Genomic DNA, 115,343 nt, shown 5'->3' with positions numbered 1-115,343 from the left:
AGCGCGTCGGCGCGTTCGGCGCGATGGAGGTGCAACGGCATCCGTTGTTTATACGCCCAGCGACCGACCCGCAATCGCGCGGCCCCGCCACCACCACTGGACCGGGCTAGTGAAATACGCCACACCCCAAGACGTCCCGGCCACGCCTGCGGCGCCCCCGATCGCCGCCGTGGGATTGTTGCGGTTCGGGTGGGACAGTACGGCCGCGGGCGAAAGGCTGGTTTCGTTTCATGATCGCGCAGGTGTTTCCCCTGGTTCCCGGTGGCGGCTTCATCTGCCGCCGAGCAGGCGCGCGCTGGGAGTTGATCAATTCCCGGCGCTACGGGCCTGATCAGGTGCTGCATTCGTGGCCGCTGGACCGGCACGGTGAAGCGTTCGAGCACTGCCATCGGCTCAACGGCTGCACCATCGCCACCCCGCACGCCGCCCATCACTGAACGCAATCGCGGTGCGCCGCAACAGCGCTCTCGTCGGGGCGGATTTGCGGCGAAGTAGTGCACTCCGGCGCTCGGTGTGCGAGTGTGATGCCTCGTGCGTGACCGTTCTCCCTCCACCCGTGTCGTTTCCCGAGTCGCAGCGACAGCCTGCCTGCTCGCCGCCGCGGCCGCCCTCACCCCGGGCGTCCCTGTTCTCGTCACCGCGGCCCATGCCGCGCCCCCGGCTCTGACCCAGGTCTCGGTGCCCGGCTTCGATGCCGATATGAGCGCCCGGATCGCGAGAGCCGACGCCTATCTCGCGGGTCGCCCCGGCGTTGTCGGCTATGTGGTGCGCGACCGCAAGACCGGCGGCATCTACGCCAACGAACATGCCGAGAACCAGGTGTGGACCGCCTCCACGATCAAGCTGGCCATCGCCGCCGACCTGCTCAACCGGGCCCGCGTCGGCGCCATCGGCCTGTCGCCCGAGGACCGCTTCAACATCGAAGCGATGCTGGCCACCTCCAACGACCACGCCACCGACGTGCTGTGGCACAAGTACATCGGCTTCGACCGGATGGCCTACAACAACGCTTTCCGCACCTACGGCATGGTCAGCCTGATCCCGCAGCCGACCACGAGCGCGCTGTTCCCGGACTGGTCGTTCCAGAAGTGCACCGCCGCCGACCTGGACCGGCTGATGAACACCATCCTCGACACCATGCACCCCGACGATCTCGCCTACCTGCTCGACCGGATGCGCTCGGTCGACTCCAACCAGCACTGGGGTGTGTGGGGCGCGGGTTCGAAGATGCGCCCGGGCCTGAAGAACGGCTGGTCGGCCGAGGCCGACGGCTGGGTGGTCAACTCGGTCGGCATCGCGGGCAACGAGGAGCGGTACACGCTCTCGATCATGAACGCGCTCGGCAGTGCAGGCGGTTACACCGAGGGCGCCGAGACCGACACACGCGTGGCCGAACTCCTTCTCGCGGGTCGCTGAACCTCGCCCTGGGCGTATTGTCGATCTTGTCCAACACCACTACCGCGGGGCACACCCCAGTCTGTCGAGGAGCGCGACGATGAGCACTGAGTCTGTCGGGAAGCGGCACCACGTAGTGGTGATCGGATCCGGGTTCGGCGGTCTGTTCGGTACCCGGCACCTGCGCAGAGCCGACGTCGACGTCACGCTCATCTCCAAGACGTCGACGCACCTGTTCCAGCCGTTGCTCTACCAGGTGGCCACCGGCATTCTCTCGACCGGCGAGATCGCCCCGGCGACCCGCCTGGTGCTACGCAAGCAGAAGAACGCGCAGGTGCTGCTCGGCGATGTGGTCGATGTGGATCTGGCGAAGAAGCAGGTCACGTCGCGACTGCTCAACCGCGACACCGTTACCGCCTACGACAGTCTGATCGTCGCCACCGGCGCCCAGCAGTCGTACTTCGGCAACGACCACTTCGCCACCTACGCACCCGGCATGAAGACCATCGACGACGCCCTGGAACTGCGCGCGCGCATCCTCGGCTCCTTCGAGCAGGCCGAACTCGCCACCACCCAGGAAGAGCGCGACCGGCTGATGACGTTCATCGTCGTCGGCGCAGGCCCGACCGGCGTGGAATTGGCCGGGCAGATCGCCGAACTCGCCGATCGCACCCTCGACGGCACCTTCCGCACCATCGACCCCCGTGACGCACGCGTCATCCTCCTGGAGGGCGCGGGCGCGGTGCTCGGCCCGATGGGCCCCAAGCTGGGCGCCAAGGCGGCCAAGCGGCTCGAGAAGATGGGTGTGGAGATCCAGCTCAACGCCATGGTGACCGATGTCGACGCCAACGGCGTCGTCGTCAAGGACGCCGACGGCACCACCCGACGCATCGAGGCCACCTGCAAGGTGTGGTCGGCGGGCGTGCAGGCCAGCCCGCTGGGCAAGATGATCGCCGAGCGGTCCGACGGCACCGAAGTCGACCGGGCGGGGCGCGTCATCGTGGAGCCCGACCTCACCGTCAAGGGTCATCCGAACGTGTTCGTGGTGGGCGATCTGATGTCGGTGCCCGGCGTGCCGGGTCAGGCCCAGGGCGCCATCCAGGGTTCGGTCTACGCGGCCAAGGCGATCAAGGCCGGGCTGCACGGTCAGACCCCCGCCGAACGCAAGCCGTTCAAGTACTTCAACAAGGGCTCGATGGCCACGATCTCGCGGTTCGACGCGGTCTGCCAGATAGGCAAACTCGAGTTCAGCGGATTCCTGGCCTGGCTCGCCTGGCTGGCACTGCACCTGTACTACCTGGTCGGCTACCGCAGCCGTATCGTCACCGTGATCGGCTGGTTCGTGTCGTTCCTCGGCCGCAACCGCGGGCAGATGGCGGCGACCGAGCAGTGGATCTTCGCGCGACTGGCGATCGAGGAGGTCAACGCCGATCAGGCGGAGGCCAAGGAACTCGCGGCCGATGTGGGTGCGCCGCCTGCCTCGGCCGAACCGCTCACTGCCGAACAGCGCAAGATCGGCTGACACAGCTGTACCGAGGCCGGGTGGTTCCCCCGAACCACCCGGTCTTTGTCGTTCCAGTTACCTTTCCGCACACCGATATTGCGGGTTACCGACGTTTCGGACCCATCCGGGCGAGCACCGGTGGCGAATGTCGGAGGTCATATGTGTGACCAATCCCCACCGATGAAAGGTGATCTATGGCGACGGGGAAACACAGGGCGCCGAACTTGCAGCGACAGAAGGTAGGTTCGGTCGTCGCTGCCGGAGCGGTACCCCTGGTCATGGCCCTGATCGGCACGGGCACCGCGAATGCCGATCCCGCGCAAGCGGCGGTGACCCAGCCCGAACAGCAGGCCGGACCGGAGTTCGACGCGGTGGCGCCCAACGCCACCCCGTACGTGGGCCAGCCGATGCCCGCGAACACTCGCAGCTCGCTGGCCTGGTCGCGGACGGGGCCGGAAACGGACTACCTGTCTCCGGTGGGTCCGCTGCACGCACCGACCGCGGTGTCGCCGGTGCCGCCGATCCTGCCGCCGCCGGGGCAGTTCCGCTTCGGTGACCAGCTGGTACCGGTGCCGGACTTCGTGCCGGTGGACACCTCGATCCAGATCAACGACGCCGCGGCCAATACCGAGGCCGATCTGGCGACGTTCCTCGACTCGGTCGGCCTCGAGCGCAGCCGTTCGGACCGGATCGCCTCCGAGACCATCGGTTCCGCGGCCAGGGGCGCGGCGGTCGGTTCCACCGTGGCGATGCCGTTCGCGATGGTGGCCAGCACAGGTGGTGCGCTGGCCGGGCTCGTCGCCGGTGTGCCGTTCCTGCCGATCGGCTTGGTCGCGGGCCCGATCCTGGGTGGCATGGCCGCGTACATGGCCGTGTCGATTCCCATCACCGTCGTCGGCGCCGGTATCGGCGCAGCGGTGGGCGCGGCGGATGCTTTCCTCGCCCCGCCCCGTGGAATGGTTCCCGAGGCCGCCGATCCGGTGGCCGAGCTCGTCAACGCTTGATCGAATTCCCAGCGGTGGGAGTCGGGCTTTCGTGCCCGGCTCCCACCGGTATTTTCTCAGCTATCCCTGGGCTATCGCGTGGAGCCGGGTGCTCGTGCGGGTGGACAGGGAGCCGCCGGCGGCCAGCGGCAATCGAACGTCGTCGACACTGCCCGACCAGGACGGACGGTCATCGGGGTAGACCAATTCGCTGTCGAGTGAACGCGGCCCGGTGAGTCGATCGTCGGTCGTCGAACCCGCCCCGAGTTCCAGCCGATGCCGCAGTAACGGCACCTCACCGAGGTCGGCGAGCAGGTCACCGCGCCACCCGCCACCGTCCTCGCCGCTGCGTCCCAGTTGCACCCGCTCACGCAACCGCAGCCGCGCATCGGGCGCCATCTGCACCGTGGTCACCACATGATGGTGTGCGCCGCCGGCCACGATCGTGGGTTCCGGATCGAAATCCAGTTCGCCACCTTCCCCGATGTCGAAGTGCCAGTGCGCATTCGACAACAGGGTGTTCGCGCCGGGCAGTGCGATCGTGGCCGCCACCGATCGGACCACCAGCCGCGCGCCGGGGCGAACGACGATGGTGATGTCGAGTTCGTCCCCGCCGAGCGGGGTGGCCGCGGTGCCGATCAGGTGCACGGTGTCGACGCCGGTGTGCCGCCCGGCCAGGCCGCCGACCGCGTCGATGCGGGGCAGTCGGCCCGGTGCGGCGACGATGCTCAGTTCAGTGCGCAACGCCGGTGGCCGCGTCCTGTTCGGCGGCGACCCGCAGTTGTTCGCGCACCCAGGCCAGGACCGGGGTGGCGGCCGGGTCGTCGGTCAGGGAGACCAGTGCGGTGGGACGGCCGTCGCGGACCTTGGCGGCGTCGCGTTCCATGACGCCCAGGTCGGCGCCGACCAGCGGGGCGAGGTCGGTTTTGTTCACCACGAGCAGGTCGGAGAAGGTGACGCCGGGGCCGCCCTTGCGCGGCACCTTGTCGCCGCCGGCCACGTCGACGACGAAGATCTGCACGTCGATCAGGCCGGAGGAGAAGGTGGCGGTGAGGTTGTCGCCGCCGGACTCCACCAGGATCAGATCGAGGGGCGGGTTGGCCGCGACGAGGTCGTCGATGGCGTCGAGGTTGGCGGTGATGTCGTCGCGGATGGCGGTGTGCGGGCAGCCGCCGGTCTGCACGGCGGTGATGCGCTCGTCGGGCAGTACGGCATGGCGACGCAGGAAGTCCGCGTCTTCGGTGGTGTAGATGTCGTTGGTCAGCACCGCCAGGGACAGTTCGTCGCGCAGTTGTCTGCACAGCGCGGCGACCAGCGCGGTCTTGCCGGAACCGACCGGGCCGCCGATGCCGATGCGCAGCGCCTCACCGGCGACGCGAGCGCGCTTGGGCCGGTCGTGGCTGTGATCGTGCGGTTCGCCATCGATCAGATGGGGAGGCATGGGGGCTCCTTCTTCTTCGCAGGGTCTTCGGGGTCAGGACGCGAACAGCGGCATGTCGCGGTCCAGGTGTCGTTCGGCGAGCGCGTCCTGCAGCGGATCGGACAGCGCGGCGAGGCCGGTGGCGGCCTCGGCGGCGATCCGGTCGCACAGCGGCGCCAGGCGCATGGTGCTCGCGGCGATGGCGGCGGGATCGAGGGCGAGCAGGCGTTGCGCTGCGGTCGCGGCGCCGGTGAGCGTCGTGTAGACGACAACGCCCGCCAGTTGTTCGGCGCTCGCTCCGCTGGCAGCACCGACCATGCCGAACACCGTCGACAGATGCGGGCGCGTTCCTGCCGCGACCCAATCATGGTGCGGCCACAGCTGTTTCGCCAGGCGCAACAGTCCGCGGCCCTGCGCGCGCGACGCCGCTCGGGCAGCAGGCGACGGAGTGCGAGCGTCGGCTTCGAGTTCGGCGCGTTCAGGCGTGAGCGATCCGCCACAGACCGCGGCCGCGAGCGAAGCGGCCACCAGTCCCGAGGTCGCGACGCGGCGCCGCAGATACAGCTCCACGCTCGCGTTGTCGCGCAACAAACCTGACGACACCGCTTCCTCGACACCGCCCGAATGCACGTGCCCACCGATGGGCAGGCGCGAATCGGCCAGCGCGAGCAATGTCGCCAAGCCCGCCGCACCCTCGTTTCGCATCCGACGATCCTATGCAACGGACCTGGACGTCCGCCCGGCGAGGCGGGCCGCTACCACTTGCTGTGGCGGCGGTCACGCCGTCCGCCGGTCGCCCGCAGTCAGCGACTCGGATCCCGCAGCGCGAAGCTTGCCCCGCCAGGAGGCTTAGCGCGCGTCAGCGGGCAGTTCGGGCCGAGCGCCAGGCCGCCACTGCCATCGCGATCAGCAGCAGCGCGCCGCAGGTTGTCGCGAGATGCATTCCGCTGACGAAGGATTCGCGGGCCGCGTGGATCAGGCCGTCGTCGCCGGCGGACTGCAGGAGCGTGTCGCCCAGGGTTTCACCGAAGTCGCCACCGGAGCGGAACACCAGCGCGGCCACCGAGCCGAGCAGGGCGAGGCCGAGTGCGTTGCCGAGTTCGAAACTGGTTTCCGAGATGCCGACCGCCGAACCCGCGCGCTCGGCGGGCACCGCCGACACCGCGACATCGGACACCAGCGTGAACGAGAAGCCGTAGCCGATGCCGGCGATCACCGAGCCGGCGATGTACCAGGCCAGACCACCGTCGACTCCGACACCCAGCAGCATCAGGTTGCCGATCGCCGACAGCAGCAGCGCCAGGGTGAACGTGGCCCGCACGCCGAGTCGCAGGCCGAGTCGCGCGCCGCTCATCGAGCAGACGAACACCGCGATCGCCATCGGGATGCCGAGCAGCGCGGCGGCCAGTGGATCACGGCCGGTGACCGACTGTAGGTAGATGCTGGTGAGATAGCTCATCGCGGCCAGTGACATCATGCCGGCCATGCTCGCCCCGATCGCCACCCGGAACAGCGGCCGGGTGAACAGCGACAGGTCGAGCAGCGGTTCCGCGAGGTGACGCTGCCTGCGCACGAACAGCACGAGCAGCCCGACACCGATCAGCGCGATCACCACCGACACCGCGTCGACACCCTCGGCGGCGATGTGCTTGATCCCGTAGATCAACGGCAGGATGCCGCCGATCGACAGCGCGACGCTGGGCAGATCGATCGGTCCGAGCGCGGCCGAGCGGTGCTCGGGCAGCAGGATCGGCCCGAAGATCAGCAGCACCGCCAGCACCGGGATATTGATCAGGAACACCGAGCCCCACCAGAAGTGGTGCAGCAGCACGCCGCCGATGATCGGTCCGACAGCCGAGCCGCCGGCGAAGAACGCGGTCCAGATGCCGATCGCGGTGGCCCGTTCGCGGGCGTTGGGAAACAGGGTGGAGATCAGCGAGAGGCTCGACGGCAGCAGCGTCGCACCGCCGACGCCCATCAGGACGCGGGCGGCGATGAGGATGGGCGCGGTGGGCGCGAACGCGGCGAGCACCGACGCGATACCGAAGATGGCGGCGCCGGCGAGCAGGATGTTGCGCCGGCCGACCCGGTCGCCGAGGTTGCCCATGGTGATGAGCAGACCCGCCAGCATGAACCCGTAGATGTCGAGGATCCAGAGTTGTTGGGAGGCAGTGGGATCCAGGTCGGCCGTGAGCGTCGGCATGGCCAGGAAGAGCACCGAGATGTCCATCGACACCAGCAGCACCGGCAGCAGCAGCACGCCCAGTCCGAGCCATGCGCGGCGTCCACCGGCGACTGCGGTGGGCACCGCCGGTTCCAGCTTCGTCATTCCGACGTCCTTTCAGGGTTTGCGTACGCCGTACGCGGGGAATGGGTACAGTGTACGCATGAAGGTCGTATTAAGAAAGCGAGTCATGGGATGACCGAGGCGAAGCTCACTCGGACCGCGATCGTCGACGCCGCGATCACCCTCGCCGACGCCGACGGACTGGACGCGGTGTCGATGCGGCGCATCGCCGATCGCCTCGGCGTCGGCACCATGTCGCTGTATCGGCACGTGGCTAACAAGGACGAGCTCATCGCGGACATGACCGACGAGATCGCCTCCCGCCATCCCTACCCCGATCCGACCAGCAAGGGCTGGACCTGGCGCGATCGGGTCCGCATCGCCGCGGAGATCGACTGGCAGCTCTACCAGCAGCACCCCTGGGTCCTGCTCACCTTCGCGGTCCCCCGCTACAGCTTCGGCCCGCAGGGTCTGGCGAGCCTGGCCTGGTTGGTCGAGGGCCTACGCGAACTCGGCGTGACCGCCCGCGATGCCACCACGATGGCATTCTCCGTCTGGAACTACATTTCCGGCGCCAGTCTGCCGGTGGTCGGCGGCGCGCTACTCGCCGAGAAACGCACCGCCACCGACGACACCAACGGACTGCGCGACCTCCTCGAGGGCAAACCCTCCTTCCCGGTGCCGCCGGCGCTGGCCGACCTCGAAGGCGCGGGAGTCAGCAACCTCACCTCCGAGGACCTGCTGTTCCTCGGCCTCGAAGCCCTCTGCGACGGCTTCGCCGCACGCGCGGCCTGGTGATCAGGCGACGAGATCGCCGCCGGTTCGGCCGGTCGCATTCTCTCGCGCGACACGGTGCCCACCGGTGGTGAAGACTGGACTCATGACCGACGCTGCGCCGCCCGCCGATCGTCGCCTCGCCGCTCAGGCACTGGCCGCGAACGATCCGACCGGGTGGTTCGAACCGCTCTACGCTGAGGCCGCCGCGGGGACCTCCGTGATTCCCTGGGATCGAGATGTCCCCAATCCCCTACTCGTCGACTGGTTCCGCACCGCATCCCTGCCCCAGGGGACGCGCGGCCTGGTGATCGGTTGCGGCTACGGCACCGATGCCGAATTCGTTGCCGCCCAAGGTATTCGAACCACTGCCTTCGACGTCTCGCCGACCGCCATCCGCGGCGCCCGAGCCCGCTTCCCACATTCCCCGGTCACCTACAAGGTCGCCGACCTCCTCGACCCACCCCCGGCCTGGCTCCAGTCCTTCGACTTGGTCATCGAGTCGATCACCGTCCAATCCCTACCCCCGGACGTCCGTACCACCGCCATCACCAACATCCGAAACCTCTTGGCTCCCAACGCAACCCTGCTGGTGATCGCCGACATCCAACTCCCCACCGACACCACCGGCCCGCCCTGGCCCCTCACCCGAGCCGACATAGATTCCTTCACCGCCCCCGACCTCACCGAGATCCGCGTAGAAACCGTCCCCCGCCCCGACACCTCGGGCCGCAGCCGCTGGCGAGCCGAATTCCACCGCCCGACGTCGACATAGCCCTTACCGCAGACGCCACGCAGGCACAGTCAGATACGTCGCAGCACGCAACACCCACTCCACTGGTCCATACGGGTGTCGACGCAACCACCAGTGGCTGAGCCCGAGTTGGGCAGCGAAGGTCAGCACGCCGATGGCGACGACCGATCCCAGCGATACATCGTCGGCGAGAGCGAAACCGTAGCCGGTGTAGACGGCCATCAGCACGATCGATTGCCCGATGTAATTCGAGGCCGCCATCCTGCCCGCGGGCGCGAGCACAGCGCAGTAGCGCCGCGCCCACGTAGATCGCGCCGCGAGCACCACAGCAGCGATATAGGCGAAGGTCATCAGCGGATTCACCAGCGCCTGAAGTCCGGGTAGGAGTAGCGGCGGTGTCCACCATTGCATCGTGGCTGCGAACGTGAGCGCTGAAATCGGCAGTCCCGCACACAGTCCCACCACGAGTAGAGCCCCCGCGCGCGTCGTGCTCGGCTGCGCGAGAAGGTTTCGCTTTCCCGCAGCCAGACCGAACAGAAACATGGCCAGGCTCGGCACCGCCCCCGCCGCCCAGACCAGCAGCAGCGCGGTGGGTGCTACCGCGAGCTGGGCGGCGAACGTTTCGGCGGCGGTACCGGTGTAGGCGCCGGTCACCTCCGGGATCCGGAGTCCGTCACCGGGTAGTCGGCCCGGCAGGAAACTTCCCATCGCCCAGGTGATCGACAGCGTCACGCCCGCGAGCGCAGCGGACCGCGGTCCCAGCGCGCGAACCGCGACCAGGATCACGCCGAGCGCGGCATACAGCGTGAGGATGTCGCCGTCCCACAGGAGAAAGAGGTGCAGGAGGCCGACAACCATCAGCGCAGCGCAGCGCCGCAGTAACCGGGCTGCCTGGGAGGCGCCGACACGGACCGCGGCGGTCACCTGCAGGGTGAACGCATAGCCGAACAGGAACGCGAACAACGGATAGAACCGAGCGGAGAACAGCGCGTCCACGGTGGCGAGGATCAGGTGGTCGCCGCTCGAATCCACACGGTCCGGCGACCACTGTGTGACGGCGGCGACCGCATTGCAGAGCAGAATTCCGAACAGCGCGAACCCGCGCAGGATGTCGACCTCGGATATCCGGTGCCCTGTTTTCGTTGCGGGCCGATCCTGTACCCGGTCGTCAAGCATTGGTAGACGGTAGAGGTCGTTCGCAGGATCTCCCGCATCGACGCCTCAGGTGTGGAGTGGCGAATGATTTTCGGAAGAACGCCGCCAGGCGGGGATCGTCAGGTAGGTGGCCGCGCGGAGCAACCACTCCACGGGACCGTAGCGGTGGCCGCGCAGCCACCAGGCGCTGAAGGCGAGTTGGGCGGCGAAGGTGAGTAGCGCGATGGCGATGACGGACAGGGGTGGGAGGTTGTCGGCGAGGGCGAGGCCGTAGCCGGTGTAGACGAGCATCAAGACGACGGATTGGCCGATGTAGTTGGTGGCGGCCATGCGGCCCGCGGGGGCGAGCAGGGCGGTGGCGCGGCCCAGGCGTACCGATTGTGCTGCCAGTAGGACCGCGGCGACGTAGGCGAACGTCATGGCCGGGTTCACCAGCACTTGCAGGCCGTGGATCAGCGAGGGCGCATGCCACCATTTCATCGACTCGGCGAACGTCATCGCCGAGACCGGTAGGCCGAGACCGAAGCCGAGCACCAGCGCGCGAGATGACCAGCGGTGCAACAGTTCTGGGTCGGCGAACAGGTTTCGCTTACCCGCCGCCATGCCGATCAGGAACATCGCCAGGCTCGGGACGCCTTGGCCGAACCAGATCAGCAGGAGGAAGACCGGCGCGAGGGCGGTCTGGGCGGCGAATGTCGAGGCGAAGCTGCCGGTGTAGTCGGCCGACAGGGCGGGCAGGTCGATGAATTCCCCGAAGACGAGGACCCCGTTGTAGCCCGGCAGGAAACTCCACGCCGACCAGATCGTGTACAGCACGATCGCGGTGATCACCGCGGTCCGCGGCCGCAGCTTGCGCAGGGTGATGAGAATCAGACACAGGAACGCGTAGAGGGTGAGGATGTCGCCGATCCACAGCAGGTAGACGTGCACGAGCCCGATCGCCATCAGCGCCGCGCACCGGCGCAGCAGTCGCCGCGTCGGCGACACCCCGGCCCGCTGCGCCGCCGCGATCTGCAGGGTGAACGAGTACCCGAACAGGAAGGCGAACAGCAGATAGAAGCGTCCGGTGAACAGCGCGTCGACCGTGGCGCGGACCACCAGATCGACGGTGCCGTCGAAGCGCAACACCGGCACCTCGCGGGTGCCGATCACCGACCACAGGGAGGTCGCCACGATCACGTTGGTGATCAGGATCCCGAACAGGGCGAACCCGCGCAGGATGTCGACCTCGCCGATCCGCCCGGATTGCGCTGCGGGCAAGCCGGTTTCGCGCGTTTCAGCCATGAATCGAGCGTACGGAGGTCACCGGCGATATTCGTCCACCGTTCGGGCGAGTTCCCCGCCGTACCCGGGTACTCCACGATCACCCTTTCGGCGTATTGACAGACGGGCGACCTCCTGACCGACCGGGGACTCTCACGGTGACACAATGGAACGCGAACATGCTCGGCAAGTCACTCGCAACCAGCACGGAGGCGGACATGCAGGCAGTTGTCATCGACGAGTTCGGCGAACCGAAGGACGTACTTACCGCCCAGACGGTGCCCACCCCGGAGCCGGGGCCGGGTGAGGTGCGGGTCGCGATGTCGCTCTCGCCGATCCACAACCACGATCTCGCGATCATCCGCGGCGTCTACGGCTACCGGCCACCGCTACCCGCCATCCCCGGCACCGAGGCCGTCGGTGTCGTCGACGCGGTCGGCGCCGGTGTCGACAAGCTCGAGGTGGGGCAGCGAGTCGCGATGGCGGGCCTGCGTGGCGCCTGGGCGGACTTCTTCGTCGCCCGCGCCGATCAGGCCGTGCCGATGCCGGATTCCGTGCCCGACGAAACCGCCTGCCAGCTGCTCGCCATGCCGCTGAGCGCGCTCATGCTGCTCGACGATCTGCAGGTGGAGTCCGGTCAGTGGATCGTGGTGAACGCCGCCAACGGCGCGGTCGGTCGCCTGCTCAATCTGTTCGCGAAGGAACGCGGTGTGCGGGTGTTGAGCCTGGTCCGCGGCCCCGATTCGGTGCTGGCGCTGGAAAAGCTCGGCTACGGTCCCGTGCTCGACACCGAATCGGTGGGCTGGCTCGCCACGGGCGCCGACATCACCGGTGGCGAACCGATCGTGCGCGCCGTCGACCAGGTCAGTGGGCCCGCCGCGGGCGATCTGATGGCCCTGCTCGCCCCGCGCGGTGAACTGATCTCCTTCGGTGCGCTGTCGGGCAAACCGCTGATCATCGACACCGGTGCGGTGATCTTCAAACAGGCTGTGGTGAAAGGGTTCTGGGGTCAACAACGCAGTTCCGAGATCGACCGCGCCGATTACCTCCGATTGATCACCGAGCTGGTCACCCTCGCCGCCAACGGCACCCTGCGCCTCGACGTGCAGGCCGACCTGCCGCTGGATCAGGCTGCCGAGGCCGCGGTGCTGTCGGAAACTCCCGGCCGCAACGGCAAAGTGGTCCTGCACGCCTGAGACCCGCCATACCCGAGTCCGATTCCACGATCGAAGCCCGCGGCAACCGCATACCGTGGGCTTCGACCTTTGCTACGGTCCGGTGCCCGAGGTGATCGGCGCGATCAGGTCTGCGGTGAGCACGAACTCGCTTGTCTGCGACCTGGTCCGACTTTGCACCCGCGGCTGGACGTACCGAGCACAGGAGCCGAATCGAATGACGACGCAACAGGCACCGAACCCCGATTTCGCGGTGGTGGTCCCCGCCGCGGTGCTGTCCATGCCCGCCGCCGCCCACCTGGGCTTCCACTTCGGCAGCGTGGAGGCAGGTGCGGTGGAGATCGTGCAGCCGTACCGCACCGAACTCACCCAGCACGACGGCTACTTCCAGGGGGGCGTCCTCGGGTCGCTGGCCGATTTCGCGGCGGGTTCGGCCGCGGGCACACTGCTGCCGATCGGCTGGGTGAACATGACCGTCGACTACACGGTGAAGATCCTCGCGCCCGCCGAAGGTCCCACGGTGATCGCCCGTGGCCGGGTGATCAAGGCTGGAGCGCTGCTCACCATCGCCGCGGCCGAGGTGTTCTCGGTGGCGGACTCGGGCGAAACCCTGTGCGCCACAGCATTGGTCACGATGCGCAATGTGCGTCCGACGGCGCGTCACTGACGGTGTGGTCCCGCCGGTCCGGCCGGCGGGACCACGACAACGCTGGGATCAGGCCGGGGTGACGGCGACCTTCAGCGATTCCAGACCGCGGATGACGACGTTCGGCTTGAACGGCGGGTTCTCCGACAGCAATTCGATCGTGCCGACCTTGCGCAACAGCACCTCGAGCAGGATCTCCATCTCCAGCAGTGCCAGCGGCGCGCCGAGGCAGTAGTGGATGCCGAGGCTGAAGCCGAGGTGCTTCTTGGCCGGGTTCATCGGATCGGAGTAGCGGGTCACGTCGACCCGCTCCGGGTCGGGGAAGGCGGCCGGGTCGTGATTGCTCGAATTGATCAGCACCACAACACCGTCACCCTGTTCGAACCGGTGTCCGGCGACGGTGATCGGCCGGGTGGCCGCGCGGGTGGTGATCTGCACCGACGGATCGAGGCGAAGCAGCTCGTCGGGGGCGTACGCGAGCAACTCGGGGCGATCGCGCAGCAGCTGGATCTGGTCGGGATTGCGCAGCAGCCGCAGCATGCCGGTGCCGATGAGGTTGGCCGTGGTCTCGTGGCCCGCGACGAAGGTGGTGATGCAGGTGGCGAGCAGTTCCTGCTCGGTGAGCACATCGCCGCGGTCCTCGACCTGCGACAGCACACTGAGCAGGTCGTCGCGCGGGGTGATCCGGCGTTCGTCGAGCAGCTCGCGGAAGTAGTCCATGAACCCGCGCGAGGCCGCGCTGCGCGCCCGCAGGCATTCCTCGGGCAGCGTGTAATCGTGGTCGAAGCCGCGGGCCAGGTCCTGTGACCACTGATGGACCTTGTCGTAGGCGTGCTCGGGCACACCGATCAGCTCGCAGGCGATGATCAGCGGCAGCGGGTAGGCGATCAGCTCGACGAGGTCGAATTCCCCCGCGGCCAAGGCGTCGTCGACGAGCTGCTCGCACAGCTGCTCGATCCGCGGGCGCAGCCGGGTCACCATGCGCGGGGTGAAGCCCTTGGTGACGAGGTTGCGCAGGCGGGTGTGGTCCGGCGGCTCCATCCACAGGAACGAGGTGGGCAGTTCGTCGGCGGCGTTCTCGGGCGAGACGGTCGGATGCATCATCGCCGCCTCTTCGGCGTGGCTCCACGCGGTGGTGGACAGCACGGCGGCGCAGTCCTCGTACCGGGTCAGCACGTGGTGGCCGAGCGGGGTCTGATGGATCGGTCCGGCTTCGCGCAGGATCCGGGCGGGGGTGTACGGATCGGCGCGACCGTCGGGCCCGAACAGCTGGACCAGTGCGGTCTGTACTGCCTGGGTGTCGATCGGGGAAGTCGTGGAGGTCATGGGTGGGTCTCCTGTTTCTCCGTGGGGGTGGTCAGGAAAGGAGGATGCGGCGCAGGGTGCCCGGTGCGGTGAGCGCGGCGGGCGGGTCGACCAGGTGGGCGACCCGCAGGAAGGCCCTTGCCACCCGGGGATCGCGGTGGGAGACGCGCTGCACCCGGCCGACGAAGACATTGGTGAGCCGGGTCCGCAGAGTGCGCCTGCCCTCGACACCCCGATGGCGCAGGTCCGAACCGGCGGCGAGCTGCCAGGCGAGGGCGACGGCGTCGGCGGCGCCCGCGTAGAAGCGGGCGGGCAGGTCGGTGTCGGTGGCCGCCAGGCAGTCCCGCAGCGCCACGGCCTGCAGCGCGGCGACCGTCATGCCCTGGGCGTAGAGCGGGTTGAAGGCGCACTGCGCGTCGCCGAGCACCACCAGCCCGGCCGGGTGGGCCGACTGCCGGTCGAAGCGACGGCGCACCGCGGTTCGGAACCGGTAGGGCACCGCCTCGCCGAGCGGTTCGGAACCGACGACGATGGTGTGGATGTCGGGGGCCGACAGCGATGCGGCGTAGTCGCCCAGGCCGGCGTCGTCGGTCGGCGGATGGTCGCCGAGCATCCCGGCGAGGGTGACGTGCCAGCGATCGCCCTCCACCCGGACCGCCCCGCCGCCACGGCCGTTCGCACCGGTCGAGACGATCACCGACGCCTGGCCGCCCAGTTGCCCCGGTCGATGCCGGAAGAACCGGGAGGCGTAGCCGAGGTCGACGTCGAGGCGTGCTTCGGCCGGCGCCTCGGCGCCGATCTCGGTGAGCCACTGTGTGATTCGCGATCCGCGCCCGCTCGCGTCGACGACGAGGTCGGCGGTGAGAGTCTGCGGGCCCGCGGGGCCCGACACCGTCACCGCCCGCACGCGTTGCGCGTCGCCGACAAGTCCCCGCACGGTGGTGCGGGTCAGTAACTCGATCCCGCGCAGTTCCAGTGTGCGCCTTCGCAATACCGTCTCGAGCAGCGACCGTGTCGCGATCACCGAGGTGAGCCCGGTCGAACCCGCCGCGAGCCTGGCACCGCCGATGTACCACCGGGTGCCGACCAGTACCTCGGTGACGGTCGCGCCGTCGGCGACCGCCTCGCCGGTGAAGCCCGGATACAGCTGTTCCATGATCCGGCGGCCGCGATCGAGCAGACCGTGCAGATGCCAGGCCTGCGCGACGCCGCGGCGCGCGGTCTCGTTCGCGGTCAGCTCGTCGCGCTCAACGAGGGTGACCCGGTCGAAGGTGTCGGTGAGCACCCGCGCCGCGAGCAGACCCGCGACCCCGGCGCCGATGACGATCGCGTGCCCGCGCGCCTGCGTCACAGTGTCACCGGCAGATGCCGGATGCCGCGGTGGATCAGGCTGGGGCGGTACTCGATCGGCTGCTCGGCCATGGCGAGCTCGGGCGCGCGGTCGAGCAGGGTGCGGATGGCCGCCTCGGCCTCGATCCTGGCCAGCGGCGCGCCGACACAGTAGTGGATGCCCAGGCTGAAGCCCAGATGCTTACGCGGCGGCCGGTTTCCGGTGAAGCGGGTGATGTCGAAGGTGTCGGCGTCGCGGTAGACGCGCCCGTCGCGGTTGGCCGATCCGGTGAGCACGACGACGCCGTCACCGCGACGGAACGTGTGCTCGCCCACCTGGGTGTCGGCCAGCGCGACGCGGATCGTGAACTGGGTCGGCGCGTCGTAGCGCAGCATCTCGTCGATCGCGGGCCCGATCAGCTCGGGGTGCGCCCGCAGCAGCGCCAACTGGTCGGGGTGGCGCAGCAGGGCGAGCAGACCGTTGCCGATCAGGTTGATCGAGGTCTCCATGCCCGCCACGAGCAGCAGCAGCGACATCCCGATCACCTCGGGTTCGGTGAGGAAGTCGCCGTCGACGCTGGCCGCGACCAGTTCGCTGAGCAGGTCGGTGCCGGGGTGCTGCTTCTTCTCGCCGATGAGCCGCGCGAAGTGGCCCATGCAGGCGATCGCGGCGTCGGTGCGGGCGCTGATGTCGTCGGGGCCGAGCAGCGAGTCGGGGTCGCTGCCACGCGCGATCGCCAATTGCCAAGCCCGGAAGCTGTTTCCGTCGGCCGCATCGGCACCGAGCAGGCGCACCGCCACCATCGCGACGGCCAGCGGCACGGCCAGATCCTCCAGCACGTCGAGTTCGCCGCGCTCGAGGGCCGCCTCGACCAACCCGTCGACGACCTTCCCCGCCACCGGGGCCATCTCACCGACCATCTTCGGCGTGAACGCCTTCGCCACCAGTTTGCGATAGCGGCCGTGCTCGGGCGGGTCCATCCGGACGAACGAGCCGGGGATGGCGGCGGTGGTGTCGCGGAACGGGCTGATGCCCGCGGCATAGCCGTGGCCCCAGTCGGTGCCGGTGAGCACGGCCGCGCATTCCTCGTACCGGGTCACCAGCGTCACCGGCACCTCGCCGAGGGCGTACGGGAACAGGGGCGTCGCCTCGCGAACACGGTGGTAGGCGGGGTAGGGGTCGGCGCGGTTGGCCTGCGCGAAGGCGTCGAAGGTGAGGTCGGCGGGGACAGCGGTACTCATCGGCCCTCCAGGCTGATTCGCAGTTCGGACATGCCGCGCACGACCACATTCGGGCGGTACGGCGGTTCGGCGAGCAGGTGCATGGACTCGACACGGGTGGCTAGGGCGCGCAGCACCGACCCCATCTCCAGGCGGGCCAGTGGCGCGCCGAGGCAGTAGTGCAGGCCAAGACCGAACGACAGGTGCCGTTCGGGCCGCTGCCCCGGCCGATAGCGGCCGATGTCGAATCGATCGGCGGCGGGGAAGGCCCCGGGATCGCGAGCGGCCGAACCGATCAGCACGATCACCGCGTCACCGGGAACGAAAGTCCTTCCGGCGAGCTCGATCTCGTGGCGCGCGGTGCGGGTGGTCAGATGCACGGGCGGGTCGTAGCGCAGCACCTCGTCGACCGCGGGCCCGCACAGTGCCGGGTCCGCGCGCAGCCGCTGGAACTGGTCGGGGTGGCGGATCAGGGCGAGCAGCCCGTTGCCGATGAGATTGACGGTGGTCTCGTGGCCTGCCACCACCAGAATCAGCAGGGTGCCGATCAGTTCGGTGCGGGTCAGTCGCACGCCCGCTTCCTCGGCCTGCACCAGCGCGGTGATCAGGTCCTCGCGCGGATGGCGACGGCGCTGCTCGACCAGATCGCCGAAGAAGTCGGTGAACGCGTGCACGGCGGTGGTGCGGGCGGACAGTTCGGCGGGGCTCAGCAGGGTGTCGGGGTCGAGGCCGCGCGCGATGTGCGCCGAGATCTCGCGCACATGCGCGTGCGCTTGGGCGGGAACGCCGAGCAGTTCGCAGATCAGTGTCAGCGGCACGGGGTAGGCCAGCGACTCGAGGACATCGGTCTCGCCGTCGGCGAGCATCGCGGTGAGTAGTTCGTCGACGAGTCGGTCGGCGCGCTCGTGCAGCCCGGCGATCGTGCGCGCGGTGAACGCCTTGCCGACCAGGCCGCGCAATCGGGTGTGGTCCGGCGGCTCCATCCACAGGAAAGAACCTGGTAGCTCCACCTCGCTGTCGCCGTGCAACAACTCGGGTTCCTCGGCATGGCTCCAGCGCGGATCGCTCAGGATCGCCTGGGCTTGCGCGTACCGTGGCACGAGCTGGGTATCGCGGGGCCCCGGCACGAAAGGCCCTGCGGCACGTAGTGTTTCGTAGCTGGGATACGGGTCGTGTCGGCAGTGTGGCGCGACGCTCTCCAGCACCGCGATCTGGACCGGGGTCGGGTCGTCGACCGCGACATGATCGGAAGTCACCGGCAGCTCCTGAGCGATTTCGGTGCGAGGATTTCGCCGCTCATCGTCGCCGCCGGGCGGTCCCGAATTCGCGCAGTATTGTCTGCTCCGATCGGGCGATAGCCGAATATCTTTATTCGGCAGCGCAATTGGTCGATCGACGGTAATTATCGGCGCGCGTATTTTGTTATTCGTTAAACGCGATTTCATACGGCACTGTTGTCGTTTCGTTCATGAATTCCTCGCGTTCGAGCGAAACGCTCACCACGCTGCTGGCCGACGTCGCCGCCGCGCAGCCGCGGGTGTCGGCCACGTTCTGGTCGGTATCGGAGCGGGTCGACTACGCCGAACTGCTGCTGCGCTCGCAGACGACGGCGACCGCGCTGGTCCGGCGTGGCATCGGGCGCGGTGAGCCGGTCGGCGTGTTGTGCCCGAACGCACCGGAGTTCCTGGTCGCCCTCTTCGGCATCGCCGCGGCGGGCGGCGCCGCCACTCCCCTGCCGCTGCCCGCGGGGGCAAGCGCCAGCGCGGCCTATCCGGCCAAACTCGCCGCGATCACCGCGGCGGCGGGCATGCGCACCATCCTGGTCTCACCGCGGTTCGCGTCGATGATCGCGCTGATCGGCGATATCGGCGTCGAATTCGTTGATACCACCGAGCTCGTCGACGGGCTCACCGCGGACGCCGACGTGCTGCCCGCGCCCGGTCCCGACGATCTGGCGATCGTGCAGTTCACCTCCGGCAGCACCGCACTGCCCAAGGGCGTGCGCCTGACCCACGCCAATGTGGTGAGCGGACTGTCGGCCATCCGCACCGGCATCGACCTCGGGCTCGACGACCAGGGCGGCTTCTGGCTGCCGCTGTTCCACGACATGGGCCTGTTCGGCACCCTGTCGGCGGTGCTGCGCGGCATCCCCGCCCACGTGTGGTCGCCGCTGGCGTTCGTGAAGGACCCGGCGCGCTGGCTGAGCGAATTCGCCGCGACCGCGACGACGATCACCGCCATGCCGAACTTCGGTTACGAGGCGCTGCTGGGTGCGATCGCGCCCGAGCGGGTCACCGACTACGACCTGAGCAACTGGCGGATCGCGTTCAACGGCGCCGAGCCCATCGCGGAGTCCGTGGTCACCGCCTTCTGCGAGCGGTTCGCACCCGCCGGGTTCGCGCCCTCGACGATGTTCGGCGTCTACGGCATGGCCGAGGCCACCCTGGCCGTCGCCTTCCCGCCGCTGCTGCGCGAGCCCGTTTTCGACTGGGTCGACCGCGCGCTGCTGTCGGATGCGGCAGTGGCGCACCAGGTTTCGCCGGCCGATGACGGCGGGCGAGCGGTGGCCTCCGTCGGCTCGGCGGTCGAGGGCATCGCGATCAGGGTCGTTCACAGCGCCACCGGCGCCGATCTGCCCGACGGCCGTGTCGGCGAGATCCTCATCCAGGGCGCCCCGGTCACCGACGGCTATCTCGGCGGCGACCGCGACGCGGCCGACGACCGGTTCGTCGACGGCTGGCTGCGCACCGGCGATCTCGGTTACCAGCGCGACGGCGAGCTGTTCGTCACCGGCCGCTGCAAGGACATGATCACCGTGCGCGGCGTGAACTACTACGCCCAGGACGTCGAGGCCGCCGTGCGCGACCTCGACGGCATCCACAAGGGCCGCTGCACCGCTGCCGCCGACGACGACGTGATCGCCCTGATCGCCGAGACCGAACGCGTCGGCACCGAGGCCGACGCCCTCGCCGACGCCATCCGGGCCGCTGCCACCGCCCAGCTCGGGCTCACCGCGGTGCGGGTGCATCTGGTCGCGCCGCGCAGCATCCCCCGCACCAGCAGCGGCAAGCTCCAGCGGCTGGCCGCCCGCGACCTGATCGGCCGGCGATGACGCCGCGCCGGACCCCGCTTCGATCGAATGGGAGTGCCTCGTGCACAGTTTCGACGTCTTCCGCCACTACGAACGCCTGCACTGGAAACTGAGCGACCTCGACCTGACCGCCGTCGACCCGACGCTGGTCCGCCCCGAGTACATCACCCTCGCCAAGAGCGCGGCGATGGGCGAGTCCAATGTCATCGCGGCTGTGCACGGATTCCTCAACGAGTTCGTCGACGACTACGACTTCTCCACCTTCGCGGTGGTGTGGGGCTACCAGGAAGTGCAGCACCACTACGCCTTCCGCTCGTGGCTCGGCGCGATCGGCGAGGACGTGGCCGATCGCGCGGTCGACGCGATGCGCGAACCGTACGCGCCCGGCAGCACGCCCTCGGCGACGCTGGCGACCAACATCATCTCCGAGCTCACCGTCAACCACGTGTACCGGGCGGTGTCGAGCTGGGTCGGTGAACCGGTGCTGAAACAGTTGCTGCTCAACGCCGCTCGCGACGAAGCCGGGCACGCGCGCGAGTTCATCCACTACACCACCGAGCGGCTGCGTCAGCGCCCCGAGGAACTGCCCTCGGTGCTGGAGACGCTCTACGTCTACAGCTCCGAAGCCAAGATCAAGCACCCGGTGAGCACCTTCAAGGCGGGGATCGCCGAACTCGGCGACCACGAGACCATCGACACCGGGTTCGAACTGTTCCTCGAACAGGTCGCCGCCGAGGGCGAGCTGGAGGTTTTGCACGACAAGGTGCGCCGCACCTTCGCCGGGATCACCGGGCTCGACCTGTCCAGCAACGCGAAGGTGCGCCGCGCGCTCGCCGACGCCATCGCCTGATGAGCGTCACCGAAGGGCCGGGCGCGGGCGAGGTGCCGTGGTCGGTGATCCCCGACTACCACTGCTTCGGCTGTTCCCCGCACAACCCGACCGGGCTCGGTCTGCGGTTCACCCCGCGTGCCGACGGCGCGCTGGTGGCGGTGTTCGCGCTCGGGCGCGCGTTCGAGTCCTATCCCGGTGTGGTGCACGGCGGTCTGATCGGGGTCGTGTGCGACGAGGTGATGGGCAATCTGATCGTGCTGACCCGCAATGTCGCGGCCTTCACCGTCACCCAGCGCACCCGCTTCCTGACGCCACTGCTGATCGACCACGAATACCGCTGTGTGGCAACGCTGTCACCCGAACGCGGTGCGGGCCCGATGCAGGCGCACGCGGAGATCCTCGACGCCGACGACGCGGTGTGCGCGAGCTCCTCGGCCACCTATCAACCGTTCGACCTGCACGCGGTCCGCGACCACCTGACCCTCGACGACAACGAAGTCGCCCTGCTCGACCACGCCCTTTCCACCGCGAACACCTTCTCCCCGAACACCTCTTCTCCGAACACCTCTTCTCCGAACGGAGCCCGGCCATGACCACCACTTCCGCCGACACCATCCTGGCCACGGTCACCGAGATCGCCATCTCCGAGACCGGCCTGTCCGCCACCGACCTGACCCCCGACGCCGACCTGCGCGCCATGGCGGGGGTGGACTCGGTGCGCGTGCTGCGGATGATCGCCCGCATCGAACGCACCTTCGACATCGAACTCGCCGACGAGGACGTCTTCGGCATGTCCACGCTGACCGAGGTCACCGCCGTCGTGGCGCGCGCGGTGCGCGAGGAAGCCGCATGACCGCCGTCGCAGATACCAATCAGCATTACGACCTCGACCCCGAGATCTTCGGTCAGTTCCTGGATCCGCTGCGCAAGTACAGCTCCGCGCTCTACGAATCCGACAGCGACACACTGGAACTGGCGCAGCGCAACAAGCTGCGGTTCGTCGCGGACCGGCTCGGGCTTCGCGGCGGTGAGCAACTGCTCGATGTCGGCTGCGGCTGGGGTTCGCTGATCCTGTACATGGCGAGCGAACTGGGTTGCCGGACGCTGGGTGTCAGCCCGGCGCCGCGCCAGCACGACTACATCGCCGAGCAGGCCGCCGCCCGTGGTGTGGCCGATCTGGTCAGCACCAGGGTGGGTCATTTCGAGCAGCTCGACCTGCCCGCGCGCAGCGTCGACGCCGTCACGCTGCTCGGTTCGATCGTGCACATGCCCGATCCCGACGAGGTGTTCCGCCGCGCCAAGGCCGTGCTGCGACGCAACGGCACGCTGTATGTGTCGGAGAGCTGCTTCCGTAATGCCGCCACCCGCACCGCGTTCGACGATCGCGACGGCACCGGTTTCGTGCGCGAGGACATCTTCGGTTTCGGTGAGCTGCGCCCGCTCTCGGAACTGGTCGCCGCCGCCGAGAACGCCGGCTTCTCGGTGATCTCGGTCGACGATCTGACCGAGCACTATCGGCGCACGATCGAGGACTGGATCGGCAACGTCGACGCCGCCGCGGCTGCCATCGACGCGCACCGGCCCGGCCTGGCGGGGCAGCTGCGCCACTATCTCGAGATCGCCAACGCGGGCTGGGGTTACACCACCAAGCATTACGCGCTGGTCTGCCGGAATGCCAGGTAGGACACCATGATCACCACTGCAGGGCTGCTGCCCGTCACCGAACTGTCGGCCGCGGTCGACGGCTTCCTCGCCGCCTCCCCCGCGACTCGCGCCTGGGACGTGGAGACCGCGTTCGACTGGACCGCCGCCGACGCGAACAGACTCACCGAGGGCCAGCGCTCCGCGGTGCAGTTCGTCACCCTCATCGAGGATCATCTGCCCGGCTACTTCGACGTCTATCACCGGCACTTCCCCGTCGACGACAGCGTGGACCTGCCGACCTTCGAACACAATCGCGAGCTCTACCACTTCACGGTGCGGTGGGCGCTGGAAGAGGACACCCACGCCAGGGCGCTGACCCGCTACCAGGAGGCGGCGGGCATGGCCGAACGCGCCACGCTGCGTTCGGAATTGGCGATCGAGGGCCACAAGCCGTTCGATCTGCCCTACGAGCACCCCGTGCAGTTCTTCGCCTACGCGCTGGTGCAGGAGAAGGCGACGCAGATGTACTACCAGCAGCTGCGCGAGGTGGTCGCCGATCCGGTGCTCGCCGCGGTGCTCACCCGGCTGTCGCGGGACGAGGCACGGCATTTCAGTTTCATGGCCGAGGTCGTCACGCGCTATCTGCGCCACGACGGTGACGCGGTGGTGGCGCCGATCCGCGATGTCATCGCCCATTTCCGGATGCCGCTGTCGGACACGCTGCGCGGCTATTGGCGGTGGGCGCTGCGAATCGCCGAGGTCGCCGACTACGACCACACCGCCGCCTACGAACACCTGGTGAAGGTGATCGATCGGGCGGTCGACACCCGCACCGAACCGGTCGACGAGCTCATCGCGTTCGTCGCGAGCTGCCGCACCATCGCCTGAGCACACGAGTCCGGCCCCGCTCACCGATGAGTAGGGCCGGACTCGTCGTTCGTCAGTTGCTCGGGGCCAGCACGAGAATCGTGGTGGTGCCGTGGGCGATGAGCTTGCCCGCGGCATCGGTGATGCGGCCCTCGGCGGTCGCCGTTCGCCTGCCGACGTGCACGGCGGTCGCCTCACAGGTGAGTCTGCTGCCGTCGAGGGTCACCGCGCGGATGAAGTTCACCTTCAGTTCGAGGGTGGTGTAGGCGATGCCGTCGGCGAGTTCGGTGAACACCGCGCTGCCCATGGCGGTGTCCATCAGCGTGGCCAGCACGCCACCGTGCACGGTGAACATGGCGTTGATGGTCGCCGGGTTCGGGTCGAGGTAGTAGCGGGTGCGGCCCTTGGACGCGTGCTCCAGGCGGATGCCGAGCGAATCGCCGACCCCCAGTTTCTCCTGTAGCCCGCGCTCGAAGACTGCGGTCAGTTCGGCGACGCGCCGGTCCACGGTCGCGTCGAGGTCGACATCGGTACTGGTCATGGTTTTCCTCCCTGCGGACGATTCCTGGCGTCATTCGACCAGCGCGGGGTGAATTCCATCTTGCCGCAAGCCATTCCATCCCGACCTCCGATCGCCTGATCGAGATCACCCGAGCTCGGTGAGTCGTTCAACCGACGCCGGTACCGTCGCGGAATGGCCGACATCACCACTGCCCCCGTCGCGTCCATCGACGCCGACTTCTTCGCCGATCCGCACACCCACTTCCAGCGCTGGCGTGCCGAGGGCCCGGTGCGCCGGGTCCGTTTCCCCGACGATGTCATCCGCTGGGTGGTCGTCGGCTACGCCGAAGCCCGCCAGGTCCTTGCCGATCCGCGCCTGGCCAAGGACGTCGTGCGAGTCGACGCGATCCTGCACGGCAAGCGCGACACCACCCCGTCGGACCCGAACGTGCTGACCCTGCTCAGCCATATGCTCAGCACCGACCCGCCCGCGCACACCCGCCTGCGCAAACTGGTGAACAAGGCGTTCACCGCCAAACAGGTCGCCACGCTGGCGCCTCGGATCGAGCAGATCGCCGCCTTCTTGCTCGACGCGATCACCGACAGCGACGAGGTGGATCTGATGGCGGCCTACGCCAATCCCCTTCCGGTGACGGTGATCTGCGAGCTGCTCGGCGTGCCGTACGCCGATCGCGCCGATTTCCAGGCGTGGACCAGAGCGTTGGTCACCGTCGTCGGTGAGGGCGAGGACACCGAGCGCCCGGCCGCCTCGGCCGCGATGGTCGGCTATCTGGCGAGCCTGGTGCGGGCCAAGCAGGCCGACCCCGCCGACGACCTGCTCTCCCAGCTGGTCCTCGCCGACGACGACGGCGATCGGCTCACCGACCGGGAACTGGTGTCGATGGCGTTCCTGCTGCTGGTGGCCGGGCACGAGACCACCGTCAACCTCATCGGCAACGGGGTCAACGCGCTGCTGCGCGACCGCGAACAGTGGCAGCGCCTGTGCGCCGACCCGGCGGGCGTCCCCGCCGCGATCGAGGAGTTCCTCCGGTACGACGGACCGGTCGACATGGCGACCGTGCGTTACACGACCGAACCGATCACCTTGGGCGGCACCGAAATTCCCGCGGGCGAACTGGTCTACGTCGCCGTCGCGGCCGCCGATCGCGACCCCGCCCGCTTCGCCGATCCCGACACCATGGACACCGACCGCCATCCCACCGGCCATCTCGCCTTCGGCCACGGCATCCACTTCTGCGTCGGCGCTCCGCTGGCGCGCCTGGAAGCCGAGATCGCCTTCACCGCACTGCTGCGCCGGTTCCCCGACCTGCACCTGAATGCCGACCAGGCGGACCTGCGCTGGCAGACGAGCACTCTTATCCGGGGTCTGGACAGCCTCCCCGTTCGCCTGCGGTGAGCCCCACCGACCGTCGGCTGGCCTCGCCTGCCGACGGTCGGTGCTCGATCACAGATCCAGCACCAGCACCTGCGACCGGGCCCGCGAGACACACAGCATCATTGTCTTGCCGCTCTCGCGTTCCTCGGCGGTGAGCAGCGAATCGCGGTGGTCGACCGCACCGTCGAGGACCGGGGTCTCGCAACTGCCGCAGGTGCCCTCGCGGCACGAGGTGATCACCGAGACGCCCGCGGATTCGAGGACGTCGACGATGGAGCGGTCGGCGGCGACGCGCAGGGTCGTACCGGTCTGTGCCAGGCGAACCTCGAACGCCGCGTCGGCGGCGGTGTCCACCGGGCGCGGCACGAACCGTTCGGTACGCACGACGATCCCCTGACGCGCGCCCTCGGCTTCGACCGCGGAAAGCAGCGGCTCCGGCCCGCAGCAGTACACGGTGGCGTCGGGCCGCGCGGCCAGGATCCGCGCGATCGGCAGCAGTCCCGCCTCGTCCTGCGGCACCAGCCGCACCGACGGGTATCGCCGCGACAGTGCGTCGCCGAAGGCCATGTGGGCCCTGGTGCGCGCGCCGTAGTGCAGCGTCCAGTCCGCACCTGCCCGCTGCGCCGCGGCGATCATCGCCACGATCGGAGTGATCCCGATCCCACCCGCCACGAAGGTGTACGCCGGCGCGACGTCGAGCTCGAAGTTGTTGCGCGGCAACGAAACAGACAATGTGGTCCCCGGCAGCGCGGTGCGGTACAGCTGCGCCGACCCACCGCGGCCCGCCGGCTCGTGCAGGACGGCGATCCGCCACCGGTCGTGTTCGGCGGGGTCGCCGCACAGCGAGTACTGACGCACCCCGGCGGTACCGACCGCGACATCGATGTGGGAGCCCGGCGTCCACGTCGGCAACGGCGCGCCGTCGGCCGCCGCCAGCACCAGCGAGAACACCGCATCGGCTTCGTCGATTCGGTCGATCACCCGCACGGTCAACTCGGTCACAGTGTGTCCTCTCGGCAGTCCGGCCACCACCGCGCGCCGACCCGTGTCGCGGCGGAGTCGTTTCAGATCACCGTGCTCGACCCGAGGCAGTGGCGCAGCGCACCGACACCGAGTCGATTGGACCGATCGACATTCACTATCGTCCGGGCGAGCGGGCCACTGCCGACCCGACACTGGCGGCATGACTCCAGTGGCGGAACTGGTCGACAAGACCAGGCAGTTCGTAACAGACCACGTCATCCCGGTCGAACGCGAGGTCGTGGGCGGTGGCCGGGTCACCGACGACGCCCTGCGCCTCGACCTGCAGAAGAAGGCCAAGGAGGCCGGTGTCTTCGGACCACTGTCCGATCCCGCCTACGGCGGCCTCGGCCTCGACACCAGGGCCCAGGCGCAGGTGCTCGAAGCGGCGGGCGCCAGCCTGCTCGGGCCGTTGGCCGTCAACGCCTGGGCGCCCGACGACGGCAACATCCACCTGCTGGCCGCGGTCGCGAATCCCGAACAGCGGCAACGGTATCTGGCTCCGCTGGCCTCCGGTGAGGTTCGCTCGGCCATCGCCATGACCGAACCGGCTCCCGGTGCGGGCTCGGATCCGCGGATGCTGGCCACCGTCGCCGAGGAGACCGACACCGGCTGGGTGATCAACGGCCGCAAGCACTTCACCACCGGGGCCCAAGGCGCCGCGTTCACCATCTGCGTCGCCACCACCACCGACGGGCCGACCATGTTCCTCGTCGACCAGGACAATCCCGGTTTGCAGGTGGGCCGCCGGATGCGCACGCTCGACCACACCAGCGCGCCCGGTGGGCACTGCGAGGTCGAGTTCATCGACTGCGAGGTCCCCGAGTCGGCGATCCTCGGCGCGGTCGGGCGCGGCCTCGAGCTGGCGCAGGTGCGACTGGCGCCCTCACGCCTGGTGTTCTGCATGAACTGGCTCGGCCTGGCCGTGCGCGCCCAGCAGCTCACCGCCGAACACATCACCGGCCGCTACTCCTTCGGTGTGCCGATCGCCGAACACGGGATCGCCCAGGGCCTGATCGCCGACAACGAGATCGACATCGCCGCCTCGCGCAGCCTGATCCGGGCCACCGCCGCGACCATCGACGAGCACGGCGCGACCTCCTCACAGGCCCGCCACGAGGCCTCGATCACCAAGACGTTCGTCTCCGAGGCGGTCTGGCGGGTGCTCGACCGCGCGGTGCAACTGCACGGTGGGCTCGGGGTCTGCGAGGACCACCTGGTGGCCCGATTCCTGGTGGAAGCCAGGGCTTTCCGCATCTACGAGGGTCCCTCGGAGGTGCTGCGCGGGTCGATCGCGCGGCGCGTCCTGCGTGGACCGCGCTGAGAGGACCCGGACATGACCACCCACCGCATCGCCGGTTTCGGCGCCGCCTACCCCGCACTCGATCCCGAGGCCGTCGACTACGACTACCTGCGTGACGCCTCGCAGGCCCTTGTTCCGTTCGGCGCGCACGTCGGCACCGTGATCACCGAGATCTCGCCCGCCCGATCGGTGGTCGAGATCCCCGCCGAGCCGGTGATGTGCAACCACATGGGCACCGTCCACGCGGGCGCGCTGTTCACCGCCGCCGACATCGCCGGCGCCGCGGCGTTCGTCGGCGCCGCCGCGCACCGCCTGTTCACGATCGACCGGCTGATCCTGCGTGGCGGCACCGCCGCCTACCGCAAGCCCGCGCGTGGTCGCATCCGCGCGATCGCCACCGTCGACACCGCGCAACTGGCCCCCGTGCTGGCGGCCACCGAGACGACCCGGTTCGAGCTGGCAGGCCGCGCCGAACTACTCGACGACAACGACGTACTCACCGCCGAATTCACCTTCGACTACGTGTGCGATGTCCGCATCGCCGGAACGGACGCCCGATGACCGCGACGACGCCCGACACCACCACTGTCGAAACCACCGATGGCGTGCGCTTCACCGTGCGGTGGCTGGCCGCCGACGACCCGACCGCGCCGGTGGTGCTGATCCTGCCCGCCATGGCGATGAAGGCGCGCAACTATCGATCGCTGGCCGAGGCGCTGCACGCCACCGGGCTGTCGGTGGCCACGTGCGATCTGCGCGCGCACGGCGAGGCCGAGCCCGCCCTCGGCGAGCACACCGACTTCGGTTACCGCGAGATGCTCGAAATCGACCTGCCCGCCATCGTTTCCGCGGTCGAGGGCCGGTTCCCGCAGGCGCCGCTACACCTGTTCGGGCACAGCCTCGGCGGTCAGCTCGCGCTGCTGTTCGCCGCCGCCGAACCCGACCGGGTCGCCGGTGTCACCGTCATCGGCACCGGCACCGTGTTCTGGTGGGCGTTCGGCCCACGCCGCTGGTTCGAGGCGCTGACCCAGATCCAGTGGATCGGGTTGGTCTCGCGGATCAAGGGCCGGTGGCCCGGTGGCGTGCTGATCCCGGCGCCGATGCCGGGCGGGGTGATGGTCGACTGGTCGATCCACTCGCTCACCAGCTACTACCGCCCGCGCGGCACCACCCGCCGCTATAACACCCTGCTGGCGGACATGACCGTTCCGGTGCTGGCGATCTCACTCGCCGACGACGTGCTCGGCCCGAAATCCAATGTCGACTTCCTGGTCTCGCGGATGCCGTCGGCGCCGGTCGACCAGTGGCACATCGACGAGAACTCGGCAGTGGTCCATCGCGACCACTTCGCCTGGTTGAAGGACTCGCCCGCCATCGCGGCGGGTGTGACGCAGTGGATCACCGCCGGCACCACACCGGCCTGAAGGAGAGACGTGGCACGACTGCAGATCGAAGCGGTATCGAAGAAGTTCGACACCGACTACGCCGTGCGCGAGGTGAGCCTCGATATCGCCGACGGCGAATTCATGGTGTTGCTCGGCCCCAGCGGCTGCGGCAAATCCACCCTGCTGCGGATGATCGCCGGACTGGAGGAGCCGAGCGAGGGCCGAATCCTGGTGGGCGGCAACGATGTCACCGACGCGGCGCCGCAACGCCGCGACCTGGCGATGGTGTTCCAGAGCTACGCGCTGTACCCGCACCTGTCGGTGGCGAAGAACATCGGGTTCCCGTTGCGCGCGCGGCGAAGGCCGCGCGCCGAGATCGACCAGCGCGTCGCCGAGGTGTCGGCCACGCTGGAACTGTCGGCGCTGCTCGAGCGCCGACCGGTGGCGCTCTCGGGTGGGCAGCGGCAGCGAGTCGCGCTGGCGCGCGCCATGGTTCGCGATCCCGGCGCGTTCCTGATGGACGAGCCGCTGTCGAATCTGGACGCCAAACTGCGCAGCGCGACCCGCGCCGAACTGATCTCGCTGCACCAGCGACTCGGTGCGACCTTCCTCTACGTCACCCACGACCAGGTCGAGGCGATGACGATGGCCACGCGCATCGCGCTGCTCAACGAGGGCAGGGTCGAACAGTGCGGCACCCCCGCCGAGCTCTACGACCAGCCGCGCTCGGCCTTCGTCGCCGGATTCCTCGGCGCACCGCCGATGAACCTGTTCCCGGCGGTCGTCACCAGCCGTGACGGCACACTGCGGGTGACCGCCGACGGCGTCGAGGCCGCGCTCGCGATCACCGACGAACTCGACACCGCGACACCGGTGCTCGCGGGCATCCGCCCCGAACGCCTGCGCATCGATCCCACCGCCACCGCCGTTCGCGGCACGGTGCGCATGGTCGAGAACCTCGGCAGCGAAGAACTGGTGCACATCGACGCGGGTAGCACCGGTCTGTGCGTGCGCGTCGCGCGCCCCGCCGGGGTCCGCGTCGGCGAGGACATCGCCCTGCGCGTCGACCCCGCCGACATCCATCTTTTCGACCCCGATACCGGCCTGCGGCTGACCTGGCAGGCGCCGCAACCGGATTCCACTGAGGCCATGGACGCGGCGGCAGTGCCCGTCCCCTGATTTCCGCAGTACCACTCGATGAGGAGAACCATCATGAAACGCACCCTGCCCGTATTGGGCGTGGTGTTCACCACCGCCGTCGCGTTGAGCGGCTGCGGTCTGGGCGGCACCGTGTCCTCGGACACCACCTCCACCGCGCAGATTCCCGAACTGACGCCCGACCAGCAGGTCTCGATCACCTTCGAGTCCTACAACTACGGCATCGCCGGCGCCTGGACCGACACGTTCAACGGGTTGATCGCCGACTTCGGTAAGAAGCATCCCAACATCAAGGTCACCGCGCAGAAGCCGCAGGGCAACAGCCCGAACCCGGCCACCGACACCATCTCCAGCATCCAGAACCAGATGGTCGCGGGCACCCCGCCCGACGTCGCCCAGCTCGGCTTCAGCGACCTGGACTTCACCGTGAACCAGCTGCAGGCCAAGCCGCTCGACACCCTGGTCGGCAAGCAGGAGGTGGACCGCAACTTCGACGGCCGCCACGCCTACGCCCCTCGCGCCCGCGTCCTCGACGACTGGAACGGCCACACCTACGGCGTGCCGTTCGTGTTCTCCACCCCGGTGCTGTACCTGAACGCGTCGCTGTTCACCGAAGCCGGTCTGGATCCGGCCGACCCGCCCGCCACCTGGGCAGAGGTCGCGACCGCGTCGAAGCAGATCGCCGACCGCACCGGTAAGGGCGGGGTGTACATCGACTGCCTGACCAAGACCGCCAAGGACTGGTGCTTCCAGTCGATGGTGCGTTCCAACGGTGGCCGGGTCATCTCCGCGGACCGCCGCACCCTCAGTTACGCCGACGCCCCCGCCGTCGAGGTGGTCACGATGGCGCAGAACCTGGTGAACACCGGCAGCATGCCCAAGCTCAACCAGAAGCAGGGGTACGAGGCGTTCGGGCGTGGCGAGGTCGGCATGATCCTCGAGACCAGCGCCATCCAGGGCACCTTCGTCGCGGGCGCCAAGGACAAGTGGGATCTGCGCTCGGCGCCGATGCCCTCGTTCGGCGACAAACCGACCGTGCCGACCAATTCCGGTGCGGGCCTGCACATTCTGTCCAACGATCCCGCCAAGCAGCGGGCCTCGTGGGAGCTGATCAAGTTCCTCACCAGCGAGGAGTCCTACATCAAGATCTCGCAGAACATCGGCTACCTGCCGCTGCGTACCGGGCTGCTCGAACAGCCCGACGGTCTGAAGAACTGGGCCGACAAGAACCCGCTGCTGAAGCCGAACGTCGCCCAGCTGGGCAACATGGAGCCCTGGGTCTCCATGCCGGGCAACAGTTACCTGCAGATGCGCGACGGCATGATGGACGCGGTCGAGGCGGCCGTGTTCCAGGGCAAGGATCCCCAGTCCACCCTCTCCGCCGCGCAGGCCGAGGGCGCCAAGCTCGTACCGGCGGCATGATGAGCGATCTCACCATCGTCCAGCTCACCGACACCCACCTGCGCCCGGTCGGCGAGCTCGTCCACGGTGTCGTCGACACCGACGCGAACCTCGCGCGGGTGCTCACCCACCTGCGCGAGGCCGGGCAGCGGGTCGACGCCCTGGTGCTCTCGGGTGACCTCTCCGACAACGGGTCACCCGAGGCGTACCGGCGGCTGCGTGCCGCCGTCGAGCCGGTCGCGGCCGAGCTCGGTGCCGAGATCGTCTATGTCATGGGCAATCACGACGAGCGCGCGGCCTTCGGCGAGGAATTGCTCGACCTGCCCGCGGGCTCGGTGGACACCGCGCTGCCGCACGATTCGGTGCGCGAGGTCGCCGGCGTGCGCATCATCGCGCTCGACAGCACGACGCCGATGCGCCACGAAGGCAGGCTCGAACTCGATCAACTGGCCTGGCTGACCGAGCAACTGCGCACGCCCGCCCCGCGCGGCACCGTGCTCGTACTGCACCACCCGCCGCTGCCCTCACCCGTGCTCGCCGCCGACCTCCTCAAACTCGAGGACGCCGACCGGTTGGCGCAGGTGCTCGACGGCACCGATGTCCGGATGATCCTGTGCGGGCACAACCACCTCACCGGTGCCGGGGCAGTGGCGGGGATCCCGGTGTGGATCGGTCCGGCGCTGTCGTACCGGCTCGATCCGATGGCTCCTGCGGGCAGACACCGCGGGCACACCGGATTCGGGTACAGCCGCATCGATCTCGTCGGAGAGACCGTACTTGCCACCGCGATCGAGGCCACCCCGGCCACGCCGATCTACGATCGGCCCGAGTCCGAGGTGCTCGAGCAGCTCGCGGCGATCGCCGCACGGACGCGGTGACATGTTCGTCATCGACGACAGGCAGGACCCGGCGCAGGTGGCGATCATCGCCCCTGCGCCGGGTCCGCGCCGGTTCACCCGCCGCAAGGCCGCCCGGCTCCTCGCGCCCTACCTCTATCTCGCGCCCGCCCTGTTCCTACTCGTGGTGTGGACCTATCAACCGCTGGTGCAGGCCGTGCAGCTGTCCACCTACTCGTGGAATCTGCTGCCGACCGCACCGATGAAGCCGGTCGGCACCGCCAATTACGCTCGGCTGCTGGATCTTCCGGCGTTCTGGGGTTCGCTGGGCCGCACCGCCACCCTGATCCTGGGCCTGCTGCCGTTCACGGTGCTGTTGCCGGTGCTGATCGCGCTGGCGAGCAGGCGGGTGCACGGGCGGGCCCGCACCTTCTATCAGGCGCTGGTGTTCGCGCCGTTCCTCGTCGCGCCCGTCGCGGCGGCGGCGGTGTGGCGGTGGCTGCTGCATCCGGGGTCGGGATTCGTCGATCAATTGCTCGGCACCGGCCACAACTGGGTCTACGACACCTCCACCTCCCAGGCCGTGATCATCGTGATCACCGGCTGGCAGCTGCTCGGTTTCGCCGTGCTGGTGGTGTGGGCGGGCCTGGCGGGAATCAGTGGCGACTACAGCGAGGCCGCCTCGGTCGACGGGGCGACACCCGGTCAGATCCGGCGCTGGATCACGCTGCCGCTGCTCTCGCCCACGCTGCTGTTCCTGGTGCTCACCACCGTCCTGCTCAGTCCCACCCTGTCGTTCCCGCTGATCGACTCGATGACCCAGGGCGGGCCCTCACAGTCAACGACCAACATCTACTACCTGCTCTGGGACTACGCGTTCCACAGCTTCGACGCAGGCCTGAGCGCGGCGGCGGGTGTGCTGTTGTTCGTCGGTTTCGGCGCGTTGGCCGCGGCGCTGGTCTGGATATCGGAAAAGGTTGCCGTTCATGATGATTGATCGTCTCCGCCTGGCGGGCAGCCACCTGCTGCTCGCCGGGACGGCGCTGGTGTGCGTGTTCCCCATCTACTGGCTGTTCGCGACGGCGCTGCGCAGGCCCGCCGACGTCACCTCGCTCTCGCCGCTGCCGTGGCCACTGTCGATCGACAACTACCTCGACGCGGCCCACAAGGTCGACGTCGCGGGCCTGATCGCCAACACGTTCTTCGTGGCGATCCTGTCGGCCGCCGGTCAGCTGCTGATCGCGCTGCTGGCCTCGTACGCGTTCGCGATGTACACCTTCCCGCTACAGCGGCTGATGTACCTGGCGTTCGTCGGTGTCTGGCTGGTGCCGTTCCAGGTCACCATGCTGCCCAACTACATCCTGCTCAACGAGCTCGGCCTGATCAACACGCTCATCGGCTGTGTCGTGCCGACCCTGTGCTCGGCACTGGGCGTGCTCCTGTTGCGCCAGCACATGAACGCCTTCCCGAAGGAACTGATCGCGGCCGCGAAGATGGACGGCCGTTCTTCGTGGGCCATCCTGTGGACCGTGGTCGTGCCGAACCTGCGCCCCGCCCTGGCCGCCCTCGGCATCCTGCTGTTCATCAACGCCTGGAACGAATACTTCTGGCCCGCGGTGGTGCTGCGTCAGTCCAACGATGTCCTGCAGTTGGGCCTGCGCAGCTTCATGGGCACCGAGGGCGATCAGTGGGGGCCGATGATGGCGCTGGCCAGCCTGGCCTGCCTACCGGTGCTGCTGCTGTATCTGGTGCTCCAACGTCACATCGTCAACGCGTTCGTCCGCTCGGGACTCAAGTGAAAGATCCCCTCCACCAGTTCGGTGGAGGGGATCTTCGCTGTGTGCGTGCGGCCACGGTGGTGGCTATCGGGTCTCCAACGGACGTGGGACATAGCGGGCGCAGGCCGCGGGCAACCGGACGCCCGCGGCGCGCAGACCGGCGACGCGGGTGAGGTAGGCGGCGCCGAACATCAGCTGCCCCGCGATGTCGGCGACGGCGCGGTTGTCCGGCGCGGCCAGGTAGGTGCCCGCCGTCCAGGTGTTGAAGGCGCCCATCGCGGGCCCGCACCAGATCTGGTAGTCGGCGACCCGATCTGCCTCGCCACGAATGCTCCACCCCGAGGACAGCCCGAGGTACCAGCGAAACACCAAGGCCATCTTCGCTTTCGGGTCCCGTTCGGCGCCGACGAGCTGAGCCGGATCGCGTTCGGTGAAGTACCGGACGCACTCGGCCCACACCTCGTCGAGCGGCCTGCGGAACAGCGTGGACTCGAGCTCGGCCCGCAGTGTCGCCGGCAGCGCGTCGAGTCCGTCGTAGGCGCGGTAGGTGTCGTAGAGCCGCTGGGCGCGAGCCGCGAACATGGTGCCCCGGCGCAGCACCTGCACCTGCACACCGAGTTCGAACATGTCCGACGACGGCGACATGGCGCAATCGGCGAACTCGGCGCGGGCCAGCAGGGTCTTGGTCGCCGCGCACTGCGCCGCCTCCATGGCCGCCTGGTTCACCGAGCCGGTCACCACGTAGGCCGCGCCCAGCCCGAAGGCCGCCGCGACCGCGTCGGGGGTACCGAGACCGCCCGCCGCGCCGACCCGGACCTGGCTCGCACCGGGGATCGACGCGGCGAGACGGTCGCGGGCCGCGATCAGTTCCGGCAGCAGGACCGTGAGCGGCCTGCGGTCGGTGTGCCCGCCCGAGTCCGCCTCGGCGGTGATGTCGTCGGCCATCGGGACCCGCTCGGCGAGCCGGGCCTGCTCCTCGGTGATCCGGCCCGCCGCGACGAGTTCGCGCAGCAGCCGGATCGGCGCGGGGCGCAGGAACAACTCGGCCACCTCGACGCGAGAGACCTTGGCGATCACCCGGTTCCGTCGTTCGATGGCGCCGTGCCGGTCGGCCACGAGCCCGGCGGCCCGGTAGCGCACCACCTCGGCGGTGAGGTCCATGAAGGCCGAGGCTTCGACGCAGCGCACGTCGTGGCGCAGGCAGGCATCGACGATGGCGCGTTCGAGCGCCGGCTCGCTGGGGCTGTGGATGAGGTTGCACGCGAACGGCTGTGTGCCCAATTCCCCGGCCAGCTCGGCCAGTGCCGCCTCGACAGTGCCCGGCGCGACACCCGCGGCGCCGTACGCGGCCAGATAGCCGTTGTGCGCCATGGCTTTCACTAGTGCGGGCGAGGCGATACCGTTGGCCATCGCCCCGGCGGCATAGGCCGCCCGGACACCGTGTGCGGCACGGAAGGCGCTGTCGCCCAAGCGTTGTGGCGGCAGTGGCCCGACGGCCGCGAGGACCTGGGCACGGCCCGCGATCGTCTCGTCGGCGGTGGCGCCGACGACACCGTCGGCCCGCACGATCCAGCACGGGGAGTCCAGATCGAGCAGCAGTGCGGTGATCTCCTCGACGGTGGTCGCCACCGCCGCGGTGCGCAACATGGTCATCACGGCATCCGATCCACGAGTTCGACGGCCAGATCGGTCACTTCGTAGATCCGCAGGCCCGGCTTCCACAGCGAGCCGTCCACCACGGCGGTCACCCCGTGTGGACCCCGGCGCAGCGCCTTGATGTGCGCCTCCAGTTCGACGGTGCCGTCGGTGGGCAGGAACTGACCGCGGTAGCGCCAGCTGAACGGGATGTCGGCCGGGATACGGAATACCGGGTCGGTCATGCCCGCGGCGTGGCCCGCATCGATGAGCCATTCCTGGACGGCGTGGATCACCGATTCGACGCCGAGTGAGCCGGGGATCACCGGGTCGAGGTGGAAGTGTCGGGTAAGGAACCAGTCGTCGGGGTCGATGGCGCGCAGCGAATGCAGGTATCCCGCACCGTGTTCCCCGCCGCCGTCGACCACATCCACCCGGTCGATCAGGGTCAAGGTGTCGCGCGAGCACAGCGGCGCGTTCGGGTCGGCGCGCCGGGCGGCCACGTCGATCGTCCTGACCTGTGCGCGCGGGTTCTCGGCCAGCCAGGACGGGGCGGGACGACCCGCGTCGAGGCCGGTCTGGTTGGCGAGGGCCTCGTCGCTGAAGTAGCCGAACATGGTCTCGCCCGCGTAGAACGGTTCGCCGTCGACGCGGAGGGTGTAATCGAAGGTCTGCAACGAGGATCCGGGCAGGATCGTCGTCGACAGCATCCGGGAGGACTGTTCGATCGTGCGGTCGCGCAGGTCCACCTGGCGCAGCACCGTCGCTGTGCCGCCGAGATTGCGCAGGCTCAGGGTGGTGCCGGGCTGGGTGAGGGTCGGCCCGGCGTAGTAGCCCATGAGCAGCGCCGCCTGCAGCGAGGTCTCCATGTAGACGAAATGCGGCATGGACTCGTTGGCCGTGTCGGCGTAGTACCAGGAGTCGGCGGGCGAGTCGTATTCGGTGGTGTAGGACGCGGAGTCGAATGTGCCGCGCGCACCGTCGAAGTCGCGGACGCGGTCGACCAGGAGCAAGCCACCGGTGGGCAGGCGGGTCGCGCGGACGCCGGTGTAGTCCGCGAACTCCGGGCCCATCGCGATCGCCTGGTCGCCGCGAGCAAGGTGGGTCATGTGGAACTCGTTGAGCAGCAGGCCGGGTACCGCCTCGCCGGGGCCGACACCCGTGCCGGCCGGTTCGGTGACCGTGACCTCGACGGCCACGCTCGGCTCACCACCGGAGAAGCTGACGGTGCCGGTGACATGCGGGCGGGGAACGAGATCCAGGCCGGTGACGACGAACTCCAGGGTGCCCCGGGGCGCACTGGTGAAGGCAGTGGCGGACCCGGTCACGACCGGGGAGGCCGCGGTCAACGTGCTGCCCGACAGGCACAGGTGCATGCCGGTGAACAGCGCGAAGACCTCTGCTGCCTGCCGGGCGGCCACGCCGGGCGCACCCTCGTAGCGGGCGACCACGCGGCCGTCGCCCTTCCCGCCGTAAAGCTCGATCAGCTCGATCTCGGTGAGCACCAGTGGTTCTCCGGCGGCGAGGCGCACAGCCACCTCGACCCCGTCGCGCCGATAGGCGGGACCGAAGACCGTCGTGATCGCGCCCTCGGCCAGCAGCGCCAGCGCCGCCAGGTCGAGATGGGTGCGGCCGGTGCGCGCCAAGGGCTTGAACGCCCCTTCTCGCGCTGCCGCCGCGGGGGCCCTTTCGATCGGCCCGGTGGTGGAAGCGTCGTCTCGGGCCGTCGACGAACCAATCGCCCGTGTCCACAGTGCGCGCTGCATGGCGACCTGTGCGGCGAGGACGGCGCGGTGCGCGGTGACGACTCCGGTGCGCAGTTCCGCAATCGGGCTCGGCACCGAATCTGTCACTGCTGCACCGGAGTACAGCCCGTCCGCTGTGGTGGGCGCAGGCTGCACTGCCTGCGCGGTGGACGTTGTGGGCGGCTCGGCCTGCGCCAGGGTTCGCGCGGGGGACGCACCGACCGGGTCGAAGGCGATGCCGTCGAAATCGAGGACTGTCATCGGGTCCACTCCCTCACCGAGGTCTGGAACTTCTCCGTCAGATCGGGCGTCGTGAGAACGGTGACGTCCGAGAAGTGCTGCAGCACTGTGCCGTCGGTGGCCAGTGCGGTGGCGTCGATGCGGGCTTCGAGCCGCCCGGCGCGCGGGTTGTCGACCACGAGGACGAACGGTTCGGTCCTCGGGAGCGGGTGGTGGTAGTCGATCCGGCCGACGCCCAGGGGCAGGCAGGCCGCGCCGAGCAGGCGGTGGCCGAGAACGGGCGGACCCTGCAGGATCAGGTCGGCGGCGACCGGATCGTGCAGACGGCCCGCGTACGCGCCGCCGGCCACGGGGTCGGTGGGCAGGAAGCACTCGAGAACGATCATGCTGTCGCTCTCGGACCTGATGGTGCGCAGGCCTTGCAACGCGGGCGCGTGGAACTGGATGGCGTCGGTGTAGATCCGCTCGGCGCCGGTGCCCGGACCGGCCACGATCGACTGTGTACCTGCCTGCTCGGGGCCTGCGGCGAGCAACAGGGTCGCCCGGAAGTGCGCCGCCTTGTCACCGAACACGGTGGCGCGCAGTGCGGTCCGTCCGTCGATGTCGGCGACGGGTTCGAGCTCGATCTCCAGCGCGGTGACCGGATGATCGAAGACGAGCCCCTTGAGTACCTGATAGTCGCGAACGCCGATCACGGTGCGGCCCGGGCGAGTTCGCTCCGCGATATTGATCATCGCGCCGAGACCGAAGGTGGCGGGCAGCACGATATGCTCGCCGATCCGGTGCGCGGCGATCACGGGTTCGTCGACCAGGCCGGTGACATCGCGCCGGGCGCGCACCCGTGCGACGGGACGTTCGCCCGTCGACAGCGCGGTCGCGGCGCCTACCAGCAGCACCGGTTCCGATCGGCGGTCCTCGGTGAACTGCGTCGTGAACGCGGCGGCGCCCGCGGCGGGGGCCAGCAGCGGAATGCCTCGGTCCCGGAAGTGCTCGCGCAGTTCGGCCGTCACCATGCCGCCGTCCCAGGCGCCCCAGTCGATCGCCGTGACGCGATGGCCGGGGTGCCTGCGCCGCCAGCTCACCGCGAACCGGCACAGAGCCTCGTTCGCGGCGGCGTAGTCGGCCTGTCCGGTGTTGCCGAACAGCCCGGCCACCGAGGTGAACAGCACCAGGTCCGTGGGCTCCCCCACCGCGGCCAGGACGGCGGCGAGACCGCCGAGCTTGGGCCGCAGGACCCGTCCGATCGAGTCCGCGGTCTTGTCCGGGATCAGGGAGTCGGCCAGCACACCCGCGCCGTGCACGACACCGGTGATGGTCTCGCGCCACGGTGCGATCGCCTCGGCGAGCGCGGCCGCGTCGGTGGCGTCGACGGCCAGGTAGTCGGCACGATCACCGAGAGTGGCCAGGGTGGAACGGATTTCACGGACCGCGCGGATCTCGCCGCACGCCCGATCGATGTCCTTCGGCTTCACCCCGGTCCCGGCCAGTGCGCGCACCGCCGCCGGCTTGAGGTCACCCTCGGCGATGCCGACTGCCCAGTCCGGTTCGTCGGTGAGCTGGGTTCGTCCGAGTAGGACGAATCGTGCCGGGCTGTGTTCGGCGAGGGCGAGCACACAGGTGGCGGTGACACCCCTCGCACCGCCGGTCACCAGCAGCACGTCGTCCTCGGTCAGCACCGTTGGCGCGAGTGTCGTTGCCGCGCTGACGATCTCGGTGGTGACGGCGTCGCCGTGCCTGCTCGGCACCGGGGTGCGCCGCTGTCCCGATCCGTCGACGCCGACCTCGATGGTGTCGACGGCCGCGTCGCACAGCTCTTCGAGCACGATCTGCGCCACCCGCCCCGGCGTCGCCGCCGCAGCGATGTCGAGGGCGCGGCAGAACAGCGCGGGCTCCTCGGCCGCCAGGGTCTTCACCAGGCCACCGAGGCCGCCGAGCAGGGCAGGCACCGGATCGGCGTCACCGAGCAGACCTAGGTGCCCGTCGAGCCGGGTGACGGTGACGAAGCCGGCGCGGTCGGTCGCTGCGCGCAGAGCGGGCACCACCCGACCGGTGAGCAGGATCGCCTCGGTCAGGATGCGCTCTGCCTGAGCCCATTCCGAGGCGACACCGGCCACGACCACACAGATGTCCGCGGAGCCGGACACGGCCTCGGCGGGACCTACCCGCTGCACCGTCCAGCTGCGTTCGCGCAGTGTCTCCTCGATCGCCTCGGTATCGGTCTCGGCCGAGGGATCGAGGCAGACCACCAGCGCGCGGCCTGCCAGGCGATACGGATCGACCGCCAGGTCGACCGGTGCCAGCTCGACGAGTTCGACGACGTGCCGCGGCGTTTCGGCCGCGGCCTCAGCTTTTGGGTGGACATCACCCCCGGCCAGCTCGTCCACGATCTGATCCAATGATCGCAGGGTGCCGAGCTGTTCGGGGCCGAGACTGGGTAGGTTCGGAAACCGTTCCTGCAGCGCACCGATCACCTGGACCCGCTTGATCGAGTCCACGCCCAGATCCGCTTCCAGATCCATTGTCGGATCGACCATCTCGACCGGGTAGCCGGTTTTTTCGGCGACGACTTCGCGCAACGCCTGGCGCAGGGTGTCGGCGGTCGCGGCGCCGTCGGCCGGGGCGGCCTCGGCGGTGGTGGGCGCGGCTGCGACGGTGGCAGGTGCGGTGGCGCTGTCCGCCTCGACGAGCAGGTCCGCGATCTGGTCCAGCGTGCGCAGGGTGCCCAGCTGCTCGGGACCGAGGCTGGGTAGCGAGGGGAAGCGTTCCTGCAGTGCGCCGATGACCTGCACGCGCTTGATCGAGTCGACGCCGAGGTCGGCTTCCAGGTCCATGGTGGGGTCGACCATCTCGACCGGGTAGCCGGTCTTGTCGGCCACCACCTCGCGCAGCGCGGCGCGGATCGCGTCACCGGTGATCGCGCCGTCGGCGGCCGCGCCGGAGGTGACTGTCTGCGGTGCGGTGTCAGCGTGCTGAGCCGTTGCCGGAACTGCCACGGGGGCAGCACCATTCGCCGCGGGAGCGACCGGGGCGGCATGCCCGTTGGTGGGCACGGGCTCCGGCGTAGGCGCCGGGGCGGCGATCACCGGCACAGCGGGCGCGGCGGTGATCGCCCGCGCGGCGGGCCGGGTAGCGGTCACGGTGCGGGTGCCCGTCAGCGGCGCACCGCCCTCGAGCTCGGCGAGCTGAGCGAGCACATCGCTTGCCCGCGAGTGGCTTTCGCTGATCGCGATGCCGTGGTCCTTCACCGCTTCGATGGCGCGCAGGGTGTTCTCGTCGAGCGTGCCGCTGCTCAGCGCTCCCGCCAGGCCACGGGCCAGGTCGAGCTGGCCGTCCAGGTACTGCCGGTGGGTGTCGAGGTGCTGCACCAGGGCGGTGTCGAGCGAGTCGCTCGTCCGGTACTCGGACGAGCCGGGGGCGGGGATGGTCACGAGCTGTTCCTCCACGGGCGGGGCTACCACCGGTTGTGGCGCCGCGAACGAGTGCGGCGCGGCTGTTGATACGGGGACCGGGGCAACGGCGGCTCCGGGTTCGACGGCCACCGCGGGTACGGCGAGCTGGACGCGGTAGTCCCCGGCCAGCGCTTCGGTGTAGGCCCTGCGGCGACTGTCGGGCACGTATTCCGGCGCCGACAGAGTCACCGTCATCCGGTTCGCGGTCGGAACGGCCCGGTGGGGTTCGGGCGCGGCATGACGGTTGATCCCCGCGATCTCGACACCGAGCACGGCCAGGCGCACCGCGGCGCGCTTGAGCGCCACGTCGCCGTTGCCGATGGGGCCGGAGTCGGTGGCGAAGGCGATCACGTCGTCGCCGAGGGTGCGCCGCACCAGCGAGGTCAGCACCTGCTTCGGACCGCATTCGACGAAGACGGTGCACCCGTCGGCGTGCATGGCCCGCAGCGCGTCGACGAACTCGACGGGGTGGCGCAACTGCGCTGTCAGCGTCGCCCGGTTGGCGGCGACGTCGGCGCCGTAGGACGCGCCCGCGGTGTCGGCGTACACCGGCACCGTCGGCTCGATGATGTCGACTTCGGCGACCGCGGCGCCGAAGTCGGTGACGGCGTGGGCGACGTAGGGCGTGTGGAAAGCGGCAGCCACCGGCAGATCCCTGGTGGTCCAACCCTTTTCGGCGCTGCGCGCGGCGAAGGCGGCGATGCCGTCCGGCCCGCCGCCGACCACGATCTGATCCGGGGCGTTGTGGTTGCAGATCCACACGTCGTCGAGATCGGCGATGACCTCGGCGACGTCCTCGCGCGTCGCGTTGACGGCCACCATGGTGCCCGCCTCGACCCCGTCGGCCACGGTCATCGCCGCGCCGCGCGCCCGGGCCAGGGTGTAGAAGTCCTCGGTGCTCATCGCACCCGAGGCCCACAGCGCCGTCAGTTCGCCGAAGCTGTGGCCGAGTAGACCGTGCGCGCGCAGCCCGAACTCGGTGAGAACCCGGAACTGTCCGGCCGCGAGCGCGCCGATCGCGGGCTGGGCGAATTCGGTCCGCCGCAGGGCCGATTCCTGGTCCGCGCGAACCTGTTCGGTGAACGCGGGCGGCGGAAAGACCACCGCGCCCAGACGCTGGGGCGCGCCGACGAAAGCCGCGTTGGCCGCGTCGAAGGCAGCGCCGACGGGCGGGTTGTTCAGCACGGTGTCCAGGCCCATGTCCACGTACTGACTGCCCTGACCGGCGAACAGCACGCCGACCCGCACCGCGGGCAGCGCCGCGGCGCGGAAGTAGACGCCTTCGGGGTGATCCCAGTGCGCCGCATCGGGATTGCGCACCATCTCGTCCACCGCCAGCGTGCGCAGGTCGGCCGCGGTTTCCTCGTCGACGGCGACGAAACCGATCCGGGCATGGCCTGCCGGGATGTCGGCGCCGTCGGTGCCCTCGGTGCTGCGGACCACGTCGATCAACCCCGCCACGTCCGGCGCGTGCCACAGGTGCGCGCGGGGCACGCGGTGCAGAATCTGCCCGCGCTCGCCGTCGGCCTCCTCGAGCACGAGGTGGAAGTTGGTGCCGCCGAAGCCCATTGCCGAGGCGGCCGCCCGACGGGCCGGGCGCTGCGGATCGCGCACCCACGGCCGGGTCCTGGTGTTGACATAGAACGGGGTCCGCGTGGCGTCGATCTCGTCGTTGGGCGCGTCGACATTGATCGTCGACGGCAGGATCTTCTGATGCAGGGCCAGCGCGAGTTTCATCACCCCCGCCGTGCCCGCGGCGCCCTTGGTGTGCCCGATCTGGGACTTCACGCTGCCGAGCGCGGCGAACCCGGTCTCCGAACTCGCCTCGGCCAGTAGGCCTTTGAGCGCGGTCAGCTCGGTCTTGTCACCGACCGCGGTGCCGGTGGCGTGCGCCTCGATCAGTTCGACATCGGCGGGCGAGCACTCGGCGTCGGCGTAGGCACGGTCGAGTGCGACCCGCTGCCCCTCGGCGCGGGGCGCGTAGATGCTCTTGGAACGGCCGTCGCTCGACGATCCGAGACCGCGGATCACGGCATAGATCCGGTTGCCGTCACGTCGGGCGTCGGCCAGCCTGCGCAGCGCGAGCATGGTGATGCCCTCGCCGAGCAGCGTGCCGTCGGCCTCGGCCGAGAACGGGCTGATCCGCCCGGTCGGCGACAGCGCGCCGACCTTGCTGAAGCACAGGTAGATGAAGATCGAGTTCTCGGTGTCGACGCCACCGGTGATCATCATGTCGGCGCGACCGTCCTGCAGTTCGGCGATCGCGGTGCGGATAGCGGCCAGCGACGCCGCGCACGCCGCGTCGACAGTGCAGTTGATGCCGCCGAGTCCGAGCCGGTTGGCCACCCGGCCTGCCACCACATTCGCGAGCAGACCTGGGAAGGAGTTCTCCTCCCACGGCGCGAACGCGGCGACGAACCGGCGCGAGATCTCCGCGACATCGCCCTCGGACAGGCCGACCGAACGGGCGGCCTGCTCGAGCACCGGAGTGGACAGGCGCGCGGCGAGCGGGTGCATCAGCGGCACCGGCCCGGTGGTGCCGAGCACCACGCCGGTGCGCGCGGGGTCGTACCACTGCGAGCCAGTCGCGCCCGCGTCGGCGAGCAGGTCACGCGCCACCCCCAGACTCAGGGTTTGCATGGTGCTGGTGACCTCGAGCTGGTTCGGCGGCAGGCCGAACTCCAGCGGATCGAAGTCGACCTCGGGCAGGAAAGCCCCACGGCGCGAATAGGTTTTGTCGGGCACCGACCGGTCGGGGTCGTAGTAGTCGTCCAAGCTCCAGCGCGACGCGGGCACCTCGGAGGTGCAGTCGACGCCGTCGATGATGTTCTGCCAGTATTCGCGGTGGGTGTGTGCCTTCGGCAGCAGACCCGACATCCCGACAATGGCGATCGGGTCGCGTGCCAGTCGTCGTTCGACGCTCACGAAAGGTTCCTCTCAGGCGGCAACGGTGGTGGCGGTGGCCGAGGCGATCAGTTCGGCCGCGGTGGCGGCGAACAGGCGGTGGCCTACCGGACTCGGATGCAGACCATCAGCGGTCCACATCTGCGCCGTGGCCCATTCGGGCCTGGCGGCGAGATCGAGCAGCAGTGTCCCGGTGTCGTCGGTGACCCGGGCGAGGACATCGTTGGCGGTAGCGAAACGCTCACGCAGCAGGGCGCGGAAACCGTCCGGCACGGGTAGGCGGGCGGGGATATCGGGATAGTTCGCCGTGAAGACGGTGGCTTCCCGAGCCCGCAGGGTGCTGAAGACGGTGTACAGGTTGTCGGCGAAACGATTCTCGTCATAGGCGCTGACCAGGTCGTTCACGCCGACAACCACACCGTAGAGGCCGGCCCGTGCCGACGACGTCGCCGCTGCGAGCTGGCTCGCGACGACATCGCCGGTCGTGGCGCCGTGGGTACCGAAGTTGTTGATCGCGGCGGGCCGCAGCCCGAGCTGACCGCCGAGGCGCGAGACCCAGCCCCGGTAGCCACCCGCCGCGGCGGGATCGCCACGACCCTCCACGAAGCTGTCCCCGAGCGCCGTCAGGCCGGCCGAGATCACGCCGGGACCGCCGCGGTGTTCACCACGTGCCGGTCGGCGACCGGGAAGTCGACCTCCTCGTAGAGCGCGCTGAGCTCGGCCTCACCGAAGAACTTGTCCGGCGGGTACAGGCCCGCGATCAGTCCGAAGAACTTCTTGGAGTAGTGCGGGCTCAGGCTCGCCGCGCGGAAGACCGAGTCGTAGTACGGGGTCAGGGTCAGTTCCGAGATCGACTGGGTCAGTTCGTAGGTGCTCGCGCTCTGGGCATCGCGCTCGCGCTGGTATTCCGGCATGGTCTGCTCGAACGGGCGTGCGCCCGAGAGGCTTTCGTGCACCAGGTCGGCCAGCAACTGGCTGTACTTGAACGCGTCGGTGATGCCCCAGCCGGTGAACGGGTCCTTGTGGTAGCCGGCGTCGCCGACCAGGGCCCAGCCGGGACCGAAGGACTGGCGGCGGTAGTTGTCCGGGTAGAGCATCGGCCGGAACGGCTCAACGCGCTTGCCGGTGTCGCGCAGGCGCGCGCCGATCTCCGGATCGATCTGGTCGACGATCTCCTGCACGCCCGCATCCGGGTCGGTGCGGAAGTCGCGGAACCGGTCGCGCTTGCGCATGACCGCGACCAGGGCGAGCCCGTCGTTGGTCGGCCAGGACGCGAACTGCTGCTCACCGAAACCGGTGCGGTGCTGCATGCCCCAGTCGACGCCCTCGTAGTAGGAGTAATAGATGAAGCAGGCGGCGGGCGAACCCTCGTAGGTCGCCGCGCCGACCTCCTTGGCGACGATCGAGTTGGCGCCGTCGGCCCCGATCACCAGCCCGGCCCGGAACTCCTGCTCCGGGCCGTCGCCGACGCGACCGCGGATGCCCGCCACCCGGTCGCCGTCGCGCAGCAGCCCGGTGACGGTGAAACCCTGGATCATCTCGGCGCCGGACTCGCCCGCCGCGTCGACCAGGATCTCGTCGAGCACGGTGCGGCGCGGGCAGTACACGGCGTCGATGCCGTCGGCCGACGGATCGGCCATGCCCGGAATCACGATGTCGGTGTAGCTGAAGTTCAGGTGGCGGATCGGCGGGCAGCCGGTGGCCACCACGGTGTCGAGCAGACCCCACGACTTCAGAAAGCCGAGACCGGCCTGGTGGATGTAGTGGGTGGACGGTGTGTCGCTGGGAAAGGTCGAACGATCCACGGCGAGCACCCGGTAACCCTGACGGGCCAGCAGCATGGCCAGGGGCGAGCCCGCGACCCGGGTTCCGACGACGATGACGTCATACATGATGTGATCACTTTCGCTGGTCGAATTCCGATTTCGAGTCTGTCGCCCATGTATTGCGCAAACCACTGCGGGCCACCGCAATTCATCGGCCGATCGCTCCCGGCTATCGTCGGCGGGAACGAGGGGGAATTTCGCGTCGCGTTACCCGCGCGACACGTAGAGCTGATTTATCTCGGCGGAAAAGGTTTCGGCGATCATGGCCCGCTTCAATTTCAACGACGACGTGAGCAGGCCGGCGTCGACAGTGAAATCGCCGTCGACGATGCAAAACGCACGAATGGATTCCGGGCGTGACACCAGTGAATTGGCGTCGTCGACGGCGGCCTGGACCACGGTGGCCGGGTCGTCGTCGGGGTTCTCGGCACGCCACTTCGCCAGGCGGTCGGCATCGAGGGTGATCAGCGCGGTCACGAACGGGCGGCCGTCACCGACCACCATGCAGTTGCTGACCAGTGGGTGCAGCCGCACCCGGTCCTCCAGCGGCGTCGGGGCGACGTTCTTGCCGCCGGAGGTCACCAGGATCTCCTTCTTGCGCCCGGTGATCCGCAGGTGACCGTCGACGAGTTCGCCGATGTCACCGGTGTGCAGCCAGCCGTCGTCGTCGACGGGAAGCTGATCGGCCGCCGCGCCCCAGTAGCCGGGCGAGACATGCGGACCGCGGACCAGCACCTCGCCGTCGGCGCCGATGCCGACCTCGGTGCCCGGGATCGGACGGCCGACGGTGCCGAGCCGATTGGTCGTCGGCGCGCTCACGGTGACCGCGGTGGCGGCCTCGGTCAGGCCGTAGCAGTTCAGGACGACAACGCCGAACCCGGCGTAGAAGCCCGCGGTGGTGTCGTCGAGCGAGGCGCCGCCGGAGATCACATACCGCAGCCGACCGCCGAACGCGGCCGACACGGCGTCGTCGGTCGCGGTGGGCGCAGCGCCGTCGGCCAGCAGGGCGAGGCCGCGCTCGACCGCGTCGGCTTCCTGCTCCTCGGTGAGCAGCGCGCGGGTGTGTTTGCGAATCTTCTCCAGCGCGTAGGGAATCAGCGCGAGGAAGGTCGGCCGCAGCCGGGCCAGCGCGGGCACCAGATCGGGCACACCGGGCAGTAGGTGGGTGCGGCTGCCGCCGTAGAGGCAGGCGAACAGGATCGTCTGGCCGAACACGTGCGACAACGGCAGCGCCAGCACCGTGGTGCCGTCGAACAGCGAGCCGGTCTGGCGGGAAGTGTTCGCGGCGGTGACGTACATGTTGCGGTGGCTGATCATGCAGCCCTTCGCCGGACCGGTGGTGCCGCTGGTGTAGACGATCATCGCCAGGTCGTCGGCGCCGACCGCCGCGATCCGCGCGTCGAGTTCCGGATGCTGCGCACCCTTGGCCCAGTCACCGATCTCGTCGAACGACCACACCTGCCCGCTCGCCCCCGCCGCGGTCAACCGGGCGGCGTCGTCGGCGGATTCGGCGGCGAAGAACCGGCTGCCGCTGTCGCGCAGGATGTGTTCGATCTGGGCGGCGGAGGAGGTCGGGTACACCGGCACGATCACGGCGCCGATCGCCATGGCCGCGCAGTCGAGCAGCGCCCATTCCAGGCTCGTGCGGCCGAGCACGGCCACGCGGTCGCCGGCGGCGACTGCGTGGTCGAGCAGTGTCGAGGCGAGTGCGCGGACCTGGGTGTCCAGCTCGCCGGTGGTCAGCTGCGTTCCGTCGGCGGCACACAGACTGTGGCGTGCGGGGTCACGTCGCGCCGCTTCGGAAACAATCGCGTAGAGACTGGAGGTATCGGATGGAACGAATCCGTTCGCGGTGACAGACACTGAGTTCACGAATTGAATTCTTCACGGCCACAACCATTCCCGTCGCGGCTGCCATCGCTGTTCCTACCGCGCGAAAGTCATGTCCTATCGACGATTTCACGCCGACAACGCACGTACATCCTCTATCTGTGCGGATTCGATGCATTCCAGGAACAGCGCCACGGCGGGATTCGCTTCCTCGGCACGCCACACCGCGTGCAAATCCAACGTCGGCACCGGGTCGAACAATTTCACGGCCACCGAACTGCTGCCTGGCACTCCCATTCCCATCGAAATCGCCCGCGGTAGCGAGGCGAACCCGACGAGGGAGCGGACCGAGACGATGTGCGCGGTGGCGCCCGGGTCGTCGGCCGAGTGGGTGACGTTGAGCGAGATCCTGGTCTCGGCCGCCGAACGCAGAATCGTGTCGTACATCGCCGGACACTGCTCGCGCGCGAACAACACGCAGTCCTGGCTCTGCAGTTCGGCGAACGGGACACCTGGCCGGTCCGCCCAGCGATGTCGTCGGCCGACGACAGCCACCAGCGGAACCCGATGCAGGAGACGGCGATAGCGGAAGTCCGCGGTACTGGGATGACCGTAGACCAGGGCCACGTCCAGTGATCCGTCGGCGAGACCGGCCAGCTGCGGGCCGGTTCGCTTCTCCCACAGCGAAACCACGATGTCGGGGTGGCGCTCGGTCATTCTGGTCAGCGCCTCCGGCAGCACATGTCTGCTGGCAGGCAGGTTGTATCCGATACTGAGACTGCCCGCACGACCTTCGGCGGTAGCCTTGGCCGCTTGGGCGGCACGGTCGAGCTGGGCGACGATTTGGCGGGCTTGGAGTTCGAACTCGCGTCCCGCCGGGGTCAGTCGCACCTCATGGGAGTTGCGGGCGACCAGTTGGACGCCCAGCGACTTCTCCAGCTTCTGCAGCTGGGCACTGAGACTTGGTTGGGTCAGATGGAGGCGCTGCGCTGCGCGACCGAAATGCAACTCTTCGGCGATGGTGATGAACGAAACGAGGTGTCGGAATTCCATGACGCCGGACTCCTTCCGAGTAACCATCACGCTAACCACGGCAGATAACCAGCGATGAATCCCAACTGCCAAGTAGCCGCCGTGCGCGTTGCCGGTGGGTGAACCCGTGCCGGTCCTCAGGATGCGGAGCCGTTGACCACCGCGTAGGCGAACCCGTCCCACCCTTTGGAGCCCACGGTCTGGATGACGGTGGCATCGACACTCGGTTCGGCGGCGAGCAGGTCGATCAGATCGCGGCTCGCCCTGGCATTCGGGTCCTCGGTCTGCTCGTCGGCCACCGAGCCCGCGCGCACCACGTTGTCGACGATGATCACCGACCCCGGGCGGGTCAACCGCAACGCCCACTGCACGTAATTGGAGTTGTTGACCTTGTCGGCGTCGATGAAGACCAGGTCGAACGGCTCGGTCAGATCCTCGGCTACCCCCGGCAACGTATCCAGGGCCGCCCCGACCAGAATCTCGACCCGCTCCCCCACCCCGGCCCGATCCAGATTCTCCCTGGCGACCTTGGCATGGCGAGGCTCGAATTCCAACGTGACAACGAGCCCGCCGTCCCCGACCGCCCGCGCCAACCACTCGGTGCTGTACCCGCCGAGCGTGCCGATCTCGAGCACCCGCCGCGCTTTCGCGGTGCGCGCCAACAGGTTCAGCAGTTTGCCCTGGGGCGGGGACACATCGATAGCGGGCAAACCCGCATCGGCGTTGGCAGCGAGCGCGGGCACCCCCTCGTCCCCCACCAGGGTGTTGACGATATAACTGTCGACATCGGCCCAATCGTTGGTCGTCATAGTCGCAGTCTGCCACCGACGGTCGGCGGATATCGGCTTGTCGAGTCGGGTCGCTACTTCGCTGTCTCGACCTCGGTGACTCCCTGGATGATCTTCACCGCACTCTGGGCCAGCATCTTCGTGTCGATCAATGCCTGCGACAGTTTCAGCAGCATCTGCGAAACGGTCATCGTCGCCAGGGAGATATCGAAGAGCGCTCGGGCGATCAGCGCGGGGGTGGCCGTTCCCGCGGAAGCGATCAGCAGCGCGGTCATCTCGGCGAGCATGCCGGCGAGATTGCTCAGGATCTCGACCACGATCTCACGCACCGTCTCGACGATGCCCTTCATCGACTTGTTGCATTCCGCCAGTACCTCGGCGACGGCCGCCTTCTCGGCGATCTTGCCCGTCAGATCTGTCGCCGCGGCCACATAAGCCTCGGCGGCGGCGCCTGCCCAGTCCCCGATTCCGCTGTCGAGCGCGGTTGCCCACTGCTCGGCGGTCGTCGTGAGATGTTTCGCGATCGCTGTCCACGAATCCGAATACGCCTGGACCATATCCGGACTGCCGGTGATCGATTCCAGAGACTTGCGCACCGGTTCGACGTGTTCGAGCATCCAGCTCATCAACTGCGCGCCGAGGAAGTTGAACGGATCGAACTTCGCCAGCGTGGAGGTGCCCTTGATCGCCTTACCGAACATCGACGCCGCAGACGCCCAATCACCCGCGGTACCAGCCGCTTTGGAGATGGCGTCGACCTTGGTCATGATCGATCCGTCGCCGGTCAACGCGTTGTACGCCCCGAGACCGTTCTCCCAGGTGTCGCCTTGGAGCGTGCCTTTCAAGATGCCGGCGTTGGGCTCGTCCCCGCCCTGGGGGGTTCCTACGTTGCTGAACAGGAAATTGCTTTCCTGGTAATAGGTGTCGCGGTAGTCGACACCGTCTGCGAGCAGGTCGTTCTGCGGCGCTTCGCCGTCGTCGAAGGTGCTCACCGTGCCGGGCAGGACCGTGTTCTCGTTGAGGAATGTGCCCGCCGCGTTGGGTCCGTCGGCCATGGTCAGACCCTCCTGTCGATCTCAGCGGTCTTTCCGGCCAGATCGCCCGCCCGCGTGGTGTCACACGATTCGAAGGTGTCGGCGGCGGTGCGCAGTTTGCCCGGCATCTCGGCGGTCAGGGTGTCGAGCTGGGCGAGCGTCTCGAGGATCTCGTCGTGCAGCGAATTGAGGGTGATCACCGCGTACGGCTTCACGAGCAGGCCGTACCCGTCGTCGGCGTGGGCGAGATAGTTCACCGCCTCGAGGGCCTTGGCGACCCCACCGGACACCCCGTCCACCGAACAGGCCTGCGACCTGATCGCATCCAAGTTCACATTCACCAGACTGGTCACGCAGAATCCCTCCTCCGGCGAACTCGGTCGAGTCCGCTAACCCTCTCGATCTAGTTGGACGCGCCCCGGCACCGTTCGGTTCCCTCGAATATGTGCCGAGATGTTGCGGTGGCTACTGCAGCCAGGATTTGCGCTGGTAGAACATGTCCTCGTCGGACGGCTCCTCGGGCGCGACCACCCGGTCACGGTCGGGTTTGCGGGTCGCGGGAGCATCGGGCTCGGGCGGCCACGGAGCCGCGGGAGCAGCCGGTGTGGCGGGCGCAGCGGGTGGCGCGACGGGCGCCGACGACGTCGGGTCGAGGTCGGGGAACCGGTCGCTGTACTGGCCGACGATCGCCTCGCCTGCCTCGTCGCTACCGACAGTGTCATGGACCAGGCCGGTGACCTGATCGCGCAGGCGCGCCTGGGCGCGATGCGTGCACGCCATGAGCTCGGTCGCCACGGCGGTGGGGTCCATGCCGCGGACCGCGGCGGCGAGGGTGATCGCGGTGGTCGACCCGTTGGCGTCGACGGTGACGCTGATCCGGCCGTCCGCCGAGGTGTCGGTGACGCTGACCGCGGTCATCTTGGTGTGCAGTTCCTGATAGCGCTGCGCTTTGGCTTCCAGATCCTCCGCCCAGCGCGACATCTCCGCGGCGGCATTGTTCAGGTCGTCCATGACGTTGTTTCCCCTCCGCCGGAGCCTCCGGCACTCTGCGACGCCAGACGTGTCGAAACCCGCCCCGCTCGGATCGCGCCGAGACTACCCGAGCCCTCCGACGCAAACGGGACGGCCCTAGAACAGGAAGTAGCGTTGGGCCATCGGGAGTTCGGTGGCGGGTTCTTCGGCCCAGACTTCGCCGTCGATGCGGACGGTGAAGGTGTCGGGGTCCACTTCGATGTGGGGCATGGCGTCGTTGTGGGGCATGTCGGCCTTGGTGACGCGGCGAGCGTTCTTGACCGGCACCAGCTTTCGGCGCACGTTCAGGCGGTTGGCGAGGCCGTCGTCGATGGCCTGTTCGGAGACGAAGTGCAGGGAGGTGGCCGCGGCGGCGGGGGCGGCGGCACCGAACATCGGGCGCGGGAGGACGGGCTGCGGGGTGGGGATGGAGGCGTTGGCGTCGCCCATCGCGGCCCAGGCGATCATGCCGCCCTTGAGGACCGCGTGTGGGCGGACACCGAAGAATGCCGGCTCCCACAGCACCAGGTCGGCGAGTTTACCGACCTCGATCGAGCCGATCTCGTCGTCGAGTCCGTGCGAAACCGCCGGGCAGATGGTGTATTTGGCGATATAGCGCTGCACGCGGGCGTTGTCGGCCGCGCCGTCGCCGGGCAGCGCGCCGCGGCGGCGCTTCATCACGTGAGCGGTCTGCCAGGTGCGCATCACCACTTCACCGATGCGGCCCATCGCCTGGGAATCGGAGCCGATCATGGAGATGGCGCCCAGGTCGTGCAGGAGGTCTTCGGCGGCGATGGTGGAGGGGCGGATCCGCGATTCGGCGAAGGCCAGGTCCTCGGGGATCGACGGGCTCAGGTGGTGGCACACCATGAGCATGTCGAGGTGCTCGTCGAGGGTGTTGACGGTGTGCGGGCGGGTGGGGTTGGTGGAACTGGGCAGCACGTTGAGATGTGAAGCGACAGTGATGATGTCAGGTGCGTGACCGCCGCCCGCGCCCTCGGTGTGATACGCGTGGATGCCGCGCCCGGCGATGGCGGCGAGGGTGTCCTCGACGAACCCGGCCTCGTTCAGAGTGTCGGAGTGCAGCGCCACCTGCACGCCCGCCGCGTCGGCGACGGTGAGGCAGGCATCGATCGCGGCCGGGGTGGAGCCCCAGTCCTCGTGCAGCTTGAAACCCGATGCGCCGCCACGCAATTGCTCCCACATCGATTCCTGGCTCACCGTGTTGCCCTTACCGAGCAGCACGATGTTCATCGGCCAGTGATCGAGGGATTCCAGCATCCGCGCCAGATGCCAAGAGCCGGGCGTGACGGTGGTGGCCTTGGAGCCCTCGGCGGGGCCGGTGCCGCCGCCGATGAGGGTGGTGATGCCGCCGCCGAGCGCTTCGTCCATCAGCTGCGGGCAGATGAAGTGGACGTGGCAGTCGATCGCACCCGCGGTCAGAATACGGCCGTTACCTGCGATGATCTCGGTGGACGGGCCGACAACGAGGTCGCGGTGCACGCCCGACATCGTGTCGGGGTTGCCCGCCTTGCCGATGCCGCAGATGCGGCCGTCGCGGATGCCGACGTCGGCCTTGATGATGCCCCAGTGGTCGATGATGACGACGCCGGTGATGACGGTGTCGGGGGCGCCGTCGGCGCGGGTGGCGCGCGACTGCCCCATCGACTCGCGCAGCACCTTGCCGCCGCCGAACACCGCTTCCTCACCGGCGAGTCCCGGCCCGCCACTGCGATCTTCGGTGATCTCGATCAGCAAGTCAGTGTCGGCCAGGCGAATTCGGTCACCGGTAGTGGGACCGAACAGTTCGGCGTAGCGGGCGCGGCTCAGTTCGGTCATCGGTTCTCTCCCGGACGTCGCGGCGACTCTGCTGCCGCACAATGGTTTTCGTGTGACTCAGGCATCGAGATGCCCCGGCGGGTTCATGCTGATGCCGTAGACCTCGCGAGTGCCGCCGATCGGAACCAGCGAAACCCGCTGCGGCAGACCGGGTTCGAAGCGAACCGCGGTCCCTGCCGGGATGTCGAGCCGATAGCCGTGGGCGGCCTCGCGGTCGAATTCCAGTGCCGCGTTGGATTGCGGGAAATGCACGTGCGAGCCCACCTGAACGGGGCGGTCGCCGGTGTTGACCACATCCAGTTCGACGCGCACCGCGCCCGCGTTCAGTTCGATCGTGCCCTCGGCACAGAGATACTCACCGGGAATCATGCGCGTCGCCTATCCGATCGGGTGGTGCACGGTGACGAGCTTGGTCCCGTCCGGAAACGTCGCCTCGACCTGCACGTCGTGGATCATCTCGGGCACGCCGTCCATCACGTCCTCGCGGGTGAGCACCGACCGGCCCGACGACATCAGCTCCGCCACCGTCCGCCCGTCGCGCGCCCCCTCGAGCACGTGATCGGTGATCAACGCGATCGACTCGGGGTGGTTCAGCTTCAACCCCCGCGCCTGCCTCCGGCGCGCCAGCTCGGCCGCATAACTCAGCAGCAACCGTTCCTGCTCGTGCGGCGACAGGCGCATACGTTCTCTCCTCGGCGGGTCGTGGTCGGTGAGCGACATTCTGGCACGTCCCACCGACCCCGCGCCGACCGCAGGCACCGCGACCGGGGACTACCCGGAGCTGGTTAACGAGATGTTAACGAAGAACCCGAGCGTGCCGATAGCAAACAAACATTACTTACTCCCCTCTTGCTGAAACCTGGTGAAGTTCCATGGTCAGGCACGTGCTCGCCACCGTCGCTGCCGCGACTCTGCTCGAGCGCCGACGTCGCGCCGACCACCACCCCACGTCCCACCACGACGGCACCGCCCACCACGACGCCCGAGGTCACCACGACCACCACTCCGCCTGACATCACTACGACCCAAGGCTCGTACGAGGAATGCGGTCCGGGCTCCTACGAAAACGCCGACGGCACCTGCGTCCCGACCCCGGCATCCGCACCGTCACCACCACCCGGCGCCACCGCGCTGTGCAACAACGGCGAGTACTCCTACAGCAAGAATCGCAGCGGAACCTGCTCGAGCAACGGCGGCGTCGCACGCTGGTTGTAGCGGTGCCCCGCCTGCGAATATCGCTGGAGCTCACCAACAATCGACCAGTACTGTCGTCGCATGACCGAATGGACCGGACTGCTCAACGTGGTCGACGTGGAAGCCACCTGCTGGCTGGGCGACCCGCCCTCCGGCCAGACCAACGAGATCATCGAAATCGGCATCACCGTAGTCGATCTCGCGACTCGAACCCGAGTGAGCAAGCACGGAATCATCGTGCGCCCGACCCGGTCCACAGTGAGTGATTTCTGCACCGAACTCACCACGCTCACCCAGGAACAGGTCGACGCGGGCGTCGATTTCGCCGAGGCGTGCCGGCTGCTGACAACCGAATTCGCGGCAGGTGAGCGGCCGTGGGCGAGTTGGGGTGACTACGACCGCAAGCAGTTTCGCACCCAGTGCGCGGCCGCCGACGTCGAATACCCGTTCAGCTCCGAACACACCAACGCCAAGCAGGTGTTCGCCGAGTCCTACGACTTGAAGCGCCGCCCGGGCATGGACCGCGCGCTACAGATCGCCTGCATCCCCCTCGAGGGCACCCATCATCGCGGCGACGACGACGCCTGGAACATCGCCGCCCTCATCGTCGACGTCCTCAACCGCGACGGCTGGCGGATCACTACCGTCGACTGACACGTAGTTCTACCCTGTCGCGAAATGCGCCGCTCAGCGAACCTCGACTGGTGACCGAACATCTCCCCGCATCGCCCAGTCGACAATCCCAGTCCAGCTCCGACGCCATGGCCGCATTCCTCGCACTGCTGGTACTGACCGTCGGCACAACGATGTTCATGTTCCTGCACGTGCTGGGAACCGCCGCGTTCGAAACGTCGAACAACACCTGTGGCGCCCACTACGGCGGGTGCCACACCCCGTCGGTCGCCGTCGCGCAGTGGATCTTCTACGGCGGCTCCTTCGCCATCCTCGTGCTCACCCCGGTCTTCATCGCGCTCGGCGCCTACCGATGGCGAATCCCGGTACTGCCCTTCCCCTTACTGGCACTTGTCCTCATCTTCGTCACGTTCCTGGTCGCCGACCACATCGCCGGTTTTGCCTGATCGAAGGCTATCCATCCGAGTTCATCGAATTGAACCAGTGAGGCAACTTTTCGGCCGGAATCACGCTACGCTACGAGAGTGACGACAGGCGACAGGCGGACCGCTTCGCGCGGGCGGATCGACAAGCGGCAGGCGATTCTGACCGCCGCGTTCACCGTGTTCGCGCGACGGGGTTACGCGTCGGCGAGTTTGCAGGAGATCGCGGACGAGGCGGGGGTCGCAAAACCGACCGTCTACAACCACCTCACCGACAAGGAAACACTGTTTCGGCACGCGCTGGCGGCCGTCGCCGACAATGTGCTGGCGGAGAACCTGACCATCGTGGAGCGCTTGCGAAACCCGGGTGCGGACCTGCGTGCGGCACTCGAAGATGTGGCGTACCGGCTGATCCGCAACTGTTGTTCGGATCAGTCGCGCGCCCTGCGGTGGCTGACCTACGCGCAGGTCGCCCAGTTCCCCGACCTGATCGACCTCGTCATGAGCCGCACCTCCGACCAGCTGGGCGACGCGCTCGCCGACCGGCTCGCTCGCCTGTCGCTGTCGGGTCGCCTGCGCGCCTGCGACCCGGCGACCGCGGCGCAACAGTTCCTGGTCCTGATCACCGGACCGATGGAGGGGCGCACCCGGCTCGGCACCCGCAAGGTCTCCCCCGCCGAGATGCGCACCGTCGCGGCCGGCGGCGTCGACACGTTCCTGCGCGCCTACGAAAGCCCTTGACCCGCACGCACACCGAGGACCCGATGTGACCGACACCCTGCTCGCCACGATCGAAGCCGAGCGCGCGATCTTCCGGACGTTCTACAAGTTCTTCCGCATCGCCGATACCCAGCAGAGCGAACGCTTCTCCGAGTGCTTCACCCCCGACGCACTGATCGAGTACCGGATCATGCCCGGCCCACCCGTGCTGTTCCACGGACGTGACTCGTTCACGAAGCACATGAGCCGGGTGCCGAAATCACAGCGTTCTCCGGTGGCTCACGTGATCGGCCAGGCCACCATCGAATGGGACGGCGACCGGCCGCTGCTCACCGCGTATGCCACTGTCTGGCACTGGTTTTCGAGCACCGACGTGGGCAGGCCCGCCGACTGGGTCGTGATCGGTCTCGTGCAGGACGAGTTCGAGCAGTACGAGGGCGAATGGCTGATCTCGCACCGCGATGTGCGTCATGTGGCAGGAAAGGTTGCCGCGGGCCGCGGGCCTTCCTGAGTCTCAGGCAGCGAGGTTTTGGAGGCGGACCTGACCGCGGGCGACGGTGCGGCCTTCGGCGTCGGTGACAACGACTACCCAGAGTTGCTGGCTGCGACCGCGGTGGATGGGGGTGGCTTCGGCCGTGAGGAGACCTTCGCGGACGGCGCGCAGGAAATCGGTGTTGTTGTTGACGCCGACGACCTGGCCGCGGTCGCCGAACCAGACGCCGCCGCCCACGCTGGCGAGGGTTTCGATGACGGTGCAGTACACGCCGCCGTTCTGGATGCCCGCGGGCTGGAAGAGCTGGGGGTGGACGTCCCATTCGCCGCGCACCCGGTCGGGGCTGATCTCGGTGAAGCGCAGGCCGATGAGGTCGGTGAAGGTGCCTTCGCCGAACTTGTTCATCAGCTCGGGGGTCAGATCGGCCATGGACTGGGACGTTTCGCTCATACCGTCCGGTTTACACCATCGGATTCGGTGCGGATCGGCCGGTAAGACGTAGCGGCGGGCTCCGTCTGGGAAACAGAGCCCGCCGCGGCTGGATGAGGGGGTCGACCGCAGCCCTCGGGACCACCGGCTCATCCGTACGCCGACCTAAGAGTAGGTCAGGCTTACCTAAGTGGTCAAGTGCGTCAATCCAGAACGGCGATCGCCTCGACTTCGACGAGGTGGTCGGGGTCGGACAGAGCCGCGACGCCGATCAGCGTGCCAGGAGCCACGGGCGCTACTCCCAGTTCCGCGGCGACCCTGCTCAGCCCTTCGACGAACGCGCCCATCTTGTCCGGAGTCCAGTCGACCACGTAGACGGTCAGCTTCGCCACGTCGGCGAACGTCGCACCGACCTCCGCCAGCGCGATACCGACATTGCGATAGGACTGCGCGATCTGGGCTGCGAGATCACCCGCGCCGACCGTCTTTCCGTCGGCATCCCAGGAAACCTGGCCCGCGATGTAGACCGTCCGCGAACCGGTCGCGACCGCCACCTGGTGGTAGAGCTCGATCGCAGGCAGTTCCTTCGGGTTCACCAGGGTGATGGACATTCGCTATCTCATTTCTCTCGGTTACTTGTGGTTCCTCAGTAACCATAAGAGAGTTTGCGCTGACGTGGAAGAACGCACTTTTCCGAAACCGAGGCACCCGAAGGTGACCGAGCAGCTCAGCGGGCTTCTACAGGTGACGCGCCGGTAGCCGGGCCCCGAGCTTGCTCAACACGATCGCAATACTCCATGATCGCTGTACCTCTATGTTCCGAGGCTTGTGTCGATGGTGATAGCTCATGTTCTGGGCGTACGACGACCAGGGGTGGGCGCGGCGAGAGAGGCAAGATTTCGTGAGTAGTAGTCGTATTCCCCGGTGGGCCGCGCAGGCGGCGATGTGCGCGGCGGTGGTCGGATCCGCGGTCGCAGCGCCCGTGCAGGCCGAACCACTGTGGCCAGGCGGGCCCGATGTGCCCGGCGTGCCCGCCATCATTCCCACCCCGCCGCCGGAGCCGGTCGTGGCGCCGTGCAGCGAGAAAGCCCGTGCCTGCCTGCAGCTGTCGACCAATAACGCGTGGTTGATGGACGCCGGCAAGGTCACCTTCGGACCCAGCCCGATGTCCCACGGCCGTCCCGGCTACGAAACGCCCCCCGGAGTCTTCAAGGTGGCGTTCAAGAAGCCGTTCCACTGGAGCACCTTGCACAACGCCCCCATGGAATACGCGGTGTTCTTCAACGGCGACATCGCCTACCACATCGGACCCACCGAGGAGCAGTCCCACGGTTGCATCCGATTGACCCCGGAAGGCGCGAAAGCGCACTACGAGTGGCTGGAACCGGGCGACATCGTCGAAGTTGTTCCCTGAGTTCTGATTCGAGAAAGGGGAGGCCGGTTCAATCGGCCTCCCCTTTTCGCGTCACCGAAGCGGCCAAGGCGTCGAAGAGCCAGAGTTGGGCGGCGCCGGAGGTGACGGGTTCGGCGGTGAGAGTCGCGGTGAGGTGCCAGTATCGGCGGATTCGATCGTCGGCACCTGCGGCGTCGGCCAGGAGTTGGCGGCGGAAGGTCGGGGTGTCGTGGCGGGCGCGAGCGGTGGCGTGGATGCGGACGTAGTGGTCGAGTTCCGCGCCCGGATGCGGTGGACGGCCCGCGGCTACCAGGGGTGCCGCGGCGACACAGGCGTCCGCGATATCGAACAGGAGACGACGTTCGTCTCGGATGCCAGGGGTGCTGCGGTGGCGGATGGTGTTGTACATGGCGGTGGCGATTTCCGGGTTCGACACTGCGGCAATCAGTTCCGCGTAGGCGACGAGGTGTTCGGGGCGGGCGTCGGCGGTCAGTTGCGGGACGTTCATTCCGAGGAAGTCGTCGATGACCGAGGCCGGTAGTGGGGTGAGCTGGCGGCGCCAGAAGGCGACGAGGACATCGTGGGCTGCGTGCGGATCAAGCACGGCGGCAAGCAGATTCAGGTGCTCGACCTGTGCGTGGGGAGCGGCCGATTCGACGGCGCGCAGGAGTGCCCGGCGTCGGTTCAGCGCGTCGAGTTCGTCGTCGACGGCGATTCGTTCGGCGGCGATGACCTCGATGATCGACCGAGTGCCGTCCAGCACGTCTTCGATCGCGGGCAGTCCGATGCCGAAGGAACGCAGACGACGCAGCAGCAGGAGACGATCGACCGCACCGGGTTCGAACACGCGGTGACCGGTGGGCGTGCGGGCGGCGTCGAGAAGGCCTGCGTCGCAGTAGAACCGGATGGTCCGCACCGCGACGCCGGTCCGGGTCGCAAGCTCGCCGATCGTCAGATTTGTGATGTGGGTCACCTTCGCTGGCACCTCCACCTCGGTGGAGCTCCTACGGTACCGACAACGCTCATACGAAGGAGAACTCGACGATGACCGAACAGGACACCATGACCGAGACGATCTGGGAGGCAGTGGCTCAGGAGCGATCGACGCTGGTCGAATTGCTGCGCGAGCTGCCCGAATCGGGGTGGGAAACCGCGTCGCTGTGCGAGGGGTGGCGGGTCAGGGATGTGGTGGCTCATCTGGTGCTGGCCACCCGGGTCACGATCGCCTCGTTGCTGGTGAATCTGATCCGGGCTCGCGGCAACATCGACCGTCTCATCCGCGACACCGCGATTCGGCACGCCGACCGCACCCCGACCGCCGCGTTGCTCGCCGAACTCCACGCCACCATCGACTCCAGGGCCATTCCGATCGGCACCACGCCGATCGACCGGCTGATGGATCTACTGGTCCACGGCCAGGACATCGCCGTCCCACTGGGGCTCGATCGGGTGTTGCCACCGACGGCGGCACAACTGTCCCTGGACCGGGTGTGGACGATGGGCGCACCCTTCCACGCGCAGCGCCGACTGGCCGGATACGCACTGACCGCCACCGATGCCGCTTGGACCGCGGGGAAGGGAACGGCGATCATCGGCACCGCTGCGGAGCTGCTCATGCTCGTCACCGGCCGCACGACACCGCACGATCTGGCCGAGCGTTGAAATAGCCAGCAGTACAAGCCCTTCAGTGCCGACGCGAGCGATCCGCAGCACCATGAGGCGCTGCGGATCGCGTGGCGGTCAGACGGCGACAGTGCCACGCTCGGCAACCGCGTCATCGGCCGGAACATTCACTGGCTCTTCGGTTTCCGGTACGACAGTCGCACCGGCGGGAATCCGGCGCAGCATCGCCACCGCCAGTACCGCAGCCGCGGCCGACAGCACAGCAGCGGTCCAGGCGGCGGTGTTCAGGCCGTTGGTGAAGGCTTCCCGTGCGGCGAGGACGAGCGAGTCGGCGACGTCGGCGGGTAGTGATTCGGCTGAACTCAGTGCTCCCGGAAGGGTTTCCGCGGCGGTGCCGTCGGCATCGGACATGTCGGCGCGGTAGATGGCCGCGCCGACGCTGCCGAGTAGCGCGACACCCAATGCCACACCCAGGTCACTGGCGGTGCTGTTCACGGCCGAGGCCGCGCCTGCCTTCTCCGCCGGGGCAGCGCCGATGACGAGGCCCGGGATCAGCGCCATAGCCGGGGCGATGCCCGGGTAGAGGATGTAGAAACCGACGATCAGCAGTGGCAACCCGGCCACGCTGTCGACCTGGGTGAGTGCCAGGTAGCCGACGGTCGAGAGCGCGAGGCCCGCGGCGATCACGTAGGCGGGGCGGACGCGGCGGGCGATCGCCGGGGTGACGGTGGAGACGATGACCAGCGCGATCGCGGCGGGCAGGATCCACAGTCCGGCCTGTAGTGGCGACTGGGCGGCGACCAGCTGCAGGTACTGGGTGAACAGCAGGTACACCCCGCCCAGGGCGATGGCGGCGAGCATGTACACGCCGAGCGAACCGCTGAAGGTCCGGTTCGCGAACAGTCGCACATCGAGCAGCGGATCCGACAGTCGCAGCTGCCTGCGCACGAAGACCACCGCGAACACCACACCGGCGAGCAGGGTGAGCACCGATTCCGCCGCGAACCCGGTTTCGGCCAGCTTCTTCACGCCGTAGACGAACGGCAGCAGCGCGGCCAGCGACAACGCGACGCTGATCGGGTCGAGCCGACCAGCCTGTGGCGCACGGTATTCCGGGATCAGCGCGGGCACCGCGAGCACGACGACCAGCATCACCGGCACGCCGATCAGCATGGACGCACCCCACCACAGCGAATCCAGGAGCAGCCCGCCCAGCAGCGGGCCCAGCGCCACACCGGCCGACACCGACGCCGCCCACAGTCCGATGGCGGTGGCACGCTGGCGGTCGTCGCGGAACATCGTGGTGATCAGCGACAAGGTGGCGGGCATGACGGCGGCCGCGCCCAGACCCATCAGCGCACGTGCCGCGATCAGCAGATCCGGGCCGGGCGCGAAAGCGGCCAGCACGGAGGAGATACCGAACAGCGCGGCACCGGCCAGCAGCAGCCTGCGACGGCCGAGCCGGTCACCGAGGGTGCCCATGGTGACCAGGAAACCGGCCATCACGAACCCGTAGATGTCGTTGATCCAGAGCAGTTGACCGCTGGTCGGCGCGAGGTCGGCGGCGATATAGGGGGTAGCGAGGAACAGCACGGTCATGCTGAGGAACAGCAGCACCGTCGGCAGGAGCAGGACCGTGAGTCCCAGCCATTGGCGGGTTCCGGCCCGCTCGGGGATTGCGGTGAACTCGGACATCAGGAGGATTCCCTTCGAGGACGATTCGAACTGCGACCCACAGTGCCGAGCCGCACTTCGGGAACCCTTCGGGTCGACTCCAGACGGACTCGAGCTGCCGCCCCGCTGCCTGTCGGCGCACCCGTTTAGGGTGGACAACATGCGTTTCGGAGTGCTCGGTCCGTTGACGGTCTGGACCGACGACGGACTCCCCGTACGGGTTCCCGAGCTCAAGGTGCGAGTTCTGCTCGGCGCGCTGCTGGTCGAGCCGGGCCGGATCGTGCCCGCCGATCGCCTCGTCGAGGATCTGTGGGGTACGGCGTTGCCCGCCAATCCGGCGGGTTCCCTGCAGACCCGGGCCTCGCAATTGCGGCGGGTGCTCGGCGACGCCGAAGCGGGCGGGCGGGAGTTGCTTGTCTCGCGCGCCCCCGGCTACCTCCTCGACGTCACCGCCGGTTCGGTGGACTCGCAAGTGTTCGGGCAGTTGCTCCATCGCGCGCGCGACACCGACGACATTGCCACTCGGGCAACGCTTCTCGCCGAAGCACTCGCCCTGTGGCGTGGTGAGGTCCTGGCCGACCTCACCGATTACGACTTCGCCCGAATCCCGGTGCTGCGGCTCGAGGAACAGCGGCTCACGGCGGTCGAGGAACTCGCGCAGGCCCGGATCGCGCTCGGCGAACACGACCTTGTCGCCGATGAACTCGGCGAGCTCACCGAACTCCACCCCCTGCGCGAGCGGTTGCGGGCCGCGCACATGCTGGCGCTGTACCGGTCGGGCCGACACGCGGAAGCCCTCGACTCCTACCGGCGGTTGCGCGAACATCTGGCCGAGGAGCTCGGCCTCGACCCCAGTCCCGAGCTCGCCACACTGCATCGCGCTGTGCTGGAACAGGATCCGTCACTCGGTGCGCCGGTGCGGCCCGCGCCCGCGACACCGGTGACGCCGCGTCGTAGCCTGCCCGCGCCTGCTACCTCTCTGATCGGGCGGGCCGACGACCTCGCCGGGATCGACGCGCTGATTCGCGCCGAACGACTGGTCACCCTGACCGGACCGGGCGGCGTCGGTAAGACCCGCCTCGCCCTGGCCACCGCCGCCGCGCATCCCGCGCGTGACGGTGTTCTGTTCGTCGAGCTCGCCGGTCTGTGCCTCGGCGACGATCCGAACGGCGCGTTGACGACGATCACCGAGGTCGTGGCGGCGGCCTTCGACGTTCGCGACGATTCCGCGGGTTCGAGCCCGTTCCCGGTGCCCGACAACGGAACCCAGCTCGACCGTCTCGCCGACGCGGTGCGTGCCAAGCAGGTGCTGCTCGTGCTGGACAACGGAGAGCACGTCGTCGACGCAGCCGCCGCGATCGTGTCGCGCCTGCTGGCCGCCGCACCGGAATTGCGGGTGCTGGTCACCAGTCAGGTGCCGCTGAACATCGCGGGCGAGAATATCTGGCCGGTGGCACCGCTGGCCGCGCACACCGGCGCATCGACGGTCGCCGAGGTGGAAATATCGCCTGCCGCACAGCTTTTCGTCGCCCGCGCCCGCGCGAGCGCGCCCAGCTTCACCGTCACCGTCGACAATGCCACGGCCATCGCAACGATCGTCGCCCATCTCGACGGCCTGCCGCTCGCACTGGAACTGGCGGCGACTCGGGTCCGTGCGCTCGGCGTGCACACACTCGCCGAACGGATCGAGGACCGTTTCACCCTGCTGTCGTCGGGCTATCGGGATGCGCCCGACCGGCAACGCACCCTGCGCGCGGTGATCGATTGGAGCTGGGAACTCCTCGACGAACCCGAACGCACTGTGCTGCGCCGTCTTTCGGTCCATGCCGACGGCGCCACCCTGGAATCCGCCGAGGCGGTCTGCGACATCGCCGGCGCCGACGTCGCCGATCTGCTGGCCCGCCTGGTCGACCGTTCCCTGATCATCACCCCCGCCGCCGATGTCCGCCCGCGCTATCGGTTGCTGAAGTCGATAGCCGCCTACGGTGTCGACCAGTTGCGCGAGCGCGGTGAGGAATCCGAGACGCGGCTGCGGCATCTGGCCTACTACCTCGCCTTCGCCGAGCGCGCCGACGAGCACCTGCGCACCGGCGACCAGCGCCGGTGGCTGGCCCGCCTCGACGCCGAGTCGGCCGATCTGCGCCGTGCGCTCGAAACAGCCCGTGCCGCAGGCAGATCCACCGACGCGCTGCGACTGGTCAACGCACTCGCCTGGTACTGGGTGATGCGCGGGCGGCTGACCGAAGGCATCCGATCGATCGGCCTCGCACTGGACATCTCGACTGCGAGCGATCCTTTCACGACCGCCGCGACGACTCCGAGTATCGAGGAGGGCCACAAGTCCAGCGGCCACCTAATCGGGTCGGCTGCGGACGCACGACGGGTGGCCCAACTGTGGCGCAGGGCCCTCGAACTCGGCGCGGGCCGCACCGCTGACACACGCTTCCCCGAACCAGCCGACGAGACAACCCTCCCAGAACTGCGCGCCCGGTGGTATCTCGCGCACGTGCACTCCGGGTTCGCCGCGCAGCAGGGCATGGATGACGCGAACGACCTGCGCGCTGCCTTCGCCGCCCACGGTGCCGACTGGGGTGTCGCGGCAGCCTCGGCATCGTTGGCGCGCGAGGCGTTCGGCCGCGGTGACCTGGAGGGGATGTGCGAGCACGCGGAGCGAAGCCGGGACCTGTTCGCGCGGGCAGGCGACCGCTGGGGGCAGGGCATCGCAGGATTCCTGCTCGGCAGCTACGCCGAAGTCACCGGCGACCTCGATGCCGCCCGCGAACACCACCGGACGGCCCTGAGCACCGCCGAGGAACTGGGCCTGTGGACCGAAGTCGGCGAGCGACTCACCTCCCTCGGACGACTCGCGTTGCTGCGCGGCGAACTCGAGCACAGCACCGAACTGCACGAACAGGCGCGCCGATTGGCCGTCGAGCAGGGACACCTCGTCGGCGAGGAATCCGCGGTACTCGGCCTCGGCCTGGTCGCCCGGCGCCGCGGCGACCTGCGGGCAGCCCGCGAACACCTCGGCGCCTGGCTGGACTGGCACCTGCGATCGGGGTCGCACTTCGGGGCCGCACTGATCCTCACCGAACTGGGCTTCACCGCCGAACTCGCCGACGATACCGACGAAGCTGAGCGACTACACCTGCGCGGACTCGACTCCGCCCTACACACCGGCGACCCGCGCGCCCACGCACTAGCCCTCGAAGGCCTGGCCGGATCCCGTTCGCTCGCAGGGCATTCCGCCCACGCCGCTCAACTACTCGGCGCCGCCGACACCCTGCGCCGATCCACCGGCGCACCGCTGCCCGAGGCCGAACGCGGGGATGTCGACCGGATCGAGGCACGCATCATCGCCGACATCGGTGCGGACCGGTTCGCCCCCGAACTCGCGGACGGCAGGTCAGCAGACCCTCGCACGCTGCACCGTCCGGAGTCCGCCGACCTGCACTGAGGCAGCCGCCCCAGCTCGCCGCTACCGAGCCTCGACGGTCGGCAGTGGCGCGCACCGGTATCGACCCGCGCAGACCTCGAGTCGACCCTGAGTTCGTCCGAAGCCCCTCGGCGCACGGTGAACCCATGACACACACCGTGACCGACAGCCCCGATCCCTCGGTGACCGACCACGTCCGCCGCTACCTCGCCACCGACGGGCGCGACGGCTTCCTCGAAGGCGGCACCACCAACCTCGTCCTGACCACCGTCGGCCGCCGCACCGGATTGCGCAGGCGCACCGGACTGTTCTTCGGCCGCGACGGCGACCGCTTGGTCCTTGTGGCTTCCGGGTCCGTGCCCGGCCGGACCGAACTCCCCCAGTGGTACCGGAACCTGCTCGCCACACCGGAGGCGCAGGTCCAGGTCAGAGCCGACCGGTTCCGGGTACGGGCCCGGGTGCCCGAAGGTGCTGAGTATCAACGGCTCTGGCAGCTGATGCTCGCGCAGGCACCGGTCTACCGGCACTACGCACGACTGGCCGCGCAGCCGATTCCGGTCGTCGTGCTCGAACGCATCGAGGAGCAGCAGTGAGTACTCGCAGTCGTGCCACCGTCCACACCTTCGCCGATATCAAGCCCGATTTCGACGCCATCGTCGGCGCCGTCAACTACGCGACCATGACCACCGTCGACGCCAAGGGCCGACCACGCTCGCGCGTGCTGATCCCGGTCTGGGAAACCGATGCCGAGCTCCCGGTCGGCTGGCTGGGGACCTACCGCACGCCGGTGAAGGACGCCCACATCGCGGGAAATCCGCACGTGGGGTTCTCCTACTGGAGCCCGGCCCAGAACACCGTCTCGGTCGACACGGTCGCGGAATGGACCGATGACCCCGACGAGCGCGCGCACGTGTGGGACCTGTACCGGCACGGCAGCCCGCCCGGTGCGGGTTACGACCCCGGGCAGTTCTGGCAGGGCCCCGATGACCCCGCCTTCCAGGTGCTTCGCCTCGCTCCGTGGCGCATCCAGGTGTTGCGGCGCCGGGATCTGGTCAGCGGAATTCCGGCGCGCATCTGGCGCGGCCCACAATCCCGGCCGACGGCAGCCCCATTTCCGGAAGGGTGATTTTCCGATCACACACGACTATTCGCCACTGGCGCGCTGATCGAGAAATTCCGGACGCGATTGCGCAATTCATTTGGCCACTCGGTCAGCAACGGCACGAAAGTACTGATCCAGTAATACGCAGCATTTCAATAGCAAACCCACATCAATCCGAACGTATCGGACAACAGAAATAGGAGGACCGCCGACAGCGCCCCGGGCCACAGCCGTTCGGGGCGATGACCGCACTCGACACAGGGTCCGCCACCGAGAGGTGACCCGCTGTGCAGCCGCACCGACACCGCGATCGCCAGGGGCTCACCCGGAGGCGACACGGCCGCCGAACAGCGCATCCGATTGCCGATACTCGAAGCTGCAGCAGATCAGGCCACCATCTGCCACTATCAAGCCTCCTTGACGAACTCGTCACGAACGGGTTCGTTCACAACGCGGGAGCCCGCTTGCTGTGCCAGACAGTCGCAGTAACTACAGGTCACACGTAGTTCTGACAGGCCACACGGCAACCACCGCGCAGCTTCCACCAGGAAGGAAAAAAATGAACGATTCACAGTGAGTGAAACAGTGGGTTGCCACATCTCACAAGCGGCGCTACGTTACCCGCATCACATCATCTACTCGATCGTGATGACTAAAGGAGAAACACAATGGGCTCGTTCGAAGAGCTACTACTCGGCGTACTGGGCGGATTTGCTTCCGCGAACCAGGGCGACCTCCTGCTCGAAACTTTCCTGGGCTCGCTGGCATCCTTCTTCCCGTAATCCCAGAGCTCGTCTCAACCCTCGATTCAGCCCGGCGCCGAATCTCCCCGTCTTCAGGAGTAACAAGTGGGATCTCTCTACGAACTGTTCGCATCCGGCGTCCTCAGCCTGAGTGACGCCTCGCTGCCCTTTATCGAGGCGCTGATCACCGCGAGCGGCGGCACGCCCGTCGGCGGCTAGCCGAGCATTTCCCAGATCGACAATCAAGCAAGGAGATAGACCATGGGTTCGCTGACCGAGACTTTGATGATCGCCATCGCAGCTTTGGGTTCCGCTGCCGAGGGCGACGGCCTGCTCCACACTTTCCTGGGCTCGGTAGAAGCCTTCTTCCCGTAACCCCCTCTCACCAACAGGAGTAAAGCAGCATGGGTTCTCTCTACGAACTGCTGGAAACCGGTGCGGGCAGCCTCAGCAACGCTGCGCTGCCTTTCATCCAGGCGCTGATCAGCGCCAGCGGTGGTACACCCACTCCCGGCAAGTAGTTTCAGCGCACGTAGTTCAGCGCGGTACGGGGGCCGGCCACCGGGTCGGCCCCCGCTTCCGCCCGAGAAGTCAGCAGGCTCGCAACACCATGAAGAACGAAATGTCTCGGGCCATCATGTCGGCCGCCTGTGTCCTGGCTGTGGCCGTGACGCCCGTGTTCATCGACAGTGCGCAAGCGTCGGCAACACCGGGCGCACACCTGGTGAGCCAGACCGGGTCCGGCCAGGTCGCCGACATCAGCGTCTACTCCCCCGCCATGGATCGCACGATCGCGCTGCGCGTGCTCCGGCCGGTCGACACCACGACCCCGGCCCCGACGCTGTACCTGCTCAACGGCGCGGGCGGCGGCGAGGATTCGGCCAACTGGCCCGGTCAGACCGACGCCGGCGGCTTCTTCGCCGACAAGCACGTCAACGTGGTGATCCCGATGGAGGGCGCGTTCAGCTATTACACCGACTGGCTGCGACCGGACGCGGGCCTGGCGAAAAACCTCGAGAACAACGGCAACAACAGGTGGACGACGTTCCTGACCCAGGAGCTACCGCCCGTGATCGACGCGGCCTTCGCCACCACCGGAGTCAACTCGCTGGCCGGAATCTCGATGGCAGGAACCTCGGTGCTCGATCTCGCGATCCAGGCACCTGAGCTGTACCGCAGCGTCTCCGCGTACAGCGGGTGCGCGATGACCAGCGATCCGGTCGGGCGCGCCTTCGTCTCCCTTGTCGTCCGGATGGGCGGCGGGAACACCGAGAACATGTGGGGCCCGGACAATCACGCGGCCTGGCGCGAGCACGACCCCTACGTGCAAGCCCACCGTTTGCCGAACATTCCCATCTACGTTTCCGCGGGCACCGGCTTGCCCGGACCACACGACACACTGTCGAATCCGCGGGTACACATCAACGGCAAGAATCCGACGTCGATTCTGACCAATCAGATGCTCGTCGGCGGTGGCATCGAGGCCGCGACCGCCTACTGCACCGCGAATCTGGCGCAGCGCACCCGCGAGCTCGGCCGCACGAATATCACCTTCAACATCCGCCCGACCGGCACCCATTCGTGGGGCTACTGGGAGGACGACCTGCACACGTCGTGGCCGATGATGGCGACAGCCCTCGGCCTATGAGACCCGAACTCCGGGTGGGCACCGAGCAGCTGAGCCCGCGCGATGCGGTCTTCGTCTACGACGAGACCGACCGGCATCTGTCGAACATCGTCGCGGTCTACTTCGCCGACGCGTCGGCGCGCCCACCGTTGACGTTCGAGGAGGTGCTCGACTGGGCACGAGCGAGCATCGGGCACGCACCGCTGTTCCACCGGCGCCTGCGCCACGTCCCGCTTGATCTCGATCTGCCGTACTGGGTCCCCGATCCGAGCATGTCGGTGCGCGAGCACGTCACGCTGGAGCGACCGGGAACCTGGGATGACGCCCGCGCGCGGATCGCCGAAATCACCTCGGCCCGAATGGATCTCACCCGACCCCCGTGGGAGATCCACGTCCTGGATCGGGTCGACGGAGTCCCGGCGATGCCCGGCGCCACCACCGTGGTGGTGCTGAAGTTCCACCACAGCGTCGGCGACGGCGTGGCGACCCGGGCACTCGAGCAACGACTGTTCGGCACGGAATCCGCCCCGGCGATCCGTCTCGACGAGGTGCCGATACTGCCCGCCGCCGCGCGCACGGTCGGCACGCTGGCGTGCGCGCCCGTCCGCTTCGTCGCGGGACTGCGCCGCGCACGGACCGCGCAGGCGCAACTGCGGGCACTGGTCGACGCGGGCACGGTACGCGAGCCGACGCCACTGCGCCCGGCGACTCGGTTCAACCGAGACATCCACTCGGAGTTGACCTTTCACCTTCTTCCGATCCCGATGCCGGAAGTGCTGGCGGCGAAAGCCGCCGCACTGCAACGCGTAACGATCAACGACCTGATGGTGACGACCATCGGCGGCGCGCTGGCCACCTACCTCACCGAGCACGGCGAACCACCCGACGGCTCCCTGGCCGCGATGGTGCCGATGTCGATGCGCGCGGTGGCCGACTGGGATTCGGCGAATCAGCTCACCCAGATGATCGTCGACCTGCACACCGACATCAGCGACCCGATCGCCCGGTTACACGCCGTCGAGGACTCGGCGACCGCAGCCAAACAGCGCACCCGAGATCCCGTGGTCCAGCGCACCGACCGTCGTGTCGAGACCGCACCCGCCCTGCTGCTGCGCGCCGCGGGCTGGGCCCGAGCACAGCGCCGCTTCGACGACACACCCACGGTTCCGCTGTGCAACACCACCATCAGCAATGTCGCACCGGTGACCGACACCCTCACGTTCCGTGACCGGCCGATCACCCGGGTCGTCGGCGCCCTGCCGATTCTCGACGGCGACGGCCTGCGCCACCTGATCACCTCGCAGGGCGACGAGATCGTCATCGCGATCACGACCGACGCCACGATGATGCCGGACCCCGAGCACTACGGCGAATTACTGCTCGCGTCGTTCCGCGAACTGGCTGCCGCCCTGCTCGCCCTCGGAAGTCCCGCACGTACCTGAGCACGACCTGGACACACGATCACCAGGCAACTACGCAGAATCCCTCTCGACGAATGCCGCCAGGAAAGCCTGGTGGTCGACCGTCCAGCCCATCAGCGCTGTAGGCAACCACTGCGCCGCACCGACAGCCCACGCTCCTCGAACGCTCCGAGCAGGAGCTGGCCGCGGCGGGCCCCCGCGGCAGCGTCAGCCCTGGCCAGGTCGGGGACGTAGGTGGCCGCGCCGACGACGGACTCGCCGACGAGCGTCCAGAACCGGCGGGCCGACAGGCCGGAGCAGCGAGTGAGCACCGACTGCAGCGGGATCAGCGACGAGGCGCAGCGCTGAGCGAGCCAGACCGCCATGGCGGCCTCACACGGGAAGGCGACCGCGCCGGGTTCGGGATCACAGTCGACGACGCGGATCGTGGTGTCGGTCAACCCGGCCCAGTCGATGCCGCCGTCGTTGTCGTGGTGGATCCACAGGTTGTCGCGGCCGGGATCCCAGGCCTGCGCGTCCATCACGAACAGCGCGGTGACCCGGCCCGCGACGGCGTGGATGAGCGCGGTGGCGACCACTTCGGCGGCGATCTCGTCGTTGATCATCTCCGCCGCGTGGCGGCGGTACATCAGTTCGACGCGTCCCTCGGAGAGCCCGTTCGGGACATGCCACCATCGCCGTTTGCCCTGTCCGCTCATCGCCGCGACGGCGTACACGCGCGGATGCTCGGGTTGCAGTGCTTGCAACCTGGCACAGGCGCGGTCGAACGCGGCGGTGGTGCGGGACGTGGCGGTGGTGACGGGCTCGGACATCGAACCTCCTCGAACGGTTGGTTCCCGTGACGATGATGTCTCGGAACATAGGTTAGGCTTACCAGACTCCACAAGTCGTGTCCGGTTTCGAGGCAGGAGAAGTTCGTCGCCGTGATCCACCCTGGCACCGTCAGACGTCGTCGTCTGACCGGGCTCCTTCTGCTCGTTGTCTTACTCACCGTGGCAGTGGTGGCGAGCATTGCCATCGGGACCCGCTCGCTCGCACCCACCACGGTGTTCGACGCGCTCATGCACGGTCTCGGCTGCGACGGCGGCCCGTTCCGATGCCCGGCCCGCTCCACCGCCGAGGAAATCGTGCGTGAGCTTCGTCTGCCGCGCACCGCATTGGCCCTGGTCGCCGGGATGGCGTTGGGCGTGGCGGGCGCGCTCATCCAGGGGTATACCCGGAATCCGCTCGCTGATGCCGGATTGTTAGGACTCAATGCGGGAGCCGGGTTCCTGGCGGCCCTGAGCATCTTTCTTTTCGGTTTCACCGCGCCCGCGCAGTACATCTGGTTCGCCTTCGCCGGGTCGGCGGTCGCCGGGGTGATCGTGTTCGGGGTGTCCTCGATCGGCGGGGGCAAGGCGAGCCCGCTGAGCCTGGTCCTGGCCGGTGCGGCAGTCACTGCATTTCTGCAGGCGATGACGAATGCGGTGATCACGCTCGACAACGCCGCCCTCGACACCTACCGGTTCTGGGTGGTCGGCACGGTCAACGGGCGCGAGGCCGGGGTTTTCTGGCAGGTACTGCCATTTCTGGTGGTCGGGTTAGCGATGGCGATCGCGGCGGCGCCCGGGCTGAATCTGCTGAGCCTCGGTGACGATGTGGCGCGTGGGCTCGGCGTGGATGTCGGCCGGGCGCGGGCGTTCGGGTTGGTCGCGGTGGTGCTGCTGAGCGGTGCTGCAACGGCGGCGGTCGGGCCGATCGCGTTTCTCGGATTGGTGGTGCCGCACATCGCGCGCGTGATCACCGGGCCTGACAATCGGTGGTTGATCCCCTACTCCGCGCTGCTGGGCGGGTTGTTGCTGCTGGTGGCCGATGTCGCCGGGCGGGTGGTCGCGCGGCCGGGAGAACTGCAAGTCGGGGTGATGCTGGCCGCGGTCGGTGCGCCGTTCTTCATCGCGTTGGTGCGTCGGAAGAAGTTGGTGTCGCTGTGAGTGAGATCGAGACGAGCAAGGCCGACGCCCGACGAGCCGACGCGCCGACAAGCGACCATCAGCCGGGCGCAGCTCAGGCAGGCACGGATCTGGTCAACGAGGCCGCGCGTCCTGGAGGTGCGGCCGAATCGAGCTCAGATCAGGCAGGCGCCGAACTGCGGAAGGTCCGGCCCGCACTGCGGATCGGACCGGTTTCGCTGGTTCTGCGTCCGGTGATGCTCGGCACCGTGCTGGCCCTCGCGGTCGCGGTGTTCGTCCTGTTCTGCCTCGACATCGCCGTCGGTGACACCCACATCCCCCTCGGCCGCGTCCTCGATGTCCTCGGTGGTGGCGGCACCCGATCGCAACGCTTCATCATCATCGAATCGCGATTGCCGCGCGCCCTCACCGCCGTGGTGGTCGGCGCCGCGCTCGGTCTGTCCGGCGCGCTGATGCAGTCGATCCTGCACAACCCCCTCGCTGGCCCGGACATCCTCGGCATCACCACCGGCGCGAGCGTGGGCGCGGTCGCGGTGCTGGTCGGCAGCGGCGGCGCGACGACCGGGCTGATCGCGACCGTCGGCGCCCCGCTCGCCGCGCTGACCGGCGGATTGCTCACCGCCGTGATCATCTACGTCCTGGCCTGGGGACGCGGGCGCGGCGGCGAACGCGGTGTCACCGGCTTCCGTCTCGTGCTCATCGGCATCGGCGTGAACGCGGTCCTCATGTCCGTGATCAGCTGGCTGCTCACCCGCGCCAGCCTCACCGACGCCGCCCGCGCCCAACTCTGGCTCAACGGCTCACTCAACGCCGCGGACATGTCGAGCGTCGTGCCCGCGATGATCGCCCTGTCCGTCGTGACCGTCGTGTCCCTGGTGTCCGCCCGAACCCTGGCCGCGCTGCGCCTCGGCGAAGAATCGACCCGGGTACTCGGTGTACGGATCCAGTCCCAGCAGGCGCTGCTCATCGGGGCATCGGTGGTGGCGGCCTCGGTGGCGACCGCGGCCGTCGGTCCGGTCGGGTTCGTCGCGCTGGCCGCACCGCAGATCGCGCGAATGGCACTGCGCACCCCCGGCGAACCGCTGATCGCCTCCGCCCTGACCGGCGCCGCTCTTGTCGCGGGTGCCGACGTCGCCTCGCGCACGCTGCTGCCGGTGGATCTGCCGGTCGGTATCGTCACCGCCGCGCTGGGTGGACCGTTCCTGCTATACCTGCTCGTCCGCATGAACCGGAAGGCCACTCTCTCATGACCACCTCGGCACATCGCCTTTCCGCCGACGCGGTTTCCCTCGGCTACGGCGACCGGGTGATCGTCGACGAGCTCAGCCTCGACATCGCGCCCGGCGTGGTCACCACGGTTATCGGCCCCAATGGCTGCGGCAAGTCGACGCTACTGAAATCACTCGGCCGCTTGCTGCGCCCACGCGAAGGGCAGGTCGTCCTGGACGGCAAGGCGATCTCGTCGATGAAGACCAAGGACGTGGCCCGAGTCGTCGGCATGCTGCCGCAGACGCCCGTCGCACCCGAAGGACTCACCGTCGCCGACCTGGTCGCGCGCGGACGTCATCCGCATCAGTCCTGGTTGCGGCAGTGGTCGGCCGACGACGAGACCGAGGTCGCCGCCGCACTGGCCCAGACCGGCATCGCCGACCTGGCCGACCGCACCCTCGACGAACTCTCCGGCGGCCAACGCCAGCGCGCCTGGATCTCCATGGCCCTGGCCCAGGGCACCGACATCCTGCTCCTGGACGAGCCGACCACCTACCTCGACCTCGCGCACTCCCTCGAAGTGCTCGATCTGGTCGACCGTCTGCACGCCGAGTTCGGTCGCACGGTCGTGATGGTGCTGCACGATCTCAATCTCGCCATCCGCTACAGCGACGAACTCGTGGTCATGCGGGACGGCAAGATCGTCGCGCAGGGCAAACCGGCCGACATCGTCACTGCCGAACTGCTCGCCGAGGTGTTCGGGCTCGAGGCCACGGTGCTCACCGATCCGGTCTCTGGGCGGCCGATGGTGGTTCCGATCGGGACCCGACACGTGCGCGGCGCGGTCGGCTATGACGAATGACACACAGCAAACCCCCGGTTACGACAATCTGTAGTACGCATGTTTGTCGTTGAGCCCGTAAAATCGGTGGGATGGCAGGTCTAGGCGAACTCGAAAAAGCGGTCATGGACCAGTTGTGGTCGGCCGATGAGCCACTGACGGTGCGGCAGGTCCACGAAGCGCTGGCCGCGCGGCGCGAGCTCGCGTACACCACGGTGATGACAGTGCTCCAGCGACTGGCGAAGAAAGATCTCGTCGTGCAGCGACGCGACGATCGCGCGCATCGATATGCACCAGTTCACAGTCGCGACGAACTCGTTGCGAGCTTGATGGTCGACGCCCTACAACAGGCCGACGCCGCAGGTAGTCGCGCCGCGGCGCTGGTGCACTTCGTGGAGCAGGTCGGCAAGGACGAAGCCGATGCCCTGCGCGAGGCGCTCGCCAAGCTCGAATCCGACGAAAACAGCGGCTAGACTCCCTGGCGGCTCTCACAATGGAGTGAGCGCCACCTCGCCCCACAACGCAGTGAGCAGAGTCGATGAACGCAACCGCGGCAGTCTTCGCTGGCCTCGCCTTGCTTCTCGCAGGCCCGGTACCAGCGTTGTTGAGTCGCGCTACCTGGGTGCATCGCAGCCCGCGTGCGGCACTCGTGTTGTGGCAGGCCATCGCGCTGGCCGCCGTGCTCAGTGCCTTCGGATCCGGCTTGGCCATCGCCAGCCTGCTGCTCGTTCCCGGCCCCGACGGTAGGCCGACCACCTCGCCCACTCAGGAGATCGACGCGCTCGGTCTGCCCCTGTGGTCGCTTTATGTGCTGGTCTTCGCGCTGACCCTGATGGTCGGCGCCCGCTTGATCTTTTCGATCGTCCGCGTCGGTGTCCACACCCGACGCCGCCGCTCCCGCCACCGCATGCTGGTCGATCTGCTCGATCAGAGCGGACCCGTGCGCCGCGCCGCCGATATCCGCGTGCTGGCCGCCACCGAGCCCATCGCCTACTGCCTGCCGGGCCTTCGCCAGCGCGTGGTGATCAGCGAAGGCACGCTGACCAGCCTCGACGACGCCGAGGTCACCGCCATCGTGAGCCACGAACGCTCCCACCTGCGCGCCCGCCACGACCTGGTCCTGGAAGCGTTCACCGCCGTGCACGAGGCCTTTCCCCGGGTGGTCCGCAGCAAGGCCGCGCTCGGCCAGGTGAAACTGCTCATCGAACTCCTCGCCGACGACTCCGCCGTGAAGGTGACCGGCCCCAAACCATTGGCCCGCGCCCTCATCGCCTGCGCCAAATCCACCGCACCGCAGGGCGCCCTCGCCGCGGGCGGACCGAGCACTCTCATTCGCATCCAACGGCTCGCCGGGACCACCGGAGACGTGAGAGTCGCCACCGCCGCCTACCTCGGTTCGGCCGCGATTCTGGTCGTGCCGACCCTGGCCGTCGCGGTGCCGTGGCTACAGGAACTCAGCCGCCTGTTCCACGGTTGACCTGGCGATCCCCCACCTTTTCCACGCCACCTTTCCGGCCCCGCGACACCCGCGCCGGACCAGGTTTCGCGACGGAACAGATGTTGCCACAACCACTTACCTGACCAGCCTGTTTACCCACCCGAGGCAGAACAGGCCTATCCTGGGAGACCGGTCCTTCCTGCTGGGCCGCACCCCGCTCACGCCGACGCGCGTATTCGGGTAATCGGCGCCGATCATCGTTCGGCGCGATTCGCAGCCCAACGAAAGGCCACCTTGACCAACTCTGCCGTGCCCAACGAACCGACTTTCGCCGAACTCGGCCTGCCCGTGGAACTGGTGCAGACCCTGCGCAACGCGGGCATCGACAAGCCCTTCCCCATCCAGGCCGCCACCATCGGCGACGCGCTCGCCGGCCGTGACGTGCTCGGCCGCGGCCCCACCGGCTCGGGCAAGACCCTGGCCTTCGGCCTGCCGATGCTGACCCGCCTGGCCCAGAGCGGGCAGTCCAAGCCCGGCCGCCCGCGCGGCCTCGTGCTGGTGCCCACTCGCGAGCTCGCGACCCAGATCGAGAAGGCCCTCGAAGAAGGCGCCCGCTCGCTCGGCCTGCGCGTGGCCTCGGTCGTCGGCGGTGCGCCGATCAAGCGCCAGGCCGACCGCCTCGCACGCGGCGTCGACCTGCTCATCGCGACCCCGGGCCGCCTCGACGACCTGATCAAGCAGCGCAACGCCGACCTTTCGGACGTGACGATCACCGCCCTCGACGAGGCCGACCACATGGCCGACATGGGCTTCCTGCCCCAGGTCACCCGCCTGCTCGACCGCACCCCCAAGCAGGGCCAGCGTCTGCTGTTCTCGGCCACCCTCGACGGTGATGTCGACAAGCTGGTCAAGCGCTACATGCACAACCCGGTGACGCACTCCACCGCGCCCGCCGAGGCCTCGGTCAGCACCATGACCCACCACCTGCTCTACGTGCGCGACAAGAACATCAAGCGCACCGTGGCCACCGAGATCGCCGCCCGCGAGGGCCTGACCATCATGTTCGTGCGCACCAAGCACGGCGCCGACCGCCTGGCCAAGCAGCTGCGCGGCGCCGGTGTCGACGCGGGCTCGCTGCACGGCGGCAAGGCCCAGAACAACCGTGTGCGCACCCTGGCGGCCTTCGCCGACGGGTCGGTGCCGGTGCTGGTCACCACCGACGTCGCCGCGCGCGGCATCCACATCGACGGTGTTTCGCTGGTCGTGCACTTCGACCCGCCCGCCGAGCACAAGGCGTACCTGCACCGCGCGGGCCGCACCGCGCGTGCCGGTGAAGACGGCGTCGTGGTCACCCTCGTCACCGACGAGGAGCGCAAGGACGTCGCCGCGATGACCCGCAAGGCGGGCGTACGCACCGACGGTGTCGACGTGCGCCCCGGCGACCGGAACCTGGTGGAGATCACCGGTGCCCGCAAGCCCAGCGGGATCGCACTGGCCACGCCGGTCGCGCCCGCGCAGCCGACCCGCTCGGCGACCGGCGGCGGACGGACCCGTCGTCCGCGCACCGGTGCACCTGCGGCAGAGGGACGTGGCGGCGCTCCGCGTCGTGAGCGTCCGGCGCACGAGTCGCGCGGCCACAAGCCGTCCGTGACCGGCGGACACGCCCGCAGTGGCGACACGCCGACGAATTCTCGTCGTCGCGCCGCGCGTCCGGCCTCTCCCGCCGGGCACCGCAACCGCTCCGCAAACTGAATTATCGCGTGGCCGAACCGATTACGGTTCGGCCACGCTGCTTTTCCGGGGGTGCCGCGTGAGCCGGTCGCCGCACCGCCGAGATGATCGAACCCGGCGACGCCCGTGCGCGGATCAGCGCTGATGCTGGCTGATCCAGCAGACTGAGCCAGTGACGAACCATCCGATCGCGGCCATCGTGTGTGCGCTGATCGCGGCCATGTTGTTCGCGCTGGCCGCCGTGGCGCAGCAACAGGCCGCCGCGGCCGTGCCCGAGGGCACTTCGCTCATGGGCACCCTGCTCCGCAGCCCGCGCTGGTGGGCCGGGATCGGCGGCGACGCCGGTGGTTACGCCATGCAGGTCCTCGCGCTCACCTTCGGCGCGGTGCTGGTGGTCCAGCCGATTCTGGTGAGCGCCTTGGTTTTCGCGCTCCCGCTGTCGGCGCGCCTCAACGGCCAGCGGATCACCGCACGCGCCGCCACGACCGCACTGGTCCTCGTCGCCGCACTCGCTCTGTTCCTGATCGTGGGCGATCCGACCGTCGGCGAAGACAACGCGCCCTTCCGAGAGTGGTTGGCGCCCTTGGTGATTCTGCTCGGAGTCATCGCGGTGGCCACTCTCGTCGGCCTGCTGGTTTCGAACCGATCGGCCAAGGCACTCGCGCTCGGCCTCGCCGGCGGCGCCCTGTTCGGTCTCGCCGCCGCGCTCACAGATCGCGTGGTCCACCTCTTCGGCGACGGCCTCGGCGCGGTCCTCGGCGGATGGCAGACCTGGATGCTGATCGCAGCGGGTTTGCTCGGCCTCTACCTGCAGCAGCGCGCGTTCCAGGTCGGACCGCTCTCGGCGTCACTGCCCGCGTTCACCGTCGCCGAGCCCCTCGCCGCCGCCTTCCTCGGCCTCACCGCCCTCGACGAGCAGTTACGCACCGACGGACTCGGCCTGGTCGTCGTCGGCGCCTGCGTCGTGGTGATGTGCGCGGCCACGGTGGCTCTGTGCCGGACCGCAGCCGTTGCCGACGGGCCCGTGAGCTGATTCGTAGCGGGGGATTGCACGCCGCGGTGCTCACACGGCTATCATTAATCAAGTGCGATTTCTTCCGGGACCCCAGCCGCCGTATGACCTGACCTACGACGACCTGTTCCTGGTCCCGAACCGGACCGAGGTCGCGTCCCGGTTCGATGTGGACCTGGCCAGCGTCGACGGGTCCGGCACCACCATCCCCCTCGTGGTCGCGAACATGACCGCCGTCGCCGGCAAGCGCATGGCCGAGACCGTCGCCCGCCGCGGCGGCCTCGTGGTTCTCCCCCAGGACCTGCCGCTGCCCGCGGCCGCCGACACCATCGCGTTCGTCAAGAGCCGCTCGCTCACCGCCGACACCCCCGTCACCCTCGACCCCGAGCGTTCGGTGTCCGACGCCATGGCCCTGATGCACAAGCGTGCGCACGGTGCCGTCGTGGTCGTGGAGGGTGGCAAGCCGGTCGGTGTGGTCACCGAGGCCGCCTGCGCCGATGTCGACCGGTTCGCGCGCCTGCGCGAGGTCGCGTTCACCGATTTCGTGCAGGTGCCCGTGGAGGCGTCTCCGCGCGACATCTTCGACCGCCTCGCCGAGGCCCACGCCCAGCTCGCGGTCCTCACCCACCCCGACGGCACCCTCGCCGGCGTGATGACCCGCACCGGCACCATCCGCGCCGGCATCTACACCCCCGCGGTCGACGCGAACAACAAGCTGCGCGTCGCGGCCGCCGTCGGCATCAACGGTGACGTGGCCGCCAAGGCGAAGGCACTGGCCGAGGCGGGCGCCGACGTGCTCGTCCTCGACACCGCGCACGGCCACCAGACCAAGATGCTCGAGTCCCTGCGCATCGTCGCCGACCTCGGCCTCGGCCTGCCCCTGGTGGCGGGCAACGTGGTCTCCGCCGACGGCACCCGCGATCTGGCCGAGGCGGGCGCGAACATCATCAAGGTCGGCGTCGGCCCCGGCGCCATGTGCACCACCCGCATGATGACCGGCGTCGGCCGCCCGCAGTTCTCCGCCGTGGCCGAATGTGCCGCCGCCGCAAAGGAACTCGGCGTGCACGTGTGGGCCGACGGTGGCGTGCGCCACCCCCGCGACGTCGCCCTCGCGCTGGCCGCGGGTGCGTCGAACGTGATGATCGGTTCCTGGTTCGCAGGCACCTACGAGTCCCCCGGCGATCTGCGCATCGACCGCGACGGCAACAAGTACAAGGAGAGCTTCGGCATGGCCTCCAAGCGTGCTGTCGCCGCCCGCACCGCCGCCGACAGCTCCTTCGACCGTGCCCGCAAGGCTCTGTTCGAGGAGGGCATCTCCAGCTCGCGGATGCGCCTCGACCCCGAGCGTCCCGGCGTCGAGGACCTCATCGACCACATCACCTCGGGTGTGCGCAGCTCCTGCACTTACGCCGGTGCTCGCTCGCTGCCGGAATTCCATGACAAGGCCGTGCTCGGCGTGCAGTCCGCCGCCGGTTTCGCCGAGGGAAGGCCGCTGCCCAGCGGCTGGTGATCTTCGTCCACGGCGGTCGATCGAACTCCTCGATCGGCCGCCGTTGTCGTGTCCGGCGCCGCGCCGCTGACACATCATGGGTGGGCACGGATTACTATGGAGTAGCCGATCACGGCACACGCTCGACTCCCGCCTCGAAAGGATCCAGTTGTCACCCGCGTCCAAGGGCGCCACACAGGAGGGCTCCTCTACGGAGCCGGGTGACAAACCCGGCGTCCTCCTTCTCGCAGCGTCCGTTCGAACCCCCGGTTTCCCTGCGGCACCACTCGGGTGGTGCTGAGGATGTCCATCGTTCTGACCGTGCTCAGCCTGCTCGGCTTCGTCGCCCTCACCCTCGGAACGGCCCTGTTCGTCGCCGCCGAGTTCTCCCTCACCGCACTGGAACGCAGCACCGTCGAAGCGGCCGCGCGCGACGGTGACACCCGGTCCCGGCTGGTGAAACAGGCCCATCACACCCTGTCGTTCCAGCTGTCGGGCGCCCAGCTCGGCATCACCATCACCACCCTGATCACCGGCTACATCGCCGAACCCGTGCTGGCCCGGCTGCTCGATCCGCTGCTGGGCGGCATCGGTCTGAGCGAAAGCGCCTCGAGCGGCATCGCTCTGGCAGCGGCCCTGATCATCGCGACCTCGCTGTCGATGATCTACGGCGAACTGGTGCCCAAGAACATCGCGATCGCCGAGCCGATGAAGGTCGCCCGGCTCACCGCGGGTCCGATGATCGGGTTCTCCGCCCTGTTCAAATGGCTCATCCGCTTCCTCAACGGCACCGCCAACTGGGTGGTCCGCCGCCTTGGCATCGAGCCCGCCGAGGAACTGCGCTCGGCCCGTTCACCACAGGAACTCGGTTCCCTGGTCCGCACGTCCGCCATGCGTGGCGCGATGGACCAGCGCACCGCCCAGGTGATGGACCGTTCGCTGGAATTCGGCGAACGCAGCGCCGAGGACCTGATGACCCCGCGCGTGAAGGTCGAATCCCTCGACCGCCACGACACCATCGCCGACCTCATCGCCGCCTCCGCCCGCACCGGCTACTCCCGGTTCCCGGTGGTCGACGGCGACCTCGACAACACCCTCGGCGTGGTCCACGTCAAGCAGGCGTTCACCCATCCGGGCGAGCTGCGCAAGCGGATCCCGTTGAGCGAACTGGCCGTCGCGGTCCCGATCGTGCCCGCCAGCCTGGACGGCGACGAAGTCCTCGAACGGGTGCGCGCCGACGGCATGCAGGTCGCGCTGGTGGTCGACGAATACGGCGGCACCGCGGGCATGGTGACCATGGAGGACCTGATCGAGGAGATCCTCGGCGACGTGCGCGACGAGCACGACGAGGAGGAACGCGATGTCCGCCGAGTCTCCGACGGCTGGGACTGCTCGGGCCTGATGCGCATCGACGAGGTGTCGCGCGCGACCGGTTACGAAGCACCCGAAGGCGAATACGAAACCCTCGGCGGCCTGGTGCTGGCCCAACTCGGCCGCATCCCGGTGACCGGCGACGAAGTGGTGCTGCCCGAATCCCGCGGTTCCGGTGGCGGCTGGATCGCCAGGGTGGAACGAATGGACGGACGACGCATCGACCGCGTGCGCCTGATCCCCGTCGACGCGGCGAACCTGGCGGAACGGGAGCACAACCATGGGTGACATTTTCGGACTCCTGCTCACCGTCGTGCTCCTGGCAGGCAACGCGTTCTTCGTCGCCGCCGAGTTCGCGCTGATCTCCGCCCGCCGCGACCGCCTCGAAGCCCTTGTCGCCCAAGGCAAGAAGAAGGCGCAAACAGTGATCGAGGCGGGCGAGAACCTGTCGATGATGCTGGCCGCCGCCCAACTCGGCATCACCATCTGCTCGATCCTGCTCGGCCGCGTCGGCGAGCCCGCCATCGCGCACCTGATCGAGCGCCCGTTCGAATTGCTCGGTCTACCGGACCAATTGCTGCACCCCGTCGGTTTCGCACTCGCGCTGACCCTCGTGGTGATCCTGCACATCCTGCTCGGCGAAATGGTCCCCAAGAACATCGCCCTGGCCGGCCCGGAACGCTGTGCGCTGCTACTGGTTCCGATCCACCTGATGTTCCTGAAACTCGCCCGCCCGCTGATCGCCGTCTACAACCTCGCGGCGAACATGACGCTGCGGATGATGGGCGTCGAACCCAAGGACGAACTCGACGCCACGGTGTCCACGGTCGAACTGGCCGAGATGATCGGCGAATCCCGCTCCGAAGGCCTCCTCGACGAAGAAGAGCACCGCCGCCTCACCCAGGCCCTCGGCACCTCCGAACAGGTCGTCGGCGACGTCATGGTCCCGCTCGCCCAGGCCAGATCCGTGCCGTTGATCGGCAACGGAACCACCCTCGGCGAAGTCGAAGCCGCAGTCTCCGAAACCGGCTTCTCCCGCTACCCGGTAGCCGCCGCCGACGGCTCCCTGGTCGGCTACCTCCACATCAAGGACGTCCTCGACGAGGTAGCCGACGACAACGCGGGCCCCGACACCGTCATCCCCCGGACCGACATCCGCCCCTTGCCCACCGTGAGCACCGGAACTCCGTTGTACGAGGCACTGGCCCGCTTGCGCCGCACCAGCTCTCACCTGGGGCGAGTGGTGGACAGCCGCGGCAACACCGTCGGAGTAGTCGCCTTGGAGGACCTGATCGAGGAGTTCGTCGGCACCGTCCGCGACGGCACCCACCGCAATGCCGAGTAGACGCGTCACGCTGTTCATATCCATCGCGGTCACCGCAGCATTTGCTCCGATCCTCGCCGCGTGCAGCGGTTCCGAAGATCACGACAGCGCTTCAAAACGCGAGTTCGACAGGGTGCGCCCGCAATTCGCTGCGACCGTTGACCGGTTGTACGCCGAACCTGGGCGGACCTATGAAAGCCAGCTGGAGTTCAGTTCGATTCGCATCGAGCACGTGTACGACAACAGCGCTGGGGAAGTGTATTTTCACGAGGAACCGGCCGCCGGAGCCCGCCTGGGCCATAACCCCGGGTGGGCATACTCACCGACAGGATTTCCACGGGGTTTCGGGCCGAAGGACATGACGGATTTGGGAGATGGCTGGTACCGCTTCACCAATGTCACGACCGACTGATCAATGGTTCCGAAATCTCGGCCAGGTCGCTAGCGGAAGGCAACGGAATGCTGGTCGACAGCCATCAAAAGATTATCGGAACTGAGTACCACCAGTTTCTACTCGCCCCGGACTGCGACCGCGAACTGATCAACGGCCGGTATCCTGAGCTGCCCCTGGCCATATTTGCCGACGACACAGTCGTAGTCCTCGTCGGCACTCGCGCCGGACCCGTCGATGTCGAACTACAGATACACGATTCCCCGCCCCGATACGACGACGCCGACTGGGAAGACGCCGCCGAAGGCGACCTCGTGTACGACCGCGATATCGGGATCGCGGTGTGGGCACTGGTGTACGGGATGGCCGAACAAGCGATACCGGAGGACGAGGGGCGGCGGCTCACACCTGCGGGTGCCCACCGATATCGCGTGCGAATCTACGCCCGCGGCAAAGAGATCGAATGGGACGGGCCAGTCTTCGGTGAACCCGTCGAGGACTACCGAATACAGATCTGGCCGACAACAGAACCCGAACCATCACGCCAAACCAAGCACCAGTCAGGTCGATAACACCCGATCAAGTGATGGTGTCGAGGTTCGATTTCGCCGGTTTCGTGTTCACGCCCGCCGGGCTAGAAGTTTTCTGACCGATTGCTAGGCTGATCTGTCGCGCCGTGTGCACCGCCTGCTCGCGCGTGCCACGGACAGCGAAGGAACCTCCGATGCCGGAAAGCACGACAGATGAGCCCCAACCGTCCACGCCGTCGAAGTCGGTCACCGCGTGGACAGTCGGATTGTGGTGCGTCTCCGCGGTAGCCGGCGGTGTGATCGTCAGCGGGCTGTTGCACGACCCGGAACCCGAGCTGACCACCGCGCCACCGTCCAGTCTCCGAGTAACGACACCACCGTCGGCCACCCACACCTACCGCACACCACCGGTCGTCTATCCGACGCAGATCCCCGGATGCGACAAGGTCGAACCACCGGTGGCGGAAGGCGGGTTCGCGACCTGGGGCTCCTCGTCCGAGTTCGGCTACGACAATCCGTCCTTCCCGTGGTTCTCGGGGCCGAAGGCTGTCGCCATGTCGAACACCCTGCGTGCGGCGTTGCCGAGCGGTGTTGTCGTCGAGCGGGCCTCGTTCGACCGGTCGCTGTTCTTCCAGCCGATCCTCGGGGATTCCGAGCAACCGTTCGCCGGGACGACCTCAGCCCAGGCATCGATACGTCGCGGGAATCAGGCGGGGTCGCTCTCGGTGTCGGTGCGGAATTCCGGAGCCGCGATCCCGCCCTGTGTCGCGGGACAGCTCGACGAACGCCGGGTTCTCGCCGACGGCACGACCGTCGACCTCCACGACACCTGGTCGGAAGCCGACGATGTTCGCACGACTTCCCGTATCGCCATCGCGTATTCGCCCGACGGCGATGTGGTGTCGGTTTACGGCACCGATGCACCGAGCGCAGCCGACCGCCCATCGGGGACAGTGCCCATGACCCGCGACGAAATGGTCGCGCTTGCAACGACCCCCGGCGTAGGTTCCTCCGCACCGGTGCCGCCGGGCACGCCATCACCACCGGAATCGTGCTCGTCATCGGTGGATCAGCCCGAGCCGATCCCCGAGGCCACTGCCGAAAGACTCAACAGCGTCCTCGCCGGTGTTCGGTTGGACGGCACGACGTTCGATCACCCGCTGGGCGATCTTCGGCCGGGCGAGTTCAACACCGGCGGCTTGTGCCAGACGGTCCACGCCACGAACGGGACAGGGACTTCCCGCCTGAACATCTCCCTCGCGACCGGGCAGTCGGCGACGACCGAGACCGCCCCGTCCTGGGAAGATGCCCGAGTCAGATCACGAACATTGCCGGATGGGGCGGTTGTCGAAACCCGCGAGTTCGACGTCACCGTGTTGAGCACAGACACGCAAGTCGAGTCCACCCGCTCGGTCATCGTCACCAAACCCTCCGGGACTCAGGTGCGCGTCACATCTACCGCCACCGCGCCAATCCAGCCACTACCCCTCGATCAACTCGAAAACATCGCTCTCGCACCCGGTTTGGACGTGGTGTCGTGACCAGCCGCGCGGGAATTCGGGGACTCGTTGTCGCCGCCGTCGCCGCGTTGGTGACCAGTGCGGGCGCCGCCGCGGTCCTACTCCAGCCGCCCGATCCGCTCCGTAAGATCACCGGAACCAACGACTCGGCACCAGGATTGGCGTGGTCGATCGACGCCGCCGCGATGTTCGGACAACAGTTCGCCGAGTTCCGCTCCCCCATCCACAGCACGAGCATCAACCTCGGCGGACCCGGATTCATCGATACCGGCGACACCCTGATCACGGTCGTCGGAGTCTCCACCGACGAATCCATCGAGCTACGCGACGCGGTCATGTACGGCATCGACGCCGCCACCGGCGAAACACGCTGGCACGCACCCGCCGCGGAGTTGGGTGGTTGCGCGGCCGTCCCCCTCGACGGCCAACTCGTCTGCTTCACCGACCCGTTGTCACGATCGGCGGCATTGGTCGGCTATGACATCACCGACGGAGCTGTCACCCGAACCCCTGTCGACTGGAATATTTTCGCGCTCGCAGTCAACGACGGACGGCTCTTCGTGGCAGAAGGCGATGTCGAATCCGATGATGTCCGTGTACATTCGGGCGTCCTCCCCGATCCGGATTCGCATTGGTCACGCCCGTTCGAGGTCGGCACCAGCTGGGAGGACATGCCGAGCGACGCGCTCGATGTCACCCACGGCCAAGGGCTGATCGCACTCGGCGCCGACCTGGCCGGATTCGACCTGGATACCGGAACCCCCACGTGGACAGCCCAACTCGACGGATGTTCACGTATCACCATCACCGAGCCGGCACTGGTCGAACGCATCCACACACAGTGCAACGGCTACCAGATCACGGGAACCGACATCCTCGACCGCACGGGCCGAGTTCTGGCCGCCACCACCCACAGCGCCGCCCACAGCCTGTCTGTCGACGATCCTGCCGACGGCTCGATCCCGATCTTGTTGGCAGACAAGGCGTTCGACCGCCGAGATGGCACTGTGCGGTGGACGAATCCCGATTTGCTCTACACCGGTCCCGCCAATGACGGAGGGACCACCCAGCGCGGCACCGCCGTCGCGATCCTGGGCGAGGTCGCCGTCCTGCACGATCCGAGCAGTGACACCTGGTCCGGCCTGGATCTACGCACCGGGGAAACATTGTGGCGCAACGTCAATGACCGATCCGGCACCGTGAGCAGCCATGACGACTCCCCAGCAATCCTGTCCGACTCCACCGGACTCTGGGCCCTCGACGTGCGCACCGGCCAAACCCTCTGGGACATCCCGTTCCGTGCCGTGAACCCCGACCGCGACGCCCTCGCGGGCAACACCGCGCTCACCCCCACCGGCAACGGCCGCTTCGTCCTCGCCTCGGCCCGAACAATGCTCGGCCTGCGCCCGTTCGACTGACCGCTAGCTTCTCGAAAGGAACCGATGGCAACGACGAACTGGGATGTCTCCTGCTGGAACGCCGCACAAGCAACCGGCAACCGGCGTTCCGGCAGCGCCCCTGACCGCGATACAGCCGTACAAGAACTCATCACGACCGGACGCGCAATCGCGCGCGACGAAAGCGGTGCCTCGGTGAACGAGGTCGTCCAGCTCCGACTGGGGAACGAGATCGCCACCGTGCACGGGTTCGACGACCCGGACCTACCCGACGACGAACTCCGTCGGCGAATCGAAGAGCTTTCGACACTGTCACCCACATCAACGGTTTCTCCCGCGAAACCTGGCTCAGGTTGCTACCGGTCCACGAACTCTTCGATCTCGACAGAGTCGTGCAGGAACGCCAACTGGAACTCGATGTCTGGGGCGAATTCGACAAAGTCGGTGCCGACGACGCCGGCCCTCGATGGGCATCACTGAGCGCGATGCTCGCCGACCTAGCCCATAGCCTCGAAACCGGCACCCCCTTCGACCAGCACTGGACACCAGCCGTCGAATCTGGCGAGTTGAACTGGCAGTTCCACCCCTGATCAGCGCCACGGGTTGTCATTCGCCATGACAACCAGCACCACGCCATTTCCGAGATCGACGGTGTGGTTGCCAAGCCAGTGCGAGTCGAGGAAGTAATCCAACCGTGTGATCAGCGCATCCGATCCGGTGATTTCGTCTGCCTCCATCGTTGTCATGGGAAGGAGGTAACGGCCCGCATCAGGGTCGTCGAGTTTCCAGGTGAACGTGAGAACGATCGTTTCGCCAACACAATCAACAGCAATGTCGGACAGGTGGACCCACGGGCTCCGCCCTTCCACTGGCGAGTTCGGAGACGGGGCATACCCCCCGGTCGACCGCCCGGCGACAGTAGTCGATGCTGGTGGCGGCAGCGCACTAGCGGCACGCAGATAGCTCTCCAACTCTACAGCGACACGATGCACCCAAGTCGGCACACGTTCGGTCGGAATCGGCATCGTCCCAGTAAATCGCATCCGTTGCCATCGAAGCCTCGAGTGCTGGCGGCGATGCTGAATCAGTCGGGACGTCGACCCTCGAAATATGCCTGACCAGTCGGATCAACAGGCCGCAGAGGGACTTCGCGCAAGACCTCCACAATCCGCTTCCAGCGGCCGCGCTCGGCAGTGAGTGCAGTCTCCGCGCCCTGGCGGGTGGCGATCGCCAGCTCTGTGCCGCCGCCGGGGTTGGGATCGCTCGCATGGAACTGTGCGATCTGCCGCCGACCCTGTTCGATCTCGTCCTGGATCGAGGCCAACACTGCTTCTGCGGCGGCGATCAGCTCCGGCGTGATCGGGAGAGCATTCGCGAACTGATCGCTCGCGACCTTCAAGTCCTTGCCCTGTCCAAACATCCGCCCATTGTTCACCAGATATCCGCGGCGAAGCGGGACCACGCGCCGCCTCCATCGAAGCCGCAACGGCCGGGGCCGACTCCGATATGTTCGTGTGGTGCCGGACGCGGAGTTTGCACACCCTCACCTCGCGCCCCTCTATGACTTCGTCGAAGGCGACCGTCGTGACCTGAACGCCTACCTCGGCATCGCCGAGGAATTGGCAGCGGATCGCGTGGTCGACATCGGCTGCGGGACAGGGTGTTTGGCAGTTCTCTTAGCCGAACATGGTCGTGTCGTCGTCGGAGTCGACCCTGCGGAAGCTTCCCTCGAGGTCGCGAAATCGAAGCCGCTAAGCGCTGGAGTCACGTGGATACACGGTGACGCAACCGCAGTAGCAGGGCTCAGCGCCGACCTCGCGGTGATGACCGGGAACGTCGCACAGATATTCCTCACCGACGAGGACTGGAACCGGACGCTCGAAGCGATCCGTTCCGCGCTACGCCCCGGTGGGCACTTCGTGTTCGAAACCAGACGACCCGAACGTCGTATATGGGAAGAATGGGCCGCCGATTCCGACCATGTCATCCTCGAGATCCCCGGCACAGGCACTGTCGAGCAACGCCGGGAAGTTCTCGATGTGAACCCGCCGTTCGTCTGCTTCCGTCACACCTTCCGATTCCTCGCCGACGACACCGTGATCACCTCGGACTCGACACTTCGATTCCGGAGTCGCGCCGCCGTCGAGTCCAGCTTGCGCGCGAGCGGTTTTCGGGTGCTGGACGTACGAGAAGCCCCCGACCGTCCAGGCCGGGAGTTCGTGTTCATCGCGCAACGTGACTGATCGTCGAACCAGTCCGACGAGCGACGCCGCGGTCCGCTCCGTGCCGAACACGCATAGGGCAACCCGGCCTATCCGGCGATGAAATGTGCGACACGCCGAGCGAATGATCAATGGATCCTGCGTGTTGCTGGGGGAAGCTCAGTTACGACGGATCACACGGACTGCGTCGCAACTGAGCGGAGTCGACATGAGAGACCGAGCGCGCGCCCCCATCGGAACGCAACCGCGGCGACGCACGCGCATCGCACGGCTCATTGTCTGCGCGGCCGCCGGGATCGTCACCGCGTGCGCGCCATCGCACGGCGCCATCTCGACAGACCCCGATTCCGCCCCCGCGACAATCGAAGTCGCGCAGCCCGGGGTCCTGCCGCCGCAACGCGCACAGTCGAATGTGCCGATGCGCAGGCTGGCGCCGGGTGAACGCCCACCGCAGTTCGTCCTGTTCTCTTTCGACGGTGTCGGCGTCACGCCGAACTGGGACATGTTCCTCGAGGCCGCCGAGCGCGTCGACGCCCGCTTCACCGCATTGATGACCGGCCTCTATTTCCTGACCGACGAGAACCGAAACCACTATCACGGCCCTGGTCACGAACCCGGGCAGTCGGCAATCGCCTTCGGCGGCAACTCCGACGATGTCCGAACGCAGATCGATTATCTGAATCGAACGTGGCTCGCCGGGCACGAGATGGGCACTCATTACGTCGGCCATTTCTGCCGAGGCGGTGGATACAACGGCGACCGATGGACCACTCAGGATTGGATCCACGAACTCGACCAATTCTTCGCCTTGATGACGAACTGGCGCACCAACAACAATCTCCACGACGGCCCCGACCTCTTGTTCGGACCCGATGTGGTGCGCGGCGGCCGCACCCAATGCCTGGAAGGCCAACTCCCCCAACTCATTCCGGCATGGCACCACCACGCGATGACATGGGATTCATCAATGCCCGCTTCGAACCCCGGCTTGAACTGGCCGCAACGCATCGACGGAATCTGGGAGTTCCCGATCCCGTTCGTCTATTCCCCTGTCCTGCGCCAACGCCAGACCGCCCTCGACTACAACTTCTGGGTCACCTTCAACAAGGCGAAAGAACAACCTGAAACCGCACCCCGAGCCCGCGAACTCACCAAACAAACCTACGACTATATGTATCGCCGAGCCTTCGACGGCAACCGCGCACCCCTGGTCATCGCGAACCATTTCAACACCTGGAACGGCAATGCCTTCAACCCCGCCACCGCCGATTTCATGGCCGAGGTCTGCGACAACCCCGAAACGATCTGCGCCACCCACGCCGACGTAGCCGCCTGGATGGACCTACAGGACCCAGCCGTCCTCGCCCACTGGCAACAACTCCCCGCCACCGCCGTCGACGAACACCGCTGAACCCCGTGCGCCTCAACAGCGTTCGGCCGCACCACATACCCCGCTCACGAGCCGAAAGCGACGACGGTACCCGGGCCACACGACGACTAAATTTCCAGGGCCAGTACCGAATTCGCCGTCCAACTGATACTTCTAACGCGCTTCGGCGGCCAATTTGATGCCGAGTCCGATGAGGACGGTGGCGGTAACCCGATCCATCCACTGACGCACCCGCTGACGAACCAGCGTGGCCCGCACCTTCGCGGCGAACCAGATCAGCATCGGATACCAAAGGAACGTCACCGCTAGGTGTATGGCCACCAACAGCACGCCCCAACGGGCGGCGTTCGATCCAGCAGGCATGAACTGGGGCAGCAAACTGATGTAGAAGACGCCGACCTTCGGGTTGAGCAAGTTGGTCACTACGCCCGCCCGCAGGGCAGCGAGGCCGCCACGACCAGCGGCTGCCGGTAGATCCGCTTCCTGTGTTGTGTTCCGCGACAGCGTTTTCCGGATCGCCGAGGCACCCAACCAGATCAGATACGCGGCACCGACGACACGGATGATGTTGTAGGCCATGGTCGATGCCGCGAGTAGCGCGGTAAGCCCAGCAAGACTGGCCGTTGCCCAAGCCAGGCAACCGAGACCGATGCCGAGCAGTGCCAACAACCCGTCACGCCGACTGCCGAGCACGGTGTGCCGAAGGACCAGCACAGTGTCGATTCCTGGCGTCACCACACCGAGGAGGGCCACTACGGTCCAGGTGAGTAATGCGGCATCGGACATGCGGGACCCCTCGAACGGCGACAAAACCCTCCCGCCATCACACCACAGGTGCCGACTGCTGACAGCTTCCGCAGTGGCGGCAACCCTGGCGGACTGTCATGGCATCGGAGCAATTCAACTATGGAGGTTATGTGGACGCAGGACCCCGAGTTCGCCTACTGGACGTAGAAAGTCGATACTCAGCCTTGGTCCGGATGCGTCACCGGCACTACCGACAGCAACTCGCTCAGACCTGCGAAATCCTGCGGGTTCACGGTGAAGAGTGGAAGGCGATTGGCCGAAGCTATCGACGCGATCATCAGGTCGATTCGTCGGGGTCGCGGGTTGCGGCCGGCTGCCAGCACGGCGGCAACGATATGTCCGAATCGCCGTGCTGCCCTGGTGTCGAACGGAATCGGTTCGAACATCGCCTCGGCGTTCTGCACTCGTTCGATCCGGCGGGCCCGCTCCCCGGGCTCCGCGGCGTAATGAGGTCCGGCCGCGAGCTCTGCCATCGTCACCGAGCTGATCATGAGCTCATCCGGTAGTTCCGTCGGGTCGAGCTCTTCGATGAGGATCAGGACGTTCGTGTCGACAATTCCGCGCGCGGGAGCCGCGGTCATTCGTTGCCCTCCCCGGCGAACTCACCGCGTCGGTAGGCCCGGTCGTACGGGTCGTAGAGAGAGTCGTCGATCAGACCGTCAGAATCCAGCTGTGCCCGAGCGGGACCCGACAGGCCCGCGAAAGCCGCGATAACCTCCGCCCGCGGCACAGCCGCTCGACGGTGGACATGGCGATGCGGAACAAGATCCGCGACGGGCGCTCCGTCGACGGTAATCGTGTAGGACTGCCCGGCTCGGACCTCGCGCAGCACCCGGCTCGCGTCGTTACGGAGTTCGCGCTGCGGGATCTCGGGTAGCTCGGCAGGGCTGGTCATGGCCATTATCCTACTCCGCGCACTACGGACAAGCTACGGCATTACTACACCGCGATAGCTGGCTTCAGCCGCTGATCCTGTCCGTCATCAGACCCCAACCAAATCCGTTGCGCTGTCGCGCCGGTGCGCAGTCCCCCACGAGATCCCAGCAGCCGGGCCGATCGTCACGATGTCCCTGATGCGCGAGCGTCGTCCGATTCGTCACGGTGGGTAGTCGCACAGTCGTCGAATACATCAGCGGAGCCGCCCTCGGCTTCGATGTTTCCGCACAGAGTCTGGCCCTCGGAGACCGGGTTCTGACCGCCCGAGTCGCGAAGCTCCGGGCCCTCTGACTGCTTGCACGAGGAGACGGTTGAAACACCTTGCCCCGAGCTCACCTGCCGATATCGGGGGCCTCTCGATTCGCGCCGCTCGGATCGATCACGCGAATCCGTTTGCCGCCAATGGGTTTCTCACCCAAGATTGACGGCGATGACAATGGAATTGGAAGAAGCTCGGCGGCTGCTCGCCGAGGGGGACCTGGCTGGATCGGTTCGTGCGGTGCGTTTCGCCGTCGAGCGCACAACACTGCGGGAGCTTGCGGCGATGCTCGCAGAGTTGGCGACCGCGGCGGAGTTCGAGGATCTGGCGGCCGCCGCGGGCGCGGTACTCGACAACCCGGACGCCCCTCAGGCACTGACCGCGTTGGGGTACCAGTGCATCGAATACGGCGTCTCGTTCGCCGCGATTCCGGTGCTCACCGAGTCGCTGCGACTCGACCCCACCTCGCGCCTGGCGCTCGGTGAGCTGGTCACCGCCTTCGAAGACGAATTCCGGCACGCCGAAGCTGTCGAGGCTCTCCTGCGGCACGAATCGGCCCTGTCTCCGTGGCCGGAACGGTACTACTTGACGTACAACTCGATCCTGTCCGGGGACCTGTCGCGGGCGCGGGCGGAGTTCGCTCAACTGCCGGTACCCGGTGACGAATGGGACTTCGCCCGCGACCGCGTGGGACGAATGCTCGCCCGCGCCGACAGCGCCGAAGCCGTTACCTCGTTGGATCATCGGGACCTGCGCGGCTGGCACTTCACCTTGACCGGCGGCTACCTGGGCACCCTGTCGCCCTACGGATTCGATGCCGGAATGACCGGTCGCTGGGCCTACCTCGGCGACAGCCCGCAGTTGTGCCGCTACAGTCTCGACCGCCTGGCCCTGGTGTTGTCCGCGGCGGAACAACATCCACGCTCGATATCTCTGCTACCCGGTCGGGCCGATCGCATTCTCGGCCTGGCCGCTGCCCGCGTGCTGGGCCTGCCCACCCGAGAATACGAACCGGGCGCCACCGAAACCGTGGTCGTCGCCTACGACTTGCGTACCGCCGCAGGCGATATCACCGCCACCCTGCGTGAACGCGCCCCCGGCCAGATCCTCTTCGAACACGCCACCTGCTGGACCCAACCGCCCGCGGTCGCCGCCGACGTCAGCGGCCTCCTGCACCAAACCGTCATCGAACCCTGGGCACACGGACAACGACTCGGCGACAACGGCCTCGAACCGGCCCCCGCCGACTCCCGTCCGGAAACCGAGATCGCCGACGAAATCGCCTGCGCCGATGGCACTCCCGACCCCGGCGACGGCGAAACCCCACCCGACCTCGACGCCGATCTCACAGGTTTCGTCGCGAACACCTCCGACACCTGGCTGATCGGCCCCCGCACCCCGATGAAATCCCCAGGCCCCGTGCAGAGTTCATTTTTCGTCTGACCGCCGCTGCCGCGAAAGGCCCTCTCCGACTTCGTTACATCTCGCTCATCCGCAGCGTGTCTGCGTCGCTCGCGCACTCGCTGGCGACCTGAGCCCGGTTCAATCCGCTCTCAGGCTCCAATCCATCGGTTCGGTGAACTGGGCTCCCATCCGGTTCGTCCCAGGCACCGGGTCTGTGTCGTGCCGGTAGAAGCGGAAGCGGTAGTGGCGGTTCGTGGGGTCGGCGAGGTATTGCCAGAGGGTGCGTTCGGGGACTTCGCCGTCGATGCCGGCGGCGGCGTTGCTGACGTAGGCGCACAGGACGGTATCGAGCAGGGCGCTGATATCGGCGGGGGTCCATTGCCCGTGGTGGGCGGCGATCGCGTCGGTGAGTGTTCGGTAGCGGACGAAGGAGTTGTGTTCTTCGGCGGCCGGTACCTGGGGAAAGGTGTCGACGGTCGGGTAGCGGTGCAGGGCGTGGTTGGTGACGATGAACGGCTGATCCGGTGCCGGGTCGATGAATCTGAATTGACGGGAATCGCCATCGATTTCGAGGACGGTGGCGACGCCGTGGGCGTCGGCGATGAACCAGTGCATGGTGGTCGTCCCCGGGCAGAAGAGGGACTGCCGCAGGATGACCAGCTTCGCTTCCTCGACGGTGCTCGCGGAGTTGAGCACACACCCGGGCAGTTGCATCGCGCTCACCCCACTACTGAAACCGCCTGCTGTGCTCGCACCGACATTGCCACGGTCGGTGTGGTCGACCAGCACGACGATCATCAGCCCGGCATCGTTGACGCCGTCCAGGCCGGGACTCATGAGGTCGTGGCATCCGAGCTGGGCGACCGTGCGACCGGATTTCGGGACCGTGGTGGTCAGCACCGTCCGGCTGCACGAGGGGTGTTCGCCCGGGCTGGGCGCCACGCCGTGCTGACTGCTCAAAGTTCCGGCGAACCAGTCGAGGTTACGCCCGAACATCGGTCGTCCGGTGGTGGTCAGCGAGGCGGGGAACCACACCACCGTGCACCCGGGAGGCGGTGCGGGCAGGTCATATCCCAGCACCGAGGAGTCATAGTCCTGCGCGACACCGAAGACCTGAGCCGCACCGCGAGCACGCTCAGCCATCGTCGGATAATTCATCTCGAAATAGGCAAGTCGCCCCAGTCCGTAGATCACACTCGCGTAGGGAGCGAGCACCGTGCCGTAGTCGCGGCGGGCCAGCGTTGCGAGGTCAGACCCGATCTCGGTGTCAGTGCCGCGCACCGTCAGCGCCCGGACCGACACGTAATCGCCGGAAGCGGGCGGAACCAGATATCCATCGTCGGTGATCACGGCACCTCCACGTCGCAGGGAGCTCGATTCGTCCAACCAATCACACTCGCCCCGATGACAGCGCCCGACACGACGACCAGCGCACGGCAGCGCCGAACCCGTGTCGGACGTCCAGGTTCGGGGCCGATCGGTCGGGCCGGACCCGCGACAGCGAACTCGGATTCGGGCTGAATCAGCCACCGCAAGTCGGTGCGGGAGAATATCCAGGTGAGCACGCACGACGACCTCGACCACTCCCTCGACCTGCGGGTACTACCGTCGGTCGAGTGGCGGACGGCGGCGCGCGAGCACCGGGATCGGCTCGATCGGCTGGTCGGTCCCTATCTCGAGCGCCGCATGGCGGGCACGACTCATCCGGTCATCGACTTCCTGTTCACCTACTAGAGTTGGGGCACCCCACGTAACGACTCATTACGTCCCAATAATGCCCGTTACCAGCAGGTATGCGGATTTCTATCATCCCAACACTGCTTAACATTTCCGATCGTTTCCTTCTCAACCCGTGTCGATCTCGTGTCAGAAGTCAAGTTCCCTCCGATGTCGAACCTGCCAGTTCCACCAAACCTGAGCTCAGTCAACACGTCACACGTCCCGGAGAGCTAGGGCTTCACCGAGCGGAACCCCGTGACGTGCTGCGAACGTACGTCGGGTGCGCACCTGCGCCCGGGTCCGCGGTCGGAATTTCGGTTGCCGACCACAGCCACACGGTTCGAAGCCCTCGTAACGCAGTCCAGCGCCGAGTACGGCGCCAACTACCGACCAAGCACGACTATCACGGCGGCGAGGCGCCGCGAAATCATGCCCCGCACACTGCATCTGCGAACCGCACAGCGGGCAGCCGTGCGCTGCACCAGCATTCGGCGGGTGCCGCTTGAACGACACCCGGCACGCCACACATACGTAGTGCAGCTTGTAATGCACAAAAGCGTAGGTACACATGGAACTACGATATCGCGGCCATGAGCGCGTGGCTGTCACTCATCCAGGCCGGCATTGCGGCGATACCTGTGCGATGAGACTCGAACTACAGACCTGCCGAATTCATTTTCCGTTACACCCAACACTTTTCAATGTCTCCCAACACGGCCTACTATTTGCGGATTCACAGCTCAGAGCCTTCCCGAAGCAGCCCAGTAGATTCCGTTACTGCCCGTTGAATCCGTGTTGTTTCCGTGTCGTTGGTCGAGTCAGCCCGACAGGGATTCAGCTCTCGAACCAGCCTCTTCCCCCGCAGCTGATCTACGCGCTGGCGAACCCGCCGCAGGCACCGACGCCGGTAGTTCGTCGCTGGAAACTTCGACACCGGCACTACTCTCGGGCAGTCCTCGGGCACCGCTTCGGATCCGTCGAGGTGGCTCCAACGTGACACCCAACCGTTGCCGCCGTCGCCGGTCACCGCCAAACTGCCTGCCATACGGTTATGCCGCTCCTACCCTTGTTCAGTTGGTTGATCGACGGGGGTCCCGGATGCGGCCTCCGACGAGTGGGGGGTTCGCGCAGGCAGCCAACCCAGATCCTTAACACGGGTCTGCAGTGCAACGCTCCCTCGGCGTACCGCTTCGCGGAGGTCGTCTGGCTGGGATACGTTCCATAGCCAAATCGAGCAGGCGCATCCAAGCGTACTCAAGGTAGTCAGCACGATGGTGGTGGACGACCATCCGCCGATAGCCAAGCCGCCGAGCAACAGCAGCAAAAAGGCAGAAATGCCCACTCCTGGCACAAATGGTGAAATTGGATCCTGACCGGCGGCTGCAGTTGCAGTCGGCGTGTGATCGGCCGGTCGCGCTGGCGAATGGTGGACATACGCATTTCGACCGATGCCTGTGGTAACAGCCGGTGTAGGGTCGGCTGGTCGCGCTGGCGAATGGCGGACATACGCATTTCGACCGATGCCTGTGGTAACGGTCGGCGCGTGGCCAACTGCTCGCGTGGGCGATTGTTGGGAGTGCCACGTTGTGTGGGGAACGGCTCGCCTAGTCCTTACGATCAGGGCTTCGGCGCAAGAATTTGCTGCATGATGTCGGCCAGCCGAGTCGTATACGAACAGTGCTGTTCCAAGGTCGTTCGCACATTCGACGGCAGCCTTGGTGAACCCCGCGTAGCTGAAGAAGAGCATCTCCTGGTCATGGTTGAGGCCTCTGGCCCCGTACAGCTTCTGGATATCGGGGCGACCTGTCGGCTTTTGATGGAATTTGACCTGCGCGACGGCCTTAGTGGACCAGACGTCGATCCCGCCGTCAGGACCAGGCAGAGTAACCCTCACCTGGTGGTACCCCATGCCCTCCATGATCCTCGCAGCCAATTGCTCCGCATCCTGCGGCGTAGCCACAAGCCTCATCTTGCCTCCCGAAAGCCCGGTGACGAAGTTTATGTCATTCGTGGTGAGACTCGGATTCCTCCTCTGGATAAGGGAGAGGACCTGCTCCTTCGGACCTGCGGGAGCCGGAGCTCGGCTTCATCGGCAACTGAGGCGACCTGCGACGGCGGGGCACCCCAATCGATCTCGCTCCGCGAACGATGGAGCGAATCCGCAGTGCCGCACCACAAGTGATTCGTCCGGCCGACCTTGCTGCGCCCGACCAGATCATCCGCGCTACCGTCACCGGGGCGTCGGTGGCCGCGATGCGCACCAGAAACGACCCAACCCGCAGTGCGGCCGCGATGTCGTGGTATCCAGCCAATCCGACGAGCAGGGCAGCCGCGTTCAGGCCGTGCCCGATCAAGCGAGTAGCTTTGCGAACCATCGTGCCGCGCCTTCGCGTGATCGTCGAGTCGGAGACGACGTCGGCGGTGCTCCCGCCAACGGATCGCCGCTGCAGTCTGCCCGAGTTGTTCGTCGTCACCGGAACTCCATTCCATCGTGTGAACTCGAATTTTGTTGTCACACAACGGATGTTCTCGCACGAACCTGGGCGTGTAGCACGATTGCAGACGCCGTCCGCCATTGCCCGCCACTCCCAGGACAAGGTCAGTCGGGGCACGTACAGTTGCCGACAACCGCAGACAAACACAGACAGTTTCTGCACGGCAGGAGAATCAATTGGCACGGCTGCCGATGCCCAACATCCCGCAGGGGCCGCTGCGCGACCTCATCGCCGAACTGCATGTCCTGCACGCCAACGCCGGCTGGCCGAGCCTGCGCACGATGGCCGAGGCCACTGGCGTCGGCAAGGACTCGGTACAGAAACTGTTCGCCACAGTCACCGTGCCTCATCCCGACCACCTCCTCCTGGTCGCTGAAAACCTGGCCACCAAGGCCTGTGAGCGTCGTTATCGCCACGGAGAGACAGTCGACATATGGTGCGATCGCATCGATGAGCTGTATCAACGCGCGCTCCGGAGTGAGAACCTCGGAACATCGACGGGTGCGGACCTCGCGACCTTGCCCGCCGGGGCCACGATGGGCGCCTCGTTCCCCGATCGCGCGACCTCCTGCGCTGTCATGGTCGGAATCTCGGCTTACACCAACCCGAAGCTAGACAACCTGCCCGGAACCGCCGAACAGGTCGCCAGACTTCGTTACCTGCTCACCGACCCCGACAATCCCACATTCGACCCTGAACGCGTCACCTTCCTGTCCGCGCCGACCCGCGAAGAAGTACTGGCAGCGGTCGCCAGCGCCACCAAGAACGCCGAAGACACCGTGCTGTTCTACTTCGCCGGACACGGCCTAGTCTCGCGCCACGGCGAACTTCTGCTGGCAGGTCCCGATACCGACCCCGACGCCGACTACACCGCGATCGCTTATAACGAAATTCGTGAGCTTGTTGCAGCCAGCAAAGCCCACCGCGCCTTGGTGATCCTCGATTCCTGCTACTCCGGCCAAGCCGCCAACACCCTCGGTGCACTTGATGGTCTCAGCCGGATCCCCACGAGTCTCGTGCTCACTGCAGCAGGCCCCTACCAAGTCGCACTCCGACACCCCACTGGTCCAATGTTCACCCGCGCCTTGATCGACGTGCTCGTCCACGGAATCCCCAATGGGCCCGCACTTCTCGACATCCCCGCCATCTACACCGAGCTACGAGATCGTGCCCGTACTGAGCGATTCCCCCTTCCTCACCTTGCCGGACAAATCGGCAGCCGACCTTTGGCCATGGCTGTCAACCACCAGACCCCGGTGGCCAGCCGTACTGGCATTGCCGCCGACCGAAATGCCCTGGCCGCCAACAGAAACATCCTTAATGCCAAGAGAAGCGCGATGGCTGCAGGTTCTGATACCACAACCTCCTACCGCAAAGCCGTGACCGTGGTTTCGAATCGGGTCGTTTTGGATCCTACCGGGCATGACATTCAGGGTGAGATCGCCGAGATCAGGGCACACGGCCCCGCCACCAGGATCGAGTTGCCGGGCGGAGTCCAGGCCTGGTCGATCACCGACGCGGCGCTGCTGGAGAAGCTGCTCGTCGACCCCCGCGTCTCCAAGGACGCGAGCAAGCACTGGCCCGCGTTCGCTGCTGGCGAGGTTCCCGCGGATTGGCCGCTCTACCTGTGGGTCGCGGTGCCGAACATGTTCACCGCCTACGGCACCGACCACCGTAGACTGCGCAAACTGGTCGCCCCCGCCTTCACCGCACGGCGCACCGAGGCCATGCGCAGACAGGTCGAACGCATCACCGACGACCTGCTCGACGCGCTCGCGAAGACCCCGGCCCTTCGTCCGACGGATCTGCGCGAACAGTTCGCGTACCCACTGCCGATCCAGGTGATCTCCAAACTGATGGGTGTACCGGAATCGCTGAATCCCGGCCTGCGCACCTGTATCGACGGCATCTTCGACACCACGCTCACCCCCGAGCAGTCGCAGGCCAACTACATGGACATGTACCGGATCCTCGGGGAATTGGTGGCACTGCGACGCGAACAGCCCGGCGACGACATCACCAGCCTGCTGATCGTCCAGCGCGACGAGGAGGAAGGCCAGCTCACCGAACAAGAGCTGATCGGCACCCTGCTGCTGGTGATCTGGCAGGGGACGGAGCCCGTCGTGAACCTGCTCGACCAGGCCATCACCGCGCTGCTCACCCACCCCGAGGTGCTCGCCGGTCTGCGCGACGGCTCGATCACCTGGGCCGACACGGTGGAGGAGACCCTGCGCTACGAGTCGCCGGTGGCGCACCTGCCGTTGCGTTTCGCGGTGGAGGACATCGACATCGACGGTGTCCACCTCGCCAAGGGCGACGCGATTCTGGCGAGTTATGCCGGCGCCGGTCGCGATCCGAAGCGTCACGGGGAGACCGCCGACGCGTTCGATCCGACGCGAGAGAGCCACTCGCACATGGCTTTCGGTTACGGGGTGCATCACTGCCTCGGTGCGCCGCTTGCCCGTCTGGAGGCGCTGGTGTCGCTGCCGGCGCTGTTCGAGCGTTTCCAGCAGATGCGGCTGGCCGTTCCGGTCGCCGAGCTCGGCACCGTGCCCAGCTTCATCTCCAACGGTCATCGTCACCTGCCGGTCTACATCCACGGCGCGTAGTTCAGTCGCTCGTTACGCGAAGTCGGCTTGGGACTGCTGCACGATCTGGTGACAGCGGTCACCGGAATCGTGCAGCAGTCCCTTCAACAGAATTCACCCGTCTGCTCAGCGTGAACTTCGCCAGCACAGCGAAGCCACGTCACGCAACCCTCCCGTTCGGGCCAGCAGATTCGTGCTCATCGAACGACTCAAGCAGTCGTAAAAGGTTCGGAGACAGCACTTTTAGGCCAGAATACCGGACATGGACGTGATGTTCGTTGCCCAGTGCGCGGCAGCCGGCGCGGTGGCCGCTGGCGCCGCGTCTGCATTGGAGCTGTGGCAGGACTCCAAAAAGCTCGGGCGATGGCCATGGCGTAGCAAGACGGACTCTCCCGCCGACACCACCTACAACACACTGTCGTTCTGGCTTCTGAGCAACATCGCGCTCCGGCTGACGGTGGCCATAATGTTCTGCGGACTACAGGCAGCTGCAGGCTGGTTCGCGAGCGTCGGTGCGGCAATCGTCATGGGCGCGGGCACATCATTCGCGCTGGGTGGCGCAGCGAGCAACCAAGACGTCGGATACGCCCCACTCCCACCCCCCAACCCGGCGAGAGCGATAACCAGCGACCCGGCAGGAAGCTAGTCGATGCCTTCAATGCCCAGCCTCTGGCGACGCCCAACACCGCGTGTACTTCCTCACCCCGCAACCACGCTCGACCGGATCCTCGCGGCAATGTCCAACCGCCCCTTGTCATCTCGCCCAACAGAACTCGGGGCAGACCTGCGCAGCGCAGACCTCCACGGCGCAGACCTACGCGACGCGAACCTGCGAGATGCGAACCTGGCGAGCCGATTTCCGCTCTCGCCCGCCGAACAACGCCGAGCCAGTTACCACGACAAACTGCGCGAATTAGCGATGTACGCAGTTGTCCTGGCGGGCGCCGCCGCGTTCGCACTCGGACTGCTGGATCTGGCCGATCCCTTCCCCGTCTACGCCTCGCTCCTCGGAGGCATCCTCGCAGGGAACTACGCTCTGTCCCACCTCGGCGACACCATGAGCATCCGGATGAACCACATCGCGCTACAAGTGATGAAACAACAGGGAAAGGCGACCTTTCCAGGAGCCAACCTAACCGAATCCGACCTCACAGGCGCTGATTTGGCCGGCGCCAACCTGACTCACGTCAACCTCGACCGCGCAGACCTGCGAACGGCAAATCTCAAGGGCGCAAACCTGACCAACGCGAACCTCCGCGGCGCCGACCTCACCGATGCCGATCTGACAGGCGCCGACCTGTCCGGGGCGAACCTGGCCGACACCACACTCCCCCGCATCTCCGCGCTGCACCAGGTCAGATGGTCGACCGCGACCGACTGGGCTGAGAACAACGAAGCGGTCACCGCGAGATCGGTCGAGACCGAGGGCGGCCACTATGTACTGAACCCAGGCGAACGGTCTGGCGCGAACATCGCGACCAGACGCCTCTGACCGGACGCGGCGGCCCACCACCCCGGGCATCCGCATTGCTTAAGCGGTGCGACCGCCTAAGGCCGCGCTGCCCAAGCAGTACCTTGCCGCGTCAACTAAGCCCCCGAACAGGGTGACTGCACCATCGCCCATCACCAACTGAAGTCGTCCACCGTCCTGCGCGCCACGGTCGGCGATCCCGCCGAGTAAACCGCGAACAGGTCCCCCACCACCTCAGTCACCGGTCCAAAACGCCTTGGGTGGATTGATCGTTCCTTGGTAGAGAACAACCTTGTCGAGCTTGGCATTCGCCGGAACCGCGAAAGCGAGGGTGCCCGTTCGCTTCTCGCCCTCGATCATGGTCCCGGCCAACAGTGGCCCTACGCTGCCCTGGCCAGCTGTGGGGTCGGCCCCCTCGACCTTGAGTCCGTCGGCGGTCAGCACGAAGAACGTGCCAGGTACGTTCTGGCCCTGAAGGGTATGCATGGTTACGTCGAGTTTCAGTACGTCCGCTTCTTGGCGAGGGCTGGCAACCGTGTACTCGGTGATACCGACCGCATAGCCGGTGCTCTGGATCTTGATGGAGCTACCAAGTGGACTGGTTGGCGTGGCGTCTGGTGCCGTCACGGGTCCGGAGGTAACCGCAGCCGTCTGTTCGGTGTGGTCGACGCCATTGCTGCTGCAGCCAGCTATCAGAGCGAGCACAAATGCAACCGGGATGATCGCTGATCTCATGGCGCTTGTCCCTTCGGTGCGGTCTCATCATCGTTGGCACGTAGCGAGGTCTATCGTCCCAGCGACCCTACGGGGCACCCAACACTCCGGAGACAAGACACGACGCTCCGAACTGGCATTTTTCGCCACTGACGTAGGGCGAATATTCGCCGACAGCGGTCAGGTTCGCGGTCAAGCAGGCATCGACCCGTGTGCGCCTGGCACTACACCCCAGTCGACGCCGCGGCGGGTCGCCACGCTCAGCCTCCGCGACTCGGGTTAGTCGCTGCTCAACGTTTATCGCTGCGGTCCTGCTCGGCGCCCTCGGAAGTCGTTCCCAACAGCGCGACCGGTTTCCATGATGATTTCCAACGTCGCTTCTGCGGTCGGCAAACTCCGATTCCCGCTTCAACCGCGCGAACTCGAAGTATTCGGCGGTCAGCGTGTCGGCTTCCTTCGCAGTCGGTTTCTTCGCTTCGAGCGCTCCAGCGTCGTGCGGTAGTCGCCAAACCGTACGGTCGAAAGGACGTCGTCATCGTGTCGACCAGCTCAACTTCGGCAATCCCGAAGTGCTGAAACACTTCTAGACGGAAGACAGCCGAATCCAGCTGACCTGTTTCGCGCTGGCCCGCCCACAATCCCGGCCGTTGTTCGCCGATACGCTCGCTGATCCCGACGACGGCCCTGTGCACCCGGTGCAGGCTTTTGTGTCGGTCGGTTACAAGCTCGGCGGCGGCCGCTATCCGTGCCCGGCGATCGCGGATGCCGTAGTGCGAGTTCTAGGTCCAGGCATGGTGGTGGGTCAGACGACCGATTGAACGGCCCCGGCTATTCCTTCGGCCGATTTGGCGTTCGAGCAATGACCTGCAGAGGTGGCCGTCCTTGGCGGTGACGGTTACACCACGCCCCATCCGTACACCGTCGACCAGCACGCCAGCACGCGCGAGCCAGTCAGTCCACGCGTGACTCTCCGAAGGGGTTGTCACGCAAAGGGCTTGTGGCGGACCATCAGACAATGACGTTGGGAAGCCGGGTGCTGCTTCTGTGCCTAGCCGCCTGCGTCGCCGCGGGCGTGGTGTTTGTCGGTGACAAAGCCTGGCAGCGAGCGGCGGCCAGTTACGAGGCGTCCGCCGCTGACGACCCCGATCCCTTCTTCCACAAGCGCGACCTCAGATGCGACCCAAGCTGGTCGACGTGGTACCACTGGGCCGATGGTTCGTCCTATGAGATCGAAATCGGCGCGGCGATGAAGCTGGACTCGTGCATCCACCTCACTGCCAAGCCAATCGCCGACATGGTCTGGACCACCCACGTCGTCTTCGTCAACCATCTGTCTCAGCCCGCCACCGTCTGCGTCGGACGTGACTTGGCCTGCTCCCCAGCCCACCCAGAGTTCCAGCTCCTCGTCCCACCGGGCGAACGCGTGACCATGGGTCTTCCGCTGCCCACTGTCCGCAAGCGGGGCCATGAGTTCGTGATCAGCCGCGCGTATCCGATCGTCATCCTCGCCCCCGGACTCACCGCGGAGACCATGGTCAAAAACATCGTGCCCGACGGTTCGATCTAGCGGGCTTTGACAGTGTCGGTTGCCTCCGAAGACACCGACCTAGCGCAAGCGGCCCCGATCGCCTCGGCTGGCTCTGTCATCTGGAACCTCCGCGAGATCCGCGGACCTCGCCGCTGACCTGTTCGACCGGCTCGTGACGGATTGACGGTGGCATGTTTTCTTCACCTCACCGGCGGTCATCACCGAAAGCTGTTGTGACGGTTCAGCTTTGTTGTGCCGCATTCCGCGGCGTTGAGTACACCTGCTCGACATGCGATGCCATGACCACGCTGAAATCCGCGCCGAAGTCCGGCTACAACGGGGCTCACCCACGCCAGAATTCACGCTGACACCGCGCTGAGGTCACGCGCCCAGCCATTGATGGCCCCCGCGTTGCTCATTCATGCCCAACAGCCCGCCGACCATCGCTGCGCCACGCGCATCTGGTAGCTGGACACATCTGCCTGCGCAGTGCTGTGCCGATGCGCCAACAACCAGCCCCAGACCAGCGGCCTCGCGAGATGGGGCACCCACACACAGAACGTGTGCGTCGCACACGTGGGGACCCGCGACCCATGCGACGTCACCAATCCCGGTGCAGCACTGCCGAACCCAGCATCGGCTGCCAAGTCGATGGTCGCGTCCACGCACCCGCGCGAGCTGACCGGCGGGCCACACACGCGCTCACCCACCCGATGACTGTCACCCGCGAGTTCGCCCGAACTCGCTGACCCAGTGAGGAACCCCTCCCATGAACCGAGATCGTGAACCCTTCCCCAGCGCCGCACACCGCCGCATCGGACCCGCTATCACCCTGCGCGTCGACGACGCCAGCGCACTGCTGGCCGCGATCCCAGCACTACTCGGCTTCTACCCCCACCCAATCGCTAGTCGTGGTCTTGCTGACCCGCCCGACCGCCGGCACATCGATCCGCGGCGTCGAAACCATCCACGCGGTCGTCCGTTTCGACCTCGAACCCCTGACCGACCGCGACACCGCCGCACACGAGATAGCGGCGCTGGTCGAGTCGATGTGCCAGCGCGAGGGCGCGAGGGCGAGGGTGCTGATGACTCCGGCGCAGGCGAGTTCGAACAGGGGTTGCCTGTCGAGAGGTCGGGGAGCTCGTCGCCGCCGGTCCACTGATGCGGTGACGCTGGACACATCGATGACGCGGTGTTCGCCGTGAGTGGGTTGCAGATCGCCCGCTCGCCGCCGGGCCTGCACCATATGCACTTCTTACCTGCATAGATAGCTGCTGGTAAGGGAAATTGTGTGGATTGCTGCCAATGTGCTGGAGTGTCCACGGGTCGAAGGGAGTCGACTCATTGACAGGCCTGCTCGCCGAGCGCGGGTGGCCGCTGGAAGGAAATTCTTGTGATCATTTCGACCTGGGGCCGGCGGGCAATGGTGCTCGCGCTTCCGATTGCCGTCGGAACGGCCGCTGCAGGGATCGCCTCGGCAGCACCCTTGGAATCGGCGCCGGTACAGGCCTCGGCCGCTGCGGTCGGCCAGCCCGCCCTAGTTCTGCCGCCTGTTCCTGGGGTCCCTGACCCGTTCGTAGACGGCCGTCCGACCAGCGATGCCGTGACTTTCGGAGCGGTCGAGGGTGCCTTGCTCGGTGGCGGGTTCGGTGGCGCCGCGGGTGCCGTGATCGGTGGCGTTCCATTCATGGCGACCTCGATCGCCGGCGGTCTCATCGGCGGCGCGATCGGCTGCACCGTCGCCCCCGGCCCGGGCTGCTTGGTCGGCGGTGCGATCGGTCTTGGCGTCGGCATGGCGGCTGGCGGGGCATTGTTCCTGCTCCCCGCGGCAGCGGCGGGCGTCGCATTGGGCGCGGCGGCCGGCGGCGCCGCGGGTGCGTACGCGGGTGCGTACGTTGATTCGGTCCTGCCGAAGTGATCGCGGTTCCGCGCTGGAGCAGGGCCTGATCCACTGGTGGCGTGCGCCCCGCATCCCAGTTACGCAAACTGGGTCGCACGGTTGGCTCGGTCTCGACCATGTGCGTCTCGGCGGCGCCCGCGGCGGCTACCTCGTCGCGGGCGTCGGATGAATCGGCGATCGCACGATGTTCACGAAGCGAGGCTTCGCTGCGCTCGGGGCGATCTTGGGTGGTAGATGCGGTGTGCCCGGCTGCTGCGGATCGATGAGGTTGGCTGGGCGTCGTGCCGATTTCTCGCTCGAAGCGCCGGTGGAGTTGCACCGCAACGGATGTGGGATGGTCGGTATCGGCGGCAAGCCGATCCGTACAGCTATTCGAACACAAGCATAAATAGTCCGGCCGCTCCCGCGACAGCCAGATACGAGGGCGAGCCTGACCTCGGCGGGATAACCGCCAGCGCGTGAACCGGCCCTCCTAGGACCCCTACATCGATGACCTGCGACGTCAACGGGTCCCACAACCGCACCGTGCCATCATCGCTGCCGGAGGCAAGCAGGGTCCGCCCATCGGGCAACGCCACCGCCACCACCGCCATCACCCCGCGGGTGTGGCCGGTCAAGGGTGGCCCGTCCGGGTGGCCGGTGACCGGGTCCCACAACCGCACCGTGCCATCGTTGCTGCCAGAAGCAAGCAGGGTCCGCCCATCGGGCAGCGCCACCGCCACCACCGCCGACACCCAGCTGGTGTGGCCGGTCAGGGGCGTCCCGTGCGGGTGGCCGGTGATCGGGTCCCACAACCGCACCGTGCCATCGTTGCTGCCGGAGGCGAGCAGGGTCCGCCCATCGGGCAACGCCACCGCCACCACCGCCGACACCCCGCGGGTGTGGCCGGTCAAGGGTGGCCCGACGGGGTGGCCGGTGACCGGGTCCCACAACCGCACCGTGCCATCGTGGCTGCCGGAGGCGAGCAGGGTCCGCCCATCGGGCAACGCCACCGCCGCCACCGCCATAACCCCGCGGGTGTGGCCGGTCAGGGGTGGCCCGTCCGGGTGGCCGGTGACCGGGTCCCACAACCGCACCGTGCCATCATCGCTGCCAGAAGCAAGCAGGGTCCGCCCATCGGGCAGCACCACCGCCACCACCGCCGACACCCCTCCGGTGCGGCCGATCAACGGTGCCCCGTGCGGGTGGCCGGTGACCGGGTCCCACAACCGCACCGTGCCATCGGTGCTGCCGGAGGCGAGCAGGGTCCGTCCATCGGGTAATACCACCGCCGCCACCGCATGCACCCAGCTGGTGTGGCCGGTCAGGAGTGGCCCGTGCGGGTGGCCGGTGACCGGGTCCCACAACCGCACCGTGCCATCGTTGCTGCCAGAAGCAAGCAGGGTCCGCCCATCGGGCAACGCCACCGCCGCCACCGCCAACACCCAGCCGGTGTGGCCGGTCAAGGGTGTCCCGACGGGGTGGCCGGTGACCGGGTCCCACAACCGCACCGTGCCATCGGCGCTGCCAGAAGCAAGCAGGGTCCGCCCATCGGGCAACGCCACCGCCGCCACCGCCGCCACCCGGCTGGTGCGGCCGATCAACGGTGCCCCGTCCGGGTGGCCGGTGACCGGGTCCCACAACCGCACCGTGCCATCGGCGCTGCCAGAAGCGAGCAGGGTCCGCCCATCGGGCAACGCCACCGCCGCCACCGCTGACACCCCGCCGGTGTGGCCGGTCAACGGTGCCCCGTGCGGGTGGCCGGTGACCGGGTCCCACAACCGCACCGTGCCATCGCCGTCGCTAGAGGCGAGCAGGGTCCGCCCATCGGGCAACGCCACCGCCGCCACCGCCGCCACCCAGCTGGTGTGGCCGGTCAGGAGTGGCCCGTGCGGGTGGCCGGTGACCGGGTCCCACAACCGCACCGTGCCATCGTTGCTGCCAGAAGCGAGCAGGGTCCGCCCATCGGGCAACGCCACCGCCGCCACCGCCCTCACCCAGTCGGTGTGGCCGGTCAACGGTGTCCCGTGCGGGTGGCCGGTGACCGGGTCCCACAACCGCACCGTGCCATCGGCGCTGCCAGAAGCGAGCAGGGTCCGCCCATCGGGCAACGCCACCGCCGCCACCGCCCACACCTCGCCGGTGTGGCCGGTCAAGGGTGCCCCGACCGGGTGGCCGGTGACCGGGTCCCACAACCGCACCGTGCCATCGCGGCTGCCGGTGGCGAGCAGGGTCCGGTTGTCCGGCAGTACGACAGTCGTCAGCGTCCAAATCCTGAACCCGGTGTGTGCCACGATATTGGTGGGAAACTCCCATCGCGACCACAGCGCTCGCACTCTCAAATCCGGCAGGTGCTGCCCGACGCTGGGGCCATTAGCCGAGGCCGCGATGCCAAGGCTGAATGCCCGCGCCGACGGTCCCGCTTCGCCGACGAAGGGTTCCAGGCCAGCCCACGCGGCGAGGGTTGTGCCCTCGAACTCGAGTTTGGCGGGGATCCCGACATGCCTGCGCACCAAACCGCTTGTCTCCCAGGGCAGGAACGATGCGGGTACGTGCTCGTCATCGAAGACCTCGCCTTGAGCGGCGTGGTTGACGAGTTCGCGACGGATGTAGGGGTGTGGCGGGATATCCGCCGCAGTGGGGAGGTGGGCGCGTAGGGCTTCGCTGATTCTGGCCTGGATGGCGATCTCATCAGTTGATTCGGCGGGGTCGGTCATGGCCGTTTGTCCTCTCGCAGCGCGTCGGGTTGGGCGCGCAGCACCTCGCGGAGTCGTTCGTGCACTGGCCGGTAGGTGGTGATGCCCTCGGCCGCGTCGCGGGTGAGGTAGCCGATCAGTGGTCCGGTCAGGACGTGGTCGATCGCGCCATTAGGTAGCGGGCTGTCGAGCACGGCGGCGGCCATCACCTCCCACAGGGTGTCAGCGGGAACCCCGTTACCGCCGGCGAACGCGGCAGCACGCAGGACTGCCAGGATGTGCTCGACCGTGTAGATGTCAGTGCCCGCGTCGGCGATGTCGCGGCGTAGCAGCCCGACAGTGCCGTCGGACAACGACGCAAGCCAGGCCGGGTCGTTCACCGATTGTGGCGTGGTAAGGCGGCGTAGTCGCTCGCCGGCGAGGCGGGCATCGAGAAACGACCGCCCGATGCGGGCGGTGACCAGGCTGGCCAGGTGCTGTCGCGCGGTGTGATCGTCTCGGTAGGCCGGTGCGTTGGCGAGCAGGGCTTGGAGGTAGTCGGCGATGTCGTCGATGGTCTCTGGTCCGTCGGTGCGCAGCGTGGTCACCTCGTCCGCGGCGACATCGTTCAATTGGCGGAGCAGGCTGCGTCCGTGAGGGGAGTGCGCGTCGCTTGTCGCGGGGTCGCTGCGGACGCCGATCACCCACCGGATCAGGTGCGTGCCGTCACGATCTCGCCAGCCCGCGAGCGGGCTGACTACCTCGGGTAGCAGCAGCAGAGGGTCGATGGCCTCGTCGAGTCCGTCGAGCACGATCGTCACCGGTTGTCCAGTGGCAGTTAGGTGTTCGTGCAAGCGATCGCGCAGTTGTTGGGTGTTGGCGCGTTCGGAGGGTGTCGGGGTGATCGCGACCGCGCGCAGGATCTGTTCCAGGATCGCCGGTGCACGCTTCTGGCGTGCGAGCACGGCGATGTCGACCGACCCGACCGGTGGCAGTGAGTCGGCGGGTGCGTTCGCGATCGCTGGAACGTAGCGCCGGTCTTGCCGGAATTTCGGGTCGGACAAGGTCACCGCTCGGGCGATGATCGCTGACTTGCCCGTCCCGGCTGCGCCGGTGACGATGAGCATGCCCGTACCCGACCTCAGGAAGCGCGCCACCTCGACAGTCAGAGCCCGGCGACCGACGAAATACCAACCCGGATCGTCGGCACCGACCCGGCCGCTCGCCCGATCCAGCCAGTAGTCCACCTCAGCGCGCGAGTCAGCGACCTGGCGTCGCGGGTCACCGACAGTGGGGTCCGGTGGGATATAGCCGGGATTGGGTAAGCAGCGATGCGGCTCGTGCTTTGAAGTCGGACCGAACACCGCGCTGATACTGACTGGGTCGGTGCCCGTGTCCAATGTCGCTGCGGCGCTGTCCAACTCGCGCAGGAAGTCACCGATGCTCAAATGGTCTTCGGAGTATCCGCCCCTCAGCAGGGTCTTGTGGACCGCCTCCAACAGTCGGGTGAATTCGAGCATGCGGGGTCGCTCGTCGAATTCGCCGATCGTGACCACATGGAGTGAGCTCAGTTTGCGCCTCTCCGGCGATAATTCTTTGCGCCAATTCCCGAGCTCATCGTCAAGCGCACCGGAGTGGCACGAATTCACGATCACCAGGACATGCTTAGCCCCCGAACCGAGGATCGCGGTGACGATGTCGGCAGTGGGATAGGCATGGGTGAAATCGGTGAATTCGCCGTCAGGTGTGGTGGGGAGTATCAGATAGTGACGACCGCTCGCGGCCTCGCGGCCGTGCCCGGTGACGTACAGGACCGCGACGTCCTCGCCGGTGAGCGAGCGCAGCCCTAGGTCATGGACGCGGTCCTCGACATCGCGTCGAGTCGCGACGTCAGTGTGGCAATGCGCGGTGAAGGCACGCTCGGCCAGGCGCTCATCACACCACCAGTCCCTGACGACCCGGATCTGCTCGTCGATACCAGCGGCGAAGTGCTCGGCCCCGTCGCCAGGGTAGTCGCGAGCGGCGATGATGAACAGTGAGCGTGGACCAGAAGGGTTGTCGGCCACGCGAATTCCCCCGTCTCGTCGGTTTGTCGGCGATGATAGCGACTGTGTCGCACGAATGGACCTTCCCCGCAGCCGATTCCGGCGATCTGCCGGCCTACCCGCACCTGGATCGATCGTTCTCGATTGCGCCAGCTGCTGTTTCACCGGAAGTCATCGCTGACGCGGTCATCGTCATCCCCGGGATCATGGGCACCGAACTCATCGATATGGAAACCGGGAAGAAGCTGTGGGGACTGGACCCGGACCTGATCGCGCGCATGTGGGTCGCCCCCAGCAAGTACCTGACCCCGCTCGCCGTCGACCCCGAGCACAACACGGTCCGCCCTGGACATCTGTTGCGGACACCGACTTTCGCGCCGTTCCTGCGCGGGATCGACCCCTACAGGAACTTGGTCCGCGCGCTGGAAGCCATCGTGCGAGACCCCAGCGCGGTCTCGCAGTTCGGCTACGACTGGCGCCTGCCCGTGCGCTACAACGCGCGCCTGTTGGCCGAGCGCATCGACTCGCACGTGACCTGGTGGCGCAAGGTCACTGGTCACACGCAGGCACGGGTACACCTCGTCGCGCACTCGATGGGTGGCCTGTTGTGTCATGAACTGTCCACCATCTCCGGCGCGACCGATACCGTCGGGGCGATCGTGACCCTGGGCACGCCGTTCGCGGGCGCGGCGAAAGCGGCGGTGATGCTCGGCACCGGCAAGGGAGCTCCCCTTCCCGCGCATCGGCTGCGGGAGGTCGCGGTGACCATGCCCGGGATCTATGACCTGCTGCCGAGCTACCGTTGCCTCGACAGCGGCACCGACGTGACCAGATTGAGCATCCCCGACATGGTCGCTGTCGGCGCCCACGAAGATCTGGCTCGCGCCGCCTTCGCCGACCGTGCCGCTCGAGCAGAAACCTCCCTGCCCCGGCACCTGCCGATCATCGGCGTCGAACAGGCGACAACGTGCGTACTGCGCATCGACTCTGGCCAGATCGACGGACTACGCGACACTGTCGGCGTCGACCTCGTCACCGGCGAACTGCTACGCGACGGTGCCGGCAACCTGCGCCGCTTTCCCGGCCTCGGCGACGGCACCGTCCCCCGCGACTCCGCACTGCCACCCCGCGACCCGGCACGACCCGACCAGACACCGCGGGTGTCGCCGCTGCCGCAACAACATGGGCCTATCGCCAAGACCCAAGAAGCGATCACGAAAGCGAAAGACTTCTTGCTACACCGCGATTCAGATCTAGGTCCGCGACTTGGCGACGGCGATGTCGGCATCGACACCCCCGACATCGTCACCGTGGGCACGGAATTCGACATCGCGGTGCGGGGACCGGCCAAACCTAACGACATCCGATGCCAACTCACCCAGATCGGAACCAGACAACCACGCCGAGCTGACGCACACCGCCGCGACGGCAACCTGGTGGTCTCGGCGACCGTCTACCGCCCCGGCCTCTATCGAGTCGCGGTCGCCGGTAGCGGCACTTCAGCAGTCGAGCAGATCGTGTTGGCGGTGGATCCCGCCCAATGACCGACGGACCCGAACTGTTCCCCGTAGCGATCGGCCACTACAGCGACAACCACCCCGAGCTCAACGTCGACCGCGAACTTGCCAAGGTATCCAGCACGCTCGAGCCTTTCAGCGTTCGCGTCCACGACTGGGACGTGCCCATGCCCGAGCGCGGATTGAACAACGTCCGCAAGCGGATCAACGCGTGGCGCAACGCCGTCCATCCAGCGACGATTCTGTACTGGGTGGGCCACGGTTCCACCGATAACGCCAACACCGCGGTCCTCTACCACGCCGACAGTGAGCCGGACCTTCCTGACGACGGCGTCGCGCCCTACGTCATCGCCAAAGCGATCGCGAGTCGGCTCTGCGAGGACGACACGTGGGCGATCATCGTCATCGACGCCTGCGGGTCCCAGAAGTTCATCGACCTCCTGCAAGCTCAACTGCTGGTCCAGGAAAAGGTCGCGGGCCGATACTTGCTAGTCGGTGGCCTATCCGGAGAGGGCTCCAGTACCCTCGGCACGTTCAGCAGCAGCCTCGACAGCCTGCTCAACACCACCTTCGCCGGTGAATTTCTCATCGAGCTGAGCAAACTGGCCGACGAATTCGACCGCCGCGAGGCCAGGGTCGAGCGCAGCCGTCTCGTCGACCGCGATCCTCGCCGCGTTCCTGTTCTGCGCCGCCGTCACGCGGTCCTGATCAACAGCTCTGTCGACGTCATCCACGAGCTCGAGCAGGCCCTGAGAGGACTCAGTGACGACGAACTGCGCCACTTCCTACCCAAGGCACACGGAGGCGAACTCCCCTTCACCGAGACGGTGCTCGGCGAGCAATCGTGGTACTTCGAAGGACGCACCACCGAAACACACCGCATCATCGACTGGCTCAAAACCGCCGAGCCCGGAATGCTCGTCGTCACCGGCGCGCCCGGATCGGGAAAGTCCGCGCTGCTTGGTCACCTGGTCGTGCACAGCAACCCGAGCTTGCGCACCGCGCTCACGAAAGCCGGGGTGCTCGTCGAGGTCCCCGACGATCAACGCCCACCCGATGCGATCTTCGACCTCGTCCTCCATCTCACCGGAACAACACCCGAGGAAGTCCTCGCTCGCATCGCCGAGGGAATCGGCGCAGGCCAACCACCGACTGGATCTGTGCATGAATCAACCAGCTGGCTGCGCGATCAACTCGGCAAGCGCCCACTGACGACCATCGTCATCGACGCGCTCGATGAAGCGGTCGAGCCATTGACAGTGGCCAGGGTCATCCTGCGCAGCCTCGCCGAGCAACCCAACGTCCGGTTGCTGGTCGGGACCAGGAGCAGCACCACCGAAGGCCCCGATCACCCCGCCACCGACGTCGACCTGCTCGACGCGCTCGGTCACCTGACCGGCCTGATATCGGTCGACCGCGACGACGACGCGATCGAACGCTACATCATACGGCGACTGCACCGCGCGAACAAAGCAGCCCCATCAACACTCGACATCGCGGCGTTCGCCCGCGCGGTGCGCGCACGCCGCCGCCAATTCCTGTTCGCTCGCTTGGCCGTGCATGAGGTTCTCGCCGACAAGCGATGGCACCTGCCCGCGAACTGGGACGCCCTCCTCGGCCACGATCACCAGCATGTGTTCTCCGTCGCGGTCGAACGCTTGGCCAACAAACATCGAAGCCACCTACCGCTGCTGCGGGCCCTCGCGTTCGCACGCGGGCGCGGAGTTCCCGACCAAGGTGGCCTGTGGGTCGTGCTAGCGCGCGCACTCGCACCCGACCACGACATCCACGACGACGACGTCGAACGACTCGTCCGCGATGCCGCACCCTATGTCCTCGCCGACCGCGAATACGGCCAAACCGTCTACCGCCTCGCCCACCGCACCTTCGCCGAACTGTTCACCACCGAATCCGCCCCGACCCCGGCAGACCACCAAGCCCACCTAGCGATCACGACAGCCCTGGTCAACGTGGCTTCTCCCAAGCTCGCTGAGGTGATCGACGGCGTCACATCACTGAACCCGTACTTGACATACCAAGTCTCGGCGCACGCGGGGATCGCCGGGGAAACGGGCTGGGATGTACTCGATGACAACCGTGACGTGCTCCTCGCTCTCGACTCAGAGACGGTCGCCCGCGATATCCAGCGTTACGCGTTCGCACGGTTGCCGCTGCCGCCCGCGATGAGCACGGTGCTGAGCGCGTGGCACGACCTGCAACCACTCGAACTGCGGGATCGTGGTTTGGCATTCCAAATGGCCCTGGGGCGAATCATGGGCGGCACCGCGCACGGCACGGGCGGGTTACGTGAGAACTACCCAACTCAGTTGCAGTGGGCGGCACTTCGTAATGTCACCCCACACCGGGTCCTCGCCCACACCAGCGATGTATACGCAGTCTCGGCGGTCGCGTTTCCTGATGGGCGGATCCTGCTGGCTACCGGCAGCAGCGATGACACTGTGCGGTTGTGGGACCCGGTCACCGGCCACCCACATGGGACACCCCTGACCGGCCATACCGACAGGGTGTCAGCGGTGGCGGCGGTGGTGTTGCCCGATGGGCGGACCCTGCTCGCTTCGGGCAGCAACGATCGCACGGTGCGGTTATGGGACCCGGTCACCAGCCACCCACACGGGGCACCCATGACCGGCCACACCGACTGGGTGACGGCAGTGACGGCGGTGGCACTACCCGATGGGCGGACCCTGCTGGCCACCAGCAGCCGCGATGGCACGGTGCGGTTATGGGACCCGGTCACCAGCCACCCACACGGGGCACCCATGACCGGCCACACCGACTGGGTGACGGCAGTGACGGCGGTGGCAC

Annotated in this window: 104 protein-coding genes (1 of these 104 only partly in view); 62 read left to right on the top strand and 42 right to left on the bottom strand. The window is 67.6% G+C overall.

Annotation, left to right across the window (positions count from 1 at the left end; all coding sequences use genetic code 11):
- Positions 1–41, bottom strand: partial view of an exodeoxyribonuclease V subunit gamma gene (recC, locus tag ACFW6D_RS07045; protein WP_379325587.1) — the 5' end (the start) only. Its footprint begins 3,304 nt before the window's first position; only the first 41 of its 3,345 coding nucleotides appear in the window; the start codon lies at positions 39–41; its stop codon lies off the left edge, out of view.
- A 189-nt stretch (positions 42–230) separates the two neighbouring features.
- On the opposite strand from recC, the gene ACFW6D_RS07040 reads away from it, so the two are divergent.
- The 4 genes from ACFW6D_RS07040 to ACFW6D_RS07025 all read left to right on the top strand — a co-directional run bounded on the left by ACFW6D_RS07040 (position 231) and on the right by ACFW6D_RS07025 (position 3,903).
- Entirely contained in the window at positions 231–437 is a 207-nt protein-coding gene (locus tag ACFW6D_RS07040) for a hypothetical protein (protein ID WP_379325585.1), read from the top strand.
- A gap of 94 nt (positions 438–531) precedes the next feature.
- Positions 532–1,416 (top strand): tat pathway signal sequence, encoded by an 885-nt coding sequence (locus ACFW6D_RS07035; protein WP_379325583.1) that lies wholly within the window; start codon positions 532–534, stop codon positions 1,414–1,416.
- Positions 1,417–1,495: 79 nt separating this feature from the next.
- A complete protein-coding gene (locus ACFW6D_RS07030; RefSeq protein ID WP_379325581.1) occupies positions 1,496–2,917 on the top strand; it encodes an NAD(P)/FAD-dependent oxidoreductase in 1,422 nt (473 codons plus the stop codon).
- A gap of 206 nt (positions 2,918–3,123) precedes the next feature.
- The gene (locus ACFW6D_RS07025) at positions 3,124–3,903 is read left to right on the top strand and encodes a hypothetical protein (RefSeq protein ID WP_379325579.1); all 780 of its coding nucleotides are present in this window, start codon (positions 3,124–3,126) and stop codon (positions 3,901–3,903) included.
- A gap of 60 nt (positions 3,904–3,963) precedes the next feature.
- Here the strand turns inward: ACFW6D_RS07025 and ACFW6D_RS07020 are convergent, their stop codons facing one another.
- The 4 genes from ACFW6D_RS07020 to ACFW6D_RS07005 all read right to left on the bottom strand — a co-directional run bounded on the left by ACFW6D_RS07020 (position 3,964) and on the right by ACFW6D_RS07005 (position 7,631).
- Positions 3,964–4,626: an urease accessory protein UreD gene (locus ACFW6D_RS07020; protein ID WP_379325577.1), complete on the bottom strand. Its 663-nt coding sequence runs from the start codon at positions 4,624–4,626 to the stop codon at positions 3,964–3,966.
- Positions 4,616–5,323 (bottom strand): urease accessory protein UreG, encoded by a 708-nt coding sequence (ureG, locus tag ACFW6D_RS07015; RefSeq protein ID WP_379325576.1) that lies wholly within the window; start codon positions 5,321–5,323, stop codon positions 4,616–4,618. Before ureG ends, ACFW6D_RS07020 begins: the two co-directional genes overlap by 11 nt.
- A 33-nt stretch (positions 5,324–5,356) precedes the next feature.
- Positions 5,357–6,007 (bottom strand): urease accessory protein UreF, encoded by a 651-nt coding sequence (locus ACFW6D_RS07010; RefSeq protein ID WP_379325574.1) that lies wholly within the window; start codon positions 6,005–6,007, stop codon positions 5,357–5,359.
- 154 nt (positions 6,008–6,161) lie between these two features.
- Positions 6,162–7,631: an MFS transporter gene (locus ACFW6D_RS07005; protein WP_379325572.1), complete on the bottom strand. Its 1,470-nt coding sequence runs from the start codon at positions 7,629–7,631 to the stop codon at positions 6,162–6,164.
- Positions 7,632–7,721: 90 nt separating this feature from the next.
- Here ACFW6D_RS07005 and ACFW6D_RS07000 point away from each other — a divergent pair, with 90 nt between their 5' ends.
- Both ACFW6D_RS07000 and ACFW6D_RS06995 read left to right on the top strand, forming a co-directional pair.
- The gene (locus tag ACFW6D_RS07000) at positions 7,722–8,387 is read left to right on the top strand and encodes a TetR/AcrR family transcriptional regulator (protein WP_379325570.1); all 666 of its coding nucleotides are present in this window, start codon (positions 7,722–7,724) and stop codon (positions 8,385–8,387) included.
- 82 nt (positions 8,388–8,469) lie between these two features.
- Positions 8,470–9,138, top strand: coding sequence for a class I SAM-dependent methyltransferase (locus ACFW6D_RS06995; protein WP_379325568.1), 669 nt, complete (start codon positions 8,470–8,472; stop codon positions 9,136–9,138).
- 3 nt (positions 9,139–9,141) lie between these two features.
- On the opposite strand, the gene ACFW6D_RS06990 is transcribed toward ACFW6D_RS06995, so the two are convergent.
- Together ACFW6D_RS06990 and ACFW6D_RS06985 are read right to left on the bottom strand one after the other, a co-directional pair.
- On the bottom strand, positions 9,142–10,293 hold the full coding sequence (locus ACFW6D_RS06990; protein ID WP_379325566.1) for a DUF418 domain-containing protein: 1,152 nt from the start codon (positions 10,291–10,293) through the stop codon (positions 9,142–9,144).
- 45 nt (positions 10,294–10,338) lie between these two features.
- Positions 10,339–11,556: a DUF418 domain-containing protein gene (locus ACFW6D_RS06985; RefSeq protein WP_379325564.1), complete on the bottom strand. Its 1,218-nt coding sequence runs from the start codon at positions 11,554–11,556 to the stop codon at positions 10,339–10,341.
- 197 nt (positions 11,557–11,753) lie between these two features.
- Here ACFW6D_RS06985 and ACFW6D_RS06980 point away from each other — a divergent pair, with 197 nt between their 5' ends.
- Both ACFW6D_RS06980 and ACFW6D_RS06975 read left to right on the top strand, forming a co-directional pair.
- On the top strand, positions 11,754–12,731 hold the full coding sequence (locus ACFW6D_RS06980; protein WP_379325562.1) for a zinc-binding dehydrogenase: 978 nt from the start codon (positions 11,754–11,756) through the stop codon (positions 12,729–12,731).
- A gap of 196 nt (positions 12,732–12,927) precedes the next feature.
- Positions 12,928–13,377 carry a PaaI family thioesterase gene (locus ACFW6D_RS06975; RefSeq protein ID WP_379325560.1) on the top strand — a complete coding sequence of 150 codons (450 nt, stop codon included), beginning with the start codon at positions 12,928–12,930 and terminating at the stop codon, positions 13,375–13,377.
- A 48-nt stretch (positions 13,378–13,425) separates the two neighbouring features.
- Here ACFW6D_RS06975 and ACFW6D_RS06970 read toward each other — a convergent pair whose 3' ends face one another.
- The 4 genes from ACFW6D_RS06970 to ACFW6D_RS06955 are packed head-to-tail and all read right to left on the bottom strand — an operon-like array spanning position 13,426 to position 18,467.
- The gene (locus ACFW6D_RS06970) at positions 13,426–14,682 is read right to left on the bottom strand and encodes a cytochrome P450 (RefSeq protein ID WP_379325558.1); all 1,257 of its coding nucleotides are present in this window, start codon (positions 14,680–14,682) and stop codon (positions 13,426–13,428) included.
- Between the two features lie 31 nt (positions 14,683–14,713).
- On the bottom strand, positions 14,714–16,012 hold the full coding sequence (locus ACFW6D_RS06965; RefSeq protein ID WP_379325556.1) for an FAD-dependent oxidoreductase: 1,299 nt from the start codon (positions 16,010–16,012) through the stop codon (positions 14,714–14,716).
- Positions 16,009–17,232 (bottom strand): cytochrome P450, encoded by a 1,224-nt coding sequence (locus ACFW6D_RS06960; protein ID WP_379230758.1) that lies wholly within the window; start codon positions 17,230–17,232, stop codon positions 16,009–16,011. The genes ACFW6D_RS06965 and ACFW6D_RS06960 overlap by 4 nt, the downstream gene beginning before the upstream one ends.
- Positions 17,229–18,467: a cytochrome P450 gene (locus ACFW6D_RS06955; RefSeq protein WP_379325554.1), complete on the bottom strand. Its 1,239-nt coding sequence runs from the start codon at positions 18,465–18,467 to the stop codon at positions 17,229–17,231. Before ACFW6D_RS06955 ends, ACFW6D_RS06960 begins: the two co-directional genes overlap by 4 nt.
- A 212-nt stretch (positions 18,468–18,679) precedes the next feature.
- Between ACFW6D_RS06955 and ACFW6D_RS06950 the strand changes: the two genes are divergently transcribed.
- From ACFW6D_RS06950 to ACFW6D_RS06925, 6 genes are read left to right on the top strand one after another with little or no spacing between them, the layout of a single operon-like run.
- Positions 18,680–20,323 (top strand): AMP-binding protein, encoded by a 1,644-nt coding sequence (locus tag ACFW6D_RS06950; RefSeq protein ID WP_379325552.1) that lies wholly within the window; start codon positions 18,680–18,682, stop codon positions 20,321–20,323.
- A 40-nt stretch (positions 20,324–20,363) separates the two neighbouring features.
- Positions 20,364–21,152 (top strand): ferritin-like domain-containing protein, encoded by a 789-nt coding sequence (locus tag ACFW6D_RS06945; protein ID WP_379325550.1) that lies wholly within the window; start codon positions 20,364–20,366, stop codon positions 21,150–21,152.
- Complete coding sequence (locus ACFW6D_RS06940; protein ID WP_379325548.1) at positions 21,152–21,727, top strand: PaaI family thioesterase; 576 nt, start codon at positions 21,152–21,154, stop codon at positions 21,725–21,727. Before ACFW6D_RS06945 ends, ACFW6D_RS06940 begins: the two co-directional genes overlap by 1 nt.
- Positions 21,724–21,987 (top strand): acyl carrier protein, encoded by a 264-nt coding sequence (locus tag ACFW6D_RS06935; protein ID WP_379230767.1) that lies wholly within the window; start codon positions 21,724–21,726, stop codon positions 21,985–21,987. Before ACFW6D_RS06940 ends, ACFW6D_RS06935 begins: the two co-directional genes overlap by 4 nt.
- Positions 21,984–22,817 (top strand): SAM-dependent methyltransferase, encoded by an 834-nt coding sequence (locus ACFW6D_RS06930; protein ID WP_379325546.1) that lies wholly within the window; start codon positions 21,984–21,986, stop codon positions 22,815–22,817. The genes ACFW6D_RS06935 and ACFW6D_RS06930 overlap by 4 nt, the downstream gene beginning before the upstream one ends.
- Positions 22,818–22,823: 6 nt before the next feature.
- Positions 22,824–23,666: an acyl-ACP desaturase gene (locus ACFW6D_RS06925; RefSeq protein ID WP_379230771.1), complete on the top strand. Its 843-nt coding sequence runs from the start codon at positions 22,824–22,826 to the stop codon at positions 23,664–23,666.
- 52 nt (positions 23,667–23,718) lie between these two features.
- Here the strand turns inward: ACFW6D_RS06925 and ACFW6D_RS06920 are convergent, their stop codons facing one another.
- Positions 23,719–24,186: a PaaI family thioesterase gene (locus ACFW6D_RS06920; protein WP_379230773.1), complete on the bottom strand. Its 468-nt coding sequence runs from the start codon at positions 24,184–24,186 to the stop codon at positions 23,719–23,721.
- A gap of 153 nt (positions 24,187–24,339) precedes the next feature.
- Here ACFW6D_RS06920 and ACFW6D_RS06915 point away from each other — a divergent pair, with 153 nt between their 5' ends.
- A complete protein-coding gene (locus ACFW6D_RS06915) occupies positions 24,340–25,563 on the top strand; it encodes a cytochrome P450 (RefSeq protein ID WP_379325544.1) in 1,224 nt (407 codons plus the stop codon).
- A 48-nt stretch (positions 25,564–25,611) separates the two neighbouring features.
- Here the strand turns inward: ACFW6D_RS06915 and ACFW6D_RS06910 are convergent, their stop codons facing one another.
- Positions 25,612–26,544 carry a PDR/VanB family oxidoreductase gene (locus ACFW6D_RS06910; protein WP_379325542.1) on the bottom strand — a complete coding sequence of 311 codons (933 nt, stop codon included), beginning with the start codon at positions 26,542–26,544 and terminating at the stop codon, positions 25,612–25,614.
- Between the two features lie 181 nt (positions 26,545–26,725).
- Here ACFW6D_RS06910 and ACFW6D_RS06905 point away from each other — a divergent pair, with 181 nt between their 5' ends.
- Genes ACFW6D_RS06905 through ACFW6D_RS06870 form a run of 8 tightly spaced genes read left to right on the top strand, consistent with a single transcriptional unit; the run spans position 26,726 to position 34,444 of the window.
- Complete coding sequence (locus ACFW6D_RS06905; RefSeq protein ID WP_379325540.1) at positions 26,726–27,886, top strand: acyl-CoA dehydrogenase family protein; 1,161 nt, start codon at positions 26,726–26,728, stop codon at positions 27,884–27,886.
- A 12-nt stretch (positions 27,887–27,898) separates the two neighbouring features.
- The gene (locus ACFW6D_RS06900) at positions 27,899–28,426 is read left to right on the top strand and encodes a YiiD C-terminal domain-containing protein (protein WP_379325538.1); all 528 of its coding nucleotides are present in this window, start codon (positions 27,899–27,901) and stop codon (positions 28,424–28,426) included.
- Positions 28,423–29,289, top strand: a complete 867-nt coding sequence (locus ACFW6D_RS06895; protein WP_379325536.1) for an alpha/beta fold hydrolase — start codon at positions 28,423–28,425, stop codon at positions 29,287–29,289. The genes ACFW6D_RS06900 and ACFW6D_RS06895 overlap by 4 nt, the downstream gene beginning before the upstream one ends.
- 9 nt (positions 29,290–29,298) lie before the next feature.
- Positions 29,299–30,429, top strand: coding sequence for an ABC transporter ATP-binding protein (locus tag ACFW6D_RS06890; protein WP_379325534.1), 1,131 nt, complete (start codon positions 29,299–29,301; stop codon positions 30,427–30,429).
- Between the two features lie 33 nt (positions 30,430–30,462).
- Positions 30,463–31,830: an ABC transporter substrate-binding protein gene (locus ACFW6D_RS06885; RefSeq protein ID WP_379325532.1), complete on the top strand. Its 1,368-nt coding sequence runs from the start codon at positions 30,463–30,465 to the stop codon at positions 31,828–31,830.
- Complete coding sequence (locus ACFW6D_RS06880; protein WP_379230788.1) at positions 31,830–32,687, top strand: metallophosphoesterase; 858 nt, start codon at positions 31,830–31,832, stop codon at positions 32,685–32,687. Before ACFW6D_RS06885 ends, ACFW6D_RS06880 begins: the two co-directional genes overlap by 1 nt.
- A 1-nt stretch (position 32,688) precedes the next feature.
- Positions 32,689–33,642, top strand: a complete 954-nt coding sequence (locus ACFW6D_RS06875) for a carbohydrate ABC transporter permease (RefSeq protein ID WP_379230790.1) — start codon at positions 32,689–32,691, stop codon at positions 33,640–33,642.
- Complete coding sequence (locus ACFW6D_RS06870; RefSeq protein ID WP_379230792.1) at positions 33,632–34,444, top strand: carbohydrate ABC transporter permease; 813 nt, start codon at positions 33,632–33,634, stop codon at positions 34,442–34,444. Before ACFW6D_RS06875 ends, ACFW6D_RS06870 begins: the two co-directional genes overlap by 11 nt.
- Positions 34,445–34,507: 63 nt before the next feature.
- Here ACFW6D_RS06870 and ACFW6D_RS06865 read toward each other — a convergent pair whose 3' ends face one another.
- The 14 genes from ACFW6D_RS06865 to ACFW6D_RS06800 form a co-directional block, all read right to left on the bottom strand.
- A complete protein-coding gene (locus ACFW6D_RS06865) occupies positions 34,508–36,076 on the bottom strand; it encodes a PfaD family polyunsaturated fatty acid/polyketide biosynthesis protein (protein ID WP_379325530.1) in 1,569 nt (522 codons plus the stop codon).
- On the bottom strand, positions 36,076–38,064 hold the full coding sequence (locus ACFW6D_RS06860; RefSeq protein WP_379325528.1) for a beta-ketoacyl synthase: 1,989 nt from the start codon (positions 38,062–38,064) through the stop codon (positions 36,076–36,078). The genes ACFW6D_RS06865 and ACFW6D_RS06860 overlap by 1 nt, the downstream gene beginning before the upstream one ends.
- The gene (locus ACFW6D_RS06855; RefSeq protein WP_379325526.1) at positions 38,061–44,417 is read right to left on the bottom strand and encodes a beta-ketoacyl synthase N-terminal-like domain-containing protein; all 6,357 of its coding nucleotides are present in this window, start codon (positions 44,415–44,417) and stop codon (positions 38,061–38,063) included. Before ACFW6D_RS06855 ends, ACFW6D_RS06860 begins: the two co-directional genes overlap by 4 nt.
- A gap of 12 nt (positions 44,418–44,429) precedes the next feature.
- A complete protein-coding gene (locus ACFW6D_RS06850) occupies positions 44,430–45,038 on the bottom strand; it encodes an SGNH/GDSL hydrolase family protein (protein WP_379325524.1) in 609 nt (202 codons plus the stop codon).
- Complete coding sequence (locus ACFW6D_RS06845; RefSeq protein WP_379325522.1) at positions 45,035–46,288, bottom strand: NAD(P)/FAD-dependent oxidoreductase; 1,254 nt, start codon at positions 46,286–46,288, stop codon at positions 45,035–45,037. The genes ACFW6D_RS06850 and ACFW6D_RS06845 overlap by 4 nt, the downstream gene beginning before the upstream one ends.
- Before the next feature lie 141 nt (positions 46,289–46,429).
- Complete coding sequence (locus tag ACFW6D_RS06840; protein WP_379325520.1) at positions 46,430–48,094, bottom strand: AMP-dependent synthetase/ligase; 1,665 nt, start codon at positions 48,092–48,094, stop codon at positions 46,430–46,432.
- Positions 48,095–48,181: 87 nt separating this feature from the next.
- Positions 48,182–49,105: a LysR family transcriptional regulator gene (locus tag ACFW6D_RS06835; protein WP_379325518.1), complete on the bottom strand. Its 924-nt coding sequence runs from the start codon at positions 49,103–49,105 to the stop codon at positions 48,182–48,184.
- Between the two features lie 116 nt (positions 49,106–49,221).
- Positions 49,222–49,893, bottom strand: a complete 672-nt coding sequence (locus tag ACFW6D_RS06830; protein ID WP_379325516.1) for an O-methyltransferase — start codon at positions 49,891–49,893, stop codon at positions 49,222–49,224.
- 53 nt (positions 49,894–49,946) lie between these two features.
- Positions 49,947–50,927, bottom strand: coding sequence for a hypothetical protein (locus ACFW6D_RS06825; protein WP_379325514.1), 981 nt, complete (start codon positions 50,925–50,927; stop codon positions 49,947–49,949).
- A gap of 2 nt (positions 50,928–50,929) precedes the next feature.
- Positions 50,930–51,259, bottom strand: a complete 330-nt coding sequence (locus ACFW6D_RS06820; RefSeq protein WP_379325512.1) for a type VII secretion target — start codon at positions 51,257–51,259, stop codon at positions 50,930–50,932.
- A gap of 112 nt (positions 51,260–51,371) precedes the next feature.
- The gene (locus ACFW6D_RS06815) at positions 51,372–51,917 is read right to left on the bottom strand and encodes a YbaB/EbfC family nucleoid-associated protein (RefSeq protein WP_379325510.1); all 546 of its coding nucleotides are present in this window, start codon (positions 51,915–51,917) and stop codon (positions 51,372–51,374) included.
- Positions 51,918–52,034: 117 nt separating this feature from the next.
- Positions 52,035–53,756 (bottom strand): urease subunit alpha, encoded by a 1,722-nt coding sequence (locus tag ACFW6D_RS06810; RefSeq protein WP_379325508.1) that lies wholly within the window; start codon positions 53,754–53,756, stop codon positions 52,035–52,037.
- A 57-nt stretch (positions 53,757–53,813) separates the two neighbouring features.
- Complete coding sequence (locus ACFW6D_RS06805; protein ID WP_379325506.1) at positions 53,814–54,125, bottom strand: urease subunit beta; 312 nt, start codon at positions 54,123–54,125, stop codon at positions 53,814–53,816.
- A gap of 9 nt (positions 54,126–54,134) precedes the next feature.
- Positions 54,135–54,437 (bottom strand): urease subunit gamma, encoded by a 303-nt coding sequence (locus tag ACFW6D_RS06800; protein ID WP_379230827.1) that lies wholly within the window; start codon positions 54,435–54,437, stop codon positions 54,135–54,137.
- Positions 54,438–54,628: 191 nt separating this feature from the next.
- Between ACFW6D_RS06800 and ACFW6D_RS06795 the strand changes: the two genes are divergently transcribed.
- The 6 genes from ACFW6D_RS06795 to ACFW6D_RS06770 all read left to right on the top strand — a co-directional run bounded on the left by ACFW6D_RS06795 (position 54,629) and on the right by ACFW6D_RS06770 (position 57,236).
- Positions 54,629–54,769, top strand: coding sequence for a hypothetical protein (locus ACFW6D_RS06795; RefSeq protein ID WP_379325748.1), 141 nt, complete (start codon positions 54,629–54,631; stop codon positions 54,767–54,769).
- 1 nt (position 54,770) lies between these two features.
- The gene (locus ACFW6D_RS06790; protein ID WP_379325740.1) at positions 54,771–54,971 is read left to right on the top strand and encodes a DUF3761 domain-containing protein; all 201 of its coding nucleotides are present in this window, start codon (positions 54,771–54,773) and stop codon (positions 54,969–54,971) included.
- 60 nt (positions 54,972–55,031) lie between these two features.
- A complete protein-coding gene (locus tag ACFW6D_RS06785) occupies positions 55,032–55,604 on the top strand; it encodes an exonuclease domain-containing protein (RefSeq protein WP_379325504.1) in 573 nt (190 codons plus the stop codon).
- Positions 55,605–55,654: 50 nt separating this feature from the next.
- Positions 55,655–56,029, top strand: coding sequence for a hypothetical protein (locus ACFW6D_RS06780; protein ID WP_379325503.1), 375 nt, complete (start codon positions 55,655–55,657; stop codon positions 56,027–56,029).
- 78 nt (positions 56,030–56,107) lie between these two features.
- Positions 56,108–56,746, top strand: coding sequence for a TetR/AcrR family transcriptional regulator (locus ACFW6D_RS06775; protein ID WP_379325501.1), 639 nt, complete (start codon positions 56,108–56,110; stop codon positions 56,744–56,746).
- A gap of 25 nt (positions 56,747–56,771) precedes the next feature.
- Complete coding sequence (locus ACFW6D_RS06770; RefSeq protein WP_379325499.1) at positions 56,772–57,236, top strand: nuclear transport factor 2 family protein; 465 nt, start codon at positions 56,772–56,774, stop codon at positions 57,234–57,236.
- Between the two features lie 3 nt (positions 57,237–57,239).
- On the opposite strand, the gene ACFW6D_RS06765 is transcribed toward ACFW6D_RS06770, so the two are convergent.
- Together ACFW6D_RS06765 and ACFW6D_RS06760 are read right to left on the bottom strand one after the other, a co-directional pair.
- Complete coding sequence (locus ACFW6D_RS06765) at positions 57,240–57,668, bottom strand: PaaI family thioesterase (protein ID WP_379325497.1); 429 nt, start codon at positions 57,666–57,668, stop codon at positions 57,240–57,242.
- A gap of 182 nt (positions 57,669–57,850) precedes the next feature.
- On the bottom strand, positions 57,851–58,258 hold the full coding sequence (locus ACFW6D_RS06760; RefSeq protein ID WP_379325495.1) for a RidA family protein: 408 nt from the start codon (positions 58,256–58,258) through the stop codon (positions 57,851–57,853).
- A gap of 290 nt (positions 58,259–58,548) precedes the next feature.
- Between ACFW6D_RS06760 and ACFW6D_RS06755 the strand changes: the two genes are divergently transcribed.
- The gene (locus tag ACFW6D_RS06755) at positions 58,549–59,061 is read left to right on the top strand and encodes a L,D-transpeptidase (RefSeq protein ID WP_379325493.1); all 513 of its coding nucleotides are present in this window, start codon (positions 58,549–58,551) and stop codon (positions 59,059–59,061) included.
- 28 nt (positions 59,062–59,089) lie between these two features.
- On the opposite strand, the gene ACFW6D_RS06750 is transcribed toward ACFW6D_RS06755, so the two are convergent.
- Entirely contained in the window at positions 59,090–60,013 is a 924-nt protein-coding gene (locus ACFW6D_RS06750; protein ID WP_379325491.1) for a MerR family transcriptional regulator, read from the bottom strand.
- 71 nt (positions 60,014–60,084) lie between these two features.
- On the opposite strand from ACFW6D_RS06750, the gene ACFW6D_RS06745 reads away from it, so the two are divergent.
- Positions 60,085–60,702, top strand: a complete 618-nt coding sequence (locus tag ACFW6D_RS06745) for a maleylpyruvate isomerase family mycothiol-dependent enzyme (protein WP_379325489.1) — start codon at positions 60,085–60,087, stop codon at positions 60,700–60,702.
- Between the two features lie 78 nt (positions 60,703–60,780).
- Here the strand turns inward: ACFW6D_RS06745 and ACFW6D_RS06740 are convergent, their stop codons facing one another.
- Positions 60,781–62,358 (bottom strand): MFS transporter, encoded by a 1,578-nt coding sequence (locus ACFW6D_RS06740; protein ID WP_379325487.1) that lies wholly within the window; start codon positions 62,356–62,358, stop codon positions 60,781–60,783.
- Positions 62,359–62,497: 139 nt separating this feature from the next.
- On the opposite strand from ACFW6D_RS06740, the gene ACFW6D_RS06735 reads away from it, so the two are divergent.
- From ACFW6D_RS06735 to ACFW6D_RS06715, 5 genes are all read left to right on the top strand, one after another.
- Positions 62,498–65,794, top strand: coding sequence for a BTAD domain-containing putative transcriptional regulator (locus ACFW6D_RS06735; protein WP_379325485.1), 3,297 nt, complete (start codon positions 62,498–62,500; stop codon positions 65,792–65,794).
- 125 nt (positions 65,795–65,919) lie between these two features.
- Complete coding sequence (locus ACFW6D_RS06730; protein WP_379325483.1) at positions 65,920–66,366, top strand: nitroreductase/quinone reductase family protein; 447 nt, start codon at positions 65,920–65,922, stop codon at positions 66,364–66,366.
- Entirely contained in the window at positions 66,363–66,899 is a 537-nt protein-coding gene (locus ACFW6D_RS06725; RefSeq protein ID WP_379325481.1) for a pyridoxamine 5'-phosphate oxidase family protein, read from the top strand. The genes ACFW6D_RS06730 and ACFW6D_RS06725 overlap by 4 nt, the downstream gene beginning before the upstream one ends.
- A gap of 1,329 nt (positions 66,900–68,228) precedes the next feature.
- Complete coding sequence (locus tag ACFW6D_RS06720) at positions 68,229–69,266, top strand: alpha/beta hydrolase (protein WP_379325479.1); 1,038 nt, start codon at positions 68,229–68,231, stop codon at positions 69,264–69,266.
- Positions 69,263–70,687 carry a wax ester/triacylglycerol synthase family O-acyltransferase gene (locus ACFW6D_RS06715; protein WP_379325477.1) on the top strand — a complete coding sequence of 475 codons (1,425 nt, stop codon included), beginning with the start codon at positions 69,263–69,265 and terminating at the stop codon, positions 70,685–70,687. The genes ACFW6D_RS06720 and ACFW6D_RS06715 overlap by 4 nt, the downstream gene beginning before the upstream one ends.
- Before the next feature lie 92 nt (positions 70,688–70,779).
- Here ACFW6D_RS06715 and ACFW6D_RS06710 read toward each other — a convergent pair whose 3' ends face one another.
- Positions 70,780–71,478, bottom strand: coding sequence for a hypothetical protein (locus tag ACFW6D_RS06710; RefSeq protein ID WP_379230854.1), 699 nt, complete (start codon positions 71,476–71,478; stop codon positions 70,780–70,782).
- 111 nt (positions 71,479–71,589) lie between these two features.
- Here ACFW6D_RS06710 and ACFW6D_RS06705 point away from each other — a divergent pair, with 111 nt between their 5' ends.
- From ACFW6D_RS06705 to ACFW6D_RS06635, 15 genes are all read left to right on the top strand, one after another.
- Positions 71,590–72,636: a FecCD family ABC transporter permease gene (locus ACFW6D_RS06705; RefSeq protein ID WP_379325475.1), complete on the top strand. Its 1,047-nt coding sequence runs from the start codon at positions 71,590–71,592 to the stop codon at positions 72,634–72,636.
- A gap of 215 nt (positions 72,637–72,851) precedes the next feature.
- Positions 72,852–73,865 carry a FecCD family ABC transporter permease gene (locus ACFW6D_RS06700; protein WP_379325738.1) on the top strand — a complete coding sequence of 338 codons (1,014 nt, stop codon included), beginning with the start codon at positions 72,852–72,854 and terminating at the stop codon, positions 73,863–73,865.
- The gene (locus ACFW6D_RS06695) at positions 73,862–74,686 is read left to right on the top strand and encodes an ABC transporter ATP-binding protein (RefSeq protein WP_379325473.1); all 825 of its coding nucleotides are present in this window, start codon (positions 73,862–73,864) and stop codon (positions 74,684–74,686) included. The genes ACFW6D_RS06700 and ACFW6D_RS06695 overlap by 4 nt, the downstream gene beginning before the upstream one ends.
- A 62-nt stretch (positions 74,687–74,748) precedes the next feature.
- On the top strand, positions 74,749–75,138 hold the full coding sequence (locus ACFW6D_RS06690) for a BlaI/MecI/CopY family transcriptional regulator (protein ID WP_279537543.1): 390 nt from the start codon (positions 74,749–74,751) through the stop codon (positions 75,136–75,138).
- A gap of 65 nt (positions 75,139–75,203) precedes the next feature.
- Complete coding sequence (locus ACFW6D_RS06685; protein ID WP_379230863.1) at positions 75,204–76,142, top strand: M56 family metallopeptidase; 939 nt, start codon at positions 75,204–75,206, stop codon at positions 76,140–76,142.
- Between the two features lie 255 nt (positions 76,143–76,397).
- Positions 76,398–77,855: a DEAD/DEAH box helicase gene (locus ACFW6D_RS06680; RefSeq protein ID WP_379325471.1), complete on the top strand. Its 1,458-nt coding sequence runs from the start codon at positions 76,398–76,400 to the stop codon at positions 77,853–77,855.
- Between the two features lie 151 nt (positions 77,856–78,006).
- Positions 78,007–78,867 (top strand): DMT family transporter, encoded by an 861-nt coding sequence (locus ACFW6D_RS06675; RefSeq protein ID WP_379325469.1) that lies wholly within the window; start codon positions 78,007–78,009, stop codon positions 78,865–78,867.
- Between the two features lie 52 nt (positions 78,868–78,919).
- A complete protein-coding gene (locus tag ACFW6D_RS06670; protein WP_379325468.1) occupies positions 78,920–80,356 on the top strand; it encodes a GuaB1 family IMP dehydrogenase-related protein in 1,437 nt (478 codons plus the stop codon).
- 282 nt (positions 80,357–80,638) lie between these two features.
- Entirely contained in the window at positions 80,639–81,994 is a 1,356-nt protein-coding gene (locus ACFW6D_RS06665; protein ID WP_379325466.1) for a hemolysin family protein, read from the top strand.
- Entirely contained in the window at positions 81,987–83,051 is a 1,065-nt protein-coding gene (locus ACFW6D_RS06660) for a hemolysin family protein (RefSeq protein ID WP_379325464.1), read from the top strand. The genes ACFW6D_RS06665 and ACFW6D_RS06660 overlap by 8 nt, the downstream gene beginning before the upstream one ends.
- On the top strand, positions 83,041–83,442 hold the full coding sequence (locus ACFW6D_RS06655) for a hypothetical protein (RefSeq protein ID WP_379325462.1): 402 nt from the start codon (positions 83,041–83,043) through the stop codon (positions 83,440–83,442). The genes ACFW6D_RS06660 and ACFW6D_RS06655 overlap by 11 nt, the downstream gene beginning before the upstream one ends.
- A 47-nt stretch (positions 83,443–83,489) precedes the next feature.
- Positions 83,490–83,993 (top strand): hypothetical protein, encoded by a 504-nt coding sequence (locus ACFW6D_RS06650; RefSeq protein WP_379325460.1) that lies wholly within the window; start codon positions 83,490–83,492, stop codon positions 83,991–83,993.
- A 152-nt stretch (positions 83,994–84,145) separates the two neighbouring features.
- Positions 84,146–85,492, top strand: coding sequence for a hypothetical protein (locus tag ACFW6D_RS06645; RefSeq protein WP_379325458.1), 1,347 nt, complete (start codon positions 84,146–84,148; stop codon positions 85,490–85,492).
- Positions 85,489–86,889: a PQQ-binding-like beta-propeller repeat protein gene (locus ACFW6D_RS06640; protein ID WP_379325456.1), complete on the top strand. Its 1,401-nt coding sequence runs from the start codon at positions 85,489–85,491 to the stop codon at positions 86,887–86,889. Before ACFW6D_RS06645 ends, ACFW6D_RS06640 begins: the two co-directional genes overlap by 4 nt.
- Positions 86,890–87,221: 332 nt before the next feature.
- Positions 87,222–87,458 carry a hypothetical protein gene (locus ACFW6D_RS06635; protein ID WP_379325454.1) on the top strand — a complete coding sequence of 79 codons (237 nt, stop codon included), beginning with the start codon at positions 87,222–87,224 and terminating at the stop codon, positions 87,456–87,458.
- On the opposite strand, the gene ACFW6D_RS06630 is transcribed toward ACFW6D_RS06635, so the two are convergent.
- Positions 87,459–87,893, bottom strand: a complete 435-nt coding sequence (locus tag ACFW6D_RS06630) for a hypothetical protein (protein ID WP_379325452.1) — start codon at positions 87,891–87,893, stop codon at positions 87,459–87,461.
- A 59-nt stretch (positions 87,894–87,952) separates the two neighbouring features.
- On the bottom strand, positions 87,953–88,330 hold the full coding sequence (locus ACFW6D_RS06625) for a hypothetical protein (RefSeq protein WP_379325451.1): 378 nt from the start codon (positions 88,328–88,330) through the stop codon (positions 87,953–87,955).
- 52 nt (positions 88,331–88,382) lie between these two features.
- Between ACFW6D_RS06625 and ACFW6D_RS06620 the strand changes: the two genes are divergently transcribed.
- Positions 88,383–89,111: a class I SAM-dependent methyltransferase gene (locus ACFW6D_RS06620; RefSeq protein WP_379325449.1), complete on the top strand. Its 729-nt coding sequence runs from the start codon at positions 88,383–88,385 to the stop codon at positions 89,109–89,111.
- A 187-nt stretch (positions 89,112–89,298) separates the two neighbouring features.
- Complete coding sequence (locus ACFW6D_RS06615) at positions 89,299–90,501, top strand: polysaccharide deacetylase (protein WP_379325447.1); 1,203 nt, start codon at positions 89,299–89,301, stop codon at positions 90,499–90,501.
- Positions 90,502–90,633: 132 nt separating this feature from the next.
- Here ACFW6D_RS06615 and ACFW6D_RS06610 read toward each other — a convergent pair whose 3' ends face one another.
- From ACFW6D_RS06610 to ACFW6D_RS06600, 3 genes are all read right to left on the bottom strand, one after another.
- Complete coding sequence (locus ACFW6D_RS06610; RefSeq protein ID WP_379325445.1) at positions 90,634–91,266, bottom strand: LysE family translocator; 633 nt, start codon at positions 91,264–91,266, stop codon at positions 90,634–90,636.
- Positions 91,267–91,445: 179 nt separating this feature from the next.
- A complete protein-coding gene (locus tag ACFW6D_RS06605; RefSeq protein ID WP_379325443.1) occupies positions 91,446–91,868 on the bottom strand; it encodes a type II toxin-antitoxin system VapC family toxin in 423 nt (140 codons plus the stop codon).
- Entirely contained in the window at positions 91,865–92,182 is a 318-nt protein-coding gene (locus ACFW6D_RS06600; RefSeq protein ID WP_379230887.1) for a type II toxin-antitoxin system Phd/YefM family antitoxin, read from the bottom strand. Before ACFW6D_RS06600 ends, ACFW6D_RS06605 begins: the two co-directional genes overlap by 4 nt.
- A 471-nt stretch (positions 92,183–92,653) precedes the next feature.
- On the opposite strand from ACFW6D_RS06600, the gene ACFW6D_RS06595 reads away from it, so the two are divergent.
- Positions 92,654–93,925 (top strand): hypothetical protein, encoded by a 1,272-nt coding sequence (locus tag ACFW6D_RS06595; RefSeq protein WP_379325441.1) that lies wholly within the window; start codon positions 92,654–92,656, stop codon positions 93,923–93,925.
- 99 nt (positions 93,926–94,024) lie between these two features.
- Here the strand turns inward: ACFW6D_RS06595 and ACFW6D_RS06590 are convergent, their stop codons facing one another.
- Positions 94,025–95,236, bottom strand: coding sequence for a linear amide C-N hydrolase (locus ACFW6D_RS06590; protein ID WP_379325439.1), 1,212 nt, complete (start codon positions 95,234–95,236; stop codon positions 94,025–94,027).
- 207 nt (positions 95,237–95,443) lie between these two features.
- On the opposite strand from ACFW6D_RS06590, the gene ACFW6D_RS06585 reads away from it, so the two are divergent.
- Entirely contained in the window at positions 95,444–95,620 is a 177-nt protein-coding gene (locus tag ACFW6D_RS06585; protein WP_379325437.1) for a hypothetical protein, read from the top strand.
- A 1,045-nt stretch (positions 95,621–96,665) separates the two neighbouring features.
- Here ACFW6D_RS06585 and ACFW6D_RS06580 read toward each other — a convergent pair.
- Complete coding sequence (locus ACFW6D_RS06580) at positions 96,666–97,574, bottom strand: restriction endonuclease (RefSeq protein WP_379325435.1); 909 nt, start codon at positions 97,572–97,574, stop codon at positions 96,666–96,668.
- Between the two features lie 702 nt (positions 97,575–98,276).
- Here ACFW6D_RS06580 and ACFW6D_RS06575 point away from each other — a divergent pair.
- The 3 genes from ACFW6D_RS06575 to ACFW6D_RS06565 all read left to right on the top strand — a co-directional run bounded on the left by ACFW6D_RS06575 (position 98,277) and on the right by ACFW6D_RS06565 (position 102,180).
- Entirely contained in the window at positions 98,277–100,709 is a 2,433-nt protein-coding gene (locus ACFW6D_RS06575; RefSeq protein WP_379325433.1) for a cytochrome P450, read from the top strand.
- A gap of 241 nt (positions 100,710–100,950) precedes the next feature.
- Entirely contained in the window at positions 100,951–101,334 is a 384-nt protein-coding gene (locus tag ACFW6D_RS06570; protein WP_379325431.1) for a hypothetical protein, read from the top strand.
- A gap of 90 nt (positions 101,335–101,424) precedes the next feature.
- A complete protein-coding gene (locus tag ACFW6D_RS06565; protein WP_379325429.1) occupies positions 101,425–102,180 on the top strand; it encodes a pentapeptide repeat-containing protein in 756 nt (251 codons plus the stop codon).
- 213 nt (positions 102,181–102,393) lie between these two features.
- On the opposite strand, the gene ACFW6D_RS06560 is transcribed toward ACFW6D_RS06565, so the two are convergent.
- Positions 102,394–102,894: a hypothetical protein gene (locus ACFW6D_RS06560; protein ID WP_379325427.1), complete on the bottom strand. Its 501-nt coding sequence runs from the start codon at positions 102,892–102,894 to the stop codon at positions 102,394–102,396.
- 994 nt (positions 102,895–103,888) lie between these two features.
- Between ACFW6D_RS06560 and ACFW6D_RS06555 the strand changes: the two genes are divergently transcribed.
- Together ACFW6D_RS06555 and ACFW6D_RS06550 are read left to right on the top strand one after the other, a co-directional pair.
- Positions 103,889–104,440 (top strand): hypothetical protein, encoded by a 552-nt coding sequence (locus ACFW6D_RS06555; protein WP_379325426.1) that lies wholly within the window; start codon positions 103,889–103,891, stop codon positions 104,438–104,440.
- 1,564 nt (positions 104,441–106,004) lie between these two features.
- Positions 106,005–106,319 (top strand): hypothetical protein, encoded by a 315-nt coding sequence (locus ACFW6D_RS06550; RefSeq protein WP_379325424.1) that lies wholly within the window; start codon positions 106,005–106,007, stop codon positions 106,317–106,319.
- 350 nt (positions 106,320–106,669) lie between these two features.
- Here the strand turns inward: ACFW6D_RS06550 and ACFW6D_RS06545 are convergent, their stop codons facing one another.
- On the bottom strand, positions 106,670–108,997 hold the full coding sequence (locus ACFW6D_RS06545) for a WD40 repeat domain-containing protein (RefSeq protein ID WP_379325422.1): 2,328 nt from the start codon (positions 108,995–108,997) through the stop codon (positions 106,670–106,672).
- Positions 108,994–111,021, bottom strand: a complete 2,028-nt coding sequence (locus tag ACFW6D_RS06540) for an AAA family ATPase (protein ID WP_379325420.1) — start codon at positions 111,019–111,021, stop codon at positions 108,994–108,996. Before ACFW6D_RS06540 ends, ACFW6D_RS06545 begins: the two co-directional genes overlap by 4 nt.
- A 44-nt stretch (positions 111,022–111,065) precedes the next feature.
- Here ACFW6D_RS06540 and ACFW6D_RS06535 point away from each other — a divergent pair, with 44 nt between their 5' ends.
- Positions 111,066–112,544 carry a hypothetical protein gene (locus ACFW6D_RS06535; RefSeq protein ID WP_379325418.1) on the top strand — a complete coding sequence of 493 codons (1,479 nt, stop codon included), beginning with the start codon at positions 111,066–111,068 and terminating at the stop codon, positions 112,542–112,544.
- Positions 112,541–115,343, top strand: a 2,803-nt coding sequence (locus ACFW6D_RS06530; RefSeq protein WP_379325416.1) for an AAA family ATPase, incomplete at its 3' end; no start/stop codon positions are given. The genes ACFW6D_RS06535 and ACFW6D_RS06530, both read left to right, overlap by 4 nt.

This window comes from Nocardia sp. NPDC058705 (assembly GCF_042749305.1).
Taxonomy (GTDB): Bacteria; Actinomycetota; Actinomycetes; order Mycobacteriales; family Mycobacteriaceae; genus Nocardia.
This window is presented reverse-complemented; position numbering and strand designations above follow the sequence as displayed.

What these genes read in the sequence shown, in the direction of transcription:
- ACFW6D_RS06815 (WP_379325510.1), bottom strand. Translation starts at nt 51,917, where the DNA reads ATGGACGACCTGAACAATGCCGCCGCGGAGATGTCGCGCTGGGCGGAG.
- ACFW6D_RS06580 (WP_379325435.1), bottom strand. Translation starts at nt 97,574, where the DNA reads ATGAGGCTTGTGGCTACGCCGCAGGATGCGGAGCAATTGGCTGCGAGG.
- ACFW6D_RS06895 (WP_379325536.1), top strand. Translation starts at nt 28,423, where the DNA reads ATGACCGCGACGACGCCCGACACCACCACTGTCGAAACCACCGATGGC.
- ACFW6D_RS06915 (WP_379325544.1), top strand. Translation starts at nt 24,340, where the DNA reads ATGGCCGACATCACCACTGCCCCCGTCGCGTCCATCGACGCCGACTTC.
- ACFW6D_RS06795 (WP_379325748.1), top strand. Translation starts at nt 54,629, where the DNA reads ATGGTCAGGCACGTGCTCGCCACCGTCGCTGCCGCGACTCTGCTCGAG.
- ACFW6D_RS06990 (WP_379325566.1), bottom strand. Translation starts at nt 10,293, where the DNA reads ATGCTTGACGACCGGGTACAGGATCGGCCCGCAACGAAAACAGGGCAC.
- ACFW6D_RS06885 (WP_379325532.1), top strand. Translation starts at nt 30,463, where the DNA reads ATGAAACGCACCCTGCCCGTATTGGGCGTGGTGTTCACCACCGCCGTC.
- ACFW6D_RS07030 (WP_379325581.1), top strand. Translation starts at nt 1,496, where the DNA reads ATGAGCACTGAGTCTGTCGGGAAGCGGCACCACGTAGTGGTGATCGGA.
- ACFW6D_RS06710 (WP_379230854.1), bottom strand. Translation starts at nt 71,478, where the DNA reads ATGTCCGAGCCCGTCACCACCGCCACGTCCCGCACCACCGCCGCGTTC.
- ACFW6D_RS06935 (WP_379230767.1), top strand. Translation starts at nt 21,724, where the DNA reads ATGACCACCACTTCCGCCGACACCATCCTGGCCACGGTCACCGAGATC.
- ACFW6D_RS07005 (WP_379325572.1), bottom strand. Translation starts at nt 7,631, where the DNA reads ATGACGAAGCTGGAACCGGCGGTGCCCACCGCAGTCGCCGGTGGACGC.
- ACFW6D_RS06970 (WP_379325558.1), bottom strand. Translation starts at nt 14,682, where the DNA reads ATGACCTCCACGACTTCCCCGATCGACACCCAGGCAGTACAGACCGCA.
- ACFW6D_RS06865 (WP_379325530.1), bottom strand. Translation starts at nt 36,076, where the DNA reads ATGACCATGTTGCGCACCGCGGCGGTGGCGACCACCGTCGAGGAGATC.
- ACFW6D_RS06880 (WP_379230788.1), top strand. Translation starts at nt 31,830, where the DNA reads ATGAGCGATCTCACCATCGTCCAGCTCACCGACACCCACCTGCGCCCG.
- ACFW6D_RS06595 (WP_379325441.1), top strand. Translation starts at nt 92,654, where the DNA reads ATGACAATGGAATTGGAAGAAGCTCGGCGGCTGCTCGCCGAGGGGGAC.
- ACFW6D_RS06630 (WP_379325452.1), bottom strand. Translation starts at nt 87,893, where the DNA reads ATGCCGATTCCGACCGAACGTGTGCCGACTTGGGTGCATCGTGTCGCT.
- ACFW6D_RS06720 (WP_379325479.1), top strand. Translation starts at nt 68,229, where the DNA reads ATGAAGAACGAAATGTCTCGGGCCATCATGTCGGCCGCCTGTGTCCTG.
- ureG (WP_379325576.1), bottom strand. Translation starts at nt 5,323, where the DNA reads ATGCCTCCCCATCTGATCGATGGCGAACCGCACGATCACAGCCACGAC.
- ACFW6D_RS06545 (WP_379325422.1), bottom strand. Translation starts at nt 108,997, where the DNA reads ATGACCGACCCCGCCGAATCAACTGATGAGATCGCCATCCAGGCCAGA.
- ACFW6D_RS07010 (WP_379325574.1), bottom strand. Translation starts at nt 6,007, where the DNA reads ATGCGAAACGAGGGTGCGGCGGGCTTGGCGACATTGCTCGCGCTGGCC.
- ACFW6D_RS06805 (WP_379325506.1), bottom strand. Translation starts at nt 54,125, where the DNA reads ATGATTCCCGGTGAGTATCTCTGTGCCGAGGGCACGATCGAACTGAAC.
- ACFW6D_RS06930 (WP_379325546.1), top strand. Translation starts at nt 21,984, where the DNA reads ATGACCGCCGTCGCAGATACCAATCAGCATTACGACCTCGACCCCGAG.
- ACFW6D_RS06875 (WP_379230790.1), top strand. Translation starts at nt 32,689, where the DNA reads ATGTTCGTCATCGACGACAGGCAGGACCCGGCGCAGGTGGCGATCATC.
- ACFW6D_RS06645 (WP_379325458.1), top strand. Translation starts at nt 84,146, where the DNA reads ATGCCGGAAAGCACGACAGATGAGCCCCAACCGTCCACGCCGTCGAAG.
- ACFW6D_RS06560 (WP_379325427.1), bottom strand. Translation starts at nt 102,894, where the DNA reads ATGAGATCAGCGATCATCCCGGTTGCATTTGTGCTCGCTCTGATAGCT.
- ACFW6D_RS06975 (WP_379325560.1), top strand. Translation starts at nt 12,928, where the DNA reads ATGACGACGCAACAGGCACCGAACCCCGATTTCGCGGTGGTGGTCCCC.
- ACFW6D_RS06825 (WP_379325514.1), bottom strand. Translation starts at nt 50,927, where the DNA reads ATGGCCGACGGACCCAACGCGGCGGGCACATTCCTCAACGAGAACACG.
- ACFW6D_RS06660 (WP_379325464.1), top strand. Translation starts at nt 81,987, where the DNA reads ATGGGTGACATTTTCGGACTCCTGCTCACCGTCGTGCTCCTGGCAGGC.
- ACFW6D_RS06685 (WP_379230863.1), top strand. Translation starts at nt 75,204, where the DNA reads ATGAACGCAACCGCGGCAGTCTTCGCTGGCCTCGCCTTGCTTCTCGCA.
- ACFW6D_RS06765 (WP_379325497.1), bottom strand. Translation starts at nt 57,668, where the DNA reads ATGAGCGAAACGTCCCAGTCCATGGCCGATCTGACCCCCGAGCTGATG.
- ACFW6D_RS06920 (WP_379230773.1), bottom strand. Translation starts at nt 24,186, where the DNA reads ATGACCAGTACCGATGTCGACCTCGACGCGACCGTGGACCGGCGCGTC.
- ACFW6D_RS06950 (WP_379325552.1), top strand. Translation starts at nt 18,680, where the DNA reads ATGAATTCCTCGCGTTCGAGCGAAACGCTCACCACGCTGCTGGCCGAC.
- ACFW6D_RS06925 (WP_379230771.1), top strand. Translation starts at nt 22,824, where the DNA reads ATGATCACCACTGCAGGGCTGCTGCCCGTCACCGAACTGTCGGCCGCG.
- ACFW6D_RS06900 (WP_379325538.1), top strand. Translation starts at nt 27,899, where the DNA reads ATGACCACCCACCGCATCGCCGGTTTCGGCGCCGCCTACCCCGCACTC.
- ACFW6D_RS06835 (WP_379325518.1), bottom strand. Translation starts at nt 49,105, where the DNA reads ATGGAATTCCGACACCTCGTTTCGTTCATCACCATCGCCGAAGAGTTG.
- ACFW6D_RS06800 (WP_379230827.1), bottom strand. Translation starts at nt 54,437, where the DNA reads ATGCGCCTGTCGCCGCACGAGCAGGAACGGTTGCTGCTGAGTTATGCG.
- ACFW6D_RS06665 (WP_379325466.1), top strand. Translation starts at nt 80,639, where the DNA reads ATGTCCATCGTTCTGACCGTGCTCAGCCTGCTCGGCTTCGTCGCCCTC.
- ACFW6D_RS06785 (WP_379325504.1), top strand. Translation starts at nt 55,032, where the DNA reads ATGACCGAATGGACCGGACTGCTCAACGTGGTCGACGTGGAAGCCACC.
- ACFW6D_RS06985 (WP_379325564.1), bottom strand. Translation starts at nt 11,556, where the DNA reads ATGGCTGAAACGCGCGAAACCGGCTTGCCCGCAGCGCAATCCGGGCGG.
- ACFW6D_RS07000 (WP_379325570.1), top strand. Translation starts at nt 7,722, where the DNA reads ATGACCGAGGCGAAGCTCACTCGGACCGCGATCGTCGACGCCGCGATC.
- ACFW6D_RS06740 (WP_379325487.1), bottom strand. Translation starts at nt 62,358, where the DNA reads ATGTCCGAGTTCACCGCAATCCCCGAGCGGGCCGGAACCCGCCAATGG.
- ACFW6D_RS06810 (WP_379325508.1), bottom strand. Translation starts at nt 53,756, where the DNA reads ATGACCGAACTGAGCCGCGCCCGCTACGCCGAACTGTTCGGTCCCACT.
- ACFW6D_RS06650 (WP_379325460.1), top strand. Translation starts at nt 83,490, where the DNA reads ATGCTGGTCGACAGCCATCAAAAGATTATCGGAACTGAGTACCACCAG.
- ACFW6D_RS06830 (WP_379325516.1), bottom strand. Translation starts at nt 49,893, where the DNA reads ATGACGACCAACGATTGGGCCGATGTCGACAGTTATATCGTCAACACC.
- ACFW6D_RS06565 (WP_379325429.1), top strand. Translation starts at nt 101,425, where the DNA reads ATGTCCAACCGCCCCTTGTCATCTCGCCCAACAGAACTCGGGGCAGAC.
- ACFW6D_RS06960 (WP_379230758.1), bottom strand. Translation starts at nt 17,232, where the DNA reads ATGAGTACCGCTGTCCCCGCCGACCTCACCTTCGACGCCTTCGCGCAG.
- ACFW6D_RS06600 (WP_379230887.1), bottom strand. Translation starts at nt 92,182, where the DNA reads ATGACCAGCCCTGCCGAGCTACCCGAGATCCCGCAGCGCGAACTCCGT.
- ACFW6D_RS06730 (WP_379325483.1), top strand. Translation starts at nt 65,920, where the DNA reads ATGACACACACCGTGACCGACAGCCCCGATCCCTCGGTGACCGACCAC.
- ACFW6D_RS06655 (WP_379325462.1), top strand. Translation starts at nt 83,041, where the DNA reads ATGCCGAGTAGACGCGTCACGCTGTTCATATCCATCGCGGTCACCGCA.
- ACFW6D_RS06940 (WP_379325548.1), top strand. Translation starts at nt 21,152, where the DNA reads ATGAGCGTCACCGAAGGGCCGGGCGCGGGCGAGGTGCCGTGGTCGGTG.
- ACFW6D_RS06570 (WP_379325431.1), top strand. Translation starts at nt 100,951, where the DNA reads ATGGACGTGATGTTCGTTGCCCAGTGCGCGGCAGCCGGCGCGGTGGCC.
- ACFW6D_RS06860 (WP_379325528.1), bottom strand. Translation starts at nt 38,064, where the DNA reads ATGACAGTCCTCGATTTCGACGGCATCGCCTTCGACCCGGTCGGTGCG.
- ACFW6D_RS06610 (WP_379325445.1), bottom strand. Translation starts at nt 91,266, where the DNA reads ATGTCCGATGCCGCATTACTCACCTGGACCGTAGTGGCCCTCCTCGGT.
- ACFW6D_RS06905 (WP_379325540.1), top strand. Translation starts at nt 26,726, where the DNA reads ATGACTCCAGTGGCGGAACTGGTCGACAAGACCAGGCAGTTCGTAACA.
- ACFW6D_RS06615 (WP_379325447.1), top strand. Translation starts at nt 89,299, where the DNA reads ATGAGAGACCGAGCGCGCGCCCCCATCGGAACGCAACCGCGGCGACGC.
- ACFW6D_RS06980 (WP_379325562.1), top strand. Translation starts at nt 11,754, where the DNA reads ATGCAGGCAGTTGTCATCGACGAGTTCGGCGAACCGAAGGACGTACTT.
- ACFW6D_RS06845 (WP_379325522.1), bottom strand. Translation starts at nt 46,288, where the DNA reads ATGTATGACGTCATCGTCGTCGGAACCCGGGTCGCGGGCTCGCCCCTG.
- ACFW6D_RS06715 (WP_379325477.1), top strand. Translation starts at nt 69,263, where the DNA reads ATGAGACCCGAACTCCGGGTGGGCACCGAGCAGCTGAGCCCGCGCGAT.
- ACFW6D_RS07040 (WP_379325585.1), top strand. Translation starts at nt 231, where the DNA reads ATGATCGCGCAGGTGTTTCCCCTGGTTCCCGGTGGCGGCTTCATCTGC.
- ACFW6D_RS06605 (WP_379325443.1), bottom strand. Translation starts at nt 91,868, where the DNA reads ATGACCGCGGCTCCCGCGCGCGGAATTGTCGACACGAACGTCCTGATC.
- ACFW6D_RS06745 (WP_379325489.1), top strand. Translation starts at nt 60,085, where the DNA reads ATGACCGAACAGGACACCATGACCGAGACGATCTGGGAGGCAGTGGCT.
- ACFW6D_RS06695 (WP_379325473.1), top strand. Translation starts at nt 73,862, where the DNA reads ATGACCACCTCGGCACATCGCCTTTCCGCCGACGCGGTTTCCCTCGGC.
- ACFW6D_RS06870 (WP_379230792.1), top strand. Translation starts at nt 33,632, where the DNA reads ATGATGATTGATCGTCTCCGCCTGGCGGGCAGCCACCTGCTGCTCGCC.
- ACFW6D_RS06735 (WP_379325485.1), top strand. Translation starts at nt 62,498, where the DNA reads ATGCGTTTCGGAGTGCTCGGTCCGTTGACGGTCTGGACCGACGACGGA.
- ACFW6D_RS06555 (WP_379325426.1), top strand. Translation starts at nt 103,889, where the DNA reads ATGACGTTGGGAAGCCGGGTGCTGCTTCTGTGCCTAGCCGCCTGCGTC.
- ACFW6D_RS06995 (WP_379325568.1), top strand. Translation starts at nt 8,470, where the DNA reads ATGACCGACGCTGCGCCGCCCGCCGATCGTCGCCTCGCCGCTCAGGCA.
- ACFW6D_RS06760 (WP_379325495.1), bottom strand. Translation starts at nt 58,258, where the DNA reads ATGTCCATCACCCTGGTGAACCCGAAGGAACTGCCTGCGATCGAGCTC.
- ACFW6D_RS06700 (WP_379325738.1), top strand. Translation starts at nt 72,852, where the DNA reads ATGCTCGGCACCGTGCTGGCCCTCGCGGTCGCGGTGTTCGTCCTGTTC.